Annotated in this window: 100 protein-coding genes and 1 riboswitch (1 of these 101 cut by a window edge); of the genes, 21 read left to right on the forward strand and 79 right to left on the reverse strand. The window is 60.2% G+C overall.

The window, feature by feature from the left end:
- Together ACLBWT_RS16140 and ACLBWT_RS16145 are read right to left on the reverse strand one after the other, a co-directional pair.
- Positions 1-2169, reverse strand: partial view of a 3-hydroxyacyl-CoA dehydrogenase NAD-binding domain-containing protein gene (locus tag ACLBWT_RS16140; RefSeq protein WP_447664150.1) — the 5' portion only. The gene continues 231 nt to the left of window position 1, outside the view; only the first 2169 of its 2400 coding nucleotides appear in the window; its start codon is at positions 2167-2169; its stop codon lies off the left edge, out of view.
- Between the two features lie 157 nt (positions 2170-2326).
- Positions 2327-4594, reverse strand: a complete 2268-nt coding sequence (locus ACLBWT_RS16145; RefSeq protein ID WP_447664151.1) for a heterodisulfide reductase-related iron-sulfur binding cluster — start codon at positions 4592-4594, stop codon at positions 2327-2329.
- A gap of 359 nt (positions 4595-4953) precedes the next feature.
- Here ACLBWT_RS16145 and ACLBWT_RS16150 point away from each other — a divergent pair, with 359 nt between their 5' ends.
- From ACLBWT_RS16150 to ACLBWT_RS16165, 4 genes are all read left to right on the forward strand, one after another.
- The gene (locus ACLBWT_RS16150; protein WP_447664152.1) at positions 4954-5538 is read left to right on the forward strand and encodes a TetR/AcrR family transcriptional regulator; all 585 of its coding nucleotides are present in this window, start codon (positions 4954-4956) and stop codon (positions 5536-5538) included.
- Between the two features lie 33 nt (positions 5539-5571).
- The gene (locus tag ACLBWT_RS16155) at positions 5572-6339 is read left to right on the forward strand and encodes an electron transfer flavoprotein subunit beta/FixA family protein (protein WP_447664153.1); all 768 of its coding nucleotides are present in this window, start codon (positions 5572-5574) and stop codon (positions 6337-6339) included.
- A 36-nt stretch (positions 6340-6375) separates the two neighbouring features.
- Positions 6376-7347 carry an electron transfer flavoprotein subunit alpha/FixB family protein gene (locus tag ACLBWT_RS16160; protein WP_447664154.1) on the forward strand — a complete coding sequence of 324 codons (972 nt, stop codon included), beginning with the start codon at positions 6376-6378 and terminating at the stop codon, positions 7345-7347.
- Between the two features lie 81 nt (positions 7348-7428).
- Positions 7429-8292 carry an SDR family oxidoreductase gene (locus ACLBWT_RS16165; protein WP_447664155.1) on the forward strand — a complete coding sequence of 288 codons (864 nt, stop codon included), beginning with the start codon at positions 7429-7431 and terminating at the stop codon, positions 8290-8292.
- Between the two features lie 114 nt (positions 8293-8406).
- Here ACLBWT_RS16165 and mnmH read toward each other — a convergent pair whose 3' ends face one another.
- Together mnmH and selD are read right to left on the reverse strand one after the other, a co-directional pair.
- Complete coding sequence (mnmH, locus tag ACLBWT_RS16170) at positions 8407-9450, reverse strand: tRNA 2-selenouridine(34) synthase MnmH (protein ID WP_447664156.1); 1044 nt, start codon at positions 9448-9450, stop codon at positions 8407-8409.
- 11 nt (positions 9451-9461) lie between these two features.
- Positions 9462-10511, reverse strand: a complete 1050-nt coding sequence (gene selD / locus ACLBWT_RS16175) for a selenide, water dikinase SelD (RefSeq protein WP_447664157.1) — start codon at positions 10509-10511, stop codon at positions 9462-9464.
- A 181-nt stretch (positions 10512-10692) separates the two neighbouring features.
- Here selD and ACLBWT_RS16180 point away from each other — a divergent pair, with 181 nt between their 5' ends.
- The gene (locus ACLBWT_RS16180) at positions 10693-11763 is read left to right on the forward strand and encodes a permease (RefSeq protein WP_447664158.1); all 1071 of its coding nucleotides are present in this window, start codon (positions 10693-10695) and stop codon (positions 11761-11763) included.
- Positions 11764-11809: 46 nt separating this feature from the next.
- Here the strand turns inward: ACLBWT_RS16180 and ACLBWT_RS16185 are convergent, their stop codons facing one another.
- On the reverse strand, positions 11810-13159 hold the full coding sequence (locus tag ACLBWT_RS16185) for a PDZ domain-containing protein (protein ID WP_447664159.1): 1350 nt from the start codon (positions 13157-13159) through the stop codon (positions 11810-11812).
- A gap of 203 nt (positions 13160-13362) precedes the next feature.
- Here ACLBWT_RS16185 and glsA point away from each other — a divergent pair, with 203 nt between their 5' ends.
- Positions 13363-14304: a glutaminase A gene (glsA, locus tag ACLBWT_RS16190; protein WP_447664160.1), complete on the forward strand. Its 942-nt coding sequence runs from the start codon at positions 13363-13365 to the stop codon at positions 14302-14304.
- On the opposite strand, the gene ACLBWT_RS16195 is transcribed toward glsA, so the two are convergent.
- Both ACLBWT_RS16195 and ACLBWT_RS16200 read right to left on the reverse strand, forming a co-directional pair.
- Positions 14301-15398 carry a sensor histidine kinase gene (locus ACLBWT_RS16195; RefSeq protein WP_447664161.1) on the reverse strand — a complete coding sequence of 366 codons (1098 nt, stop codon included), beginning with the start codon at positions 15396-15398 and terminating at the stop codon, positions 14301-14303. The two genes, glsA and ACLBWT_RS16195, sit on opposite strands and share 4 nt — an antisense overlap.
- A gap of 108 nt (positions 15399-15506) precedes the next feature.
- Positions 15507-16193 carry a Na-translocating system protein MpsC family protein gene (locus ACLBWT_RS16200; protein ID WP_447664162.1) on the reverse strand — a complete coding sequence of 229 codons (687 nt, stop codon included), beginning with the start codon at positions 16191-16193 and terminating at the stop codon, positions 15507-15509.
- A gap of 290 nt (positions 16194-16483) precedes the next feature.
- Positions 16484-16583, forward strand: a riboswitch (purine riboswitch).
- Between the two features lie 48 nt (positions 16584-16631).
- Here ACLBWT_RS16200 and ACLBWT_RS16205 point away from each other — a divergent pair.
- Positions 16632-18095, forward strand: a complete 1464-nt coding sequence (locus ACLBWT_RS16205) for an NAD(P)/FAD-dependent oxidoreductase (protein ID WP_447664163.1) — start codon at positions 16632-16634, stop codon at positions 18093-18095.
- 72 nt (positions 18096-18167) lie between these two features.
- Here the strand turns inward: ACLBWT_RS16205 and ACLBWT_RS16210 are convergent, their stop codons facing one another.
- Complete coding sequence (locus ACLBWT_RS16210) at positions 18168-19211, reverse strand: protoglobin domain-containing protein (RefSeq protein WP_447664164.1); 1044 nt, start codon at positions 19209-19211, stop codon at positions 18168-18170.
- A gap of 168 nt (positions 19212-19379) precedes the next feature.
- Here ACLBWT_RS16210 and ACLBWT_RS16215 point away from each other — a divergent pair, with 168 nt between their 5' ends.
- On the forward strand, positions 19380-20081 hold the full coding sequence (locus ACLBWT_RS16215; protein ID WP_447664165.1) for an HAD family hydrolase: 702 nt from the start codon (positions 19380-19382) through the stop codon (positions 20079-20081).
- A gap of 85 nt (positions 20082-20166) precedes the next feature.
- On the opposite strand, the gene ACLBWT_RS16220 is transcribed toward ACLBWT_RS16215, so the two are convergent.
- Together ACLBWT_RS16220 and ACLBWT_RS16225 are read right to left on the reverse strand one after the other, a co-directional pair.
- On the reverse strand, positions 20167-20358 hold the full coding sequence (locus ACLBWT_RS16220; protein WP_447664166.1) for a hypothetical protein: 192 nt from the start codon (positions 20356-20358) through the stop codon (positions 20167-20169).
- A gap of 79 nt (positions 20359-20437) precedes the next feature.
- Positions 20438-20761, reverse strand: a complete 324-nt coding sequence (locus tag ACLBWT_RS16225; protein ID WP_076355609.1) for an antibiotic biosynthesis monooxygenase — start codon at positions 20759-20761, stop codon at positions 20438-20440.
- A gap of 172 nt (positions 20762-20933) precedes the next feature.
- On the opposite strand from ACLBWT_RS16225, the gene ACLBWT_RS16230 reads away from it, so the two are divergent.
- Positions 20934-21815, forward strand: coding sequence for a DMT family transporter (locus ACLBWT_RS16230; RefSeq protein ID WP_447664247.1), 882 nt, complete (start codon positions 20934-20936; stop codon positions 21813-21815).
- 261 nt (positions 21816-22076) lie between these two features.
- On the opposite strand, the gene ACLBWT_RS16235 is transcribed toward ACLBWT_RS16230, so the two are convergent.
- A complete protein-coding gene (locus ACLBWT_RS16235; RefSeq protein WP_447664167.1) occupies positions 22077-22337 on the reverse strand; it encodes an HPr family phosphocarrier protein in 261 nt (86 codons plus the stop codon).
- Between the two features lie 209 nt (positions 22338-22546).
- On the opposite strand from ACLBWT_RS16235, the gene ACLBWT_RS16240 reads away from it, so the two are divergent.
- Complete coding sequence (locus ACLBWT_RS16240) at positions 22547-22675, forward strand: hypothetical protein (RefSeq protein WP_021881879.1); 129 nt, start codon at positions 22547-22549, stop codon at positions 22673-22675.
- 87 nt (positions 22676-22762) lie between these two features.
- Here ACLBWT_RS16240 and ACLBWT_RS16245 read toward each other — a convergent pair whose 3' ends face one another.
- The 11 genes from ACLBWT_RS16245 to ACLBWT_RS16295 all read right to left on the reverse strand — a co-directional run bounded on the left by ACLBWT_RS16245 (position 22763) and on the right by ACLBWT_RS16295 (position 34949).
- Complete coding sequence (locus ACLBWT_RS16245; RefSeq protein ID WP_447664168.1) at positions 22763-23374, reverse strand: thymidine kinase; 612 nt, start codon at positions 23372-23374, stop codon at positions 22763-22765.
- A gap of 52 nt (positions 23375-23426) precedes the next feature.
- Positions 23427-24473, reverse strand: coding sequence for a M42 family metallopeptidase (locus ACLBWT_RS16250; protein WP_447664169.1), 1047 nt, complete (start codon positions 24471-24473; stop codon positions 23427-23429).
- A 206-nt stretch (positions 24474-24679) separates the two neighbouring features.
- Complete coding sequence (locus ACLBWT_RS16255; RefSeq protein WP_447664170.1) at positions 24680-25981, reverse strand: pyrimidine-nucleoside phosphorylase; 1302 nt, start codon at positions 25979-25981, stop codon at positions 24680-24682.
- 169 nt (positions 25982-26150) lie between these two features.
- Positions 26151-26867, reverse strand: coding sequence for a purine-nucleoside phosphorylase (gene deoD, locus ACLBWT_RS16260; RefSeq protein WP_447664171.1), 717 nt, complete (start codon positions 26865-26867; stop codon positions 26151-26153).
- A 48-nt stretch (positions 26868-26915) separates the two neighbouring features.
- Complete coding sequence (deoB, locus tag ACLBWT_RS16265; protein ID WP_447664172.1) at positions 26916-28097, reverse strand: phosphopentomutase; 1182 nt, start codon at positions 28095-28097, stop codon at positions 26916-26918.
- A gap of 237 nt (positions 28098-28334) precedes the next feature.
- The gene (gene deoC / locus ACLBWT_RS16270) at positions 28335-29009 is read right to left on the reverse strand and encodes a deoxyribose-phosphate aldolase (protein ID WP_447664173.1); all 675 of its coding nucleotides are present in this window, start codon (positions 29007-29009) and stop codon (positions 28335-28337) included.
- 244 nt (positions 29010-29253) lie between these two features.
- Entirely contained in the window at positions 29254-29502 is a 249-nt protein-coding gene (locus ACLBWT_RS16275; protein WP_447664174.1) for a hypothetical protein, read from the reverse strand.
- Positions 29499-30935: a dihydropyrimidinase gene (gene hydA / locus ACLBWT_RS16280; RefSeq protein WP_447664175.1), complete on the reverse strand. Its 1437-nt coding sequence runs from the start codon at positions 30933-30935 to the stop codon at positions 29499-29501. The genes ACLBWT_RS16275 and hydA overlap by 4 nt, the downstream gene beginning before the upstream one ends.
- A 2-nt stretch (positions 30936-30937) precedes the next feature.
- Positions 30938-32224: an NAD-dependent dihydropyrimidine dehydrogenase subunit PreA gene (gene preA, locus ACLBWT_RS16285; protein WP_447664176.1), complete on the reverse strand. Its 1287-nt coding sequence runs from the start codon at positions 32222-32224 to the stop codon at positions 30938-30940.
- 77 nt (positions 32225-32301) lie between these two features.
- Positions 32302-33675, reverse strand: a complete 1374-nt coding sequence (locus ACLBWT_RS16290) for an NAD(P)-dependent oxidoreductase (RefSeq protein ID WP_447664177.1) — start codon at positions 33673-33675, stop codon at positions 32302-32304.
- Positions 33657-34949, reverse strand: a complete 1293-nt coding sequence (locus tag ACLBWT_RS16295) for a hydantoinase/carbamoylase family amidase (RefSeq protein WP_447664178.1) — start codon at positions 34947-34949, stop codon at positions 33657-33659. Before ACLBWT_RS16295 ends, ACLBWT_RS16290 begins: the two co-directional genes overlap by 19 nt.
- A gap of 222 nt (positions 34950-35171) precedes the next feature.
- On the opposite strand from ACLBWT_RS16295, the gene ACLBWT_RS16300 reads away from it, so the two are divergent.
- Positions 35172-36560, forward strand: a complete 1389-nt coding sequence (locus ACLBWT_RS16300; RefSeq protein WP_447664179.1) for a PucR family transcriptional regulator — start codon at positions 35172-35174, stop codon at positions 36558-36560.
- Here ACLBWT_RS16300 and ACLBWT_RS16305 read toward each other — a convergent pair.
- Genes ACLBWT_RS16305 through ACLBWT_RS16335 form a run of 7 tightly spaced genes read right to left on the reverse strand, consistent with a single transcriptional unit; the run spans position 36452 to position 43869 of the window.
- Positions 36452-37816, reverse strand: a complete 1365-nt coding sequence (locus ACLBWT_RS16305; protein WP_447664248.1) for an aminotransferase — start codon at positions 37814-37816, stop codon at positions 36452-36454. The two genes, ACLBWT_RS16300 and ACLBWT_RS16305, sit on opposite strands and share 109 nt — an antisense overlap.
- A gap of 34 nt (positions 37817-37850) precedes the next feature.
- Positions 37851-39317: a CoA-acylating methylmalonate-semialdehyde dehydrogenase gene (gene mmsA / locus ACLBWT_RS16310; RefSeq protein WP_447664180.1), complete on the reverse strand. Its 1467-nt coding sequence runs from the start codon at positions 39315-39317 to the stop codon at positions 37851-37853.
- Positions 39318-39330: 13 nt separating this feature from the next.
- Positions 39331-40212 (reverse strand): nitrilase-related carbon-nitrogen hydrolase, encoded by an 882-nt coding sequence (locus ACLBWT_RS16315; protein ID WP_447664249.1) that lies wholly within the window; start codon positions 40210-40212, stop codon positions 39331-39333.
- A gap of 36 nt (positions 40213-40248) precedes the next feature.
- Positions 40249-41289 (reverse strand): ABC transporter substrate-binding protein, encoded by a 1041-nt coding sequence (locus ACLBWT_RS16320; protein ID WP_447664181.1) that lies wholly within the window; start codon positions 41287-41289, stop codon positions 40249-40251.
- Between the two features lie 50 nt (positions 41290-41339).
- Entirely contained in the window at positions 41340-42278 is a 939-nt protein-coding gene (locus ACLBWT_RS16325; protein WP_447664182.1) for an ABC transporter permease, read from the reverse strand.
- Entirely contained in the window at positions 42275-43087 is an 813-nt protein-coding gene (locus ACLBWT_RS16330; RefSeq protein WP_447664183.1) for an ABC transporter permease, read from the reverse strand. Before ACLBWT_RS16330 ends, ACLBWT_RS16325 begins: the two co-directional genes overlap by 4 nt.
- Positions 43084-43869, reverse strand: coding sequence for an ABC transporter ATP-binding protein (locus ACLBWT_RS16335; RefSeq protein WP_447664184.1), 786 nt, complete (start codon positions 43867-43869; stop codon positions 43084-43086). The genes ACLBWT_RS16330 and ACLBWT_RS16335 overlap by 4 nt, the downstream gene beginning before the upstream one ends.
- Positions 43870-44206: 337 nt before the next feature.
- Between ACLBWT_RS16335 and ACLBWT_RS16340 the strand changes: the two genes are divergently transcribed.
- On the forward strand, positions 44207-45457 hold the full coding sequence (locus ACLBWT_RS16340) for a DNA glycosylase AlkZ-like family protein (RefSeq protein ID WP_447664185.1): 1251 nt from the start codon (positions 44207-44209) through the stop codon (positions 45455-45457).
- 56 nt (positions 45458-45513) lie between these two features.
- Here ACLBWT_RS16340 and ACLBWT_RS16345 read toward each other — a convergent pair whose 3' ends face one another.
- Positions 45514-46020 carry a DinB family protein gene (locus ACLBWT_RS16345; protein WP_447664186.1) on the reverse strand — a complete coding sequence of 169 codons (507 nt, stop codon included), beginning with the start codon at positions 46018-46020 and terminating at the stop codon, positions 45514-45516.
- A gap of 158 nt (positions 46021-46178) precedes the next feature.
- Between ACLBWT_RS16345 and ACLBWT_RS16350 the strand changes: the two genes are divergently transcribed.
- Together ACLBWT_RS16350 and ACLBWT_RS16355 are read left to right on the forward strand one after the other, a co-directional pair.
- The gene (locus ACLBWT_RS16350) at positions 46179-46772 is read left to right on the forward strand and encodes a CGNR zinc finger domain-containing protein (RefSeq protein WP_447664187.1); all 594 of its coding nucleotides are present in this window, start codon (positions 46179-46181) and stop codon (positions 46770-46772) included.
- Complete coding sequence (locus ACLBWT_RS16355; protein WP_447664188.1) at positions 46769-47245, forward strand: GNAT family N-acetyltransferase; 477 nt, start codon at positions 46769-46771, stop codon at positions 47243-47245. Before ACLBWT_RS16350 ends, ACLBWT_RS16355 begins: the two co-directional genes overlap by 4 nt.
- A gap of 63 nt (positions 47246-47308) precedes the next feature.
- Here ACLBWT_RS16355 and ACLBWT_RS16360 read toward each other — a convergent pair whose 3' ends face one another.
- From ACLBWT_RS16360 to ACLBWT_RS16385, 6 genes are all read right to left on the reverse strand, one after another.
- Complete coding sequence (locus ACLBWT_RS16360; RefSeq protein ID WP_447664189.1) at positions 47309-48097, reverse strand: SDR family oxidoreductase; 789 nt, start codon at positions 48095-48097, stop codon at positions 47309-47311.
- 192 nt (positions 48098-48289) lie between these two features.
- Positions 48290-49354 carry a lactonase family protein gene (locus tag ACLBWT_RS16365; RefSeq protein ID WP_447664190.1) on the reverse strand — a complete coding sequence of 355 codons (1065 nt, stop codon included), beginning with the start codon at positions 49352-49354 and terminating at the stop codon, positions 48290-48292.
- Positions 49355-49438: 84 nt separating this feature from the next.
- Entirely contained in the window at positions 49439-51319 is a 1881-nt protein-coding gene (locus ACLBWT_RS16370; RefSeq protein ID WP_447664191.1) for an LTA synthase family protein, read from the reverse strand.
- A gap of 214 nt (positions 51320-51533) precedes the next feature.
- Positions 51534-51848: an HNH endonuclease gene (locus tag ACLBWT_RS16375; protein WP_447664192.1), complete on the reverse strand. Its 315-nt coding sequence runs from the start codon at positions 51846-51848 to the stop codon at positions 51534-51536.
- Positions 51849-51890: 42 nt separating this feature from the next.
- Entirely contained in the window at positions 51891-53930 is a 2040-nt protein-coding gene (locus ACLBWT_RS16380; RefSeq protein ID WP_447664193.1) for a peptidoglycan D,D-transpeptidase FtsI family protein, read from the reverse strand.
- Complete coding sequence (locus ACLBWT_RS16385) at positions 53927-54391, reverse strand: SACOL1771 family peroxiredoxin (protein ID WP_447664194.1); 465 nt, start codon at positions 54389-54391, stop codon at positions 53927-53929. The genes ACLBWT_RS16380 and ACLBWT_RS16385 overlap by 4 nt, the downstream gene beginning before the upstream one ends.
- 182 nt (positions 54392-54573) lie before the next feature.
- Between ACLBWT_RS16385 and ACLBWT_RS16390 the strand changes: the two genes are divergently transcribed.
- Positions 54574-55602: a HoxN/HupN/NixA family nickel/cobalt transporter gene (locus ACLBWT_RS16390; RefSeq protein WP_447664250.1), complete on the forward strand. Its 1029-nt coding sequence runs from the start codon at positions 54574-54576 to the stop codon at positions 55600-55602.
- 268 nt (positions 55603-55870) lie between these two features.
- Here the strand turns inward: ACLBWT_RS16390 and ACLBWT_RS16395 are convergent, their stop codons facing one another.
- The 12 genes from ACLBWT_RS16395 to ACLBWT_RS16450 form a co-directional block, all read right to left on the reverse strand.
- Positions 55871-56089 carry a cold-inducible protein YdjO-related protein gene (locus ACLBWT_RS16395; RefSeq protein WP_447664195.1) on the reverse strand — a complete coding sequence of 73 codons (219 nt, stop codon included), beginning with the start codon at positions 56087-56089 and terminating at the stop codon, positions 55871-55873.
- Between the two features lie 108 nt (positions 56090-56197).
- The gene (locus tag ACLBWT_RS16400; RefSeq protein WP_447664196.1) at positions 56198-56950 is read right to left on the reverse strand and encodes a GNAT family N-acetyltransferase; all 753 of its coding nucleotides are present in this window, start codon (positions 56948-56950) and stop codon (positions 56198-56200) included.
- Between the two features lie 178 nt (positions 56951-57128).
- A complete protein-coding gene (locus tag ACLBWT_RS16405; RefSeq protein WP_447664197.1) occupies positions 57129-57563 on the reverse strand; it encodes an organic hydroperoxide resistance protein in 435 nt (144 codons plus the stop codon).
- A 108-nt stretch (positions 57564-57671) separates the two neighbouring features.
- Entirely contained in the window at positions 57672-58061 is a 390-nt protein-coding gene (locus ACLBWT_RS16410; RefSeq protein ID WP_447664198.1) for a hypothetical protein, read from the reverse strand.
- A gap of 165 nt (positions 58062-58226) precedes the next feature.
- A complete protein-coding gene (locus tag ACLBWT_RS16415; protein WP_447664199.1) occupies positions 58227-58568 on the reverse strand; it encodes a hypothetical protein in 342 nt (113 codons plus the stop codon).
- Between the two features lie 55 nt (positions 58569-58623).
- Complete coding sequence (locus ACLBWT_RS16420) at positions 58624-59616, reverse strand: serine hydrolase domain-containing protein (RefSeq protein WP_447664200.1); 993 nt, start codon at positions 59614-59616, stop codon at positions 58624-58626.
- 284 nt (positions 59617-59900) lie between these two features.
- A complete protein-coding gene (locus ACLBWT_RS16425) occupies positions 59901-60812 on the reverse strand; it encodes a hypothetical protein (protein ID WP_447664201.1) in 912 nt (303 codons plus the stop codon).
- Between the two features lie 99 nt (positions 60813-60911).
- On the reverse strand, positions 60912-62789 hold the full coding sequence (locus ACLBWT_RS16430) for an ABC transporter ATP-binding protein (RefSeq protein WP_447664202.1): 1878 nt from the start codon (positions 62787-62789) through the stop codon (positions 60912-60914).
- Positions 62786-64537 carry an ABC transporter ATP-binding protein gene (locus ACLBWT_RS16435; RefSeq protein ID WP_447664203.1) on the reverse strand — a complete coding sequence of 584 codons (1752 nt, stop codon included), beginning with the start codon at positions 64535-64537 and terminating at the stop codon, positions 62786-62788. The genes ACLBWT_RS16430 and ACLBWT_RS16435 overlap by 4 nt, the downstream gene beginning before the upstream one ends.
- A 71-nt stretch (positions 64538-64608) precedes the next feature.
- Entirely contained in the window at positions 64609-65358 is a 750-nt protein-coding gene (locus tag ACLBWT_RS16440) for a DUF421 domain-containing protein (protein ID WP_447664204.1), read from the reverse strand.
- Positions 65359-65453: 95 nt separating this feature from the next.
- Positions 65454-66035, reverse strand: coding sequence for a TraR/DksA C4-type zinc finger protein (locus tag ACLBWT_RS16445; RefSeq protein ID WP_447664205.1), 582 nt, complete (start codon positions 66033-66035; stop codon positions 65454-65456).
- A gap of 94 nt (positions 66036-66129) precedes the next feature.
- Entirely contained in the window at positions 66130-66879 is a 750-nt protein-coding gene (locus tag ACLBWT_RS16450) for a metallophosphoesterase family protein (protein ID WP_447664206.1), read from the reverse strand.
- A 97-nt stretch (positions 66880-66976) separates the two neighbouring features.
- Here ACLBWT_RS16450 and ACLBWT_RS16455 point away from each other — a divergent pair, with 97 nt between their 5' ends.
- Positions 66977-67420, forward strand: coding sequence for a GNAT family N-acetyltransferase (locus ACLBWT_RS16455; protein ID WP_447664207.1), 444 nt, complete (start codon positions 66977-66979; stop codon positions 67418-67420).
- A gap of 212 nt (positions 67421-67632) precedes the next feature.
- Here the strand turns inward: ACLBWT_RS16455 and ACLBWT_RS16460 are convergent, their stop codons facing one another.
- The 9 genes from ACLBWT_RS16460 to ACLBWT_RS16500 form a co-directional block, all read right to left on the reverse strand.
- A complete protein-coding gene (locus ACLBWT_RS16460) occupies positions 67633-67905 on the reverse strand; it encodes a hypothetical protein (protein WP_447664208.1) in 273 nt (90 codons plus the stop codon).
- A gap of 306 nt (positions 67906-68211) precedes the next feature.
- Positions 68212-68502, reverse strand: a complete 291-nt coding sequence (locus tag ACLBWT_RS16465; protein WP_447664209.1) for a hypothetical protein — start codon at positions 68500-68502, stop codon at positions 68212-68214.
- Entirely contained in the window at positions 68499-69206 is a 708-nt protein-coding gene (locus ACLBWT_RS16470) for a DUF4166 domain-containing protein (RefSeq protein WP_447664210.1), read from the reverse strand. Before ACLBWT_RS16470 ends, ACLBWT_RS16465 begins: the two co-directional genes overlap by 4 nt.
- Positions 69207-69226: 20 nt before the next feature.
- Positions 69227-70192 carry a DoxX-like family protein gene (locus ACLBWT_RS16475; protein ID WP_447664211.1) on the reverse strand — a complete coding sequence of 322 codons (966 nt, stop codon included), beginning with the start codon at positions 70190-70192 and terminating at the stop codon, positions 69227-69229.
- On the reverse strand, positions 70189-70638 hold the full coding sequence (locus tag ACLBWT_RS16480; RefSeq protein WP_447664212.1) for a thiol-disulfide oxidoreductase DCC family protein: 450 nt from the start codon (positions 70636-70638) through the stop codon (positions 70189-70191). Before ACLBWT_RS16480 ends, ACLBWT_RS16475 begins: the two co-directional genes overlap by 4 nt.
- A gap of 154 nt (positions 70639-70792) precedes the next feature.
- Complete coding sequence (locus ACLBWT_RS16485; RefSeq protein WP_447664213.1) at positions 70793-71452, reverse strand: response regulator transcription factor; 660 nt, start codon at positions 71450-71452, stop codon at positions 70793-70795.
- Positions 71442-72827: a sensor histidine kinase gene (locus tag ACLBWT_RS16490; protein ID WP_447664214.1), complete on the reverse strand. Its 1386-nt coding sequence runs from the start codon at positions 72825-72827 to the stop codon at positions 71442-71444. Before ACLBWT_RS16490 ends, ACLBWT_RS16485 begins: the two co-directional genes overlap by 11 nt.
- 197 nt (positions 72828-73024) lie before the next feature.
- Positions 73025-73585, reverse strand: coding sequence for a macro domain-containing protein (locus tag ACLBWT_RS16495; protein WP_447664215.1), 561 nt, complete (start codon positions 73583-73585; stop codon positions 73025-73027).
- A gap of 68 nt (positions 73586-73653) precedes the next feature.
- Positions 73654-74094, reverse strand: a complete 441-nt coding sequence (locus tag ACLBWT_RS16500) for a hypothetical protein (protein WP_447664216.1) — start codon at positions 74092-74094, stop codon at positions 73654-73656.
- Between the two features lie 297 nt (positions 74095-74391).
- Here ACLBWT_RS16500 and helD point away from each other — a divergent pair, with 297 nt between their 5' ends.
- Complete coding sequence (helD, locus tag ACLBWT_RS16505) at positions 74392-76755, forward strand: RNA polymerase recycling motor HelD (RefSeq protein WP_447664217.1); 2364 nt, start codon at positions 74392-74394, stop codon at positions 76753-76755.
- 84 nt (positions 76756-76839) lie between these two features.
- Complete coding sequence (locus ACLBWT_RS16510; RefSeq protein WP_447664218.1) at positions 76840-78264, forward strand: hypothetical protein; 1425 nt, start codon at positions 76840-76842, stop codon at positions 78262-78264.
- Between the two features lie 165 nt (positions 78265-78429).
- On the opposite strand, the gene ACLBWT_RS16515 is transcribed toward ACLBWT_RS16510, so the two are convergent.
- Positions 78430-79602: a WD40/YVTN/BNR-like repeat-containing protein gene (locus ACLBWT_RS16515; RefSeq protein ID WP_447664219.1), complete on the reverse strand. Its 1173-nt coding sequence runs from the start codon at positions 79600-79602 to the stop codon at positions 78430-78432.
- 391 nt (positions 79603-79993) lie between these two features.
- Here ACLBWT_RS16515 and ACLBWT_RS16520 point away from each other — a divergent pair, with 391 nt between their 5' ends.
- Positions 79994-80167 carry a hypothetical protein gene (locus ACLBWT_RS16520; protein ID WP_447664220.1) on the forward strand — a complete coding sequence of 58 codons (174 nt, stop codon included), beginning with the start codon at positions 79994-79996 and terminating at the stop codon, positions 80165-80167.
- Positions 80168-80390: 223 nt separating this feature from the next.
- Here the strand turns inward: ACLBWT_RS16520 and ACLBWT_RS16525 are convergent, their stop codons facing one another.
- The 5 genes from ACLBWT_RS16525 to ACLBWT_RS16545 all read right to left on the reverse strand — a co-directional run bounded on the left by ACLBWT_RS16525 (position 80391) and on the right by ACLBWT_RS16545 (position 84593).
- Positions 80391-81188 (reverse strand): undecaprenyl-diphosphate phosphatase, encoded by a 798-nt coding sequence (locus tag ACLBWT_RS16525; RefSeq protein ID WP_447664251.1) that lies wholly within the window; start codon positions 81186-81188, stop codon positions 80391-80393.
- Between the two features lie 69 nt (positions 81189-81257).
- Positions 81258-81617 carry a Lin0512 family protein gene (locus tag ACLBWT_RS16530; protein ID WP_447664221.1) on the reverse strand — a complete coding sequence of 120 codons (360 nt, stop codon included), beginning with the start codon at positions 81615-81617 and terminating at the stop codon, positions 81258-81260.
- Positions 81618-81777: 160 nt separating this feature from the next.
- Positions 81778-82926, reverse strand: coding sequence for a DUF3900 domain-containing protein (locus ACLBWT_RS16535; RefSeq protein ID WP_447664222.1), 1149 nt, complete (start codon positions 82924-82926; stop codon positions 81778-81780).
- The gene (locus ACLBWT_RS16540) at positions 82916-83461 is read right to left on the reverse strand and encodes a glycosyl-4,4'-diaponeurosporenoate acyltransferase CrtO family protein (RefSeq protein WP_447664223.1); all 546 of its coding nucleotides are present in this window, start codon (positions 83459-83461) and stop codon (positions 82916-82918) included. The genes ACLBWT_RS16535 and ACLBWT_RS16540 overlap by 11 nt, the downstream gene beginning before the upstream one ends.
- Entirely contained in the window at positions 83451-84593 is a 1143-nt protein-coding gene (locus ACLBWT_RS16545) for a glycosyltransferase (RefSeq protein ID WP_447664224.1), read from the reverse strand. Before ACLBWT_RS16545 ends, ACLBWT_RS16540 begins: the two co-directional genes overlap by 11 nt.
- Before the next feature lie 161 nt (positions 84594-84754).
- On the opposite strand from ACLBWT_RS16545, the gene ACLBWT_RS16550 reads away from it, so the two are divergent.
- Positions 84755-86254 (forward strand): phytoene desaturase family protein, encoded by a 1500-nt coding sequence (locus tag ACLBWT_RS16550; RefSeq protein WP_447664225.1) that lies wholly within the window; start codon positions 84755-84757, stop codon positions 86252-86254.
- A 188-nt stretch (positions 86255-86442) separates the two neighbouring features.
- Here ACLBWT_RS16550 and ACLBWT_RS16555 read toward each other — a convergent pair whose 3' ends face one another.
- From ACLBWT_RS16555 to ACLBWT_RS16605, 11 genes are all read right to left on the reverse strand, one after another.
- Positions 86443-86628: a hypothetical protein gene (locus ACLBWT_RS16555; RefSeq protein WP_447664226.1), complete on the reverse strand. Its 186-nt coding sequence runs from the start codon at positions 86626-86628 to the stop codon at positions 86443-86445.
- An 89-nt stretch (positions 86629-86717) separates the two neighbouring features.
- A complete protein-coding gene (locus ACLBWT_RS16560; RefSeq protein ID WP_447664227.1) occupies positions 86718-87248 on the reverse strand; it encodes an N-acetyltransferase family protein in 531 nt (176 codons plus the stop codon).
- Positions 87249-87476: 228 nt separating this feature from the next.
- Positions 87477-87878 (reverse strand): monovalent cation/H(+) antiporter subunit G, encoded by a 402-nt coding sequence (gene mnhG / locus ACLBWT_RS16565; protein ID WP_447664228.1) that lies wholly within the window; start codon positions 87876-87878, stop codon positions 87477-87479.
- Positions 87871-88146: a Na(+)/H(+) antiporter subunit F1 gene (locus ACLBWT_RS16570; protein WP_021880176.1), complete on the reverse strand. Its 276-nt coding sequence runs from the start codon at positions 88144-88146 to the stop codon at positions 87871-87873. The genes mnhG and ACLBWT_RS16570 overlap by 8 nt, the downstream gene beginning before the upstream one ends.
- A complete protein-coding gene (locus ACLBWT_RS16575) occupies positions 88143-88622 on the reverse strand; it encodes a Na+/H+ antiporter subunit E (RefSeq protein WP_447664229.1) in 480 nt (159 codons plus the stop codon). Before ACLBWT_RS16575 ends, ACLBWT_RS16570 begins: the two co-directional genes overlap by 4 nt.
- Entirely contained in the window at positions 88622-90109 is a 1488-nt protein-coding gene (locus ACLBWT_RS16580; RefSeq protein WP_447664230.1) for a Na+/H+ antiporter subunit D, read from the reverse strand. Before ACLBWT_RS16580 ends, ACLBWT_RS16575 begins: the two co-directional genes overlap by 1 nt.
- Positions 90102-90440 carry a Na(+)/H(+) antiporter subunit C gene (locus ACLBWT_RS16585; protein ID WP_447664231.1) on the reverse strand — a complete coding sequence of 113 codons (339 nt, stop codon included), beginning with the start codon at positions 90438-90440 and terminating at the stop codon, positions 90102-90104. The genes ACLBWT_RS16580 and ACLBWT_RS16585 overlap by 8 nt, the downstream gene beginning before the upstream one ends.
- Positions 90441-93293, reverse strand: a complete 2853-nt coding sequence (locus ACLBWT_RS16590) for a Na+/H+ antiporter subunit A (protein ID WP_447664232.1) — start codon at positions 93291-93293, stop codon at positions 90441-90443.
- A 472-nt stretch (positions 93294-93765) separates the two neighbouring features.
- On the reverse strand, positions 93766-95061 hold the full coding sequence (locus ACLBWT_RS16595; RefSeq protein ID WP_447664233.1) for a Ger(x)C family spore germination protein: 1296 nt from the start codon (positions 95059-95061) through the stop codon (positions 93766-93768).
- On the reverse strand, positions 95058-96158 hold the full coding sequence (locus ACLBWT_RS16600) for a GerAB/ArcD/ProY family transporter (protein WP_447664234.1): 1101 nt from the start codon (positions 96156-96158) through the stop codon (positions 95058-95060). The genes ACLBWT_RS16595 and ACLBWT_RS16600 overlap by 4 nt, the downstream gene beginning before the upstream one ends.
- The gene (locus tag ACLBWT_RS16605) at positions 96155-97843 is read right to left on the reverse strand and encodes a spore germination protein (RefSeq protein WP_447664235.1); all 1689 of its coding nucleotides are present in this window, start codon (positions 97841-97843) and stop codon (positions 96155-96157) included. The genes ACLBWT_RS16600 and ACLBWT_RS16605 overlap by 4 nt, the downstream gene beginning before the upstream one ends.
- 154 nt (positions 97844-97997) lie before the next feature.
- Here ACLBWT_RS16605 and ACLBWT_RS16610 point away from each other — a divergent pair, with 154 nt between their 5' ends.
- Positions 97998-98267, forward strand: a complete 270-nt coding sequence (locus tag ACLBWT_RS16610; protein WP_447664236.1) for a hypothetical protein — start codon at positions 97998-98000, stop codon at positions 98265-98267.
- On the opposite strand, the gene ACLBWT_RS16615 is transcribed toward ACLBWT_RS16610, so the two are convergent.
- The 5 genes from ACLBWT_RS16615 to ACLBWT_RS16635 all read right to left on the reverse strand — a co-directional run.
- Entirely contained in the window at positions 98264-99490 is a 1227-nt protein-coding gene (locus ACLBWT_RS16615; protein ID WP_447664252.1) for a nitric oxide synthase oxygenase, read from the reverse strand. The two genes, ACLBWT_RS16610 and ACLBWT_RS16615, sit on opposite strands and share 4 nt — an antisense overlap.
- A gap of 14 nt (positions 99491-99504) precedes the next feature.
- Positions 99505-100329 carry an EcsC family protein gene (locus ACLBWT_RS16620; protein WP_447664237.1) on the reverse strand — a complete coding sequence of 275 codons (825 nt, stop codon included), beginning with the start codon at positions 100327-100329 and terminating at the stop codon, positions 99505-99507.
- Positions 100330-100640: 311 nt separating this feature from the next.
- Positions 100641-102713 (reverse strand): HelD family protein, encoded by a 2073-nt coding sequence (locus ACLBWT_RS16625; protein ID WP_447664238.1) that lies wholly within the window; start codon positions 102711-102713, stop codon positions 100641-100643.
- Between the two features lie 152 nt (positions 102714-102865).
- Positions 102866-103138, reverse strand: a complete 273-nt coding sequence (locus tag ACLBWT_RS16630) for a DUF1294 domain-containing protein (RefSeq protein WP_447664239.1) — start codon at positions 103136-103138, stop codon at positions 102866-102868.
- A gap of 158 nt (positions 103139-103296) precedes the next feature.
- A partial coding sequence (locus ACLBWT_RS16635; RefSeq protein ID WP_447664240.1) for an ATP-dependent helicase C-terminal domain-containing protein occupies positions 103297-104336 on the reverse strand: 1040 nt, incomplete at its 5' end.

Genomic DNA, 104336 nt, shown 5'->3' on the forward strand with positions numbered 1-104336 from the left:
CTGCAGAGCGGCCTTGCCTTCGGCGCCGGCAATGCGGATCTTCTCTTCCGGAGGCAGCGTGTAGCCGTCCGCAGCCATTTGCAGGACAGCCTGCTTCGCCTCGTAGATCAGATGGTCGGCGTTCGGCACGATGCGGTCGTTCGTGCGGAGGTAGCCGAGCCGCTTGGCATCATGGCCGCTAGAGGATACCTTCGCCGATCCGACCGTCTCGAACACATGGCCGAGCATAGGCAGCAGATCCGCTTCCGGATGCCCGGCCTGCTTGCTGACGCGCAAGGCGAATTCCTTGCAGCCGCCGCCGGCGGGGATGAGGCCGACGCCGACTTCGACGAGGCCGTAATAAGTCTCAGCCGCGGCGATGACTTGGTCCGCCGGCATGCAGGCTTCGACGCCGCCGCCGAGCGTCATCCGGTGGGGAGCCGCGACGACCGGCTTCTCCAGCCGCTTCAGCTTATACATGCTCTGCTGGAACAGGTTGATGATCTCGTCGACTTCATCCCATTCCTCGTCCTGCGCTTCCATGAGCAGCAGCATCAGATTCGCGCCGACGCAGAAGTTGCGGCCCTGGTTCGCCAGGACGAGACCGTTCCAGTTGCGCCGGACTTCCTCCGCGCTCTGCTGGATCATCGTCAGGATATCGTCGCCGATGGCGTTGTTCGGGGAATGGAATTCCAGGCAGACGACGCCGTCGCCGATATCGATCAGGCTGGCGCCTGTATTGGATTTGACGACCTTGTTCTGCTCCTTGAGCGAGCGCAGATCGATCTCTTGAACAGGGGCTTCCACTTCCTTATACTGGCTGCCGCTCACATAGAAGCGCTTGCCGTTGTCTTTCTTGTAGAAGCTCGCATGGCCGGCTTCGATCCATTCCTTGACCCATGCCGGAACGGCGAGGCCTTCCTTCTCCATCCGCTGCACCGATTTCGCCAGCCCGATGGCATCCCATGTCTCGAACGGACCCAGCTCCCAGTTGAAGCCCCATTTCATCGCTTCGTCGATCTCCTGGATGGAGTCGGCGATCTCCCCGACCTTGTCGGCGGAATAGACCAGAACCTGCTTCAAAATATTCCAGGCCAGCTCTGAATACTTGTCTCCGGCGCCGATGAGAGCCTTCGTCTTTTCACGGGCGCCTTTGACGCTCTTCGCCGCTTCCAGGGAGCCGGAAGCCGCTTTTTTCTGCGGCGTATACTCCAGCGTGCCGAGATCGATCGACAGGATCTCGCTCTTGCCGCCTTCTCCTTTGCGCTTCAAATAAAAGCCCTGGCCGGATTTCTCGCCCAGCCAGCTACGCTCGACGAGCTGCGTCAGAGCGGCGGGAGGCGTAAACGCCTTGCGCTCGGCCTCGTTGTCCACGTTCAGGCGGACGTTGTCTGCGACATGGATGAACGTATCGAGGCCGACGAGATCAAGCGTGCGGAATGTGGCGCTCTTTGGACGTCCCATAGCCGGCCCGGTGATCGCATCCACTTCCTCGACGGTAAAGCCGCCCTTCTCCATTTCCTGCAGCGACACGAGCAGTCCGTACGTCCCGATCCGGTTGGCGATGAAGTTCGGGGTGTCCTTGGCGATGACAACGCCTTTGCCGAGGACGGTTTCTCCGAATGCTTTCATATCTTGCACAAGCCCCGCATCCGTTCCGTCCGCCGGAATGATCTCCAGCAGCTTCATGTAACGGGGCGGATTGAAGAAATGAGTGCCCATGAACGACTTGCGGAACGGCTCGCTGCGTCCTTCCGCCATCGCGTTGATGGAGATGCCGGAAGTGTTGGAGCTTACGACCGTTCCCGGCTTCCAGTGCTGCTCGATGCGGTCCAGCAGGCTGCGCTTCGCGTCCAGGTTCTCGACGATGACCTCGATGATCCAGTCGACATCCGCGATCTTGTGGAGATCGTCCTCCAGGTTGCCCGGCGTGATGCGGCCCGCGAAGGCCGGATCGTAGAGAGGCGCCGGATTCGTCTTCTTCAGCTTGGCGATGGCGCTTGTCGCCAGCCTGCTGCGGACGGCCGGATGCTGTGCGGTCAGGCCTTTCTTCTCTTCCTCGGGGGTGAGCTGCTTGGGCACGATGTCCAGGAGCAGCGTCGGAATGCCTGCGTTGGCCAGATGGGCGGCAATGCCGGAACCCATAATGCCGGAGCCGATGACGGCGGCCTTGCGGATCGAAATGCTCATCGTTGCTTGCCTCCTTGAATAAAGGTTTGTGCGGCTTTCAAGAACGGTTCTTTTCCCAGGTCGGATGCTTCTCTTCCTCTTCATGGCCGATCATAAAAAGGACGGTCCGCTAAGGTGCGCGTACCCTTATGCTGCCGGCTCTGGCTGCCTCCATGCGTTATACGGCCATCCCTTCGCTGCCGGCCGGAGCGCTTCCGCGTCCGAATACGGCTTCCTCGAGAATCTCGGCGATGTCCCGCGCCTTCACCTTGTCATCGACTTCCTTCAGCTTCGTGCCGTCCTCAAGCATCGTCAGGCAGTACGGGCACGCGCTGCTGATCAGCGTCGGATTCACTTCCAGCGCCTGCTCGGTGCGCGCCAGGTTGACGCGCTTGCCGGCCGTCTCCTCCATCCACATCATGCCGCCGCCCGCTCCGCAGCACATGCCGTTCTCGCGGCTGCGCGCCATCTCCACCAGCTCGACTCCGGGAATGGCCCTCAGCACATCGCGCGGCTCGTCATACACGTTGTTGTAGCGGCCCAGATAGCAGGAATCATGGTAGGTGATCCGCTCATTGACCTCATGCTTCGGCTGCAGCTTGCCTTCCTTCAGCAGCAGGTCGAACAGCTGCGTATGATGGAGCACCTCCACGCCTTCGAGACCGAAGTCCGGATACTCGTTCTTCAACGTGTTGAAAGTATGCGGGCATGCCGTCACGATCTTCGTCACTCCGTACTTCCGGAACGTCTCGATATTCTCCATGCACAGCTGCTGGAACAGCATCTCGTTGCCCATGCGCCGCGGCGTGTCGCCGGAGTTTTTCTCCTCGTTGCCGAGAATCGCGAAGCGGATGCCGGATTCGTTCAGCAGGCGGGCGACCGCCCTTGAGATCTTGCGGCTGCGGAGATCATAGGAGCCCATGGAGCCGACGAAGAACAGATAGTCGAACTCCGGATTTTCCTTGACGAGCGGAACGCTGATCCCTTCCACGTCTCCGGTCCATTTCACGCGGTCGTTGCGGTTGATTCCCCACGGGTTGCCTTGGCGCTCGATGTTCTGCATCGCGCGCTGGCCTTCATGCGGCACGCTGCCCTGCATCAGGACGAGATGGCGGCGCAGATCGATGATCTTGTCGACATGCTCGTTGCCGACCGGACATTGGTCCTCGCAGTTGCGGCAGGTCGTGCACGCCCAAATCTCGTCTTCCGTCATGACTTCGCCGATGAGCTCGACTTCCTGCGGGCTGCGCTCCTCTTGATGCCAGGAAGCCTTCTGCCAGCCGATCGTCGGCCGGATGTCCGTGATGGCGCCGCCGGGATCCTGCCATGCGACGGAGTCCGATGCTTCCGCGCCGGCCGCCACCTCCTCCGCGCTTCCTCCGGCCATCTCCAGCAGCGAGCCGGGCATTTCCGCGGAACGAGGGACAAAGGCATGCGCCTTGCCTCCTCCGGCGCTTCCTGTTCCGAAGGCGAATTCGGGAACCCAAGGGGATTTGCCGGTGACGGCCGCTCCCTTGTCGATCAAGTGGTCGCGAAGCTTCACGATCATGTGCATCGGAGAGAGCGCCTTGCCGGTATTGGATGCGGGGCACACATTCGTGCAGCGGCCGCATTCCACGCAGGCATAGAAGTCGAGCATCTGCTTCTGATTGAACTCCTCGATCTTGCCGACGCCGAACGATTCCGCTTCCTCGTCCTCCAGATCGATCTTGCTCAGCCTTCCGGCCGGCTCCTGCTTGCGCAGATAGATGTTGACCGGAGCGGTGAGGATATGGAAATGCTTCGATTGGGGCACGTACACGAGAAACGCGAGCAGGATGGCCAGATGCGCCCACCAGGAAACCATGAACAGCACATGCGCGGCTCCGGCTCCGATTCCTTGCATGCCTTCGGCCATCAGCGAGGTGATCGGCGCGTAGCCGGAAAATGCCATGCCGAGCCAGATCCGCTCGAAAGCAAGGGAGAACAGGACGGATGCCATCAGTCCGAAGATGAAGAAGACGACGATGCTCGGCTTCCACCCTCTCTTCAGACGGGCGAGCTTCTCGCCGTAGCGGCGGTAGGCCGCATAACCCATTGCCGCCAGAATGGCGAATACGGTCGCTTCCTGCATGAGGCTGAACCAGTCGTAGCCGGGAACCGGCAGATGGTGCTTGCCTGCCGTAAGGCCTTTGATGATCAGGTCGAGCGCTCCGAATTGCAGAATGACGAATCCATAGAAGATGACGACATGCATGATGCCGCTGCGCGGATCCTTGAGCAGCTTCGTCTGGCCGAATACTTGAGCGAGGAACTCGCCCCATCTGCCCTCTCCCTTGAGAGGGACGGCTGTCTTTTTCCCCAGCTTCATATAGAGCCAGCGGTGGTAGACCGCCCTGTAGAACAGATAGACTCCGCAGCCCGTCAGAGCCAAAAACAAGATGAGATTGATCAGCTGTCCTGCCATTGCGACTCACCCTTTCTGCAAATTCCTTTCGCCGGCCGTTCGCCAGGCATTTTAGATGAAGCGCTTACATTGTCGGTTCAAAAAAATCTTAGTGGTATCCCGCCTGATCATGCTGTCCCGGCGCGGCTGCATACGTCTCCAAATCCTCCGCTCCAGTACTAGGAATAAGAAGGAACATATCCTGCCTCTTCTTCTCTTATCCTAAGCATTGTCCGCCTTCTGAAAGGCGGCGTGGCCGATGCGGCCCAAGCGTCTAAATTCCGGATAAATCGTTGACAATCCGTGTGATATCCCCTAAGATGAAGAAAATGAATGAGCATTCATTCACCATACGTAAATACTACCACCGAGGTGCCATCATGACAAGTAGGAAGCCGGAAAAATATTATCAGATCCTGGAAGCCGCCCAAAAAGTCATTGCCGAAAACGGGTTCCACGGCTCGCAGGTGTCGAAAATCGCCAAGGAGGCTGGAGTCGCCGACGGCACGATCTATTTATATTTCAAGAAGAAGGAAGATATCCTGATCTCCTTGTTCGAGGAAAGGCTCGGGGATCTGGTCGGACGGTTCGAAGCCCGGCTGGAGGATACGGCGACTGCCGACGAAGCTCTGCGCGCCATATGCGAGATCCACTACTCCGTCCTGGAGCAGAACATCAATCTCGCGTACGTGACCCAGATCGAGCTGAGGCAGAGCTCGCTGGAGCTGCGCAAGGCGATCGGCCTGGCCGTACGGCCTTACATCCAGCTCATTGAGCAGATTCTGGAAAAAGGGGTGAGAGAAGGAGCGTTCCGGGACAATCTCGACATCAAGCTGACCCGGCATCTTATATTCGGAGCGATGGATGAGGCGGTATCTTCTTGGCTCATATCCGGGCAGAAGTTCTCCCTGACCGCCCAAGTCGACAAAACCGTCGAATTTTTCCTGCATGGCCTCAAAAAATAAAACCTATTCAACCATTCGAGGAGGAAAATCGAGATGAACATTTTCTGCCTGCTGAAGCAAACCTTTGATACGGAAGAACGGATCGTGATCCAGGACGGCCAGGTTTCGGACGACGGCGTCAAATATGTCATCAACCCTTACGATGAATATGCGGTCGAGGAAGCGCTTCAGCTCCGGGAAAAGCACGGCGGATCGGTAACCGTCGTCTCCGTCGGGCCGGCCCGCGCAGCCGAAGCGCTCCGCTCGGCGCTGGCGATGGGAGCCGACGAAGCGGTGCTCATCTCCGACGAGCGCATCGAATCCGACGAAGCCGGCATTTCCTTCCTGCTCCAGGCCTATCTGTCGAAGCAAGCCTACGACGTCATCCTCGGAGGCAACTTCTCCGTCGATACCGGCGGAGGCCAAGTCGCGGTCCGGCTTGCGGCGGGTCTCGGCATTCCCCACGCCGCTTCCATCACGAGCCTTGACATCGACGGTACGGCCGCCAGCGTCAAGCGGGATGCCGAAGGCGACACGGAATCCCTCGAGCTGTCGCTTCCGGCGCTGTTCACTGCCCAGCAAGGCTTGAACGAGCCGCGCTACCCGTCGTTGCCGAATATCATGAAGGCGAAGAAAAAGCCGTTCCAGACGTTGACTTTGGACGATCTCGGCGTCGACGCCGCCGCCATCGCTCCGCTGACCAAACGGCTGAGTCTCTCCCTGCCGCCTGAGCGCGGAGCCGGCCAGCTGATCAAGGGAACGCCGGCCGAGCAGGCCGCGCGCCTCGTGGAGCTGCTGCGCACGGAAGCCAAAGCGATCTGATCCCATCCTTTTTTTCCTATCCAAGGAGGTTAAACCATGAGCCAATCCGTTCTTGTCATCGCCGAAATCCGCGCAGGAAAATTGCGCCAGGTATCGCTTGAAGCCGTCCATGCCGCCAACCAGTCCGCTGGCGGCGCTCCTGTCGACGCCGTCATCATCGGCAGCGGCATCATTCCGGTCGCCTCCGAGCTGGCCGCTTACGTGTCGGGCAAAGTCTACGCCGTCGATCATCCGGATCTCGCCTCTTACAACGCTCCGGCTTATCTGGCAGCCGTCCAAGGCCTTCTCGACGAGCTGAAGCCCGGCCGCGTCTTCCTCGGCCATACCGCGGAAGGCAAGGATTTGGCGCCGCTTGTAGCCGCCCATCTCGGAGCCGGCCAAATTTCCGACGTCATTGCTGTAAGCGATTCCGCGGACGGATCTCTCTATACCCGTCCGCTCTACGCGGGCAAAGCCTTCGAGGAAAAAGCCTTCATCGGCGCCGCCGGCGTCGTCACCGTCCGGCCGAACAACCTTCCGCCTGCCGACCAGGCCGCAACGCCGGCCGAAGTGGTCGACCGCGACTACGCTCCAGCCACCGATCTCCGCTCGATCGTCAAGGACGTCGTGCGCAAAGCCGGCGGCAAGGTCGATCTGTCCGAGGCGAAGATCGTCATCTCGGGCGGACGCGGCGTGAAGAGCTCCGACGGCTTCAAGCCTCTCGAAGAGCTGGCCGATGTGCTCGGAGCCGCCGTCGGCGCTTCCCGCGGAGCCTGCGACGCCGGCTACTGCGACTATGCGCTGCAGATCGGCCAGACCGGCAAGGTCGTCACGCCGGAGGTGTACATCGCCTGCGGCATCAGCGGAGCCATCCAGCATCTGGCCGGCATGAGCCAGTCGCGCGTCATCATCGCGATCAACAAGGATCCGGAAGCCCCGATCTTCAAAGTCGCCGACTACGGCATCGTCGGCGACCTGTTCGAAGTCGTGCCGCTGCTGACGGAAGAGTTCCGCAAAGTGCTCGCGTAAACGCAAGTGAACCCGCCCGGATGATGACAGAACGGGCGGGTTTTTCGATGGATACGGATCATTCCTAAGGAGGAGCTTGTTATGGGACCTTTTCGACCCGATCTGCTCAAAGGCAAAACCGTGCTCGTGACGGGCGGCGCGACCGGACTTGGACGCGCGATGGCGGAAGGCTTCGCGATGCATGGAGCTTCCATCGCGCTCGCGGGACGCCGCGAGGAGAAGCTGCAGGAAGCGGCCGAGGCGTTCCGCGAGGCCGGCCATGACGTGTTCGTCCAAAGCTGCGACGTCCGGGAACCCGCTTCCATATCCGCATTGGCGGATGCCTTGGACGAGCGCTTCGGAGGCGTCGATGTGCTCGTCAACAATGCCGCCGGCAACTTCATCAGTCCGACCGAGCGGCTCTCGCCCCGCGCCGTCGACGCCGTGCTGAACATCGTGCTGCACGGAACCTTCTATGCGACGCTTGAGTTCGGCAAGCGCTGGATCGCAGCCGGAAGGGGCGGAACGATGCTGAACATCGTCACGACCTATGCCGAGACCGGCTCCGGGTTCGTGGCGCCGTCGGCTGCCGCCAAAGCCGGGGTGCTTGCGCTCACCCGCTCGCTGGCGGTGGAATGGGCGCGCTACGGCATCCGCCAGGTCGCCATCGCGCCAGGTCCGTTTCCGACGGAGGGCGCATGGGCTAGGCTGGCTCCGACGCCGGAGCTGGCCGAGCGAATGGCGGACCGCATTCCGCTCAAGCGTGTGGGCGACAAGCAAGAGCTTGCCGATCTGGCAGCATTTCTCGTCTCCGACTACGCCTCTTATCTCAACGGCGAGGTCGTCACGATCGACGGCGGCGAATGGCTCCAGGGAGCCGGACAGTTCAACAGCCTGCTTGAGGTGACGGCGGACCAGTGGGACCGGCTTGCCGAGCTTACCCGCAAAGGCGGCAAAGATCATTAAATGCAATCCCCGCCTACAGCTCGGAGCTTACGGCCATTGCGGGAACAGCTGCATGCGCAAAAAAGCCCTCGCCGTGATCCAGCTTTTGCCCGGCGAGGGCTTTTTCCTGCGCAACTAGACCGGAACTTCGCTTCCCGGGAGCGCCGCGATGATCGGCTCCAGGGCGGCGGCAGCCGAATCGGCCTGCACGAACCGTTCATTTTCGCTGTCATACCGGTCGGAGCCGTGCTCGTAGCGCGGATCGTAATAGGCGCGCAGCAGCAGCTCCGCGGCGCGGCCGAAGTCATCGTTCAGGATGCTCTGCTCGATTTCCGCCGCGATAGGGGTATGAATTCTTGACTTGATGACGCGGAAGGCGGCCATGCATTGCTGCTTGTGCTCCTCCGGACGGTAATCCTCCAGAATATGCCGGATCCGCTCCTCGATCGGCAGCTCGACCCGGATCGGAATTCCCGCTTCCTTGGCTTCCATGAGGAATTCGGGAAGCACGCATTTGCCGATACGGCGGCTTTCCGCCTCCATAATGACGTAGGGCGAATGCTGCAGGGCGATCAGCCGCTCAAGCAGCAGCGACTCGAACGTCTTCTGGTTGTGGGCGCGCATCCCGATCTGGCCGAAGATGGAGCCGCGATGCCCCGCCATCCCTTCCAGATCCAGCACCGGAAATCCGCGGCGTTCAAGCTCGGACAGAATCGCCGTCTTGCCCGTCCCCGTATTGCCGTGAATGACATAGGCGCGCTGATCGAAGGAGAATTCCGCCAGCGTCTCGACGACCCAGCGCCGGTATTCGCGGAATCCGCCCGACAGCCGGTAAGCGTGGATGTCCATCAAGGAAAGCAAGGTCGCCGTCGTCCGGCTCCGCATGCCCCCTCTCCAGCAGAACAAGGCTTTCTTCTGGGGAATGGCCGCGAACTGCGCAATGAATGCCGGCAGCTTGGCCGAAATGATCTCCAGCCCCCGCTTCTTTGCTTCCTGGACGCTCGCCTGCTTGTACAGCGTGCCGATCTCCGCCCGTTCGCGGTCGTCGAAGAAGGGAATGTTGATGCTTCCGGGAATCGTGGACTCCTCGTATTCGGACGGGGAGCGGACGTCGATGATGACGAGCTCTCCCGAGTCCCTCTTCGCTCTCAGCTCTTGCACGGTCAAATCCTGAAACATGGAATCTCTCCTTACGATACTTCGATGATGCCGTGATGGTCGTCGACCGCTTCTCCGATGACAGCCGCCTCAAGGCCTGCGGCAAGCAGCTCGCCGAGCAGAGAATCCGCTTTTTCCCCGGCAACGGAAATGAGGAGTCCTCCCGAAGTCACCGCGTCGCACAGGATGAGGCGGTCGAGCTCGTCGAGCTCCGGGCCGAACGTGACAGCCGGCTGGACATGCGCATAGTTGTTCCTCGTTCCGCCCGGCACGAAGCCTTCTTCGGCGAGCTCGCGGGTGCGCGGCAGAACCGGAACGTCGCTGCGTCGGATGTTCAGGCCGACCCGGCTCCCTTTGGCCATCTCCGAAGCATGGCCGAGCAGGCCGAAGCCGGTCACATCGGTGCAGGCATGGACGTCGTAGCCGTCCATGATCTCAGCCGCCTTGCGGTTGAGCGCCGCCATGACGGAAGTCACCTTGGCGACATCTTTTTCCGTCAACCGGTCTTTCTTGATCGAAGTCGTATAGATGCCTACCCCGATCGGCTTCGTCAGGATGAGCTTGTCGCCCGGACGGGAGCCGGCATTCGTGCGGATGCGGCCAGGATGGACGAGACCGGTGACGGCCATGCCGAACTTGGGCTCCTTGTCGTCGATGGAATGGCCCCCGACGAGCGTCGCGCCTGCTTCCGCAAGCTTGTCGGCAGCTCCGCGGAGAATATCGGCGAGGATGCTTTTGTCGAGCGTCGCGATCGGAAATGCGACGATATTGAGTGCCGTCAACGGCTTCCCGCCCATCGCGTAGATGTCGCTGATGGCGTTGGCAGCCGCGATCTGGCCGAAGGAATACGGATCGTCGACGATCGGAGTAAAGAAATCGACCGTCTGCACGAGCGCAAGCTCGTCGCTCAGCCGGTAGACCCCCGCGTCGTCGCTCGTATCCAGGCCGACGAGAAGATCGGCGTTGGGCAGCGCCGGAGGCAGCTGCCTCAGCACTTCCGACAAGTCGGACGGTCCGATTTTGCAGCCGCAGCCGCCTTTGGTGGAGAGCGAGGTCAATTTGATCATATTGGATTCCGGCATGGTTCATCCTCCCAGATGGCTAGTACTTTACTCCCTTAAGTATACGCCAAGGCCGCGCAAAAACCAAAATGGCGCGCCTCGCTCCGCTTCCCTGGCCATACCGCCTCAAAAAAAAGGAGGAACGGATAGCGGGATATGCTATAATAATCAAGTTTTCTATTTCATCATAGGAGGTTGTATCATGAGTCCTTCCCAAGGAACTCTTCCGCGTCCGGCGATGAACGGCAAAAAAGCCGTCTGGCTTGCTGTCGTATTCATCCTGATAGCCGTCGCCGGTCTGACATATGTAAAATGGTGGCCTTATTACGGAAAAGCGTTGAAAGCCATCACGGAGCATACGATCGGCAGCTCGATCCTGACCGGCGGCTCGGAAAGCATTCCGTCTCCGTCCTGGCAGTCCGCATGGGACTATGCCCAAGCTTATTATAAAGCCGTCTGGAAAGCAGCCGTGCTCGGCATTCTGCTCGGTTCCCTCGTCCAGGTGCTGATTCCGTCAGGCTGGCTGCTCCGCGTTCTCGGCGGGCGCAGCTTCAAGAGCACCGCCATCGGCGGCCTGGCCTCGCTGCCCGGCATGATGTGCTCCTGCTGCGCCGCTCCGATCGCTGTCGGCCTGCGCAAGAAAAACGTCTCCGCCGGCGCCGCCCTCGCCTTCTGGCTCGGCAATCCGCTGCTGAATCCGGCGACGCTCATCTTCATGACGTTCGTGCTCACGTGGAAGTTCACGCTGCTGCGCCTGTTGTTCGGCATCGCCATCACCTTCGGCGTGAGCTACTTCGCGAACCGCTTCGTCAAGGACGCCGCCATCCCGGAGGATCAGGTCCTCTCCGCCGTGCCGGCTGACGACGACCGTCCGTTCTGGCTGCGCTGGCTGCGAAGCCTCGGCCAAATGCTGCTGAACGTCGTTCCGGCATACATCATCGCCGTTCTGCTGCTCGGCGCCGCCCGCGCCTGGCTGTTCCCGAGCCTCGGCGAAGGGACAAGCATGACGATCCTGACGCTGCTTCTGTTCGCTGTCGCAGGCACGCTGTTCGTCATTCCGACTGCAGCCGAGATTCCGATCGTGCAGGCTTTCACCTCGCTCGGCTTCGGCGCCAGCGCAGCCGGCGCACTGCTCATCACGCTGCCTGCCGTCAGCCTGCCGTCGCTCCTGATGATCCGCCGTGCATTCCCGGCCAAAGTATTATGGCTTGTCTTCGGGTCGGTCGTCGCCGCCGGCGTGCTGAGCGGCATCATCGGCTCCTTCTTCCTATAGCCGAATCATGCCAAAAGGCCGTCTCCCGGAGACGGCCTTTTTCGGTTTATTTCCTCGGATGAGCTTTGAGCCAAGACAGCATGTCGTCGAGAGTGCGGACGGGAACGATCTCCAGCGTTGCGCTGCCTTTGCGGGCATCCTGCTCCTGGCCTTGCGGGACGAAGAACACATCCGCGCCTGCTCGGGCAACCGTATATGCCTTCTGCTCGATGCCGCCGATTTCCCCTACGTTCCCTTCCCCGTCCAGCGTGCCGGTGCCGGCCACCCGGTTGCCGTACGTAATGCCTCCCGGAGTCAGCTGATCGATGACCGTCAAAGCCAGCATGGCCCCATGCGACGGACCCCCCTGGTACACGAGATAGGAGCGATAGTCGGCCGCTCTCGTCAAATCCGCCCGCGTCCGGTCCTGCACCTGGATGCCGAATGCCGCGCGTCCCGGCTGCTCGGGATTCGCCTTCGTCTCGATATCCGCCCACACCTCCTCATTGCCCCGTTTCAGCCCCACCCGGACCGTATCGCCCGGCTTCACGGAGCCCATGACCTTCGCCAGCATGGCCGTCGTGCCGACCTCCTTGCCGTTCAGGCTGGTCAGCACATCGCCGGGCTCAAGCCGCCCTTGCGCCGGACTTTCCTTGAGCAAGGCGAGCACCTGGACCCCGGTCGGAACCACTCCTTGGCCGAGTCCAAGCTTCTTGAGCGCGACAGCGGTTCCAACGTCGTTGGCGCCTGCCCGCTGGATGAACACCTGCCTTTGGATCTCTCCCAGCGAAATGCTCGTATCCCTCTTTTCAATATGCAGATGGGGGAAGATCCTGGCGTAGATCCAGTCCACCGGAAAAGCCGGACGCTCGATGACGAGCACCCCTTCCAGGCTCCCTTTGTCCGTTCCGCCTTGGATATGGGCATACCGGTTCATGTTCATCGTGAATCCCGGAGTGGTGACGCCATATGAGGTCGGGTAAAAAAGAAACGCTCCGATCGCCGCCGCTGCCAAAGCGGTCGTCAACGATCTCCATGGGAAGCCTCCCCGTCTTGCGCGCTCGCTCACAAGAGCGTCGATGAGGATGAGAGCGCCGGTAGCCGCCGCAGCGGCAGCGGCAGCCGCGAAGCGATCCGGCCGCGTAAGAATAAGCAGCCCTGTCAGGATGCCTCCGGCAACGGCGAGGAGATTAATGACGCCAAGCCAGCTCCTTCCCCTCTGAAGCCAGGAGGAATAAGCGCCGGCTGCCCACATCAGAGGGATGACCGCAGCGATGCGGGACAGGATCTGGATCAGATCCATCCAATAATAGCTGCCCAGCCGCAATGGATCCCCGAGCCAGATCAGTTCTCCAGAAACTGAAACAACCGCGGCGGCGATCAGGGATGCCACGTACCAGCGGGAGCTTTTCCCCATTTCCTCGTCCTCCCCAAATGACTGCGTGTGACTTTCCATTGTCTTCCTTCTCTAATAGGATACACAAGAGGGAGCCATACATTCAATGCGGGCATCCGATCCGTCGTTTTACAGACCCGGCGAATGCCGATACAATGAAGGAGTTCGCTACCATACATGCCGACCCGACCGGTGCCGGCTCACCAAGGAGATCGATTCAGCCTATGGATATCGCAACCTGGAACGCCCTGCAGGCCGGCCTGCCGCAATGGCTGGAAAATAGCCGCACCCGCACGGCAGACGGCAAGACCGCATCCTATATTCCCGAGCTCAGCAAGGCGGATCCGGACACTCTCGGCATCCATATCGCCGACATGAACGGCGGATCCGTCTCGGCAGGCGATTGCGGGACCAGATTCACCATGCAAAGCATATCCAAGGTATTCACGCTTATACTCGCTCTCATGGACAACGGCGAGGAAGCTGTATTCAGCAAAGTCGGCATGGAGCCGACCGGCGACAATTTCAATTCAATGCTCAAGCTGGAGCTCGTGCAGCCTGGAATTCCCTTCAATCCGCTTATCAACGCCGGGGCCATCGTCATCTCTTCCTTGATCAACGGAAACAGCCCCGCCGAGAAGGCGGGGCGCATCCTGGATTTCATCTCCGGACTTGCAGGCAATACGGATCTGTCGGTAGACGATGCCACCTATTATTCCGAATCCGCAACCGGCAACTTGAACCGGTCCATGGCGTATTTCCTGACCGATAACGGTGTCCTCCGAGGCGGAGTCGAGGAAGTTCTGGAAGTCTATTTCCGGCATTGCTCCATCTCGGTGACATGCAGCGATCTCGCGAGGATGGCCGTCATTCTGGCGAACGACGGCATCGATCCCGTTACGGGACAAGCCTTGATTCCAAGACGCTACGTGCAGATCGCCAAAACGTTCATGGTCACCTGCGGCATGTACAACGGCTCCGGACAATTCGCCATCGATGTCGGCTTGCCCGCCAAGTCCGGCGTATCGGGCGGCATTCTGGCGCTCGTGCCGGGCGTGGCCGGAATCGGAGTCATCGGTCCCGCGCTCAACCCGCATGGCAACAGTCTGGCCGGGGTTCATCTGCTTCGTTCCCTGTCCAGGGAATTCGACTGGAGCATGTTCTAGACGATTTCCTCGCCTTCTGCCAAGCCTTCCCTTACCTGGATGGTGAAGCGGATGCGGCAGCCTCCGCCGTCATGCTCGAACCACAGCTCGCCGCCCATCGCCTCGATCCGGTCCCTGACGCCGGATATAGGCTGAATGCGGCTCTCGACTTCATGGGGATGCCAGATCGTGAAGAGCAGATCAAGCATATCGTTGCCGATGCTTCGGGAATTCACATGAACACGGGCGCCGACCGTCCCCGGCTCTGCGTTGAAGGCGGCTGCCGAGAGAAGGATGATCAGCGTCTCGCGAAGCAGCTCCTCGTCCCCGACCACCCGGACCGGAAGCTCGGGATCCAGCCAGCAGCTCAGCTGCAGCTGCTGGCTGAGCCCGTCATGAAGTCCAGCGGCAAGCTCTGCCAGCAGAACATGAAGCGAGAACGGCGTTATCCGGCGATCGACGGAACCGGCGGCCATGCGCGAGTTGGCCATCATATGCTGGATCAGCTGAATGAGATAGCCGCTGCTTCCAATAATCGTATCGACGTAGCTTCTCTGCTCGTCGGTCAATTCCGTTTCCGCCAGAAGCTCCGCCATGCCGGAAATGCCGGTCATAGGAGTGATCATCTCAAGTCCAAGTTCGTAGAGCTGATCCTTATCCTTTTCCAGCCCGGCGTTGGCGGAACTCATCGCTTCAAGGCGGCGCTTGTCTTCCTGGCTCTCCTCCGCGAGTCCGGATTCCTTGTGAAGGATCCATCTGGCCGCCGCCATCTGCAGGACGGCCTTCTCCATCTCGGTGAACGCCGCTTCTCTCCGCAGCAGTCCCAGCGTCCCCGTCGATGCCTTGCCGCCGGGGCTCACCTGCAGCCCGCAGTAATGAAACCCGAGCCAGGTATCCCCTTCGGCTCCCGCTTCCGGTTCATCGACCTTCAGACCGCAGTGCAGGATCGGCTCCCCCTTATGATGCAAGTGCGCGACATGCTCCTCGTTCCCTTGACGTTCGGAAACGAAGTAGGCGTCGGCATCGATCAGCTTCGAGATTCCCGTCAACAGCGCGTCCATCGGCAAGCGGACATTTTCTTCTTCCGCCGAATGATCATGTGTTAATTCCTTCATCGCATCCACGCCCACCCCGAAAAAAAATAAAAGCCAAGAATAGGCGCCTTCCTGGCGCCGGTTCTTGGCTCATGAACAGCGTATCGTAATATCTGGTCATAAAGTCCGTTATTCGTTTGGAAACGTATAGACGATAATGCTTTGATCCTTGTCGAACTTCCAGTCGAGGTACAGACCGTCGGGGGTGCGGCCCACCGCGCGGTTCAAGTCGACTTCCGTGAGCAGCATGGATTTTTCCAGCGAGCGCTTCGCTACGCGAAGCGCCGGCTCGTAGCCGGCCCGGAGCAATTCCTTCTCCAGCTTGATCAGAATGCCGGACCGGAACACGATCAACGTCCGGGGATTCGTCCAGAACGAGTAAAGCTTGTCAGGAAGCTTCTCTGCTTCTTCCGATATCCTTCTCACCGATTCGTGTATGTACGGCTTGCCTCTGTACTTCTCCTGATGCGCTTCGAATTTGGAGCTGTCGACCAAACCGACCATGATTCCGGAGTGGTTGTCCAGGTTCCAGTCGTAATACACATCCGTAATCTCCAGTGCCAGCGACTCCTGAACGAGAGCCTTGAAATCCGGCAGGAGGAGATCCATTACGAGCTGGCGCATTTCCCTGACAGCCTCGTCCTTGTTCTGCTGCAGCATGATCTTCTCGACCACGCTGACGAACTGGCGGAAATGCATGGTCACGCAAACTTCATTGCTTGAAACGAAAATCGATTCCGGACCTTTGCCGAAGCGGTCTCGGAGCAATTTGCCCATTTGGCTGGTCAATTGGGACAGAGCGGCACGGTTCTCCAACCTATAGTCATCCTTTTAGCTAGTATCAGAAACGATTTGAACTTGGACGTCGCCATTATAGCATATAATGCCATCGATTGATAGAGATGCTTATCGACAGAATGACCGCTCGGTTCCTGTCCTTGCTTATTTTGCAATAGGCGTGAATACCCCTCGTCGTTTCAGGAACGTTCGTGTTTTGATCATATAATTTCACAAAATACACTACTGTGGGTAACATTACGACTCATTCGCGAATAATTTTATACGGAAACGTTGACACATACGTTCTTCTCGGTTACCATTTCATTTGTCGCCTTACCCGGCGCGTTCGTATATCCCCGATAATAAGGTTCGGGGGTCTCTACAAGGAACCTCAAATTCCTGGCTACGAACGGGATGCTTTCGCATACCCGTTTGCAGCCGGGATTTTTTGATGAAGCCGGGAGGATGATTAGGATGGGAAAATATGACGTGATTGTCGTTGGCGCCGGACCCGCCGGCATTTTTGCCAGCTATGAGCTGACGCTGCAGCATCCGGGACTGAAAGTTCTGATTGTGGACAAAGGCCATGATATTTATCGCCGCAGCTGTCCCATACTGGAAGAAAAGATCCAGCTTTGCCCGCCAGCGGCAGGCAAAAAAGACTTCGCCGGTTGTCTGCCGGCTTGCTCCATAACCGCCGGCTTCGGCGGCGCAGGCGCTTACAGCGACGGCAAATTCAACATTACGACCGAATTCGGAGGCTGGCTGACAGATTACCTCGCCCCCTCCAAAGTTCTGGAGCTGATCCGCTATGTGGACCGCATCAACCTGCAGCACGGAGCGACAACCGCCATCACCGATCCTACGACGGATACGATCCGAAGCATCGAGCAGCGCGGCTATGCCGCCGGACTCAAGCTGCTGCGTGCAGAAGTCCGGCATCTGGGCACCGAGCAGAACCTGGACATCCTCAAGTCCATTTATGAATATTTGAAAACGCGCATCGAGATGTCGTTCAAGACCGAAGTCGAGGACATCGTGACCGAGAAGCAGGACGGATTGCATCGCGTCACGGGGATCTCGCTCAAAAACGGGGTCACGCACGAAGCGGAGCTTGTCATGATCGCTCCTGGCCGCGACGGATCGTCCTGGCTGACGTCGGTGCTCAAGCGCCGCAGGCTCAAAATGTACAACAACCAGGTCGATGTCGGGGTCAGGGTGGAAACCTCCGATGTCGTCATGCGGGAAATCAACGAGCATCTGTATGAAGGCAAATTCGTCTTCAACACATCGGTCGGCACCCGGGTGCGCACGTTCTGCAGCAACCCTTCCGGACATGTCGTCGTCGAGAACCACAGCGGCGTCATGGCCGCCAACGGCCATTCCTACAAGGACCCGAGCCTCGGATCCCCGAATACCAACTTCGCGCTGCTCGTCTCCCATACGTTCACGGAGCCGTTCGACAAGCCGAATGAATATGCGCGGGAAATATGCAAGCGTGCGAACGATCTCTCAAGCGGCGGCGTCATCGTCCAGAAATACGGAGATATCATCCGCGGCCGCCGCTCGACGCCAAGCCGCATCGCCGAAGGGTTTCTGGAGCCGACCTTGAAGGAAGCCGTTCCCGGCGATCTCGGACTCGTGCTGCCTTACAACACGATGCGCAGCCTGATCGAGATGGTCGAAGCGCTCGAGAAAGTAACACCCGGCATTGCTTCGGAGCACACGCTGTTCTACGGTGTCGAAGCCAAGTTCTACTCCGCCCGGCCGAAGCTCGATACGAGGCTTGAGACGGAAATCCGCGGCTTGTACTGCGGTGGCGACGGAGCCGGCATTACGCGCGGACTGGCTCAGGCTGGCGCCGCAGGCGTCTGGATCGCCCGCTCCATGCTGGAGCGGATCGGTACGGCCTCCGCTCCGGCAGCTGCGCTGTCCTGAGAACCAGATCAAAAAAGGCAGACCGGAAATCCGGTCTGCCTTCCTTTTTGCCTATCCATATTGCTGTCGTCTTTAACCGTCCGTCCCGACTCCATCAGCGGCGGATTGTTCCACCTGGCTTTTCAATTGCTCCAGCTCCACCGACACTTTCTCGATGATCCGGATGAACAGAGCGAGCTCCTCCGAGCTTGCGGCTTGTTCTCCGGCTGCTTGAGCCGTGTCCCTCGACATCGCCTGCACTTTGTGAAGCACCTCGCCGATCGATTCAACCTTCTCCTGAATCAGCTCAAGCGATTCCTTGGAATGTCGGGCAAGCTTGCGCACTTCCCCCGCGACGACCTCGAATCCTCTTCCCTGCTCGCCGGCCCGCGCCGCCTCGATAGCGGCGTTGAGGCCGAGGAGATGCGTCCGGTCGGAAATGTCACCCATGAGCGCGCCCATGGATTCGATGGAGCCGATCTGCTCGCCGAGCAAGCCGAGCTCGGCGTCGGTCTGCTCCTGCGACAGCACCGTCGCGCGGGCCAGCCTGTTGACGGCCGCCGTGCTGCGGCTTACCTGCTCCATTCCCGCTGCCAGCTGGCGGATCGCTTCACTGACGCCCGTCAGAATATGGGACTGGCTGTCCAGCACTCTCTCCAGCTTGGCCTTCTCGTCCTTCTCATAGGCTTCGAGCACGAGCTGCGAATCGAGGTTGAACATCTTCGTCAAGGAATGCAGCACCGGCGTCCACTGTCCCGGAAGCTCGGCTGCCAGATGGGCAGCGGCGAGATCCAGATAAATCATATAAGCTCCCAGATACCACTGGGTCGTCAGCCCGATTCTGGAGTGGATCTTGCCTACCAGGAGGCGGTTGTTGAAATAGGCTTCGTCGATCGTTCCATCCGTCATCGAAAGGAAGTATGTCTTCTGCGTCGCTTTCAGCCTCTCAAGCGTACTGTGGGCTTCAATGATCGTCTTCAGCTCGGGCTTCGCCGCGATCTGCCCGTACAGCGAGTCCACGAGCCTGTCCACGATTTTCTCGAATACGGCCCTGCTGCCCTGAAGCAGGTTCAGGTCCTCTTGCTTCAACCCGATGAATTGTAGCTGGGCTTCTCTATCTGCCGTAACGGCAATCATGTCCCCATCTCCTTGCCATTGTTAACCTAATCTTGTCTTTATCGGAAGATGCGTTGATATAGTTTAGTGCCGGAGCAAATTGAAACCGCTGCCTCCGTTCTTGAGGCCCGCTTTCCGTCATGGTACGATATAGAAATCGACTGCAAGCAACGGGAAGGAAGAAAACAAGTGAAGAGCAATCCGGTGGAATGGATCTTTTTCGACGTCGGCGAGACACTCGTGGATGAATCCGCGCCGATCGCCGACATTATCTCGCAGCTCATCCGCGCTGCCGGGCGCCGGTGCATCGCGGTATGCGAGCGGGACATCCGGGAAGCCTGGGTCCAAGCCCATGAACGGTTCTCTCCGTTTCCGATGGCCGACATCCTGCTGCTGCTGTTCCCCGATGACGCGCTTCGCCAAGCGATCTGGATGGAAATGAAATACCGCAAGGAGCTTGACAAGCCGTTCCCGGATGCCAAGAACCTCCTGCAGACGCTCAGCGCCAGCTACCGGATCGGAGTCATCGCGAATCAGAGCGCAGGAACCGTCCATCGGCTGGAGTCTTACGGGCTCATGGAGCATATTGAAGCCGTATTCTCCTCCGCGGAGACCGGCCTGGTGAAGCCGGATCTACGCCTGTATGAGCATGCGCTCGAAACGACGGGCTGTTCTCCCTGCAAAGCTTTAATGGTAGGAGACCGCATCGACAACGACATCATTCCCGCGCGCCAGGTCGGCATGCATGCCCTATGGGTCCGCCAAGGCTTGGCTCTGCGCCAATCCTCCCCTTCTCCATCTCTCCAGCCAAGCGGTACGATACAGTCCATCGGCGAAATGGCAGGCTGGCTCGAGCTATGGCAGCCTTGTGATCCGAGCCGCGCCTCCTGAAGCGGCATGGAGCGCATAAAAAAAACCGCCTCCCGGCGGTTTTTTCGGCATTTCATTATGGTCTATGGATGTTGCGGATGCCAGCCTAATCCTGGGTCTGGCTGTCCTGGGGACGCTGAGGCGGCGCAGAGACAGGCGTTGCCTCTTCCTCGTCATCGCCGGAATCGTCCATCTTTTTGAAGCCGTACACGAACAAAATAATCGTCCCGATCATGAGAAGTCCAAAGAAGATCAAGTAAAGCGAGTCCGTCAAGGATGTATCCTCGCCGACATGCATGGGCAGCAGCTCCTTCCACCTTTAGCTTAGCTTGGAGCCGGAGCATGCGTATGACTCTTTCGGGCTATAAATGTGACAATCAGCGGGCAATAGGGCCCTTCACCGCCGCAACCTCATATCGGGAAACTTCCGTTTCCAGCACATAATCCGGAGGCGTCTTGCCGCGGCTCTCGCGGTGGCCTTGGATATGGACATCGCTTTTCTCCCAGCCCTTCCAGGCCTCTTCAGACTCCCAGCGGATCTGGACGATGACCTCCTCCTCGCCCCGGCGCACAGCCTTCACAAGGACGCTCATATCGACGAATCCGTCCATTTCCTGTACCGGTCCCGGCTTGCTGAACCGCTCCACGACTTGTCCGGAGAAACCTTCCTTGACTTTGATTCGGCGTTGAATGACGAGCATGCGGCTTGTCTCCTTTCAATCGTACAGTTCCTGTAATCCATCATAATTGATAATAATTCTCATTGTCAATAAAAAAGGAATTGCAGCAAAGCCTCGGAACGATTAAAATATTCGGATGAATACTTTGCAGCGGAAATCAACTTTGTCGATCCTATTGCCTCTTGCCGTCGGTATGGCCGCCATTTCCTGCGCCCCCATACTTGTCCGTTATTCCGGTGCGCCCGTATCCGTCCAAGGGTTTTACCGGATGCTCTTCACGTTTCTGATGATGCTTCCCTTCGGCTGGAAATACCGCCATGCCTTCCGCACGATCAGCATGCGGGACTGGGTCAAGCTGACCGTCGCCGGCTTTTTCCTGGCGCTGCACTTCCTGCTCTGGATGGCTTCCTTATCCTATACGTCGATCGCCAGCTCCACGATTCTGCTCACCCTGGAGCCGGTCTTTGTAGCGATAGGCGCTTACCTCGTCTTCAAGGAAAGGCTGCGCCGCTCCGCCGTCATCGGCATGTCGGTCTCGATTGCCGGAGCCATTCTCGTCAGCTCGGGCGACTTCGGCTTGTCGCGAAGCGCTTTTTACGGAGATACGCTGTCCCTTCTCGGGACGGTTGCCGTTGCCGTGAACATGATTCTGGCCAAACAGCTCATGGAGCGGATTCCGTCCTATGTCTACAGCTTGATCGTATTCGGCATCACCGCGCTCTGCTTCGCCGTCTACAACGTCGCGGGCGGCATACCGATGAGCGGTTACGAGCCGAAGGAATGGGGCCTGTTCCTGCTGCTCGCCATCATCCCGACCGTCTTCGGCCATATGATCTTCAACTGGCTGCTGCAATCGGTCAAGGCGACGACGATCTCCATGGCCGTGCTGGCGGAGCCGATCGGCGCGAGCCTGCTCGGTCTCCTGCTGTTCGGCGAGCTGATCACAGGCTTCCAGCTGATCGGCGGCGTCTTCATGATCGCCGGCTTCATCCTTTACCTCAAGTCGGAGGAACGCCCTTCGGCCGCCAAGCAAGGAGATCCTGCTCTCGACGCGCCGAGCGGCGCCGTTTCCTGAGGTTGATTTCCTTCCATGCCGAACAGCCCGATCTCGGGCGAGGCCACTGAAATGGTGTCGCTGCAGACGGAAATCATTCTTCCGATCGCTGTTGTCCCCAGATTTCTCTGATTTCGGCCGCTTTTAGCGGTTGGAATCCGGGGACAAAGGCGACCACATCCGTTTCTCTAGAACGATTTCGCGCCTTACGCTACTTTTTCAGTGGCCCGATCTCGGGCTGGCCTGTCTTTTATCCGACTGCGCTTCCGCCCGTCCTCATGCTCATTCCTTCTCCAGCAGCTCCAGCATATGGAGGAAAGCCTCCTCCTCATCCTTCCCTTTGACGCGCAGCAAGACGCGCGTGCCGGAACGGATCGGCAGCAGAAGCATGCCGAGCAGGCTTTTAACGTCCACGATATTGATGCCGTCTCCGTGAGCGAACTCAAGCTTGATGTCCGAGCGGAAGCGGGCGGATTCCGAGGACAGCCGGGCAAGATCCTCGCGGGTAAAATAGGCAGCAATCACAAATTCATGAACTCGCATCCATTGACCTTCTTTTCCTCGGGATAAGATCGAATCACCGCATGTGTACGTTATATTCGAAATTTTCAGCCGGGTTCCTGCTTGAAGCGCATTCATCAAAAAATGAAATGCCTTCCGAGTCAAAGGCTGCATTCGTCCCTAATTGCTTCGGCATGTCTTAAATCCCCCGCGGATGGGTAAAGAATAACAACATACGGGAGGCGATTGTGATGATGATGTCCCCATTCGAGGACAGGATGTATGCCGTGTTGTTCTACATCCTCGCCGCTGCCGTCGTAATCGGCGTCGGCGGGTGGATATACTGGCTGAGCAGAAAAGCGAAAAGGAAAAGCCGCTGACAAGACAAGCGGCAGCTCAAACGCGGATCCGAAACGAAAGCCGGCCCCTTCAACGCCTGGAAATGGCGTTGAAGAGGCCGGCTTCACTCATTTATCGGGTTGTATTTCCAACTTTGCCGAGAAAGCCGCGTTGTAGCATTTGCGGCAGACGGGCTTGTAGTCGTCGTTGCCTCCGATTTGAATCTGATTCCCTTCATTCACGGGAACTCCGTCCATGAAGCGGATCACCATCGTCGCCTTGCGGTCGCAATACCAGCAGATCGTCTTGATCTCCTCGATCTTGTCCGCCTGCGCAAGGAGATAGTAGCTGCCCTCGAACAGCTGGTTGCGAAAATCGTTTTTGAGCCCGAATGCCATCACCGGCACGTTCAGCTCGTCCACGACCCGAGTCAGCTGCAGGATATGCTCCTTCTTCAGGAACTGCGCCTCGTCGATGAGCACGCAGTAGATCGCCTTCGGCGCGCCCGCGGGCTGATGCCGCAGCACCTCCTCGTAGAGATCGGTTTCTTCGCGGACCGGGAGCGCCTTGCGCGTGAAGCCGACGCGGGACCCGACCTGCTCTTCTCCGCTGCGCGTATCCATGGCCGGAGAGAAGATCAGGACGGCTTTTCCCTGCTCCTCGTAATTATGGGCAACCTTGATGATCTCGAAGGACTTGCCGCTGTTCATCGTCCCGTATTTGTAGTACAGCTGGGCCAAAACGGCTTCCCCCTCTTCAATCGATCCTTCCGCGCTGCCGGGCGGCAGCTTTCTATTCCATCATATAAGCGAGCAGCAGCGCGCCTGTATGGAGTATCGCATCCGCATGCGTGCGCTCCATCCCGTGGGAGGCATGGACGCCGGGACCGATCAGCGCCGCCCTGATGTTCGCTCCGCCGCGCAGAGCGGCCGAGGCATCGGAGCCGTAAAACGGATAAATGTCCACCGCATGCGGAAGCTCCTCGCGCTGGGCGAGCTCGATCAGCTTGGAAGTCATGCCGTAATCGTAAGGTCCGGAGGAATCCTTGGCGCAAATGGATACATCGAGCTCCGTTGCGGACAGATCGTCGCCGAGCGCGCCCATGTCGACCGCAATCATCTCGACGATGTCGGCCGGGATATGGGCGCTTCCGTGACCGACCTCCTCGTAGGTCGAGATGAGGAAGGTAACGCTGCCTGACGGCTGGAGCCCTTCCCGCTTCAACGCTTCGAGAATGCCGAACAGCGCTGCGACGCTGGCCTTGTCGTCCAGATGACGGGACTTGACCCAGCCGTTGTCGAAGATGCGCACTCGCGGGTCCCACGATATGAAGTCGCCTGGCGCGATTCCGAGCGCAAGCGTGTCCTCCTTGCTGAATACCGACTCGTCGAGCCTGACTTCCATCGTCGCCTCTTCGCGCTTCTGGCTGCGGGCATCCGGATACACATGCACGGAAGTCGCCGTCGACAGCACGGTACCTTCGTAAACCCGGCCGCTGCGGGTATGCACCTGGCAATACTCCCCTTCGACCGTATGCATATCATAACCGCCGATCGGCGTCATGCGGAGCATGCCGTTGCCCTTGACGGAGCGGACCATCGCGCCAAGCGTATCGACATGCGCGGACAGCAGCAGCGGGGCCTTGCTGCCCGTCCCCTGAACGGTCAAGATGCCGTTCCCTTTAGGCGTCAATTCCATCTTGTAGCCGAGACGCTCCGCCTCCCGCTGGACCAGCGACATAATATTCATGCAGAAGCCGCTCGGGCTGGGCGTCTCCAGAAGCTTCTGCAAAAAATCAAGAATGTACGCTCGATCAAGCTTCTCCTTCAGAACAGCCATTCCGACATTCCCCTCTCCAAATAAGCTTCGTCATCCTGATTTCCTTCGACATTGTACCATACTTTGCTCGGCCGGACCGCCGTCCGAGGCGGCTGCGGGCGAGCACGGAAAAAGCCCCTTCCGGCCAGCCGTCCAAGCAGGCTGACAGAAAGGGACATGACGGCCGCGGCTTGTCGGCGCAGCCTGCGTCTTGACTCCGGAATCGCTTATTCGGTTACGATTCCCCTGACCAGCACAGGCGCCTCGGCGCTGCCCGCAACGCGGATCGCTTTGTACAACCGCTCCTTGACCTCTGCGACGTCCTCGCTGGAAGCATGGATCGTGACGAGGGAATCGCCCGCTTTGACGGCGTCGCCGACTTTTTTGTTCAGGACGAGGCCAACCGACAGATCGATCTCGGATTCCTTCGTCGCGCGGCCGGCTCCAAGAATCATCGCGGCCGTGCCGACGGCGTCAGCCGTAATCTCGGCGACGAATCCATCTTCCTTGGACGGCAGCTCGATGCGGTACGGCGCCTGCGGCAGAAGCTCCGGATTGTCGGCGACGGCAGGATTTCCGCCTTGGTTGGCGATGAACTCCTTGAACTTGTCCAGCGCCGCGCCGCTCGCGATAAGGCCGCGCAGCTTGTCCTCCGCTTCCTGCAGCGATGCCGCCTTGCCGCCGAGATAGACCATCTGGCGGCCGAGCGCGAGGCACAGGTCGAGCAGATCGGCCGGCCCTTCCCCGCGCAGCGTATCGATCGCTTCCTTCACTTCAAGCGCGTTGCCGATCGCAAGGCCGAGCGGCTGGCTCATGTCGGAGATGACAGCCATCGTCTTGCGGCCGACTTCGTTGCCGATGGCGACCATCGCTTCCGCCAGCTCCCTGGCATCCTTCTCATCCTTCATGAACGCGCCCGCGCCGGTCTTCACGTCGAGCACGATCGCATCGGCTCCGGCCGCGATCTTCTTGCTCATGATGGAGCTCGCGATCAGCGGAATGGAATCGACCGTAGCCGTGACGTCCCTGAGAGCGTACAGCTTCTTGTCGGCCGGCGTCAGATTGCCGCTCTGGCCGATGATGGCGATGCCATGCTCGTTGACGAGACGGGTGAAGTCTTCCTTGGTCAGCTCCACATGGAAGCCTTCCACCGCCTCCAGCTTGTCGATCGTGCCGCCCGTATGGCCGAGACCGCGCCCCGACATCTTGGCCACCGGGACTCCTGCCGCGGCGACCAGCGGAGCGAGCACCAAGGTCGTCGTATCGCCGACTCCGCCGGTCGAATGCTTGTCCACCTTGATGCCCTCGATGTCGGACAGGTCGATGGAATCTCCGGAACGGACCATCGCCATCGTCAGATCCGCCCTCTCGCGTCTGGACATGTCGCGGAAGAAGATCGCCATCGCCCAGGCGCTGATCTGATAATCGGGAATATCTCCGTTCGTATAGCCTTGGATGATGAAGGCGATTTCCTCTTCGCTCAATTCATGCCCGTCGCGCTTTTTCTCGATCAAGTCCACCATTCTCATGAACGAAGACCATCCCTTCATTAATTAATGTCATAAATAATAAACCGAATTAACCCTAATCCCATGTCCGTGCAGAGGCTTCTCGCCCGATATTTATGACGTTAATTGATTCCTTCGCAATCCGGAGAATCCTGTCGAAAATTAACGGCATCAATCATGCGGCCGACAGCTACTTCGGATCGATCGACACGGCGGTATCGAGAGCGGCCGCCATCATGTCGTTGAAAGTCGATTGGCGCTCTTCTGCCGTCGTTTCCTCTCCGGTAAGCAGATGGTCGCTGACCGTAAGCACGGTGAGCGCCTTGACGCCATGGCGGGCCGCGATCGTGTACAGCGCCGTCGTCTCCATCTCCACTCCGAGCACGCCATGATCCATCAGGCGCTGGACCGCGGCGGTGTCTTCCTTGTAGAAGACATCGGTGCTGAAGATGTTGCCGACATGGACATTCATGCCGGCTGCCGATGCCAGCTCGTACGCTTTTCTGAGCAGCTGGAAGTCCGCGATCGGGGCATAGTCGTAGCCGAGGAACTGATTGCGGTTCATGCTGGAGTCGGTGCATGATGCCTGAGCGAGAATGACGTCCCTCACCCGGACATGCTGCTGCATCGCTCCGCAGGTGCCGACGCGGATCAGGTTTTTGACGCCGTAGCTGCGGATCAGCTCCTGGGCGTAGATGCTTATGGACGGCAGCCCCATGCCCGAACCCTGCACGGAGACGCGCTGTCCTTTGTACATGCCCGTATAGCCCAGCATCCCGCGAACTTCATTGTACAGCTCCACTTCGGACAAGTATGTTTCAGCGATGTATTTGGCTCTCAGCGGGTCTCCGGGCAGAAGCACCGTCTCCGCGATCTGGCCTTCCTTGGCTCCGATATGTACGCTCATGCTCATTTCTCCTTTGCAATGTCGGTCTTAGGAACGGAAGCGGGAGAGCTACTGCAGCTCCCCCAGAAAGCTTCGGCCGTGCTCGGGAGCTTTCACCTTGAAGTTGTCGGCGATCGTAGCCCCTACGTCCGCAAATGTCGTCCTGAGCGGCAGAGCGCCGGCGCGCCCTTGGAAACGCGGAGAATAGACAAGCAGCGGCACGTATTCGCGGGTATGGTCGGTGCCGGCATACGTCGGATCATTCCCGTGATCCGCCGTAATGACGAGCAGATCGTCCTCGCCGAGCTTCCCGATCACTTCAGGCAGGCGCGCATCGTACTCCTGCAGCGCCTCTCCATACCCCTGCGGGTCGCGCCTGTGCCCGTACAGGGCATCGAAATCGACGAGGTTGAGGAAGCTCATGCCGGTGAAATCCTCGCCGCATACTTCGGCCAGCCTGTCCATGCCTTCCATATTGCTCGCCGTGCGGATAGAGCGGGTTACGCCTTCGCCGTCGAAAATATCGGAGATCTTGCCGATTGCGACGACTTCAAGCTCCGCCTCCTTGAGCGAGTTCATCACTGTCGGCTGGAAAGGCTTAAGCGCATAGTCATGCCGTCCGGCCGTTCTCTTGAACGTCCCCGGCTGGCCGATGAACGGGCGGGCGATGATCCGTCCGAGCATATAAGGATCCTCGAGCGTGATTTCACGGCAGAATTCGCAGATGTCGTACAGCTCCTTCAGCGGCACGATCTCCTCGTGCGCCGCGATCTGCAGCACCGAGTCCGCCGATGTATATACGATCAACGCTCCGGTGCGCATATGCTCCTCGCCCAGCTCGTCGATGATTTCCGTTCCGCTGGCCGGCTTGTTGCCGATGACCTTGCGGCCGGTATGCTCCTCGATCCGTTGGATCAGCTCCTGCGGGAATCCATGCTCGAATACGCGGAAAGGCGTATCGATGCGCAGCCCCATCATCTCCCAGTGGCCCGTCATCGTATCCTTGCCGCTGGAGGCTTCCTGCATGAGGCCGTAATACGCCTGCGGCGCCGGCGACGGCTCGATTCCGAGAATAGGAGCGATGTTGGACAACCCCAGCTTCTCCATGTTGGGCATCGAAAGCCCGCCCATATGATTCGCTATATGTCCCAAAGTGTTGACGCCATGATCTCCGAAATCGGCTGAATCCGGAGCTTCTCCGATGCCGACGGAGTCCATGACGACGACATGTATGCGTTTGAATGGCTGCATCTTGGCCCTTCCTTTCTTAGTTCCATAAGTAAGCGGACGATTGAACCGGATCCTGCAGGAGCGGCCGGCAGGAATGGCCGGCAGGCGCCGCGTCCCGGCGGCCGCTTCTTCCATCATAGCCCGAGGCAGGCTTCGCGGCAAATGCCGCCGCGAAGCCGCTCCGCGCGCAAAATCAAAAGCCGGAAAAACCTTCCGGTTCTTCCGGCTTCATGGAAGCCTTGCGTCAAATCAAGCTCCTCAGTAAGCAGCGGTGGATTGGCCGCCCTGCATGATCTTGACGCCGGAGCTTGCTCCGATGCGGGTCGCGCCTGCGGATACCATCCGCTGCATATCCTCGAGGCTGCGGACGCCGCCCGATGCCTTGACGCCCAGGTCCGGCCCGACCGTGCGGCGCATCAACGCCACGTCCTCCGGAGTGGCGCCGCCCGTGGAGAAGCCCGTTGAGGTCTTCACGAAACCGGCTCCGGCGCGCACGGCAGCCTCGCAGGCGCGGACCTTCTCCTCGTCCGTCAGCAGGCAAGTCTCGATGATGACCTTGACGACAGCTTTGCCTGAAGCCGCCTCGACGACAGCGCGGATATCGGCCTCTACAAGCGCGTCCTCTCCGCCTTTGAGAGCGCCGATATTGATGACCATGTCGATTTCGCCGGCGCCTTTGGCGATCGCATCCGACGTTTCAAAAGCCTTCGTCTCCTTCGTCGACGCCCCGAGCGGGAAGCCGATCACCGTGCATACCTTCACGTCCGTTCCGCCAAGCTGCGCCGCCGCAAGCTCTACCCATGCCGGGTTCACGCAGACCGAAGCGAAGCCGTATTGCTTCGCCTCCTCCGTCAGCTTGACGATCTCTTCCTTGACCGCGTCCGCGCGAAGCAGCGTGTGGTCGATCATGCCTGCCAATTGCTTATGCTCCATGTGCTCATCATCCCCTAATTATGCATGCTGCCTTCATCATATCACCGCTTTGAACAATTGTAAAACGATAGATAAGCATTTGTTCAACCGGTTTCCTATTCCTAGAATGCCATAAAAAGCCTGCCGATTATTCGGCAGGCTTCTCCACTGCTTCCAGCTTCTCTCCATGCGGATTCCGATTGCCCGGTAGGCCGCCGCAGCTTGCAAGCCGACGCGGCCGCCCCATTTCCCTAATCGACTGCCCCTAGCCGCTTGATGCCTCGGCATCATGAATCTGGAGGATGACCAGATTGGCGACGTATTTGCGGGCATCGGCCGACTCTAGCCGGATGAGGCAAGGGACTGGAGCGTGCCTGCCGGATCGGACGCCGGGAGCGGAGAAGCGGACGAGAGTCCCGTCCAGATCCTCGCGGACGTCCAGAATGCTCCGGCCTTCCTCCAGCAGCCGGTCCAGCAGCGACTTCTCTTCCCATGCGGATTCGCAGGCGGTCATCCACCCCTCCCCCCCGCAGAAGCTTGCGGAACGGATACTGGCGTCCTTGCGCCGAATCTGGCTCTCGGCACGTACCGTCCGCAGCCGGCTTGACCGACAAACTCGCCGTCGCGGACGACGAACTGTCCGCGCAGAAGTACCGACACCGGCTCGCCAGTCGCCTCCATCCCTTCAAAAGCGCTGTAATCGACTTTAAGATGATGGGAATCCGCCGATAGAATCCGCTTGGCCGACGGGTCGAACAGGACGAGATCGGCATCGCTCCCTACAGCTATCGTGCCTTTGCGCGGAAACAGTCCGAACAGCTTGGCGCTTGCCGTCGACACCAGGTCGACGAACTGATGGATCGTAATTCTCCCCTTCGCCACGCCTTCGGAATAGAGAAGAGTGAACCGGTCCTCGATCGTAGGGCCGCCGTTCGGTATTTTGGAGAAATCGCCGCGTCCCAGCTCCTTCTGCCCCTTGAAATGAAAGGAGCATTGATCCGACCCGATCGTCTGCAGCGTCCCGCTGGACAAGGCGTCCCACAAAACCTGCTGATGCTCCCGTTCCCGCAGCGGCGGAGACCAGACGTATTTGGCCCCTTCGAAATCCGGCTTTTCCAAGCTGGTGATGTCCAGAGTCAAATACTGGGGACAGGTCTCCCCATATACCGCCATCCCCCTCGCCCTTGCCTCCCTGATGCGCTCGACCGCCTGCGCGCAGGTGACATGGACGACATAGAGGGGAGCTCCCGCCAGTCCGGCCAGCTCCGCGGCCCGCCCGGTCGCCTCTCCTTCCAGCTCGGGAGGACGGGTAAGGGCATGATGGATCGGATCCGTGTCGCCCCGTGCCAGCGCCTCTTCGACGAGAAAGTCGATGACGTCTCCGTTCTCGGCATGGACCATGACGAGCGCCCCTTCCTCCCTGGCAAGCTGCAAAGTTCGGAACATCGTTCCGTCATCCACCTGAAAGACGTCCTTGTAGGCCATGAACACCTTGAGAGAGGTAATGCCTTCCCTCTCTATAATCTCGGGCAGTTCCCTGAGCGTTTGCTCCCCGGCATCCGCCACCATGAGATGGAAGCCGTAATCGACGGCCGCTTTGCCGGCTGCTTTGGCATGCCAGGTCCGCACCGCATCGGACAGCGGTTCGCCCCGTCTGGTCAGGCAAAAATCGAGCACCGTCGTCGTGCCTCCGAATGCGGCCGCAACCGTGCCGCTCTCGAAGTCGTCCGCGGTCACGGTGCCGCCGAACGGCATGTCCAGATGGGTGTGAGGATCTATGCCTCCCGGAAATACATACAAGCCTGCCGCATCGATGATTTCGGCTCCGGAAGCATCGAGGCGGCTGCCGATGGCGGCCACAATTCCATCTTCAATCCGAATATCGGCCTGATACATATCGCTTGCGGTCACAATCGTCCCGCCGACAATCACTTTCGATGAGCTCATCCTCATACCGCCTCCATCTCGGCCGAATCCGCATTCAGCTTCTCAAGCGCCCGCTGGCGCTCATTCCAGGTAAGGGGCGCGGCTCCCGGCAGCTCGACCATGTCGATCGCGCCGTCGACGGGGCAGACGATCGAGCAGAGGTTGCAGCCGACGCAATCCTCCTCCCTCACCTGCAGGATCGGCTTGCCGCCGCTTCCTGTCAGCATGTCGATGCATTGATGCGAAGTGTCCTCGCAGGCGATATGGCATTTGTTGCAGTTGATGCAGGTCGCCGTATTGATCCGCGCGACGACTCTGTAGTTGAGATCCAAATCGCCCCAGTCTCCGTAGCGGCCGACGCTGCGGCCGGTCAGCTCGCTCGCCGTCGCCAGTCCTTTGTCGTCCAGATACCGGTTCAGGCCGTCGATCATATCCCCGACGATCCGGAAGCCGTGATGCATCGCCGCCGTGCATACCTGCACGCCTGAAGCTCCCATCAGCATGAACTCGGCCGCATCCTGCCAGGAGGAAATCCCGCCGATGCCGGAGATCGGCACGCCTATCGCGGCATCCCGGGCGCATTCCGCCACCATGTTCAAGGCGATCGGCTTGACGGCGGGACCGCAGTAGCCTCCATGCGCTCCCAGGCCGCCGACATGGGGAACGGTGTTCCACGTATCGAGGTCGACTCCGGCCAAGCTGTTGATCGTATTGATCAGGCTGATCGCATCCGCGCCGCCCAGCACCGCATGGCGGGCCGTTATCCTGACGTCCGTAATGTTCGGAGTCAGCTTCACGATGACAGGCGTCGAGGCGGCTTCCTTGGCCCACAGCGTCTGCATCTCGACGAGATCGGGCTGCTGCCCCGACGCCGCGCCCATGCCGCGCTCCGCCATTCCGTGCGGACAGCCGAAGTTGAGCTCCAGTCCGTCGACTCCCGCATCCTCGACACGCTTCACGATCTCATGCCATTTCTCCCGCTTCGGCTCGACCATCAGCGAGGCGACCAGAGCGTGCTTCGGATAAAGCCTTTTCGTTTCCCTGATTTCCCGTAGATTCACTTCCAGCGGCCTGTCGGAGATCAGCTCGATATTGTTGAAGCCGGCCACGCGGCGCCCGCCGTAGTGGACGGCCCCGAAGCGGGAGGAAGTATTGATGATCGGCTCGCCGAGCGTTTTCCAGACCGCACCTCCCCAGCCGGCCTCGAACGCTCTCTGCACCTGGTATCCTGTGTTGGTAGGCGGCGCGGACGCCAGCCAGAACGGGTTCGGCGATGTGATTCCCGCCATGGAAATCGATAAATCGGCCATGCCTTCGCCTCCTGTCGGTGGACCTGGGACGGTCCCTAGTCATCTGCCGGCCTTGCTGTCCTTTGCCGGCCTTGCTGTCATCCGGCCGCAGCTTCCGTCCCGCTCGCCAGAGCGGAGGAAATCGCGGCCGCGGCCCGTTTGCCCTGCTCCGCCGCCGAGACGACGGTCGCTTCTCCGGCTCCGGAGCCGTGGATCATATCCCCCGCCGCATAGACCCGCGGATGTGAAGTCCTCATGGTGAGGAGGTCGACCTCCGGAATCCCGCGTTCATGGCGAAGGCCGAACTGCTCCGATAAAGAGATCAGCCTTTGCTGTCCCGTAGCCAAAATGACGGCATCCGCTGCCATCCGGAACTCCGAGGAAGGAAGCCGAACCGGAATTTTCCGGCCGTCCCTTCCCCGCTCCCCGGTCAGCTCCAGCCGCACGCAATCCAGTCCGGCGACTCCTCCCGCACCGTCGCCGGCAATGCCGACCGGGAGGGTGAGCCAGCGGAATTCGACTCCCTCCCGCTTGGCGAACTCATATTCGAACGGATAAGCCGTCATCTCCGCTTCGGTCCGCCGATAGACGATGCGGACGGAAGCCGCGCCGAGCCTCAGCGCGCTCGTCGCCGCATCGACGGCCGTATTGCCGGCTCCGATGACGGCTACCCGCGCTCCTTCCAGCCTCGAGGGGATGCGGCCCGATTTCGTCGTCTCGATGAGGCGGATCGCGTCGTAGACGCCATCCAGCTCCTCTCCCGGCAGTCCGAGCGGCGGCACATTTCCCATGCCTGCGGCGAGCAGAACCGCGTCGTACCCGCCCAGCAGCTCTTGCGCGCTCACCGAGCTGCCGATGCGGACACCGGTGCGGATCTCGACGCCAAGCCCCTCGATCTGGGAAATTTCCCAGCGAGGCACATGAGGCGGGAGGCGGAAGGAGACGATTCCGGAATGCCCGAGCCCTCCCGGCTCGGACTTGGCTTCATAGACGACAACCTTGAAGCCTCCTCTCGCGAGCTCGCGGGCAGCCGACAGACCCGCCGGGCCGCTGCCGACGACAGCGACGCTGCGTCCATTCGGCTTGCCGGCCTGGAACAGCTGGCGTCCGCTCGCAGCGGCATCATCCGTGGCGTAGCGCTGCAGCCTGCCGATCATGATCGGCGTGGACGGGCCGCCAAGGACGCAGGCCCCTTCGCAGAGCAGCTCCGTCGGACAGACGCGCGCACAGCTCGCTCCCAACGGATTGGCGTCCAAGATCGCGTAGGCGGCGCCAGCCGTATTGCCCGTGGCGATGCGCTTGATGAAGGCTGGAACGTCGATGCCGGTCGGACAGGCGCGGATGCAGGGCGCATCATAGCAGTACAGGCAGCGGTTGGATTCCTCCATAGCGGCGGCGCGGCTCAGCGGCGGCATCAGCTCCGCAAAAGGGCTGCCCGCCTCCTCGAAGCTTCTCAGCTTTTCGATTCCCATTGCTCCGTCCTCCTTTCCCGTTGCGGCGGCCGAGCCGCCAGACGCATGAGCGTCCGGGCCAGCAGCTCCGTGCCTGCCGCGATATCCTCCGGGCTCGAATATTCAAGCGGATTATGGCTGATTCCATCGCGCGAGCGGATAAAGATCATGGCGTACGGGCATACATGAGACATCGCAAGCGCGTCGTGGAACGGACCGCTCATCAGCTCCGGCAGCGCCAAGCCCGCTTCCGCCGCCGCTTCCCTGACGGCAGCCATCAAGTCCGGATCGCAGTAGCGGGGTTCGCTGTCCGTATCGACGACAATGTCCCATTCCAAGCCGTTGTCGGCCGCCTTCTCCGCGATGAGAAGGCGGAGCAGACGCTCCAGCCTGCCGCGCCTCGACATGTCCATATCCCTCAGGTCGACTGTGAACCGAACCCTCTCCGGAATGACGTTGCGCGAATTCGGATAGACATGGAGCGAGCCGACCGTGCCGACTGCCGGAGAGCCCTCCTCGCCGCGTACGAGCTCCTGCAGCCCGGCAATGACCGCCGCCGCTCCCGCCAGCGCGTCCCGGCGCATCGCCATCGGCACAGAGCCCGCGTGGCCGGCGAATCCCCGCAACTCGACGGTCCACCAGAGCGGGCCCGAGATGCCGGTGACGAGCCCGCAGGATGCGTTCAGCGACTCCAGCAGAGGTCCCTGCTCGATATGCAGCTCCAGATAGGCCTTGACGGCGCCCGGAGAGCAGGCATCTTCCGCGAAGCGGCCGGGGTCCCCGCCAAAACTCAGCAGCGCCTCGCTCCTCGTGACACCCTGAGCGTCCGTACGTTCAAGCTCCCCCTCCTCCAGCCTGCCGGCCAGTCCTCGCGATCCGAACAAGCCCTTGCCGAACCTGCATCCTTCCTCGTCGGAAAAGACGGCCACCTCGACGGGACCTTGAGGTAGCTCTCCCGAATCGCGCAGGAGCCGCACCGCTTCGATCGCGCCGACCACCCCTGCGACGCCGTCATAAAGCCCCGCATTCGGCTGCGTATCGATATGCGATCCCAGCATGAGGACAGGGCCGTCCTCCTTGCCCTCCATCCTCCCGATCAAGTTCCCGAAGGCGTCGAGCCGTGCTTTCATCCCCGCCTCCTCCATCCAGCTCCGCACGGTTTCCCGCGCCTCCGCATCAAGAGCGCTCATCGCCGGCCGGCTGGCCGAGGTGTCGCCGATCCGTCCGATCTGTCCCAGCCTGGCAATTCTCGAACGGAGGCGTTCGATCGATACGGCTGCTCCGGCTTCCTTCATTGGGCTTCCTCCCTCGAAGCGTAATGTAAGGTTACATAACGTATCTTATTCAATTTTCTGAATTTTTTGAACTTTTATTTTCCATTTTTATCTTTTGATGTAAAATAAGCTTACTTGAACCCTTTCCTCTCCCCATCATCCATGCCGACATGCGAGTTTCCCAGATCAGAGACAGCCACAGATCGGAAGCTTATATTCCCATAAGGAATAAGGAGGATGCTCATGCCGGTCCAACGCCCTCTTACCGTCCGCGACACGCTAGACAACCCCCACTTTGCCCAAGCCTCGGTGGCAGCCGGCTCCAGCGGCCTGGATCGCGAGATTCGCTGGGTCCACATTCTGGAAACAACCGAAGCCGATGAGCTTCTGCACGGCGGAGAGATGATTCTGACGACCGGCGTCGGCTTTCGCGGCGAGGCGGCCGAACGCCGCCGCTTCCTGACTGCGCTGATCCGCCGCGGAGCCGCCTGCCTGTGCATCGAGCTGGGCGCTTATATGGCATGCCTTCCCGAGGAATGGATCTTCCAAGCCGAAGAAGCCGGCTTCCCGCTCATCGTCTTTTCCGGCAAGGTGCGCTACGTCGATATCACTCATGATCTTCATCGCCTCATCCTCGGGCATCAGAGCGGCAGCCGCAGGCAGCCGCCGCAAGCCCGCGAGCGTCCGGACAAAGAGAGGATCGGCTGGCTGCTGGAAGCCAAAGAGTACGATCTAGGTTCCGAGGCGTGGCGCCGCGATCCGCTGCTGCAGCCTTTCGAGCGGCTGCCATGCCGCACGGTGCTGCTGCAGCTCGGAGCGGGCTCCGGCCGCCGGCTAGATACGGCCGCTCTGCTCTCCGGAGCTTCTGCACGCATCACCGAGGCTGCCTACATGCTGAAGCTCGAGCTGGAACGGAGCGGCTCGCATTGTCTTGCAGACGGCGACGGCGCGATCATCACTCTCGTCATCGCCGATGCCTCGCCTGCCGAGACTTGCCGCCCCATTCTCGAAAACGCGCTGCTGCGGCTGGCCGAATGGCAGCCGCAGGCTGCTGGCGCAGGCGAAGCGCTGTCCGGACGCCAAGGAGCGGCCGAGAGCCGCCGGCAGGCGCAGCTCGCTCTCGATCTCGCCGGCGCAGCCAGCCGCGGCAAGTCTCCTTGCCTGTTCTACGAGGAGCTCGGAGTGCTGCAGCTGCTGCCCGCCCTCAACGACGGGAACAGGCTGGAAGCGTTTGTCGACAGGCATCTGGGGCCGCTGCTTCTGGCCGATCGCCTCAAAGGCAGCGAGCTGCTGCTGACGCTGAAGGTGTATCTCGACGCGGAGGGAAACAAGCAGGAGGCTGCCCGCAGGCTGTACATCGTGCGCCAGTCGCTCTATTACCGGCTGGAGCGCATCGGCGAGCTGCTTGGAGCTCTATGGCTCATGCCGGAAAGGAGACTGGCCGTGCAAGTCGCGCTGCGCGCCTACATGCTGCTGAACCCGGGCTCGCTGCGGGAGCCTGAGCTGCAAGCGCCGGACGCCCGTCACCCCGGAGACGCTTCCTCCAACGCTTCAAGAAGCGCCGCCAGCAGGAAATCCAAGTCCTCGTCCGTGCTCGACAGCGGCGGCGCCAGCGTAAGCACGTTGTTGTAGCCGGCGACGGTATCTCCGTTCTTCCCGATGATGAGCCCCCGGCGCCGGCAGCCGTCTATGATCCCTTGCACGACGTTGGGAGCGGCAGGCTTGCGGCTCTGCCTGTCTTCCACCAGCTCGATTCCCGCCATGAACCCGAAGCCGCGGACATCGCCCGCCAGAGGATGTCCGGCCAGCGCCGCTCCGAGCTCCTCGAGGAGCCTTGCGCCCAGCAGGGAAGAGCGTTCCCTGAGCTTCTCCCTTTCCATCAGCTCCAGATTGGCAAGCGCGACCGCGCAGGAGGCCGGATGGCCTCCGAATGTGTTGACATGGCGCAGATGATCGTAATCCCCTTTTTGGCAGAAGGCCTGATAGATTTCACGCTTGACGGCGGTCGCCGCCAGCGGCAGATAACCGCTCGTAATCCCTTTGGCCATCGTGACGATGTCCGGGGAGACGCCGAAGTTGTGGTGGCCGAAGCTGCGGCCCGAACGGCCGAAGCCGCAGATGACCTCGTCGACGATCATCAGCACTCCGTGCTGCGTGCAGATCCGCCTGACCTCTTCCATGTACGCCTTGTCGGGCACGATGATGCCGCCTCCGGTGATGGCCGGCTCCAGGATGACGCCGGCTACCGTATCCGCGCCCTCCCATACGATCGTCTCTTCGATTTCCCTCGCGCATTGGAGCTGATGGGCTTCCCGGCTCATGCCCTCCGGTCTCCGGTAGCTGTCCGGCGGGCGGACATGCAGGAATCCCGGCGCAAGCGGCTCGTACTTGAGCTTGCGGACGGCCTGCCCTGTCGCGGAGAGAGCTCCCATCGAGCTGCCGTGATAGCCGCGGTAGCGCGCAATGAACTTGTGCCGGTACGGCTGCCCGGTCTGCTGCTGATATTGCCGCGCCATCTTGAACGCCGCTTCGTTCGCCTCCGAGCCGCTGTTGGAAAAGAACACGACGTAATCGCCTTCAAGCCATTCGCCAAGCTTCTCCGCAAGCCGGATCGCCGGCAGATGACTTTGGGTGAGCGGGTAATAAGGCATGGAGGACAGCTGCCGGTATGCCGCATCGGCCAGCTCCTGCCGTCCATAGCCCGCATTGACGCACCAGAGGCCGGACATGCCGTCCAGATACCGGTTGCCTTCGTAATCGGTAATCCAAGACCCGTGCGCTTCCGTAATCAGCAGCGGCACATCGTTTTCCTTGAAAGGACGCATGCTGTGCCAGACGATGCGGCGGTCTGCCGCAATCGGATCCGCAGCTGTACGGCCGGCTTCAATCATATGACTCGCTCCTTTTGAGCGCCGGCGCCGGTCAATACCGCGCCGTCACCATTTTTTTGCGGGTGTAGAACTCGACTCCGTCCCGACCGTTCGCATGAAGATCGCCGTAGAAGGAGCTTTTCGCGCCGGAAAAAGGAAAGAAAGCCATCGGAGCCGGTACGCCGAGGTTCACGCCCAGCATGCCGGCGTCCATTTCCTCGCGGAATTCCCGTACAGCAGCCGCGCTGTCGGTGAACAGGCAAGCGCCGTTCGCGAACCTCGACCGGTTCGCGAGCGCGATTCCAGCCTCAAGGTCCGGCACGGTCAGCACGCATAGGATCGGCGCGAACAGCTCCTCCTGCCAAATCGCCATATCCGGCATGACCTCTACTGCGATCGTCGGCCCGAGATAAGCAGCCCCATCACAGTCCCATCCTTCCCTCCGGCCGTCCATGAGCAGCTTCGCGCCGTCCCGGATCCCGAGCTCCAGCAGCTCCAGCGCCCGGTCGCGGCTGCTGCAGGCGATGAGGGGACCGATATCGGTTCCCGGTTCGGCTCCGTCCCCGACGATCAAAGCTTCTGCGGCGTCTTGGAGCAGCGGCATGAACGCCTCTGCGGCCGACTCCTGCACGGCGACGACGGAGCAGGCCATGCAGCGCTGGCCGGCGGAGCCGAATGCAGCCGCGGCGATCTGGCTCGCGGCGGCCTTGAGATCGGCATCCGCGAGTACGATGGAGTGGTTTTTCGCTCCGGCCAGCGCCTGGACGCGCTTGCCCGCCGCTGCCGCGCGGGCATGGACGGCCGCAGCCGCAGGCTGCGAGCCGACGAAGCTGACCGCGGCGATATCGTGATGCTCCAAGAGCGCGTCGACCGCCTCCTTCGAGCCGTTCACGACATTGAGCACGCCGGGAGGAAAGCCCGCTTCCGCGAACAGCTCGGCAAGCCGGCAGCTGAGCAGAGGCGTTTTCTCCGACGGCTTCAATAGAAACGTATTGCCGCAGGCGACAGCCAGCGGAAACATCCAGCAAGGCACCATCATCGGAAAATTGAACGGGGTTATGCCCGCGACGACGCCGAGCGGATAGCGGTACATGCCGGATTCGATGCCGGCCGCGATATCAGGCAGCTGGCTGCCCATCATCAGCGTCGGCGCCCCGGCTGCGAATTCCACGCATTCGATTCCCCGCTGCACTTCGCCCAGAGCCTCCTGCAGGCATTTGCCGTTCTCGGCTGTAATGATCGCCGCAAGCTCCGCCCGGTACTCATGAAGCAGCTCCCGATAGCGGAACAACAGCCTTGCCCTGACCGGGACCGGCACCTTGCGCCAATCCCGGAACGCCAGCAGCGCGGCGGCGGCGGCCTCCTCCACCTCGGCGACGCCGGACATCGGCACGACGGCCAGCACCTCTCCCGTTGCCGGATTTCTCACTTCCGCCTGCCCGGTCCCGGCCGCGGCCTCCTTCCACGAGCCTCCGATCCAGTTGCCCAGCTTGCGCGGCCCCGCTGCCGTCTCCGTCATCTCCGCTTCCTCCTCACAGATGCGCCAGCTCGCCGTATGTCTCCGGCCGCCGGTCGCGATAGAACTGCCACGCCTCCCGAGCCTCGCGGATGACCGCACGGTCCATCTCCCCGATGACGACCTCGTCCCGGTCCCTGCAACCTTCCGCCACAATCCTGCCGCGGGGATCGACCAGATAGGACTGGCCGTAGAACTCCCCCATGTTCCAGGGAGCTTCCGTCCCTACCCGATTGATCGCGGCCACGTAGTACCCGTTGGCGACCGCGTGGGCCGGCTGCTCCAGCTTCCACAAATACTCCGACGTGCCGGCCACCGTCGCCGACGGATTGAAGACGATCTCCGCCCCGCCAAGGCCGAGCATCCTCGCTCCCTCCGGAAAGTGCCGGTCGTAGCAAATATAGACGCCTACTTTGCCATAGGCCGTGTCGAAGACGGGATAGCCAAGATTTCCGGGCTTGAAATAATACTTCTCCCAGAAGCCGCAGCTCCCCCCGCCCGCTCCGACCTGGGGAATATGATGCTTGCGGTATTTGCCCAGCACCGTTCCGTCGGCATCGATGACCGCGGCCGTATTGTAATAGCTGGCGATCCCTTCCCGCTCATAGACAGGAAGGACAAGCACGATGCCGAGTTCCCGCGCCAGCTCCGCGAACAATCGCACGGTCGGCCCGGCAGGCACCTCCTCAGCCGCCCCGTACCATTTGGGAATCTGCTCCGCGCAGAAATACGGACCGAAGAAAATTTCCTGCAGCCCGACGATCCGGGCTCCGCGCCCGGCCGCTTCACGGATGAGCCGGATATGCTTCTCGATCGCGGCGCGCTTGTGGACCGCGACGTCCTCATCGCCGTCCACCTCATGGCTTGCCTGGATCAAGCCGATTTTGACCGTATCCATGCTCGCGCCATCCATCCCCATGCCTCAGCCTCCCGTCTATTTGGCCGCCATGCCGTAGATTTCCGTCGTATAGGCGGTTCCCGCATCCGCCGCCTTCTTGATGACGCCGAACTTCAACGCGATTTCGGCGGTCTGCCGGAAAGCCTCCTCGTCGATCATGCCGAGCTTGCCGATATCGAAGCCGTCCGGAGCAACCAGCTTGGCGACCTCCTTCATCATCTTCAGCTGATGGTCGCGCGAGGTGCTCGCCGCATCCGCGGATTTCATCACGATATCGACCGCAGCCTCTTGATCTTCGACGGCGTCCTTCCAGCCCTTGAGCGACGCCCGCAGGAATTTGGCGGCCGTCTCCTTGTTGTTCGCCAGCCAGTCCTTGTTGGCGAACAGATTGTCCTCCAGCATCGCGACGCCTTCCTTGTTCATGTCGATGACCGACAGCTCCGCCTCGGGAATGCCCTGCTCCAGCGCGACCTGGTACTCGTTGTACGTCATGGCCGAAGCCGCGTCGAGCTCGCCGCTCAGGAACTGGTCCATCGTGAAGCCTTGCTTGGCGAACTGCAGATCCTTGGAAGGGTCCAGCTTGTATTTGTCGAACAGCGCCAGCAGCTCGAATTCGTTGCCGCCCATCCAGTTGCCGACTTTTTTGCCCTTCAGGTCGGACGGTCCGGCGATGCCCGCCGATTTCTTGGATACAAGCACGAGTCCGCTCTTCTGGTACACCTGCGCGATCTCGACGAGCGGAAGTCCCTGCTCCTGATGCGCCAGCAGGCTCGCGACCCAATCCACGCCGATATCGGCCGAGCCGTTGGCGACCTGCTGCTCCGGAACGATGTCCGGTCCGCCCGGTACGATCGTCACACTGAGTCCTTCGTCTTTGTAGTAGCCTTTTTCCAGCGCTACGTAGTAACCGGCGAACTGGGCTTGGGGCACCCATTTCAACTGCAGCTTGATCGCAGCTGCGCCGGCGTCGGAAGCTTTCTCGCCGCTGCCCGAGCTGCAGGCAGTCAGCACTCCGGCCATCAGCACGGCGAGTCCGGCCGCCGCCAGCCGGCAGTTCCAGCTTGTTGGCCTCTTCATCCGCATCCTCCTCTTCATTCCCGTCCGCATGATGCGTACATGATTTTCCGTCAGGCTTTCCAGCTCCGGCGCCTCCTAAATTCCGGGTGCCAGCGCAGCAAACGTTTTTCGGCCGCTTGCAGAAGCATATACATGCCGATCCCCGCGGCTGCCGCCGTTCCGATGCATGCCCATCCAAGAGGCATGCGGGCGATCTTCACCGAATTGGACAGCAGATAGCCAAGACCGCGCGAGGAGTAGAAAAATTCGCTCACCATCGCCGCGATCAGGCCGCCGGCCGTGCTGATCTTGAACGCTGTCAGCATTGCCGGCAGCGAAGACGGCAGCCTGAGCTTGAGAAAAGTCGGCAAAGCCCCCGCCCCGAGAACGATCATCAGATCCAGCGAGGCGGAATCGGGCGATGTCAGGCCGCGGTAGCTGCCGATCGCCATCGCCGCCAGCGTCGCTGCGGCGACGACGGCGGCTCTGGAGGCGAGGCCGTCGCCGAGCCACAGGTTCATGATCGGGGCGAGCGCTACGATCGGAACCGCGCCCAGCGAAGCGGCCAGCAGCAGCGCGCCGCCCCCCCATCTCGGCATGGCGGCGGCCATTGCCGCCGCCAGCCAGCCGAGCAGCGTTCCGGCGGCGATGCCCGCCGCCGCCTCAAGCAGCGTGTAGCCGGCGGAGCGGAGCAGCAGGCCGGCGTTGTCAGCTGCCGCCCGGAATATCGCCGAGGGCAGCGGCAGCTGATAAGCCGCCAGGCCGAGAACGGCATGGATCAGCCCGGCCTGCCATATCGCAGCGAGGGCAAGGCCCGCGCCAAGCGGCAGAGCCCATGCGGCCGTTCCCGATTGCAGGAATCGTCCCTTTTTCGCTGGAGCTGCAGCAGTCTCCTCTCCCGTGGCGACGTCAGCAAGCTCCTCCGAAACGCCGGCGTCCCGCTCGGCTTCGACATTCTTGGATGCTTCATTCTTGCTCCTTGCGCTCGCCGTCGAGGAGGGCATGTTCATCGAGGCCCCCTCCCTTGCACCGGACGGCTTCCCGACGTTCGGCTCCATGGCAGCAGCATGTTCTCGAGCGCCTCCGTGAATCCGTATGCCGCGATGCCAAGAGCTGCCGCCAGCAGCACGGTGCACCAGAACAGAGCCGCATGGGACGGACCGTAGTAAAGATGACGCAGCATGAGCACCCCGATGCCGTGCTGAGCGCCCATCAGCTCCACGAGTATCGCACCGGTCACAGCGAGCGGGGCAGCCGCCTTCAGGCCCGTGAACAATCCCGGCAGAGCCGCAGGCAGCCGCAGCACCCGGTATGAGGCCGCTCGTCCGCATGCAAGGACATGAAGCAGATCCCGATCTTCTTGACGGGCCGACTGCAGCCCGCGAAGCGTGTGGAGCGCGACCGGGAAAAAGGAGATATAGCCGGCAATGAGCACTCTCGCCGTATTCTCGTCCCGGAAAATGGCGTATACAATCGGCGCCAGCCCCAGTATCGGCACCATCTGGGAGGCGACCGCATACGGAGCGGCGATCCTTTCCATCGTCGCCGACAGGCTCATGAGCAGCGCCAGCGCCACTCCCGCAGCCGCCCCCAGCAGAAAGCCCTCGCATGCGTTGAGCATCGTCACAGCCGACTCCGCAAGCAAGCTCCCGGCGTTGCGGAACAGCGCTTCGGCGACAAGATGCGGATAAGGAAGCTTGGACGAAGCCAGCGTCACTCCCCTATGCTGCAGCAGCCAAGCGCCGGATTGCCACAGAGCCAGCGCTGCGGCGGCCCAGGCAAGAGCCGGCATCATCCTGACTGCGGCCGCCGCCTTCACGCCGACGCCTCGCGGAACCGTCCCCTGATGCCGTCCACGAGCTTGTGAAAGCTCTGGAGCGCCCTCGTCGACGCATCCCTGGGCCTCGGCAGCGGAATCTCCACAGCTGCCGCCAATCTGCCGGGTCGAGGGGAAAGGACGAACACCCGATCCGACAGGAAGACGGCCTCGGCGATGCTGTGCGTGACGAAGACAACGGTGCATCCTGTATGGCCCCACAGAGATAAGAGCTCCTCGTTCAGCTTCTCTCTCGTGAATTCGTCGAGTGCCGAGAAAGGCTCATCCATGAGCAGGATATCCGGCTTCATCGCCAAAGCTCGGGCAATTGAAGCGCGCTGCTGCATTCCGCCGCTGAGCTGCCAAGGGTAGCGGAGGCCGAAGCCTTCCAGACCGACGAGCTTCAGCAGCGACTCGGACCGTTCCCTGCGGTCTGTCCGAGGAACGCCCGCCAGCTCAAGCGGCAGTTCTACGTTCGCCCGCACGCTCCTCCATTCGAACAAAGCCGGCGTCTGGAACACCATCCCGAGCTTGCCGGCCAGCCTGGCTTCGCGCGGATCCGACCCGGCGATTCTCACCTCTCCCGACGAAGGCTCCAGCAGATCCGCGATCATCCGCAGCAGAGTCGTCTTGCCGCAGCCTGACGGTCCGAGCAGCGTGACGAATTCTCCCTTGCGAATGGTCATGCTTACGTCCCGTACGGCCGGAGACTGCCCTCCTCCGCCGTAGTCCATTCCGATCCCCTTCATTTCGATCTCCGCTGCAACCGCCGAACCCGCTTCCATCCCGATCCCAGCCCCCTCGTGGACGTTATTCTTCTGCGTCAGCTTCATGTTCCGATTGCTGCCATCCACCTAATCGTACTTCGGCGCTCTCCCAAAAGCATTAGACAGATCGGTCAATCCCGATAGGTCATCCTGTCAAAAGAAACGGCTCAGCAGGTGCCGCGATGTGCTTGAAGCGGACATGAAGCTGACGCAGAAAAGCTGGAAAAATAATGCTGGAATGGCCTTTCGGTATCGAAGACATTCCGGTATAATCCAAATCAGGAACATCCGTTCCCCGTTTCCGAGCGATAGGAAGCCCGGCCGCGAACGGATACAGGAAAGCGAGGCTTGAACCATGGGAACAAATATCGTTCAACTATCCTCAACCGAAGCGCGCCGCTTCATGCTGGACCATCAAGGCCTGGGACCGGCGCCGGAATTCGGGGGCAAGGAAGGCATTCTCTCGTTCATCTCGCGCGTCGGCTGCATCCAGTTCGATCCCCTGGACCAAGCCGGACGCAATGCCGAGCTTGTCCTGCAGTCGAGGATTCCAGGCTTCAGCCCCGCGATGCTGGAGGAGCTTCTATATGACGACAGGCTGCTGCTGGATGGCTGGGACAAGGTCATGAGCATCTACAGCAGCGGCGATTGGCCCTATTTCTCCCGGGGGCGCCGGCAGGCGCATGACCGTTACGCCGATATCAAGGAGATCCGTGAGCTGCTTCCTTCCATCCGCCAAGCCTTCCGGGATCGGGGGCCGCTGTTGTCCCGGGATTTGGAGCACAAGGAGAAGATGGACTGGGCCTGGGCTCCGGCAAGGGTATCGAGAGCCGTTATGGAAAGCATGAATCTATGGGGAGAGCTGATCGTCCATCACAAGCAGCGCAACCAGAAAGTCTATGACTTGGCCGAAAAGCATTTTCCGGAAGCGCTCCTGCAAGCGCCCGATCCGAATCCTTCCGAGCAGGACTACCGAAAATGGAGGCTGATGCGCCGGATCGGAGGCGTCGGACTGCTGCCTTACCGCGCCTCCGATGCATGGGTCGGCACGCTCTTCATGAACACGGCCGACCGTAAGCGGGGATTCCTGGAGCTGCTGGAAGACGGACTGCTCGTGCAGATCGAAGCCGAAGGACTGACCGCCCCTCATTATGTCCGCACCGAGGACTGGGAGCGCTGGAGCTCTTCTTCGCCGGCATCGCGCTGGTCCAGCCACCCGCCGCGGACAAGCGTGCTGGCCCCGCTCGACAATCTGCTCTGGGACCGCAGGTTGGTCAAGGAGCTGTTCGGCTTCCATTATGTATGGGAAGTGTACAAGCCTGCCGCGTCGAGGCTGTATGGCTACTATGTGCTGCCTGTCCTGTGCGGGGACCGCATGGTCGCCCGTTTCGAGCCCAGCCGGATCAAGGGAAGCAAGGATCGCCGGATCATTCTCGGCTGGTGGCCGGAGCCGGGCGTCGAGTGGAACGAAGAAATCCGCGACAGCGTAAGGCAAGGCTTCGCCTCCTTCCGCCGTTATCTGGGCTGCGAGTCGTTCGAGCTGTCGCCAGCCGCGCTGGCTGCCGACCCCGAGCTCGATGCGCTCGTGAACGCTCCTTTCCGATGACAAAAAGCCGCCGGCTGCGTCTTTTTCGCAGCCGGCGGCTTTTTCAAGGCATGCATTTAGTCGAACGACCGGGTAGGAGACCAGGAGCCCTGAAGCTTGCGGATGAGGATGATCTGGCCGCAGTGATATGCGTCATGCACGTACAGGCTTGTAAGCCAAGGTCCAGCCGGACTATCCTTGTCGACTTCCTTGTCGTAAACGGCATCATCCATCGCTTCAATGATGGATCCGATTTTCGCATGGACGTCGGCCAGACGTTTCTTCGTCGCCTCCCATGCTTCGCCTTCCGCTCCGTTCGCAGCCGGCTGGAACGTATCGGTGTTGCTGATCCGCGGCTGAGCCGAAGCTTCGACACCGTTCCACTTGTTCAGAAAACGCTCTTTGTAGAAGATCAGATGGTGCACGTTCTCGCGAATCGTGTTCCCTGCCTCGCCTTGCGGACGCCAGTCGGCCTGCTCCTCCGTTACGCCGTCCAGCGCCATGCCGAGCGGCGGCTGCCAATCCTCCTTGTCGTAAGCATGCTCCCAGCCTGTCTGCAGCAACTCCGTTTTGATTCGGGCCATTGGGTGTCGTCCTCCTTGTAGAGAATGGGATGTAACGATATAATATCGTATAGCCGGTTACGTGGTGCTGACGATAGTATACCCGAAACCGCTCTCGATGTAACAATCTATTTTTATTTAGAACGTTACATACTGAAAGGGCATGGAGGACGGGCATCATGATCTGGGAAGATTACTTGAACAGCCAGTGGTACGACTGGAGAGGAAGCGGCGCGAGCGAGGACCGGCTCGACCTCCCCGGCTGGAGATCTCAATTTTTGTCCGAGCATGGTCTCGACGATCCCGGTCCGCCGACGCCCGAGGAGCTTCAAGCGATGCGGACGCTCCGCGGCAGCCTCAGGGAGCTGACTTCCCGAATCAGCGACTCTGTCCGGGTCGAGGATGCTCCTCCTTTATCCGATACCGATTTTGCCTGGCTCAACTCCGCACTTGTCTCCAGTCCCTATACCAAAAAGCTGCGAGTTGGAAATGGAGCTCTCTCTCTCAGCGAGATTCCCTCGGAATCAGGCTGGCAAGGCATCATGGCGAAAATAGCCGCTTCTTACGCGGACTCCCTTGCCCATGGCGAGCCGGAACGGTTCCGAATATGCGACAATCCCGACTGCCGCTGGATTTATTACGATACGACGCGCAATCGCTCGAAGCGCTACTGCGACGATAAATGCTGCGGCAATCTGATGAAGGTCCGGCGCTTCCGCGAACGGGCCAAAACCGCCTCAACAACGAGCAGACGAAAGAAGGATGAAAAATGAACGCATTCAAATTTCATGCTGAACGTCTTGATGTAACCGATGCAGCCGTATCGGAACAACTGCGCGCCTTGCAGACGGACGCCTATCGGGAAGAGGCCCGCCTGATCGGCTTCGACGGCATTCCTCAGATCGGAGAAACCCATGAAGCTCTGCTGACTTCCCCTGCCGTCTTCTACGGCTGCCGTCTCGACGGCAGGCTGGCCGGCGCCGTCGCGGTCGAGCGCGAGCCTTCGGGCATCGTCACGATCGCCCGCCTCGTCGTCCATCCCGATTTTTTCAGGCGTGGAATAGGGCGCTCCCTGGTCCTCTTTGCGCTCGGCCTGTACCCGGAATCCGAATACCGGGTGTCGACAGGCACGGCCAACGATCCCGCTGTGCAGCTCTATCTCCGCATCGGCTTCGAGGAGAGCGGCCGGCTCGAGATCGTTCCCGGAGTTTGGCTGACCACTCTCCGCAGGAGCCCTCGTCCGTAATCTTATTCAAAAAGTCGTGCCATAAAAAACGCATGGCGCTCAAGGCGCCATGCGTTTTTTGGCTTACAGCAGCGACTCCGCTCCATCCACGTAAATATCGGTGCCGGTTACGTGGGAGGACAGATCGGATGCCAGATAGGTGACGAGATCCGCGACCTGGGCAGCCTTTCCTGGCTTGCCGGCGAGAGGATGGGAGCCCTCGGGATATACAACCGGTATCGCGGCTTCCTCGGCTTCCTTGGTCTTGATCGTGCTGTCGTCGATATGGGTCTTGATCGCACCCGGACAGACGGCGTTCACCCTGATCTTGTGCGGGGCGAGCTCAAGCGCGGCCATCTTCATGAAGGCGACCTGCCCGGCTTTGGAGGAGCTGTATGCGCTCGCGCCCGTATTGTTGAAGATCCGGTTGCCGTTGATGGAGCTCGTAATGATGATGCTGCCGCCGTTTTTCTTGAGATGCGGGATGCTGTACTTCACCGTGAGGAATGTGCCTCGCAGATTGATGCCAAGCGTCTCGTCCCAATCGTCCACATCCAGATCCTCGATCGTCGTCCACACCCCGTTGATGCCGGCGTTCGCGAACACGACGTCGATCCGCCCGAAACGCTCGTAAACGGAAGAGATTCCGGCCTCGACCGCAGCGGCGTCGCTGACGTCGGTCGCCGTCACGATGGCCTCTCCGCCTTCGCTTTCGATCTCATCTCTGACTTTCTCGGCATCGTCTGGAGTGCGGTCCAGGAAACCGACTTTCGCTCCATGCCGGGCAAAATCAAGCGCGGCGGCTCTCCCGATGCCGGAGCCTCCTCCTGTAACAATCGCCACTTTCCCTTCCAGCAGCCGGCTGACGGTCATTCTTCATCATCCTTTCGATTTATGTATCCTCTTTTTAGAATGGCTTCCATTCATCTATAGGATACTTAATCATCCCGATAACGGATGAATCGCCCGATCAGCGGTAGACAGGATGGCTATGACATGTGCTTCCTTGCAGGACCGGCACTACCGTCGGCGTCGCAGGAGCTTCGGAAGTAATTTCACGAGGGCCTAAAGGCTGATAGGCATGACGCAGACCGGTTGCGAGACTTCAAAGCTCCGCTCTGTATACTGGAGCTTGCCGGACTGGCGGTCGACACGGAAGAGAGCAATGTTGTTCGTATCTTTATTCGCAGCGAACAGCCAGTTCCCGTCCGGCGTCAGGGCGAAATGCCTTGGATGCTCTCCCTCGGTATGAATATGCTGAATCGGCTCCAGCCATCGGCCCCCATCCGATCCCTCATAGACGACGATGCTGTCATGCCCCCGGTTCGAGCCATAGACGAAGCGCCCATCCTTGGAGACGGCAATCTCGGCGCATGTGTTCTCCCCTTCATAACCCTCCGGCAGCGTCGGAATATAATGGAGCTCCGTCAAGCCGCCTGTCTCAGCATCATACTCCAGCACGCTGACCGTTGAGTCCACTTCGTTGATGACATAAGCGATATTGCCGTCCGGATGGAACGCCAAATGGCGAGGTCCGGCTCCTGCATGGATGTCATTGTCCCGCACGGGCTTCAAAACGCCTTCTTCAATGGCATAGGTACGGATCAGATCAAGTCCAAGATCCTGGACGAACACATACCGGCCATCCGGGCTGAACTGCGAGGAATGCGGATGCGGGCGGTCCTGCCGTTCTTCGTTCACGCTATGGCCCGCATGCTGCTGCTGGTCGAGCCTCGGACCGATCTTCCCGTCCGCGTCCAGCTCCATCAATCCCACCATGCCGCCATGATAACTGACGACGACGAGATGGCGGTTGTCCGGATCTCTCTGAATATGGCAAGTCGGTCCATCCGTGGTAGCGGCTTCGCTCAGCCTTTCCAGCGATTTCTCCAGCGGATCGAAACGGAACGAGACGGCGGTGCCTGTTTTGCCCCCTTCCGGCGACTTTCCCTCGGAAATGGCGTACACAAAACGGCCGGCTGGATCAACGTTCAGGAAGGTCGGATTTTTGAGCCCGTCCGCCTCCGCCAGCAGATCCAGGCTGAGCTCTTCTTCATTCCAGCGGTAGGCGTACAAGCCGCTTCCATCCGGTTCCGCATAGGAGCCGACGAATACATACAATGGGTCCATGATTCAACCATCCTTCCTGTCCTTCATGTCTATTTGCGCTTCATGTCCTTCAAGTCATTATGTGCTTCCCCATGCCGGCAGCAGCTACCGCTTGGGCAAAAGCTTCACATACGTATCCGACAGCCCGAGCAGCTTGATCGCGTAATCATAATCGCTTCGATACTTGGAGAAGTCGGCGACCGGCTGCAGCGTCTTCAAGGAGACCGCTTTCCCGTCCTCGAAGCCTTTGCCCGGCACGAACAGAATCTCTTCGTTGATGAACGAGCCCGATGGCAAGTAATAACGTTCTCCAAGAACATTGCGGTCGGTATTCAGCAAGTCCCGTCCGAATGCAGTGAAGCCTTCTTTTTCAAGCGAGATTCCCATCAGGTTGGCGACGGTCGGAAGAATGTCGAGCTGCCCTCCGATTCCTTCGACCACCTTGCCCTGCTGTCCCGGAACTCGGATGATGAGCGGAATGTTGAACCGGGAAATCTGATTGTGATAAGGAATTCCGAGCTCCTGCTGGATGAAGGCCGGATCGTTGCTCTGAGGCTGCAGGCCGAAGTGGTCTCCGTAAATGACGAGAGTCGTTTTCTCCCATAATCCCTCGGCCTTCAGCCTGTCCACCAGCTTCCCAATGGCATCGTCCGTGTAATGGATCGCCTGCAGATAATCGCCGAGCTGCGAGCCGGACAGGGATTCATCTTCTTTCAGAGTCTGCTTGTCCTTCGGGATCTGGAACGGAAAATGGCTCGATGTCGTGATCAGATGGGCATAAAACGGCTTCCCTTTTTCGCTGAGCTCCGCCATTTTTTCTGCGGCGACCCGGTACAGCTCCTCATCCGATGCGCCGAAGCTGTTGAAATGGTCGTTGTTGTAGAACGGCTTGTCATAATACTTGTCGAAGTTGAGCGCCGGATACAGCTTGTTCCGATCCCAGAAGCCCACGTTGTTGATATGGAACGTATTCGCCTCGTACCCTTGGCCTTGAAGAAGGCGCGGCAGGCTCGGAAGCTTGCGGTTCCCGTAGCCGGTGGACATGGCGATCGTGCCCGTCGGGTAGATGGACGTATTCGTCATGAACTCCGCATCCGACGTGTTCCCCTGCCCGATCTGCTGGAAGAAGTGAGGGAAGTAATATCCCTCGTCCGCAAGCTTGTTCAGGTTCGGGGTCAATTCCTGGCCTTGCAGCTTCAGATGGATCGGGAAATTCTGGAACGCTTCCATCTGGATGATGACCAGATTCGTTCCCTTCGCTGCTCCGAACTGCTGAAGCGGCGCCGATTCGTCCTGGCGGTACGGATAAGAAGCCTGAAGCTCCCCGATCTCCTGGATCGTCTTGCCGATATCGCCGGACGCAATCTCCTTGTTCTCCTCGTGGATCTTGATCGCGCTGACGACCTGATAATTGAAGACGCCGACGCTCTCGGCCTGCGCCAGCTCGCTCTGGGTCGCCTCCGCATCGCGGATGAACCAGAAGCTGCCGGCGAGTCCGGCAATCGTCAGCAGGGCCGCCGCCGGCTTCCATATTCCTTTGCGTCCCTCGATTTTCCTTCCTCGCGTCCGTCGCAGCATCCATATCACGGCAATCAGGATGACGTCTGCAAAGTAGATGTAGTCCATCGGCTGGATGGTCGCATCCACGCTCTCGCGGATCCCATACACCTGGTTGAGGTTTCCGAGCGCGGTATAGGTGGCCACGGAGCCGAAATGGCTGAAATACAACGTGATCGCAAACAAGACGAGAGAATAAACCAGATTGAATCCCCAGTAGGCGGGACCTTTGCCGCGGCGCGGGGTAAGCAGCTCCAGCAGCCCCGCCAGCACGAGCAGGGACGTAAAGTCGGCGACGACGGCAAGCGGCTCCAATCCGCCGAACAGGTTGAACCGCATCCACTCCAGCTTGGCCAGCATCAGAACGAACAAATAATAGAATAGATTGCGGCCTTGCGAGCGGGAGCCGGCTCCAACAGATTTCATCATATATCGAATCCTTCTTCCTGGTTGAGGCGTACAGCCTTTTTTCACCGTATCAGTATATCATAACGCAGGAATGCTTCGCATGAACGGGCGCCAAGCTCTGTATCGATGCCGCTTCCCTTCATTCATGAATTTCCTCTGTAATTTCTTCCGTCTAGAACAAAAAACAAAAACCGCCCAAATGGCGGTTTTTGTTCCTGAGCGGAATATCCTGGTCTCAATGCTTACTGCGGACGCGCGCTGATTTGCGGAGCTTGGGCATGGAGGATGGAGGCTGCTTGCGGATGTAACGGATAAAAGTGGCGATCGCTTCGTCCGCCCGCAGAGCCTCGATTGTCGTCAGCTCCCGCTGCACGAGGTCTGCATTGGTGTAAAGCGCGTGAATCTGGCGATGGCAGGGAGGGCAGAGAAGAACTGTGCCTTTAAAAGTCCCTCCCTGCTCCCGCGGCGTCAGATGATGCTCGGTCAAGCCGACTCCGGATCTCCCGCACAGCTCGCAGCGGCCCTGCGCCGTTCCGGTCTCCATTGACATGGCGTCAAGCTCCTTCATGGACATTTCCATCAGCTTGCCCGATCAAGGATTGGTTGATGCTTCCTTTTTTTTCGGTACGCCGCTCAGCCCGACCGCCTCGTCGTAGGCGTCGAAGATTTGACGGGCGACCGGCGCGGCTCCCCAGCCGCCGTATCCGCCCTCGGGAATGACGATCGCGACGGCCAGCTTGGGCTTATCGGCCGGAGCGAAGGCGATGAACACGGAATTTTCCACCTTCACGCCGCCGGCAACGGTCTGCTGCGACGTTCCCGTCTTGCGGAGGAACGAATAGCTGACTCCCTCGAAGCCTTGCACGCTTACTTTAGCCATCCCTTTGTAGATCGTATTCCAATAGGAATCCGGGAAGCTCACCTGGTTGAGCACCTCGGGCTTATACGATTGGACGACGTTGCCCGATGGATCGAGAATCTCGTTCACGAATTGCGGCTTCATGCGCTTGCCTTTGTTGGCGAGCATGGAAGCGTACTGAGCCAGCTGCAGCGTCGTATATTTGCCGAGCTGCCCGAAGGAGGATCCCACCAGCGCCGAAATATTGCTGGACTCCTTCGCGTCATGCGTATAGTCCTCTACGCCCTTCTGCTCGCCGAGCAGACCGCTTTCCGTCGAAACGCCGAGGCCGAATTCCTTCATGTATTTATCCCATACGCCGACAGCATCCTTGCCGTATTTTTTCAGCAGCCGTTCGCCGACCATGGCGGACATGAACGCATTGGAGGAATGGGCGATCGCTTCGGAAGCGTTGATGTATCCGTTCGCTTTGTTGCTCGCATTCCGGATCGTCCTCTCGGACCCTGTGGAACCGAATTTGTAGTAGCCGATATCATGGTACTCTTCCGTGGCCGAGAACAAGCCCTCATTCAATCCGATCAGGATGGAGAGCGGCTTCTGCGTCGATCCCAGGTAGACGAGAGAAGGCGTATGCTTCGTCTGCTCCTTGTCCGTATCATACGGAGGAGACACAGAGCGGATCGTGCCGTTCCTCGTAAAATAGAACAGCTCTTCCTTGGAAGGCGTTCCGTCCTTCCACTGGTTCGGATCGTAGTCCGGCATGCTGGCCATGGCGACAACCTTGCCGGTATCGACCTCCATCGCCACGGCAAAGCCGATCTTCGCCTTGTTGCCGGCGTTTTCCGGCTTCGTCGTCGAATGGCGCAGCTTGTCGATCTGCTGTGTCATCGCCTTCTGCGCCGTCAGCTGCACGGAGCGGTTGATCGTGAGGACGAGGTCGTTGCCGCGGGTAGGCGCCTCGACCTCAGGCGGGCCGATGATCCGCTGCAGGCGGTCGACCGGGAACGTCTTGATGCCGTTCTTGCCGCGCAGCTGCTCCTGGTACAAGTACTCGAGCCCGTCATAACCGACCGTTTCCTCCGGCGAGTATTTTTCCGTCGGGTCGGTTATCTCCTTGATCGCGTTGTACTTGGTCAGCGTCTCGGGGGCGGTGCGGTAGCTGCGCAAATAACCGACGAGCTGCACCGCGACATTGTCGGTGTCGTAGTTGCGCACATTTTCCTCGACGATGTCGACGCCCTTGAACTGCTCCTTGTTCTCCAGGAAATAAGCGATTTCCTTATTGTTGAGATCCGACTTGATCTTCCGCGGAACGGAGATCGTATTCGTCCGGAAATTAAGATCCATCTTCTTCTGGATCTCCTCGGCTGTGAGCTTGCCTTCCGGATCATCCTTGTCCGTCAGCCTCGCGAACACCTCGGCCAGCCTTTTGCTCATCTCGATGGCGATCTCCGGCTTGCGCTCGTCCTCGATGGTATACGTAAGCGTCTGGGTCGACGTCGAGAAGGCGATCGGCTTCTTGTCGGAGTCGAGGATGTCCCCCCGGAACGGAGGAATGGCGACCTTGCTTGTGCCCTGCCATTCCCGCTGCGCCTTCAAGGTCGGTCCTTCCACGAACTGCAGCACTGCCAGGCGGACGATCAGAATGCCGAAAAGGACGAACGCGGCAAAAAAGAACGCATTGAGCCGAAACATGAACTGCCTGCGGATGACATAATCCTTCTCTTCATCCCTGCCGACGATCTGCGGAGGCTTGCCGTTGCTCCCCTTCATGCATGGCCTCCTTTCTCTTGCCCGATCATGATTTCAGGAACGGCCGATACGGCGACATTTCCCCGCAAGGCTTTGGATATCATGCAGGTCTGCTCGGCCTTCTCCGCCAGCTTCCTCGCCGTATCACCTTGGCGGGCAGAAGCTGAAGCATGCAGCAGGATGAAAGGCTTGTGCGTGATCGACACGTACGTATACACGCCGCTAGTCGTATCGACGACGGCTTCGGACCGCAGGGACAGCCTCTCCGGCTCGATGCCGGAACGCTCCAGCATGGCGGCGAGCGTGATCAGATAACAGGTCGATGCCGCTCCGAGCAGCATCTCGTCCGGATTCGTTCCGATGCCCGGACCGTCCATGACGGCGGGAATGGAGATAGCCGCATTCAGCCCGCCGGCTGCAATCGCGCCCTCTCCCCCTCTTCCCCCCTGCCATTGGGCTTGAAGTGTAAAAAGATGTTCCATCTCGCGCTCCTTCTATGACCAAGCATGAAAATAATTGAATGACTGCATCTATCCATGAAATAAAAGCTGACATCATCATTGACCGCATCAAAATGGGATGGTACATTTTCTAAAACTTTTAGCGATACGCAGCGATCATACGCGGTGAAAGCCGCCTCGAAGGGATGAAACCTAACATGTCCATGCCTTTATCCTCATCTGCGCCGACATCCATCCGCAAAGACCGTTCGTGGGCCGCATACGCGGCTGTCGTCCTGCTTCTCCATGCAGCCGGGCTAGTCGGCCTGTTCATGGCTGCGAGCCATCATCCCGCCTTCTGGGGACTCGGAATTCTGGCGTATACGCTCGGACTCCGGCATGCCTTCGATGCGGACCATATCGCCGCGATCGACAATACGGTGCGCAAGCTCGTCGAGCTCCGGCGCAGTCCTCTGGGGGTAGGCTTCTATTTCTCCCTCGGCCATTCCAGCGTCGTATTCCTCATGGTGCTCGCCGTCGCCCTGTCCTTGCAATGGGCCCAGGAGCGCCTGCCGGCCATGCAGGAAATCGGAGGCCGGATCGGCATCGCCGTCTCCGGCACTTTCCTGCTCCTCATCGGCCTGGCCAATCTGGCCGTCCTCATCCAGCTCATCAAGCTGAGCCGAATATATCGGGAAGCCGAGCATCGGGAAGAGCTTGCCCGGCTGCTGGAGTCGCGCGGCTGGATCGCCAGGCTCGTCAAGCCGCTGACAGCCTTCGTCAGCAAAAGCTGGCATGTCTATCCGCTCGGAATCCTGTTCGGACTCGGCTTCGACACGGCGACCGAAATCGGGCTTCTCGCCATATCGGCTACAGCGGCTGCGAGCGAGCTGCCGGTCTTCGGCATCCTGTCGCTCCCGATCCTGTTCGCCGCGGGCATGAGCATGCTCGATACAGCGGACGGAATCTTCATGACGCGAGCCTATAAATGGGCTGTGCAGTCTCCAGTGCGGCATCTTCGCTACAACTTGACCGTGACTTTCCTCTCCGTGGCGAGCGCCCTGTTCATCGGAGGCGTCGAAATTCTTCAGATGCTGGACGGCTACTTGCACTGGCAGTCCCCGTTCATGAGGGCAGTCGCCGGACTGGAATTTTCCGAGCTCGGTTATATGCTTGCAGCCTTGTTCGCCCTATCCTGGGGAATATCCTGGCTGTCATGGAGAATAGCCGACGCGAAGGCCAGGGCGTCCTGAATTGGAGACGAACATGAGCAGCGAAAAGTTTCTATCGTTCATCGCTTGACCGCGTCTTCGAACACCTGCCGGCCGGGCGGCCCGATCAAGCGCAGAGAGACGTCATGGCGCTGAAACATAGGCGCAGCCGCTGCCCGTCTCCAGCTGTTTTGCTCGTCTTATTGTACCATACCGCACCGTACGGAACATGTCTGTCCGGCCGGCTCCCAAACAAAAATTCGCCCCCGGCATGCCATCGGCCGGGGGCGAAATCATGTATGCTGCCGGATTACAAGCCGTACTCGTCCTTCGGCTTCGGCTTGCGCTTGATTTTATTCTGTACGGCAGGCAGATGCCTCATGCTGCGCAGCATCGGGCCTTTGCAGATCGGGCACAACTGCGACTCGGCCGCGAATTCGTCGCGGACCCATGCCTTGCAGTCGGCGTTGCGGCATTTCCATATTTTCGTCGGGATCAGTTCGGGTTTCGTATCTTCGGAAGTCGTCAAGAGGGTGCATTCCTTTCTTATGTCGGGTCAGTCTGTTGACGCCGTCCCGTCGCAGAGACAGCCTGACTACTATACACCTCTGTCCCTCGCAAAGTAAAGACTTGACAGCTATTCCGGCTGCACCCGGTACCAATACGGATAAGCCTCGCGGTATCCAAGCTTGGCGTACAATGCTTCTGCCGGCTTGTTGCCGGTTACGACCTGAAGATAGCTCTGCCGCACTCCGCGCTGCGCCGCCCAGCGGTACAAGCCGCGGATCAGCTCCGCCGCATGGCCGCGTCCCCTGCAGTCAGGTGCCGTCACGATGTCATAGAGCCCCAGGTAATCCCCGTCAAGCACTCCGACTCCGAGCGCGACCGGACGGCCTTGCGCATACAAGACAGCGAAGACGCGAGGCAGCGGCGAGGAATCGAACATGGAGACGAAGGTTTTCCCATCGTTCGCCTTGAGTCCGTTCCACTCGACAAGCAGGGACAGCCAATAGGATCTCGGCTGCTCCTCCAGCACAAGCTCGCCCGACCCTGCCGGCACGGCGGCCGGAATCGGCGTCACCATCACCGTCGATGGATCCGCGATCCGGTACCCGCGGCGCGCAAGCACGGAATCGAGATGATCCGGCTCCGTGAACGGCGTGATCTTGAAGATGGCAGGCTGGCCGCTCTCCCGGTAAAACTGCTCGCAGCGGCTGATTTTATGTTCCAGGTCCTGTTCCATGGGACCGAAATGATGCAGCGGTTGAACCGAATTGGATCTCTTCGTATAGCCTTGATTGGCTTTGACGAGCCATCCGCCCAGGCTTCTTGTCTGCAGAGCCGGCCAGCTGTTGAGCGCCGCCTCTTCAACTTCATAGTATGCTTTCAATGGAGTCCCTCCGAATCTGACTGAATCTCATAAGTATAAATATACTTTATTATTTATTTTTATTCAATTTTCTTTTTCCTATGACTGCGGTCTTGGGTTACGACAAAAAAAATCCTTCCCCGGAGGGAAGGATGCCTATGACCGATGTCTCTTCATGCCTGCGCGGGATATGAACTCTTCAGGCCTGCGCGGATTGACTCTTCAGCACATTGAGCTCTACTTCGATGTTGCCTCTGGTCGCCTTGGAATAGGGGCATAGCTCATGGGCTTTTTCAGCCAGCTTGCGGGTCTGCTCCAGCTCCGCTCCCGGAATGGAGATATCCAGCCTTACCGCCAGAGCGAAGCTTTCCCCTTCCTTGAAGATCGATACATGTCCGGTCACCTCGGCTCCGCCGGCTTCGATCCCTTGCTTGCGGGCAGCGAGCTGAAGAGCGCTTTCGAAGCAAGCCGCGTAGCCGGCCGCGAACAGCTGCTCCGGATTGGTCGCTTCGGCGCCGCTGCCGCCCAGCCCCTTGGGCATCGCCAGCGGCAAATCCAGAACGCCATCCGATGATCTGACGCTGCCCTGACGGCCCCCGCGGGCCGTCACCTCTGCTGTATAGAGTGCATCCATGTTGCATCTCCTCGCTTTCGGTTCATTTGTACATGCTTGAATATAACCATCCGGACCCGATTTTAATCGTAAAAAAATCCTCCGGGAGACATCCCCGGAGGATAGCGTTCAGATCAGCTTCATGCCGCTGTAGGTTCCGATCAGCTGCAGCATGCGGTGCGGGAGCGGCAGCACGAACTGCATCGCGCCCAGCGGAAAGCGTCCGCTCCGGTTGTGCATGGCCGCCGAGGCGACTTGGATGCGGTAAGAAGGCCCCTCCGTAAAGCTGACCGCATATTCGGCCGTCTGATCCTGATAGGCGCGCAATGGAGCCGCAGGCTTCTTGGGATTGGCGAACGGCACGATGCTCACCATGTCCTCCAGCTTCAGATGATAGTTGGCATGAGGCTTATGATAGATAAGTTCGGAAGTGGTAATAGTCATGCCGAAATCCGGCTTTTTGATCGATAAGAGCAGAGTTCCCTCCAGCTCGCGAACGGGAATGAAATCGGAATTCAAGGGCGCTGCCTCCTTTCGGTTAAATACCAGCATATCATAAACCGGCGCCATCGGCCAAAGTCCGGCTCCATGCCAAACAGCGCCTGCGAGGGACCGGCAGAGGCCGGATGCCAGCTGGCGCTGCGGTTCCGAATGAAAGGCGGTTCCGTTGCCTTATGGTGACGTCTAATGCGTTTGCTGTCCGCCGGAAATGCTGCTCCGGACTTCCTGCTCCGCCGCGCTCACCCGTTCCTTCAGCTTGCGGATCTGCCTCAGCTGCGCATCTGCCTGCACCTGGATCTGATTTTCCATCATGCTCAGCTCGTGGACGAGCTCCTGCATCGTGTTCACCAGTCCGCGGATTTTCTCTCCGCTGCTGTCCGCTCCCGCACGGTGCAGGGCAGCCTTTCCGGCCTCCTGATCCTGGATGCGCTTCATGCGCACCTGCTCCTGGAATTGCTCATAGCTCATCGTCAGGCTGTTGATCTCCTCCGAGCCGGAAGCTCCCTGCTGTCCATTCATGTTCATCTCTGATTCCTCCTAATGGGGCTGCTGCCTGGATATCCTTAGGATGCCCGCTTTCTCACCAAGTATGTCCAGTGACGGCCGGGATGACCAGTTCCGTCAGAACTCGGCGGGAATAGATCGACTTGCTCCGTCCGTCCAGGCTTTTGCGGACAACGACCGTCATGTCCAGCGACGGAATGACGAACAGGTATTGCCCCCCGTAGCCTAAGGCGAAAAAGTAATCGGGGCCGTCCTGCTTGCCCTCGGGCGACACCCACCAGTGGTATCCGTAGCTGCCGTATATCGACGGCTCGTAGTGAAGGAGTCCTTTATGATGAGGCATCTGCGAGTCCACAATCCATTTTTGAGGAATGATCTGCTCGCCGTTCCACATTCCTTGCTGAAGATAAAGTCTTCCGAACCGGGACAGATCCTTCATTCCCATCGACAGTCCCGCGCCCGCCTCATGCCCTTCTCCCAGCCGGTTCCATCTGGCGCTGCCGATGCCGGCCGGACGGAACAGATAGTTGCGGGCGAACGAGGGCAAGCTTTCCTGCGCGGTTCGGGTCAGAATGATGGAGAGCAGCTGGGAGCCTCCCGTATTATACGTAAACGTCGTTCCCGGCTCATGCGCGAGCTCTCTCCCCATGACGAACGCGGCCGGTGAAGCGGCCTTCTTCATCTCCCAATACGGCTTGTCGAAATCCGGCCAATCGAGGCCGCTCGTCATCGTGAGGAGATGCTCGATCGTAATGTCCCGCTTGCGGGGATCGTCTTTGATCGCCTTGGCGGTCCCTTCCTCTTCCATGTCCAAATAAGAGAAGACCGGGTCTGCGACGCTGCCTATCAGTCCCTGTCCGACCGCGATTCCGATCAAGGCCGACAGCACGCTCTTCGTGCAGGAATAGATGGAAGCCGGACGATCCGGTCCTCCGGCCGTCCACTCCAGCAGTCCCTTGCCGCCTTGCTCCGCATAAATGCCTTTGATTTTCCAGCTGTCCAATTGCATGGCCTGCTTGTCCGTCAGCATGATGGCCGAACCGCATCGGGACGATGCTGTTGTCGTCACGATGGACACCCCCTTATCGATCCCTGCTAGTAGAATGATGCCGGATGCTCCGGCTTATTCGAATGGATTCCAATACACGTCTTCTCCTTCATTGAATCAGTCAGGCCGATCCAAGTCAAAAAGATGGACGGGATGTCAGGATATGCATCCAGCCGCGCAAGCCATCCATCAACGGCTCACGGCTCTTCCCGGCGGAAAAACAAAAAAAGGCTTCACGCCTCGATATCGAAGCGCGAAGCCTTTCGTCGTTCCCTCGGCTCCATCAGCCGATGCTCGTCAGCCGATCAGCCCGTCTGCCGCAGCTGGATGCCGCTGCCCAGACGCTGCAGCAGAATAGCCGACAGCTCCTCCGGCCGGCTCCAGACGATCGGAGTCAGCCCTTCCAGAAGAGGCTGTCTCTCCGTGCTGCCGTCCTGCACCGTCCAGATGACGGGCACGCCCGAAGCCGCGGCGCTGCCTGTCGCCAGATAGGCTTCCGGCGGATTGCCGGTCAAGTCGGCCAGCAGCAGGTCGGAATCCGCAGCCTGCTGCAGCAAGCTGCGCCCGTCTCCTTCATCCCGGGTCAGGATGCGCGGGATATAGCCGCACTGCTGCAGCAGCGGCAGCACATGGCCCGCCCACTCCGGCAGCTCTCCGCCCCTGTCGGCGAATACCAGCGCGCAGGTTTTCGCCGTCCGTCCGGATACGGCCAGTTCCGCGCGGCTCCATCCGCCTTCCGTCAAGCTGAACGTCGATCCCGTCCGTTCGATGAGCTCCTGCTCGCGCAGCATCTCGATGACGTAGACCATCTCCTGCAGGTTCTGGGAATAGGTCAGGTTATAGCTGCGCGACAAGCGGTGGATGACGACAGGGTCTCCTGGCGACTCGCTGTTCCTGTGCAAGAAGGCCAGCAGCCTGTCGGCTTTCGCTTCGACCGTCGCGGGCACCTGCGGAGATGCCGGCAGCGTCTCGACCTCCTCGCGGCCAAGCCGGACCTCCTTGCCGCAGTCCGCCATTTCCCGTATATATGCCGACGCCAGCGGGAACAGCTCGCGCTGCCGCGGATAAGGAAGCATGCCCAGCTGGTCGTACGTTCCTGCGGCCAGCGCATATTCCGCCCCCGGCGCGCAGTCGCAGCCGATAAAGCGCTCTTCCTGCTCCGGACCGGCCTTCACCGGCACGATCGCATCGCAAAACAAACATCTCTTTGTATACATGATGATTCCCTCCAATACCAAACCCTTCGTCCCAGTGTACAGGACTTCAGGGGGCATAGGAGGTTAAGGTTCTCTCATGAACCTCTAACGATTCTCATATTAAGAGGCTTCATTTCCAGAAAATTGGCTCCGATATAGCTCCGCATAGATGCCTCCCCGGGCGATAAGCTCCTCATGCGTTCCCTGCTCCGCAACGGAGCCTTTGTCCATGACGAGAATGACATCCGCGTCCCGGATCGTTGAGAGCCTGTGGGCAATGACGAAACTCGTCCGGCCCCTCATGAGCTCCTTCATCGCATGCCGGATCTGCACTTCCGTGCGCGTATCCACGCTGCTCGTCGCCTCGTCGAGAATCAGAATAGCCGGGTCGGCGAGCAGCGCCCTCGCGATCGTGATCAGCTGCCTTTGGCCTTGGGACAAGTTGCTGGCGTCCTCGTTGAGTACGGTCTCATACCCTTCCGGAAGCGTGCGGATGAAGAAATCCGCATGCGCCGAACGGGCTGCATCCTCGATATCGGCGTCGGTCGCCTCTCTGCGGCCGTAGGCGATATTGTCCCGGATCGTTCCTTTGTACAGCCACGTATCCTGCAGCACCATGCCGAACAGGCTGCGCAGGCTCCCTCTGGCGAGCTGGCGGATATCCCGGCCGTCAATCGTGATCCTGCCGCCGTCCAGCTCGTAGAAACGGAGGAGCAGGTTCACGAGAGTCGTCTTGCCCGCTCCCGTCGGACCAACGATCGCCGCCGTCTGCCCGCTCTTCACTTCGATCGACAGCCCCTTCATCAAAGGAACGTCCGGCTTGTAGCCGAAATCTACGGATTCGAAGGCGACATCTCCCCGGATGCCGCGTCCGGCTTCCATCGTGCCGTCCGGCTCTTCTTCCTTTTCGTCCAGCAGCTCGAACACCCTCTCCGCCGAAGCCGCAGTCGATTGGATGATGTTGGCGATGTTCGCCAGCTGCGTGATCGGCATCGTGAACTGCCTCGCATATTGGATGAACGCCTGGATATCCCCGATCGAGACGCCGCCCCGGGTCACCATCAGTCCGCCGACGACGCTGATCAGCACGTAGCCCAGATTGCCGACGAAGGACATGAGCGGCATCAGCGTGCCGCTGATGAACTGGGCGCGCCAGGCGGATTGGTACAGCTTGCCGTTGATGGCCTCGAAGCGCTCCAGCGATTCCTTCTCCCGGCCGAAGGCTTTGACGATCCGGTGTCCGGTGAACATTTCCTCGACATGGCCGTTCAGCTCGCCGATCGACCGCTGCTGGCCGGCAAAATGCTTTTGCGACCGCTTGGCAACCGCCTTGGTGACCAGGAAGCTGAGCGGCAGCGTGACAAAGACGATCAGCGTCAGCAAGGGGCTGATCGTCAGCATCATGACGATGACGCCGACCAGCGTGACGGCCGAGGTGATGAGCTGAGTCAAGCTTTGCTGCAGCGTGCCGCTGATGTTGTCCACATCGTTGACGACCCGGCTCAATATATCGCCGTGCGACTTGGCGTCGTAGAATTGCAGAGGGAGCCTTTGCAGCTTATCGTCCACTTCCTTCCTCAGCTGGTATACCGCTCCTTGGGTAACGCCGGCCATCAGATATTGCTGGATGTACCCGAACAGGAAGCTGAGGGCATACAAGCCTGCCAGCCATCCCAGCACATGCAGCAAGCCGGCATAATCGAACGCGGCGCCGGCAGCTCCATTCATCCTCGCCACGACGCCTTTCACAATGATGTCGGTCCCGTGCCCGAGCAGCTTGGGACCGACGATGGAGAACACCGAAGCGGCGATCGCGCTTGCCAGCACAAGCAGCAGCCGCAGCCGGTACAGCTTCAGGAAGCGGAGCAGGCGCAGCATCGTTTTCTTGAATTCCTTGGGTTTCTCCCCGGGCATCATCGCTCCGGGACCCGGCCCTCCGCCCATCCGCGGCATGGCGCCGGGATGGCGTCCCGGCGGCATCCGCCGTTCCTGACTCATGCCGATTCCTCCTCTGTCCGGAGCTGGGATTCCACGATCTCGCGGTATACGCCGCAAGACTCCAGCAGCTCCGCATGGGTTCCGTCGCCGGCCAGCCGCCCTTCTTCAAGCACCAGGATGCGGTCCGCAGCCATGACCGAGCTCACCCGCTGGGCGACCACCAGCACGGCGGCCCCTCCCGTCTCTTCCGCCAGAGCAGCGCGAAGCCTGGCTTCCGTCGACGCGTCGAGAGCCGAGAAGCTGTCGTCGAACAGATACAGCGCGGGACGGCGCACAAGCGCCCTCGCGATCGACAGCCGCTGCTTCTGCCCTCCCGACAGGTTGGCTCCGCCTTGGGCGATGGCCGTCGAGAAGCCTTCCGGCATCGCTTCGACGAAGCCGGCTGCCTGCGCGACCTCGGCGGCATGGCGCACTTCGGCATCCGTCGCATCCTCCTTGCCGTAGCGGATGTTGTCGCTGACCGAGCCGGAGAACAGCAGCGCCTTTTGCGGCACGAGGCCGATTGCTGCGCGAAGCTCCCCCTGGGACAAGCTTCTGACATCTCTGCCCCCGACCAGCACCTCGCCTTCTCCCGCATCGTAAAACCGCATGATCAGGTTCAGCAAGGTCGTCTTGCCGGAGCCGGTGCCGCCGATGACTGCGGTCGTCTCTCCCGCCTTGGCCATGAAGCTGACCCGGTCCAGCGCCGGCCTCTCGGCCCCGGGATAATGGAAGCTCACTTCGCGGAATTCAACCTCCCCGCGAGCTGCTCCTGCGCTCGGCGAAGCTGCGGACGACGGCTTCGCGGCTTGCCCGTCGGTAATCGTCGGAGCGATGTCCAGCATCTCGTTGATCCGGGCTGCCGAAGTCGTTGCGCGCGGCACCATGGCGAACATCATGGACATCATGACGAGCGAGAACATGATCTGGCTGGCATACTGGATGAACGCGATCAGGCTGCCGATATTCATGTCTCCCGCATCGATCCGCTTGGCTCCGAACCAGACGATGAGCACGGTCGTCAGGTTCATGATCAGCATCATCGTCGGCATCAGGATCGCCATCATCCGGTTGACGCGCAGCGCCGTATCGGCCAGATCGCGGCTGGCCGTGTCGAATCTTCCCTGCTCGTAATCCTCGCGATTGAAGGAGCGGATGACCCGGATGCCGGTCAAGCCTTCGCGCAGGACGAGGTTCAGCTTGTCGAGCTTGACCTGCATCGCCCTGAATAGCGGAATCGCCTTGCGCATGACGGCGAATATCGTAAGGCCGATGACCGGAATGACCGCAACAAGGAGCAGGGAAAGCTTCGCATCCTTGGAGAAGGCCATGATCAGCCCGCCGATGCACATCATCGGCGCGCTGACCATCATCCTCATCATCATGATCAGAACCTGCTGCACCTGATTGACATCGTTCGTCGTCCTGTTGATCATCGAAGCCGTCCCGATCCGGTCGAACTCGGGCAGCGAGAACTTCTCCGCATGTCCGAACAGCTTCGAGCGGGCGCTGCGGCCGAAGCCGGAGGCGACACGGGACGACATGTAGCTGGAAGCGATGATGCAGGCCGCTCCTGCTGCGGACACGAGCAGCATGAAGCCGCCGATCCTCCAGATATAAGGCACGTCGCCCTTCAAAATGCCCTTGTCCACGATGTCCGACAGCAGCGTCGGAAGATACAGGTCGGACAACGATTGGCAAAAGACGAGCGCCAATACGGCCGCAATCTGGAGCCGGAATGGCTTCAGCAGCCGAAACAGCTTGAACAAGGCTTCCCCTCCTTATTTTACTTCTAAACCAATTCATTCCTACTCATCTTAATCTTCGCTGAAATCTCCTGTCAAACACGGTCTCCTCCAGCTTTTTCAGCCGTCCATTCCATGTTCCGAAGCTTCTCGGCTGCAGGCTCGGGAGGCCGCTGCGAACGAAGCTGATAGAACAAGCCGCTGGCGTCAGACCATTCCGCATAGAGGATCTGTCTTTCTTCCTGTATGCCGATATGCGCGAGCAATCCGAGCAGCCACTGGCGGTCCCTGCCGAGCCGGTCCAGCGCCCTGTCGACGATGTCTCCGTCCTCGATTACGCTCTCCGGCAAGGAAGGGCTGTCCGGCTCCTCCTTTTGATTGCCGCCTGCGGCCGGCTTGCTCAGGACGCTGATGCTGCCGTTGGTCTCGAACAGCGCATAAGCGACATCGCGCACGGAGAAGACGCCGTTCTCGCGCAGCAGCATGCTCAATTGGCCGAAGTCCAGATTGTTCCTCTTCATCGCATCGCGGTCGATGATTCCTTCCCGGATGACCAGATCCGGCGAACCCGTCACCCGCCTGGCCAGCCAGGGAATCCGATTCAGCAGCTTCTCCGTGCCGTAGGACAGCAGCGTCCAGACAGCCAAGGCGAACACGAGATGGCCGTATCCGACCTCCCTGTCGTAGATCGTATTGCCGACCAGCTCGCTGAGCATGAGCGAAGAAACGAAGTCGAATGCGGTCAGTTGCGAGATCTCCTTTTTGCCCAGCACTTTGGTCATGATCATGAGGCTGACAAGGGCGATCAGCAGCTTGAGCGCAATTTGCCCGAATAATGGATCCATTCCGTCTCCCCCTCCCGGTGTCAATCCGAAAAAAAACCGGACCGCGGAACGGTCCGATTTCAGGTTTGGCTATGGCAGCGACAGGAATGCTTCGCCTAGCGAAGCTTCTCCATTTCATTCGCGGCCTCGGCGCCTTCCGGCTGGGCGGCGACCGTGTCGGAGGCGTTGCCGTATTCCTCCAGCGTCTTCCATGCATCCGCGTCGTCGAAGCGGCCGGCATGGGCTTGCCTGCTCTCGCCGGCTCCTGTCGGCGGCAGCGTCATGACCTCTTCTTCGACGGGACGGTAGTCCCCAACCTCCTGATCGGGCACGTTGTCGACCGTATGCTGGGTCGAGGGAATCGCTTCGAGCCGCTCGTAAGGAATCGGCTCTCCGGTGGAAGCGTCCAGGCCGTATTTGCCTTCCTCCATCAAGCTCAGCGCGCGGTTCACCTGAGCGAGCTTCTTGCCGAGCTTTTCGTCGAGCGCCATGTCGCGCTCTTTCTCGAACGTGACGGTCCCGGAATCGGCCGGATGATTGTCGTAGCTGGACAGCTCCCCGTCGGAGTCCGTCGCCGTCAGAGGCGCGCCTTCCAGATCGGTTTCCCGATTGAGGTCGAAGTGGGCCTCCAGCTCCTTCTTCTCCTGCAGCAGGCTGTTCTTCAGAAAGTCCAGCTGGGATGGCTTGAGATGTTTCATGATGTCTCCTCCTAAGCAATTCGTTCTATAGCTACCTATACCCTTAGGATGCGACAAATGAAGCAAGCGTCTCCAGCGGAACGGCCCGAATGCCTCAGCAGCCTGCCGGGGATTCTCCAGCGATGACGGCGTCCTCGCTTACGCCGCCGGCGGCGTCGATCAGGAGGGCGTTGAGACGGCCTCCCGCCGAGCAGCCGCCGTCGATTCCGATCTTGTCTCCCCCGAACCAGACCGACGGCCCCTTCTGGAATTTGATCGTCCGCGTATGGCCGAACACGACGGTTTTGCCCGCCGTCACCGGAGCGTGGTGGAACGGCTCCCTTATCCACATGAACAGCTCTCTGGGCTGGTCCTTCCAGCTCGCCCCGGCAGCCGGATCGATCCCCGCATGGACATAAATGAAGGCCTCATCCTCCGCATACAGATCGAGGCTGTCCAGCAGCTCGACATGCTCTTCGAAATCGCTGCGGATCAGCCGGAGCACGGCGGAGGCGTCTGCCGCCCCGCGGTATTCCGTTCCGGCGGCGCGAGCGTAGCTCCGCAGCGTTTCATGCCCCCCTTGCCCGAGAAACTTGTCAAGCAGCTCAGGCTCAGGATGGCGCAGACATTGCAGGAAGCGCTGGTCATGATTGCCTCTCAGAGCGGTCGCCCGGCCCCCGCCTTCCCGCAGCAGAGCCATGACGGCGTTGATGACGCCGCAGCTGTTCGGTCCTCGGTCCACGTAATCGCCGAGCAGGATCAGTCTGTCCTCGCCGGGGCGATAGCCTACTTTCTGCAGAAGCTCTCCAAGCTCCCGGCTGCAGCCGTGAATGTCGCTGATGGCGATCGTTCGAATCCTATCCATTGTAGGAGCCCTCCTTGTTGTCGCCCTCTTGATTGCGGTTGCCGGCGCCGGTTTGCTACAATACACCGGAAGCAATCAGCGGAAGGGATGATGACAAATGTTGTCTGCAACCATAGTCCAAACGAAAGAACAGCTGGAGCAATGCCTCCATATCCGCAGGGAAGTGTTCGTCCGGGAGCAGGGAGTTTCCATCGAAGAGGAGCTCGACCATTACGACGAGTCTCCGGAGTCGTGCATCCACGTTCTCCTGAGCGAAGACGCCGCTCCTGTCGGAACCGGCCGGGTCAAGGCATTCGAAGGAAACAGCGCCAAGCTGCAGCGGATCGCTGTCCTGGCCTCCATGCGCGGCCGCGGCGCCGGCTCCGCCATCGTGCAGGCGATGGAGCAAGCCGCTCGGGAAGCAGGGTACGGCCGCGCCGTGCTTGACGCCCAATGCCAGGCGGAGCCGTTCTACGCCAAGCTCGGGTACAAGCCTGTGTCGCCCGACATTTTCCTCGATGCAGGAATTCCGCATGTCAGGATGAGCAAGGAGCTGAGCTAGATTCCTGGCGGAGGGACGAATTGACTTCAGGAATTCGCCGTTCACTGATTCTCGCATAATTTTCCATTTCGGAACAGCGCCATTCTATCTTTTCATTGACTCCCCTGCCGCCCTCCTTCCCCGCAATGCAAAAAATGGGATCGATCAGGCAGAGAACGCCAAAAACCCGCATGCAGAGTCGCCCTCGCATGCGGGTTTTCAGTCAGGGCAAGTCAGTCTTGCTTGAGCGCGTCCTTGGCGGCTGCGATCAAGGCGTCGTAGAACTCGTCGTTGTCCTCGAGCTCCTCCTCCACCGCTTCGATCTCCGTTTCCGGCCCTGCCTCGTCCTTGAAGAACAAGCCGTATGCCCAGTCCTTGCCTCTCTTGTTGCTCTGCAGCGCGATTTCATATGCCTGCTTATGTCCTTCGACCTTGAATTGAACTTGTCCGACATAACCGCCGTCTTCGGCGACCGTCATCTCGGCATGGATGATTTCCCACTTCACCTGCTGCTTCCCCCTCGTCGTTCATGACCTTATCATACTTAACCTCGCCCCGGATTTCCAGCGGCATTGCGCCAGCCTCGGCGACGGGACGGAAGCCGACGATTCCGTGATGGAGGTCCAGGCGCATACCGACGCGCTGCATGTCAAAATCGACCGCCGCCATGACTTGCTCACAGGCTGCCTTCTCCGTGCCGGCATGCTCGAAAGCGATGCCGATTACCGGGCCAGAATAACAGCCGACACGATCAAATGCCTGTCCGCCTTGCGGCCGCTCAACTCCCATCCGGTTGATTCGTTCGCTTCCCCCTACGGCCTGTATACGCCGGAGGCGGTTTCCCTGCTGCGCGAGCAAGGAATCAAATACGCCTTCACGACCGCTCCCGGGCTCGCAAGCCGCACCTCCGACGCGATGCTTCTGCCTCGGGTCATTGCCGGATCGCCGGCGATCTCGAGCGCGGCGATCGCGGCCGAGCTGAACCGGCTTGCAGCCGCCATGCCGCCGCTGCTCCGGGGGGCGCCTGCAAAGGCTCCAGCAGCTCCGGCGCCTCCCGCAGTTTCGGGAAGGCAGTCTCTTCCCGCATCCAGGGGCTGTTTCACTCCCGGCGCTCCGTGCGGATCGGAAGCGCATGCCGAGGCACGGCGGCTGCGGCCCGTTCCATCCTGTTCTCGAAACGGCCCTCGTAGCGGAATACATCGCCTAGAAGCGGGCTTTTCACCCCGACACGGATCCGGAACAGACCCGCCTCGTCGTCGAACCATTCCTCTACGTCCGCTTGGCCGGTGAAAGCATCCGGAAAGCGGAATCCCGCCCAGCCCTCGTAGAACCGCTGCGCTCCCGAGCGCAGCCGGATGCCGCCCGCCGCTGTCGGCTCGATATCCAGATCGACCGCCAAATGCTGCTTATTCCCAAGATAATCGACGATGCAGCCGCGGCTGCGGCTGAAAACCATCGTCGCGTCGAAGCGGCGGATCCGCTTCGGGAAGCGGAAAGTGCGGATCCAGGTGACGGTCTCCCTCCCGAACCGGTCCTTGTAGCTGTAATTCTCCACCGTGAACGGAACGGCCGCGCCGCTCTCCGGAAACAGGATATGGCGCCGGGTGCCGATATGGAGCGGAAGCTTGGCCAGACGGTTGTGCCAGACGACATCCATGCAGCCGCTGCCGACTGCCGCGGCTGCGGAGCCGCTATGCAAGGAAAATCGCTCCTGGATTCGGGGATGCAGCTTGCTGAACTCACTTCCGAGCGCAAGCTGGTAGATCGACTTGCCGGCGTTCCTGCTTGTTCCTTGGCTCCTGTTCATAACGTCGGTCTCCTTCCTATTCATAGACGCCGCTTCCCTTCTGCCCTCGGCTGCTTGCGCAGGCATCTTGAAGCCCGGGGGCAATAAGGGACCGCAATCGCCGCCGTCGCCGACAGCGCGAGCAGCGGAATCGTTGTCGTCAGCGGATTGAACGGCTCGGACAGCAGCTCCGGACGGAGCGAGGCTCCGCATGCGGACAGCAGCAGCAGGCAGGCGGCCTGGATGGCAATGACCGCTCGGGAATGCCTGCAGGCCACTAGAAGGACGGCCGCGGCAGCTTCCGCCCCGCCGAGCAGATGAAGGGCGAATGATTGCGCTGGGGATGCCAGGCCAAGCCCCGCCAGCATGCCGAGCTCCGTGCCGGAGTCGTGGAGCAGCTTCGGCACGACACCTTCGTAGAGCCACATGCCCGCAAGAGCGGTTATAGACAACAGATGGATGGCCGCCATGGCGATGACCAGCTCCGGCTGCCACCCCTTCTCGGCCCACATCCGGAGGCGATCGAAGCTCCACGCTGTCGCCCAACCCATGAGTGGCCGGAACAAATATCGGTCCGCCAGCTTCCCGGCGATTCCAAACCGGGTCGAGTACGTGTAGCGGGTCATGAACCGCAGCCCTTCCTCCGTCTGCTCATACTGCCAGTAACCCGCTCCAGACCGGAGCAAGGACCATTTTTGGGAGGAGGAGAACCGTAAAGTCGACATCCTCCGGCCGGCAGCGGTGTCCGGCCGCGTCTTCGTTTCACCGAAGCCTTCGACAGCCGCTCCGAAGCCGATCCGCGTCCGGTAGCTGAACAGCCTTCCTTCCCGTCCCTCCGCTTGCGGCAGAAAATCGATGGACGTAAACCGAAGATCCCAGCGTTCATGCAGCTTGGGCTGCTGAGTCAGCCGCCAAAGCTCCTCAATGCCGCAGCGCATTCTCATTTCGACGTAGATCGGGGGGAGAGACGCTTTTCCCTGAACATGGTCGCTCCTGGACCGGCTCATATCCCCGCCTCCTCCGGCTCATCCAGCAGCCGGAGAGCCTCTTCGGCGCTTTCCACCTGCTTGCCGCGGATTCGTTCCGCATCCAGCAGGCTGCAGCTTCCTTGCGGCGCCAACCGGTGCCGGAGCTTGGCCAGTGCTTCATAGCCGGCATCCCGGATGCCGGAAGGCAGCGCCTGCAGCAGAGCGGCGGGCACCCGGCCGCCTCGGAGCATGGACAGCAGGAGCATGGCAGCCGTTCCTTTCGTGTACACTTTCTCTTCCGTCACCAGGACGAAACTGTTCCGTGCCGACGCCTGCAGCCCGTGCCGCTCCAGAATGACGCGAGCCGCCTCGGATTGCAGCGCCGCGAAGCGCAGCCTGTCCTCCGGATCGCGATTGGCGGCGAATCGCGTCAACGCTCCGCAGAGCGCGCAGTTCCCGTCAACGAGTGCGACAGATCGTTTCATTGTACAGCCCTCCCTTTCAATCGCCTTATCCTGATGCTTCTATCGTACCGCGGCTGCGCGGACAGCATCAGGCCTCAAAAGGAGAGGAGGGAACAGCAAAGAGGGCCTACGGTTCGTAGGCCCTCTTTGCCATGCATATGCCGCCGCGCTCGGCTCAATCCCGCTCTATTCCGGCGCCGTCTCCGTCGCCTCTCTTGATTTTCCGCACCGCTTCGCGGCTGCTGCGCGCGCCGAGCTTCTTGAGGATCCGGTTCACCTGGTTTTTCAGCGTGCTCTCGCTCTTGTAGAGCCTTCTGCCGATCTCGGCCTGGGTGTTGCCTCGCTCGATCAGCTCATACACCTCCCGCTCGGATGGAGTTAGCGGCTGAAGCTGCTCCTCCCGCTTGAGCCTGCGGAACTCCTTCAGCAGCGCCTGCATGGGCGCCGGCTGATGGACGGCCTTGCGGATCGCAGCCGGCAGCTCCCGGTAGTCCGTCTTCTCGATGTACTGCACTGCACCGGAACCGAATGCCCGGGTCATCGCCCGCTCCTCGCCCACGGAGGTCAGCATGATGACCGGCGAATTCCTCAGCTCCAGCAAGTCGGCGGCTGCGCTTATTCCGTCCCGGACACCTTCGCCGAGCTGGATGTCCATCAGGACGACATCATATTCCAATGCGGCGGCCACCTTAAGGGCCTCTTCCGGCCCACGCGCGGAAGCTGCCAGGAGCATATCAGGCTCGGAGCTCAGAAAGCGGCTCATCGCGCGGATCCAGTCCGGGTCGTCTTCCACCATCAGGATCCGGATCAGCCGATCGTCATGCTCATTTCCCATTCCTTGGTCCAGCCTCCCTTTTTCCATCAGGTAAACGGCTTGGCGCCATCGTCAGCTCCAGCGTCGTGCCGGCTCCTTCAACGGTCTTGACGTCGACCCGGCCTCCGGCTCGCTTCATGACCTGGTACACATACGACAGGCCGATTCCATAATTGCTCCGCCCCTGCTTCGTGCTGTAGAAGGGCAGGAACAGATAAGGCAGATGGACCGCGGCAATGCCGGGCCCGTCGTCGGCGATCCGAACGACAAGCTTTCTCCGCTCCCGGAGCAGGCTTGCGGAGACGGTCCCTCCCGGAGCAGCCGCTTCGACTCCGTTGGAGATGACGTTCACGAGCGCTTCCTCGAGATGGAACGGATCGCATCTCACTTCCGCAGGGACCTGGACATTGCCTGCAGCTAGAGAGACGCCACGGAGAGCGGCGGCGGCGCTGCATCGGGCAACGGATCGCAGCAGCAGCTCGTCCAGTCGGCAATGCTGCTCCCGCCAATCCATCTCCCTCGTCTGGCCGTGTATCCTCGTCACCGTATCCAGCATGCGGTCTGCGGATTCCCGGATCAGCTCCAGCTGTTCGCCCAGGCTTTCCGCCGCGCCACCTTCTGCCGCCCGCTGAGGCCTGGCCGTTTTCAGCTCCCGATCCAGCAGATCGGCTCCGATCTTGATTTTGCCGATTTCGTTTTTCAAGGAATGGCTCAGCATCGAAGCGCCCATGCCTGCCGTCCGCATCGCGCTCTCGACGGGATCACGCTCCACACGGAGCCTGATGCCGAGAACGCCGTAAAGAAAGATGGCGACCAAGGCGGCTCCCATCGAATAGGCGATGAACATGGCCACATAGGGAAAGAAATCATACTGAGGCCGCAGCGCGCGCCCGACGTTGATAAAGCCCAGGACGCCGAGAAGCGTCGGCACCATCACGGCCGTCAAGGCCAGCCTGCTCCTGCGGCTGGCGGCATGCCGCTCCCTGTGCAGCGACACCAGGAGGCATGCGCAGGCAGCGGCGTAATAGGGTCCCGCCCATAACAGCAGCATGCCGTAGTTCGGGGCATGTGCGGGCGACAGCAGCCAAGCGTCTGCGGCGGATGCAGCCGGGGCCAGCAGCAGCAGGAGCTTGGCGGCCCGCCGCTGCCTGCTTGACGGCAGGAAGCCGCCATAAATCAGGCAGAAAATCAGGACCGCATAAGGAGTCAGGCATGCATTGAACAATCCGGCTGCCTCCGCGAAGCCTGAAAGCCCCCGCTGCCGGAGCTGCTCCGTCAATCCTCCCGAAGCCGCCGTCAGCAAAAAGATGGCGGCCCAGCGGTTGACCGCTTCTCGCGGCCGGGCCAGCCAAGCCGCCGCCCCCGCTGATGTCAGCGCCGCGAAATAATAAAGCACGGATCCACCCCTTTGTCAGCTCATACTGCCATTATATCGGATAAATTGCTGGAAAAGCATAGCGGATCCTCCTGTACAACGGACTCAAAAGCCACTAATCGATGAAAGAGCAGCCAGACGATTCCCAGGCGAGCAAACGGAAAAAAGGGGCAGCCCCAAAAGCCAAAGGCTTTTGGGGCTGCCCCTTCAGTCCATCGCTAGCCGGAGCTGAGATAGGCTTGCTTCATCTGCATGCCGTAATAGCGGCAATTTTCCTCGTCCTTGCAGACGAAAGTGACTCTTTTGATGGAAGTGTCCTCGCGACTTTTGATATACGCCTTCACCTCGGCAAAAGCGATCGCAGCCGCTTCTTCCTTGGGGTACCCGTATATGCCGGTGCTGATTGCCGGAAAAGCGATGCTCGAAGCCTTGCTGGCGTCGGCGATCTCCAGCGCTCTGCGATAGCAGCTGGCGAGCAGCCGCTTCTCTCCGTGGCCTCCGCCTTGCCAGACCGGCCCGACCGCATGGATGACATAGGCGGCCGGAAGCTTGCCCGCCGTCGTAATGACCGCGTCTCCGGTAGAACAGCCTCCCTTGTCATTGCGGATCAGCATCAGCTCGTCATGTATGGCGATGCCGCCAGCCTGCATGATCGCCCCGTCTACGCCCGCGCCCCCGGAAAGGCTTGCATTGGCGGCATTGACAATGATATCGGCTTCTATGCGGGCAATATCCCCCTGGACCGTCTCGAGCAGCGTGGAATTGATCTGGATCGTCATCGTCTTCGCCTTCCTCCCGCGTACATTCTACCCAGTACTTACTCCAGGAGGACGCCGTTGAATCGGACTTACCGTTTTTTTCCGCTCTTGACCAGCCAAGGATACAGCTGAGCGCCGGGACTGGAAGATGCCAGCCAGTATTCCACGCTGTTGGACCGGCTGGCGATCGACACCCAATCTCCATAGACGGGAAGCGGATTCGGCACCGGCTGCGGAAATTTCCCCACGATCAAGTCCCCGTATTCGTAGCTGAAAGCAAGACGCCTGTTCAGGTTGTAGAACTGATACACAGCCACGGAGGAGAAGGTCGGATTGAGCGGCTCGAAGACTGCTTCCTTGTCTCCAAGCGTGAGCTGCCCGTAGGCGAAAAAAGGAATGAGCTTGCGGGAGAGCAGCAGACGCATCCGCGGGAAGTCTTCATCCTGCCTGCCTGCCGGAAGAGCCAGCTGCCGGCTGTAGCGCTCAGCCTGAGCGGGAGTCGTTATCCAGACCGAATTGAACCGGATCACCGGTCATCCCCCCTCCATTCTTGCTCATACATATCCGAGTGGAGGCCGTTATATTCCCGAGCATGACGGAGGATAATCGAAATCAAGGGCGAACATAAATAAAGGCCGGATCAAAGGATCCGACCTGTCGATATTGAAATAGAAACCAATAAATGATATGATCCATTAGATGGTTAAATGAAATGAGTTAAATCACATTTATCTCAATCATATTATACGCCCATTATCCTCTGCCGTCAATCTTTTTTTCGGCAGGCTGATGACCGGGCAATACGAACCAAGGAAAGGAAGTGCCCCATGGCAAACCGCGAGTTATGGAAGCAGGAGCAGGACCGCGTCGATGCCGTGCGCGGGGAGCTGCAAACGAGGATCGCTCGCGACGAGCCGCTCGTATCGGATCTCAAAACGCAGGTCGTTGATATCCGCACCGACTTCTGGGATGACGTGACCGTCAACCTGACGGCTGGCGACGATCGGCTGGAGACGGCGATAAGCATGAAACAGCAGGCGGAAATCCTTTCCGAGCGCGAGCGCAGCCACCGCCTTCTGCGGGAAGGATTGACGAAAATGCGCCGCCTGCTGCCGTCTCCCTACTTCGGCCGCATCGATTTTCAAGAAAATGAAGGCGCCGGCAGCATCGATCCGGTCTATATCGGCACCGCCTCCTTCCTCACTGAAGACGGAGAGAGCTTCCTCGTCTACGACTGGAGGACGCCTGTCGCCAGCCTTTATTACGATTACGGTCCCGGCCCCGCTTCCTATGACACACCGGGGGGCCTCATCGAAGGCGAAATGACGCTGAAGCGGCAGTTCACCATTCGCGATGGCGTCATCAAGGCCATGTTCGACACAGGGATGACAATCGGCGACGAGCTGCTGCAGGAAGCTCTCAGCCGCAGCTCGACCTCCCAGATGCAATCCATCGTCGGGACCATCCAGCGGGAGCAGAACGCCATCATCCGCAACGACCTCTCCAGGCTGCTGATCGTCCAGGGCGCTGCCGGCAGCGGCAAGACATCCGCCGCTCTGCAGAGGGTAGCCTACCTGCTGTATAAGCACCGTACGCGGATAGGCGCGGACCAGATGGTGCTGTTCTCCCCCAATCCGATGTTCAACAGCTATATTTCCTCGGTGCTGCCTGAGCTTGGCGAGGAGAATATCCGGCAAACGACATTCCAGCAGTACGTGGAGTCGCGTCTGGGCCGCCGGTACGACATCGAGGACATCAATGACCAGCTCGAAGCGATATTGGACGAATCCGGCGACGCCGCCCGGCGCAGCCTCCGCCTCGACGCCATCCGCTACAAAAACTCAGCGGACTTTCTGGAGCGGATCCAATCGTTCGCGGACAGCCTGCTTCAGTCCGGCATGAAATTCCGCGGCTTCAAGTTCAGAGGCAAGCTGCTCATCAGCCGCGAAGACATCAGCGCCCGCTTCTACGGCTGCGAAGCCCATATCCGGCTGCCGAACCGCATCGAGCTGCTGCGCGACTGGCTCCTGGAGGAGCTGGCGAGGCTGGAGCAAGAGGAATGCGCCGAGGAATGGGTGCGCAACGAAATCGAATATCTCGATAATGACCGTTACCAGAGCATCTACAAACAAATGCGCAAGCAGCGGGGCAAGAGCGGCGAGGAGCTTGACGAGAGCGCGCTGGAGGAAAGGCTGCTGCGGGAGCAGCTCGTTCGCGAGGCTTACAAGCCGCTGCGCCGGATGGCCGCAAGGCTGGCGTGGATCGACATGCACAACCTTTATCTGCAGCTGTTCCGGGAAGATGCAGCCGGCTCCGGCCTCCCGACGTCATGGGCGGATATTTGCCGCTTCACTCGCGAACGGCTTGCCGAACGCTGTCTTCCCTACGAGGACGCCTCGCCCATGCTGTATTTGACGGAGCTGGTCCAGGGCTTCCGCACCAATACCGGCATCCGGTACGTGCTCGTCGACGAAGCCCAGGACTATTCCCCGTTCCAGTTCCAGTTCCTCAAAAGGCTGTTTCCATTCGCCAAGATGACGGCGCTCGGCGACTTCAACCAAGCCATCTTCGCCCACTCCACGGAACTCGAAGGAAATGCCCTGCTGGCCGGTCTGTACGGAGCCGAGGAAACGGAAACGATCGTGCTCAGCCGCAGCTACCGCTCCACCCGCCCGATCGTCGAATTCACCCGCTCGATGCTTCCGGGAGGCGATGCCATCATTCCGTTCGACCGTCCCGGGGAACTTCCCGAGGTGATCGCCTCCGCCGGCACGGCGGATCGGGACCGCCTTCTTGCCGCCAGCCTGCTGGAGCTGCGGCAAGCCGGCTCCGGCTCCGCAGCGGTCATCTGCAAAACGGCGGCCGAAAGCAAGGCGGCATGGGAAGCGCTGCGCTCCTATCCGGGTTTGGAGGACCTTCGCCTCGTCACGAAGGATACCGCCACATTCCAGAGCGGCCTTATGGTCATTCCCGCTTACCTGGCCAAGGGCGTCGAATTCGACTCCGTTCTCATCCATGACGCTTCGGCCGAAGCCTACGGCGAAGAACGGCTGCGCAAGCTGTTCTACACGGCTTGCACGAGAGCAATGCACCGCCTGCTCCTGTTCAGCCCAGGCGAGCCAAGCCGCTTCATCCTCGAGGCGGCGGAAGGAACCTATAGGCTTGAGCCTTCCCTGACTTCGAAAAAGTGAACGCGCGGCCCGGATGAACGCCTAGTTCCGCTTCCGCATAGGATGTCATAGACAGATATCCTGTCAGGAGAGGAAGATGGATTCATGGAGCTCACGCTCACAGCCATCCATTGGGTTTACCTGCTGCTGATCGGCGTCATCGTCGCCTTCATGGCCATGCGCCGAGATACGACAGTCGTCTGCGTGCTCGGCACCGGCATCATCGGCTTGCTGGCGAGCGGCACGCTGAGCGGCGCGGTCAGCGGAACGTTCAACAGCCTTATCTATGCGATCAAGGAATTGTCCGGAACCATCCTCATCATTTCCATTATCGTCGCCATGAGCCGGCTGCTCATGGAAACCGGCGTGAACGAGGTGATGATCCGGCCGTTCACGGGATTGATCCGCTCTCAAGGGATGGCCTTCTGGGGAATCGGCCTCATCATGATGGTCGTATCGTTCTTCTTCTGGCCTTCTCCAGCCGTCGCGCTGATCGGAGCCGTTCTGCTGCCGGTCGCCCTGCGGGTCGGACTTCCGGCTCTCGGGGCGGCCATGGCGATGAACCTGTTCGGCCACGGCATCGCGCTGTCGGGAGATTATATCATCCAGGGCGCCCCCAAGCTGACGGCCGACGCGGCCGGCCTGCCGGTCTCCCAGGTGATGGAAGCCAGCGTGCCGCTCGTCATCGTCATGGGAGTCGTCACGACTCTAACGGCCTACTGGTTCATGAGACGCGATCAGAAGTCCGGCGCTTGGCGCGACGGTCTCGTCGGCTCCGGCTCCGCAGATTCGATTTTCGGAGGGGTTCCGCATGCCCGGCCGTCCGCACAGTCCGCCGGCCTTGGCATCGGCACCAAGAGAGCGCTCGCCATCCTGATCCCGCTCCTGTTCGCCGCCGACGTCGCGGTCATGTTCGCCCTCAAGCTCCAGGGAGGGGACGCGACCGCTCTCATCGGAGGCACCGCCGCGTTGATCACGGTCGTTCTGTCCATGCTTGCCCACCGCGGCACAGGACTGGAGAAATCGACCTCCTACCTCGTGGACGGCTTTCTGTTCGGCTTCAAAGTGTTCGGTCCGGTCATCCCGATCGCGGCATTCTTCTACCTCGGCGACTCCGCCTTGCCGTCCTTGTTCGGCGAAGCCGCCCTCCCCGCCGGATCCCACGGCATCGTCAACGATCTGGGCGTCGCGCTGGCCCACGCGGTACCGGTCAACGGAGCCGTCGCAGCCGCAACGCTGACGGCGGCCGGAGCCATAACCGGCCTCGACGGCTCAGGGTTCTCCGGCATCTCGCTGGCCGGCTCGATCGCCCATCTGTTCGGCACGGCGATCGGTTCGGGAACCGGCACGCTGACCGCGCTGGGGCAGATCGCGGCCATCTGGGTCGGCGGCGGCACGCTCGTGCCGTGGGCGCTCATTCCGGCGGCGGCGATTTGCGGCGTCAGCCCGTTCGAGCTCGCCCGCCGCAATCTGAAGCCGGTGCTGATCGGACTCGCCGTGACGACGGTCGTAGCGATCTTCCTGCTCTAAGGCCTTTCTTGAAGCCCGTTGAATGACAAAAGCCTGAAGCCCTCTGGAAAGGGGCTTCAGGCTTTTCGTCCTTTAGTGCTTCGAGCTGCCTGGCATTCAGGACAATATGTTCTCTATCGCGAATGCTTCAGGCTATGACATTACTCCAGGCTTCCGGCCCTTTTCCTACGAGGAAGGCTTTGCCGCCACTCCAATCGTTTTGGTCCAGCTTTTGCCGCTGTCCTTGGTGGAATAGACTGCCGTCTCGCTGCTGCCGCCGACGGTGATCCAGCCGATGGAGGGGCTTGCGAAGCTGATCGCCGCGCCCCCGAATCCCGGCAGCATGCCGCCGCTGCTCCATGTCCTGCCTCCATCCGAGGAGCTGCCGATGGCGACCTTGCCGGCCGCAGGCGAGTAGCCGGACAGAATGGCCGTGCTGCCGATCAGCTCCAGCTCGCCGGGATGCCCTCCCGGAGAAGCCGGCCCCATGCCGGTGACAGCTTCTCCTTCGCCGGGGGCGTGTCCGCCTCCGGCCGTATTTTGCCCGATCGTCCGGATCCATGTCGATCCCGAATCCGAGGAAGCGTACAGCGAGTACGATTGCTGCGACATGCCCGCTCCTCCCATGAGCATCGCCCACACGGCTTGCCCGGATACGCGCACGACGCCTCCGCTGGCCTCGTCCGACGGGACCGACAGCTTCGCGGTCCAGCTCTTGCCCCCGTCCAGCGTCTGCTGCAGCCGGTATCCCTTGGATGGATCGACGACGATCGCCCAGCCGGTGTTGCGGCTGGAGAACTCGGCTCCACGCGTGTTCGGAGGCGTCGGAATCCTGCTCCAGCTGGCCCCTCCGTCCGACGTATAGTAGGAAAAGGCGCGGCTGTACCCGAATCCGCGCGAAGCGTCCAGGAACCGTATCCGCTCCAGATCAGCCGTTCCCGGCTTGAGCTTCTCCCATGTGGATCCGCCGTCGGCCGTCTTGATCAGCGCGTTCGGTCCGGACGCCGCGGATCGGGCCAGCCCCCATCCGGTCGTATTGGATACGAAATCCATCTGCGAGAACTGCCAGGTCCCTTGATAGATCGACTGCCAGTTGCATCCGCCGTCGGAGGTGCCGATCAGAAAGCCGTTGCCGGCAGCCCTTCCGGTCGACGGATTCAGGAAGTCGAGAGTCGAGAAGCGGAAGCTCCCGCCTCCTGCAGGCTCGCCGGCGAAAATGCCATGGTCTCCGTCCGTGCAGCCCGGAGCCGCCGCTTCGGCCAAGCCGGGCTTGCTCAAGCTGCCGATAGGACCGGCCGAAGCCAGAAGAACGCCGAGAAGGACTGCTGAAACAATGAAAGAGCGTTGAATTGATTTCATGACTGAGTGACCTCTCCTTGTGGCAACCCTGTCCTCAGGGTGTGGTTGATGAGCTATGATTTCCAGGCTTGCGCAGATTCCGGCGGGCATTTCCATCCCGAACAGGCTGCGCCTGACATCGTTGATAACGTGCTTCAAGGCCGACAAGTTGCATCTCCTACCGGACACTCTCTGCTTTTTTTCACGCAAGACGCGGCCTATGGACGGGTGCCTATTGTTCTTTTTACCCCATGGAGCCCTATGAATAACGTCCGTCTTGCCCCGATTCATGCCGGGCATCCCCTGGCGTAGCGGTGATCGTTCAGCTGCAAGAGGTTCAGTTCTTTCGTTTCCCGCCTTGCAAGATGGGTTAATGGAGCACATGTCCAACCGAGATCAAGGAGGAATAACGATGAATAAAAAACTGCTTGCTACAGCCGTCGGCGCCGGAGTCACGTACTTGATGCGCAACAAGCCGGCCCGAGACAAATTGTTCCGCACCGTCAAATCATTGGCTTCCGGAGGTGCGGGCAGCCGTCCTGCAGCAACGGGAACGGCCAAGCCTCTAAACGAAACGACCAAATGATTCCAGCGCACAGGCAGCCGGCTCATCCATTGCGATGGCCGGCTGTTTTTCCGTGTGGGTCCGAGCTTGGACAACAGTCCGTTCTCCTTATCGCTTGAGCTCCGATCGGCTCTAGTCACCCTTCCTCGTTTCCATTTATTCCACGACAAAAAGACCGGTCCCGAAGAGGAACCGGCCGAGCAGATAGATGCGGCCCGGTGATGCTGTCCAGTCCCGCGAAGTCTTACAGGACGACGAACAGGAAGAAGACCGCTGCAAGAGCAAAGCGATAATAAGCGAACCAGCTGAGCTTGAGCTTCTTGATCAGGTTGATGAACGTGGTCACCGCGATGAGGCCGACAATGAAAGAGACGACCAGGCCGACTGCGAACAGGCCGTAATCCTCCGGCACGAGCAGGTCGCGGCTCTTGATGAGGTCGACGCCGGTAGCGCCGATCATCATCGGAACAGACAGGATGAAGGTGAAGTCGGCTGCCGCCTTTTGGCTCGTGCCCATGAAGATGCCGCCGGAAATCGTGGATCCGGACCTGGAGAAGCCGGACCACAGAGCGAGAATTTGGAAGATGCCGATTCCGAACGCCTGCTTGTACGTGATGTCATCCACCGTCTCGGCGGATGGCAAGCGGCCCTTCTGATACTGCTCGGCGAAAATCATGAGAATGCCTCCCACGATCAAGGCGACCAGAACCGATTTGAAGTTGAACAGGTAATCCTTGATGAAGCCGTGCAGCAGGACGCCAAGTATGCCTGCCGGAATCATGCCCAGAATGATGTGGATCAGATTAAGGCCGGAATTTTTGGAGAAATCGAATTTGAGAAACCCGACGAAACGCTTGAAATAAAGAACGAAAACGGCTAAAACGGCTCCAAGCTGGACGACGACCTCGAACACCGTGGCCCGGTCGCCGACGAAATCGAGCAGCTTGGCGGCCAGAATCATGTGGCCGGTCGACGATACGGGAATAAATTCCGTCAAGCCTTCGATAATGCCCAATATGATTGCTTTGATATAATCCAAAATATCCGCTCCCCTAACTTCCTATGGTTGGGCTCGGCAGGCAGCGCCAGGCTCGGGCTGCCGCCGCTGCCTTCAGTATCCGGCCTCTACGGACGCAAGCACGACATAGATCAAATCGCTCACGTCCTGCTTGTCTTCCAGCACGATGCCGCTCGACGTGAGCATGCCTCCGGCCACGACCTCGATGGAAACCTCCCCGTAGGGAAGCTCCGCGCGGACGGCTTCCAGATCCAGGTTCTCTTCGTCGCAAGGCACGGCCAGCCGCACCCTCACCTTCATATTCTCCAGCTTGCCGTCCGGCAGCACGGTGCGGATGCCGGGCATGGAATTGCGGTGGATCGCATCCTGCACAGCCCTTACCGCAGCCTTGGTCACGTTCTGTCCATGCAGATCCGTCCCCATGCCGAGCTCGATGAACATTACTTGCCGCATGAATTCACTCCTCCCAATGTGGTTCCGAATCGCTGCCCGATATGCTCACACCCCTGCTTGCCTGAAGCTTACGGAGGTTCCTGTAGCTTGAGGCTTACGAAGCTTACGGAGCTTCCTGAAGCTTATGGAGCTTCCTGAAGCTAATGGAGCTGGCCGAAGCTTACCAGGGGACGTCGTCGTCCTCCGCCGAGGCGGCGGCCTCAGCCTGTCCGGCCGCGCCATCGCCTTGAGGAACGGCAGTCCCGCTCTCCTCCGTGCCGATCACTTTCATCACTTCCTCAAGCTCCGGCGGATGGATGAGCTCGACGGGCGAAATGCCGCGCTCGAACTGGAAGAAGTCTCCTTCCAGGACGGCCACGTAACGGCCGTTGTGTCGGGCGAAATGCAGCGATTTGCCGAAATCGGACAGCAGTCCCTTGACCTGGACTCCGCCAAGCTTGAAGCTGAGCGCCAGATCCTCCTTCTGCTCCACGAGAACGGCCGAAGCGGCGAATACCTGCTCCGGCGTCCATCTCTCCAGCAGCTCGCGCTTGTCCGACGCGGCCCAGATCTCGACGGCCTCTTCCTCTTCCTTGCGCAGATGGCCCTGATCGTCCTGCCACTTGTCCTCCATGTATTGCTGCACCATTTCGAGCACCTGCTCGCCCATCACCTCGGGAAGCGGACGCTCATAGCTGACGAACTTCAGGAAATCCTCGAAGTATCTCGCATGCGAGGCCTGGTGAAGCTTGACCTCCCAGGAATCCATCATTCCCTCCTCCGGCATATGCGGATAGAGGATCGATTTCATGCTGCGCGCGCTGATGGCCATCTCCACGGTGGAGATCAGGCTTCTCTCGTCCGCGATGCGGGCTATTTTCGGTTCGAAATCGCATTTCAGGATGAACAGGAACGGCTGGTCGAACAGCTTGGACAGCGTCGCCTGCACCGCGATGAGCGCGCCGCCCCGGACTGCCGACGTATCCATATATATGCGGACGAGCTCGTCGGCTATGCTGTGGAACCGCTCGGCATCCTCGGCGCTGCGCAGCCGCTGCAGCAGATTGTAGTCGGGATTGCTGTCCAGCTCATACCCCGGCTCGACGCGGAAGCGGCCGATCTTGGTCGGCACCGATTCCGAAGCGGGGTTGCGCTCCGCCTTGCGCTTGACGATCCTGGCGAATTCGCCGCTGAGGAAATCCTTGAGCGGACTGTCCTCGTAATCTTCTCCGTCCATCGTCTGGAAATGCTTGAACCGCTTGCCGCTGTCCGTGCTCTCCCCATCAGTCTGAATGACGAAGAAGCTCAAAAACTGCACATCAAATTCCATGGTCTCCGGGCAGCTCCTTCGCGCTGTATTGGTCTGTCCTATTAGGATAGCACAACCTTTCCCGGCGCGACATGACTTTCAGCAGCCTGGCCCGGTTGTAGCGCTGCACGAGAATGCAAGGGAGATTGGCCGCGAGCGCATAGGCCGCCATGATCGCCATGCCGAGTCCATTGTTCCAGACGGCGAACAGAGGAAGCGGCAGGATCATCAGCCAATGCGTGAGCTCTCCGCGCCGCGTCTCGGCAGCGAAGCGCCGGAGATAGTCCGGATCGGCGGACAGCAGCCGCTTCTTGGCGAAGCCGCTCCGGATCCAGCCTCCTCCGTCCGGAAGCCTGTCCTTCCATTTGTGGATGCCGAGCTTCCTCTCATACCAGCGTCCATCCTTCTCGAACGGCAGCAGCCGCGTCACGCCGGCATCCTTGTCGTATCGCTGCCAGGGACGCCTCAGCGCGGAAGCCACGGAGAAGGCATGCAGCAGCACCAGGACGCCTGCGTCCAGCATGATCGTAGCCGTCGTTCCGGGTTCAAGCCACATCGATATCCCTGCCTTTCCACGATACGCGCCGCCTAATGCAGGAACGATAGAGTCCGTACGCGAATACGCCGCAGAAGTAGGCCAAGCCGAGCGGATAGAGCGCATACGTCCAGGCGCCGAACGATCCCGACAGCCGGAACGCCCTGCGGCAAGTCCATGCGGCAAAGGCGTAAAGCACGAGAAAGACCGCCAGCTCAGCGGCTTGCGGCTGTCCGGAGACAGCCTTCGCAGCGGCCGACAAGGCTCCGATCGCGGCGCCTGACAACCCGGATATCCATAGGATCGTCAGCGCCAGCATGCGCAGCTGCGCGGACGCCGCGCCAAGCGCGATGCTCTTGGCCCAGCCCGCCGCAATCGCCTTCATGCCGCCGTCATACATGCGGAAAGACAGCCTGCTCCCGCCCGCATAGGCCCGGCAAGCCATTCCTGCCGACCGGAAACGCGCCGCAAGGCGGTCATTTTCCAGCACCTCGCCGCGAATGGCCGCGTGGCCTCCGGCCATCCGGTAATCTTCCCGGCTGCAGAACAGGCAAGGCCCGAACGAGCCTTCCCGGCCACGCCTCGCGATCGGCGAGAATCGTCCGGAGCCGGCCAGCACGGCCGCATTGAAAAAGGCGGACAGCTGCTCTGCAGGACTCCCGATCCGGTGGTACGGCTGCACGGTTGCGCAGCCGCCTTCACCTGCGGCTTCCGTCAACAACCGCAGCAGATCGGGCGCAGGGCGGACATCCGCATCCAGGAACAGCAGGAAGCTTCCCGTGGCCGCGTCCGCTCCCTGAGCGCATGCCCAGGCTTTGCCCTGCCAGCCGGCCGGCAGACGGCCGGCTTCGATCAAAGTGACGCCGCGTGAGACGGCGCTCTGCCGTGTCCCATCGGATGATCCGTCATCGACCACGATGATTTCCTTTGGAGCCGGTACCATCGACTGCAGCAGCGGAAGCAGCTCTTTCAGGTTGGCTTCCTCATCACGAGCAGGCACGATGACGCTGATCTCCATTCCGGTTGACGAGCCAGCGCCTGCAAAGGTTTTTCTCCCGAAATGGTCCAAGCTGTTCCTGCCTCCCCTTCCCCAGCCGAAAAGCAGCAGGCCGCATCCGATGAGCAGCCCCTGCCAGATCCATTCCATCCACATGAAGATCTCCTCCTTGTCCTTGCCGGCATTCTCGAAATCTTTGAAAGCTCCCCCGTATCGAGAGAGAGAATACGGTCCACAATGGTTAAAAATGGAATAACCGCAGGATGTTAACCAGTATCGACGGTTTCGGCATCCCTAATCCAAGGAGGAAAGAACAAATGAGCAAAGACATCATCGTCGTCGGAGGCGGCCTCGCCGGACTGTCGGCAGCGATCCGGCTGAGCGCTGACGGCCATAAGGTTACGGTGCTGGAGAAGAACGAGCGCGCGGGCGGCAAGCTGAATGTCCGTTCCGGACAAGGGTATTCCTTCGATACCGGACCATCCATCCTGACGATGCCCTGGACGCTTGAGAAGCTGTTCGCTTCTGCCGGGCGCAAGCTTCATGATTATATCGACATCCAGCGAATCGAGCCCCAGTGGCGCGGAATATACGAGGACGGCAAGGTGCTGGATCTCGTCGGCGATCTGCCTTCGCTGATGGACGGCATCGCGGAGCTGTCCCCGCAGGACCGTGAAAGCTTCCTTTCGTTCCTCGATTACTCGAGAAAGCAGTACGATCTCAGCATGAAAAGCTTCTACAGCCGCTCCCTGAGCGGTCTGTCCGATCTCAGGCAGCAGCATTCCCTCAAGGAGCTGCTGGCGATGGATCCGATGAAATCGATGGCGCAGGTCACGGAGAGTTACTTGAAGCATCCGCATCTGCGGCAAATCTTCCAATTCTTCGCGATGTACGTCGGCTCTTCCCCTTATGCGGCGCCTGCCGTCCTTTCGCAGCTCGTCTACGTGCAGATGGGCCTCGGCATCTACTTCGTCACAGGCGGCATGTACGGAATCGCGCAGGCCGAGCTCAAGCTGCTCAGCGAGCTTGGAGCCGAAGTGCGCACCGGAGCGGAAGTCGTCCGCATCCTCGATTCCAACGGACGGGCGGCCGGAGTGGAGCTGGCCGGCGGAGAAACGCTCGAGGCCGATCTCGTCGTCTGCAATCTGGAAGTCATCCCGGCGCACAGCTCCCTGCTGGCGCAAGCTCCCGGCAGCCGGCGCGCCGCCGAGAAGCTCGTCAAATACGAGCCGTCCGTATCCGGCCATGTGCTGCTGCTCGGCGTGGACCGCAGCTACGAGGCGTTCAAGCATCACAACTTCTTCTTCTCCCGCGATCCCGAGCGGGAATTCCGCGACATGTTCGTCGACAGGATGCCGACGGACGATCCGACCGTCTACGTCGGAATATCCTCCAAGTCGGATTCCAGCCAGGCTCCGGAAGGCTGCGAGAACTGGTTCGTGCTGACGCATGTGCCGCCCATTGCCGAAGGAGAGAGCTGGGAGCAGCATCGCGAGCGCTATCGCAGCCTCGTGCTCGACAAGCTGGAGCGGATGGGCGCCGAAGGCCTGCGCGGGCATATCGTCTACGAAGAGCAGTTCATCCCCGATGACCTGCGCAGCCTGTACGGAGCGAACGGCGGCTCCATCTACGGCACGGTGACCGACCGCAAGCTGAACGGAGGATTCAAGATTCCGAGCCGCAGCTCGGTGCTCGAGGGCCTGTATTTCGTCGGCGGCTCGACCCATCCGGGCGGCGGCGTGCCGATGGTCACGCTGAGCGGACAGCTGACGGCCGATCTCATCCGCGAGGATCTCGCCCGCTATCAGGCGATGTAAGATCGTTCAGGTCTCGATTCGGAAGGGATAGGGGTTTCTTTCGAATGACAGCGAGGCCTTGAGATTCATATAAGCAGCAGGCATGAATCCTCACGCAAAAAGCCCGCTTGTCGGACCATCCGGTCCGCAAGCGGGCTTCTTGCGCGGGAGAGCCGCATTCCGGCTCCGGCCGGAGAGGCTCCGGCCGTTCAAAGCTTCCATTTGCGGCCGTATTTGATATGGGGCCGGTTATCGATTTCATCGATATACATCCAGCCGAGGTGGATGCCCAGCAGCAGCAGGAACAGGCCTCCCAAATAAAAGCCGAACGGGCCAAGCAAAATCAGAACATATGTGCATAGCAATACCGCTACACGCCCGAAGAGCGCTATCATCCATTCAACTCTCCCATCACTACAACAGGCAGCAATGAGGTATATTTTACCATACCTGCTATTGTTTCTCTATGCATGCTTCTTTTTAATCAGAAAATGGTCTTCCATTCCATGGAGCGCTCGATATGCGTCCTCGATCCGATCTCGACCGTTTCCTGCATGCCGTAATCCCTCGCACCCATCTTTTCATAAAAGAAACGCGCCGGGTTTCCTTCCAAAACCCATGCATGCAGAGTGAGATAGCCCAGATCCTGCAGCCTTCCCCGCATCGTGCGGAACAGCTCCGTTCCCCATCCCGCTCCCTGGTACGCCTCCAGCAAATAGAGCACGTACAGCTCCGCGCTGCCTTCCTCCGCCACGTCCCGGCTCCTGCCGGCTTTGAGGAATCCGACGATCCTTCCTTCGCTGTTCTCCAGCACGAGCGTGCAGGAGCCTGAATCCGGAGCGGCCAGAGCCCTTTCCCACATCGCTTGTCTCGGCCCGGTCTCCATCGCCTGCAAATAGGCCGGATCGACGATGTTCTTATACGTCGTCTGCCAGCTGCCGACCTGAACGGCGGCTATTCCAGCCCCATCGCCCGGCTTCGCGTCGCGGATGCTAATCAGCGCTTCGGATTCCATTCCCCGAATCCCCCTCAAGTTTTTTCCCACTCTACCATAACTGGACCAGGAGGGAAAGTCTTCCATCCCCGACGCGGGAGAGGATTGATTTCTTCCTTGAACGTCAGAATGAAAAGAGCCGAACCTCCTGGTCTTACCCCTATCAAGCAGACAAATGAAAAAAGCCGACTGCGGCAGTCGGCTTCGGTTGACAGGCAGCTTCCGCTGCTGATGTGGCAAGGAAATCCTTCAGTCCGCCTCCGAGCGGCGGATGAGATCCGACCTCTTCGATTCGGCTTCCTTGCGCTCCTTTTTCAAGGCGGCCTTGAGATCGTCGCGCACGCTCCTGTCCCACATGCCCACACCCGTCCGGTATGCGGCGCGGGCATTCAAATGGCCCGCCACCGGTCCGGTGAGGAAGACAAACACGATGCCGAGCAGCAGCTTGACGCTGAACTGCCCTTGCACGGCGGCGAAATACAGGAAAGCGCCGGTCAGAATGAACAGGACGCCGAGCGTGGCGCTTTTGGTAGCCGCATGCGATCGGAGGTATACATCCGGCAGGCGGATGAGGCCGAAGGCGCTGAACAGGCTGATGATGGAACCGAACAGCACCATCAGGCCCGATGCTGCGGACCAGAAGTCATTCATCCTCCATCACCGCCCCTCTCTCGATGTATCTCGCAAAAGCCGTCGTGCCGATGAAGGTGACGATTCCGATGACCAGAATGATGTCGAAGTAGGCCGACGTTCCCTCCAGCATCCCGAGCACGGCGATCATCGACAGCAGCAGGATGCCGATCGTATCCAGCGCGGCGATCCGGTCCGATATCGACGGTCCCTTGAGCAGCCGGTACATGCAGCCGGCCGCGGCCAGGGACAGCAGCGCCAGCGATATCTCAAGCATAGGGTTCATCATGTTCTCGTCACCTCCATGATCGCTTTCTCAAAGGTGCTGCGGATCTGCTCCTTCAGCTGCTCGGCATCGCCGATGTCGATGGCGTGGATATACAGCACCCGGTTGTCATCCGATACGTCCAGCGTCAGCGTGCCCGGCGTCAGGCAGATGAGGCAGGCGAGCAGAGTCAGCTCCCAGCTCGACCTCAGCTCCGTATCGATGGCGACGATGCCCGGACGCATGTCCAGACGCGGCTTCACGATCTGGTAGAGCACCTTGAAGCTGGAGGAGAACAGCTCGCGGATGAAGATGCCGAGCAGCCTGATGACGGCCAGCACCTTGCGCAGATAGAATTCCTTCTTGAGGAAACGGTTCAGGACGGCGATGAACAGCAGGCCGAGGCCGTAACCCGCCAGAAACCTCGGAAAGGTCAAGTCGTTGTACAGAAACATCCAGAGGAATGCAATGATGAGGTTGATCAGGAATTGGGATGCCATCAGACCGGCTCCTTCAATACGGCTTCAATATATTTCGATGGATCGGACAGCGTGCCGGCGGCGGCGCTGGCGGCTTGATAGATCCACTCCGCCCCCAACCCCATCAGCACGACGATTGCGCAGAGCGCTCCTGCCAGGACGACATGGCCGCGCATCGGGGCGGATGCCCCGGCAGCCGTTTCTTCCTTGGCTTCTCCGAAAAACACATCCATGAACAAGCGGATCAGCGTGTACAGGACGATCAGGCTTGAGGCCAGCGAGATGGCTGTCAGCACGAAGCTTTCCCCCTGCAGCCCGCCTTTGACAAGCAGCAGCTTGCCTCCGAAGCCGCTGAGCGGCGGTATCCCGGCAATCGCGAGCGCGGCCGTGAAGAACATCCAGCCGATCCAGGGCTGGCTGCGGATGAACCCTCCCAGCCTTGCCGCCTGGTCGGTTCCCCGCGCCTGGAGGATGAGGCCGGCCAGCAGGAAGAGCAGCGCTTTGGCAGCCATGTCATGAAGCGTGTAGAATACGACGCCCTCGAGAGAAGACCGGTTCGACACCGCTAGCCCGAAGGCGATGAAGCCGATGCTGATGACGATGTTGTAGTTGAGCACCGACAGCACCCTCCGGTAGGCCAGGGCGCCGGCGGCGCCGAGCACCATCGTCGCTCCTGCCATCCAGCCGATCCAGGCATGGGTAATGGCCGGATCGTTCGGGAATATAAGCGTGAACGTGCGCACGAGCGCGTACAGCCCGACCTTGGTGAGCAGGGCGCCGAACAGCGCCGCGACGGCCATCGGCGGCGCGCTGTAGGAGCCGGGCAGCCAGAAGAACAGGAACAGGCCCGCCTTCAGCGAGAAGACGACGAGGAAAAAGACGGCGATGACATTCAGAATCCCGCCCTGTCCGGCAGCCGCGACCTTCACCGACAGATCCGCCATGTTGAGCGTTCCCGCCACTCCGTACAGATAAGCGACCGCCGCCACGAACAGCGTCGAGGAGATGATGTTGACGAGAACGTATTTGATCGTCTCCCGAAGCTGGAGCTTCGTTCCGCCGAGCACGATGAGCGCATAGGAGGAGATGAGCATCACCTCGAAGCAGACGAACAGATTGAACAGATCCCCGGTCAGGAACGAGCCGTTGACTCCGGCAAGAAGCAGATGGAAGAACGGATAGAAGTAAAATCTCTCCCGCTCCTTCCCTACCGTGCCGAAGGCGTACAGCAGGCAGAACGAGGACACCAGCGTCGCCGCTGCCGCAAGCAGCGCGGCGAAGGGATCGGCGACGAAGACGATGCCGTAGGGCGGCATCCAGCCTCCCATGTTCAGCGTCTGCGTGCCGCTGCGCAGCACCTCGGTCAGGAGCAGGCCGCAAGCAAGCAGCGTCGCTCCCATGCCGGCTGCGGCGGCGGCCCGCTGGAGTCTGACCTTCTCCTTGAAGAAGAAGAGAATGATGGCCGTGCATAAAGGGAACAGCAGCGGCAGGACGACGAGGTTATTCATGCTCCTGCCCCCTCAGCTGTTCCATATCGTCGGTCCCGAGCTTCTTGTAGGCCTGATAGGCAAGGACAAAAAACAAGGATGTCACCCCGAAGCTGATGACGATCGAGGTCAGGATGAGCGCCTGCGGCAGCGGATCGGTATACCGCTCCGCTCCTTCCCCCAGCAGAGGGGCTGAGCCCGTCTTGAGCCGGGACATCGTCAGCAGCAGCAGATGCACTCCGTGCGTAAGCAGCGAGGTTCCGAGCACGATGCGCAGCAGGCTTTTGGACAAGATGAGATAGACGCCTACGGCGAACAGGATACCGACGGCTAGAGACATGAACAGTTCCATTTACTTGTCCCTCCCGATGGCTAGGATGATGGTCATGGTGATGCCGACGACGGTCATGTAGACGCCAAGATCGAAGATTACAGCCGTTGCCAGCTCGTTTTTGCCGAAGACGGGCAGGTCTACATAGCCGAATGCATGGCTCAGGAACGGAACGCCGAGCACGATCGAGCCGACGCCGGTGAGGACGGCCACTCCGATGCCGGCCGCCGCCAGCAGGCGGAAGTCGACCGGCATCGCATCGCGGACCGTCTTGATTCCGAACGCCATGGACAGCAGCACAAGCGCGGACGACGTCATCAGCGCTCCGATGAAGCCCCCTCCAGGCTCATGATGGCCTGCGAACAGCAGATAGAGCGAGAAGGTCAGGATGATGAAGATGATGACCTTGGCCAGCGTGCGCAGGATGACGTCATTGCTGCGCGCGTCCTCGTAGACGAGGCGGAATTCCTTCTCCCTGACGCCCGCTCCCTCCTGCTGCTCTTCCTGGGGCAGGCGCAGGCGGATCAAGGCGTAGATCGCGAAAGCGGCCACGCCGAGCACGACGATCTCCAGCATCGTATCGAAGCCCCGGAAGTCGACCAGGATGACGTTGACGACGTTTTTGCCCCCGGCCAGCCGGTAGCTTTCCTTGAGGTAATAGTCCGAGATCGAGTCGAAGGAGCGCCCGCTGAACGCCGCGAGGGCGATCAGCGTCATGACGGCCCCGACTCCAAGCGCGATGATGAAGTTGGGCAGCCGGAACCGCAGCGACTCCCGGTCCCTCTTCAAGGCCGGAAGATGATAGAAGCAGAGCAGGAACAGCGTGACCGATACCGTCTCGACGATGATCTGAGTGAGGGCGAGATCCGGAGCGCGGAAGACGACAAAGAACAGGACGACCATATAGCCGACCGCGCCGGTCAGGATGATCGCCATCAGCCTCGATCTGGCGAACGGCACGGCAGCGGCGGCGGCGATGAGAGCAGTCAGGGTGACGGCTTCATAGACCGTTACCGGCGCCAGCCCCTGCAAGGAAATCGCGATTCCTCCCGTCGCGACGGCTGTGGCGGCCAGAGCCAGGATGAGGAACCCGAACAAGTACATCGTGTAATGGCGGAGCGAGCCGGTCATATAGAGCGATGTCAGTCGGCGCCCTGCCCGGTCCATTCCTCCGAGAACTCCCCCATACAATCCGTTCAGGGTGACAGGCGCCGGCAGCGGCTCGCGGAGCAGCGCCGCTTTGCGCTGCAGGAAGAAGATTCCCGTGCCAAGCGCGAAGACGCCGGCGGTCATCCATACTTCTGTCGTAAGGCCATGCCAGAGCGTGAAATGCATTTCCGCTTCCGCACCCGCGGGATGGATCGACGCGAGAGCCGGAGCGACGAGAGGCGACGCCGTCAAGCCTGGGGCCAGGCCCAGCAGCAAGGCTGCCGCCCCCAGTACGGCAGGTGGCAGCAGCAAGCCGGCAGGAGCTTCATGGGGCCGCCGGTCAAGGCCGCCGCTCTCCCGTCCGCCGAAGGTGCCGAGAATGAACCGCAGGCTGTAGGCGAACGTGAACACGCTGCCGAGCCAGGCGACGAGCGGCACGAGAACGACCGGAGACCGCAGCGGCAGGCCATGCCTCCAGGCGTCCAGCACGGAGGCGAAAAACAGCTCCTTGCTGATATAACCGCCGAATGGCGGCACGCCAGCCATGGACAGCGCCCCCAGCAGCGATATCGTGAAGGTGACCGGCATCAGAGCCATCAGTCCCCCCAGCTTGCGGATATCCCTCGTTCCCGTCTCGTGGTCGACGATGCCGACAGCCATGAACAGCGTTCCCTTGAAGGCGGCATGGTTGACCAGATGCAGGATAGCGGCGGCAAGAGCCGCTGCGGAGAGCATGGATTCCAGCCCTCCTTCCGATCCGGAATGGACGGAGCCAAGCCCGAGCAAGGCCATGATGAGGCCGAGCTGGCTGATCGTCGAGTAGGCGAGCAATGCCTTGAGATCGGTCTGCTTGAACGCGCGGAACGAGCCGTAAAAGAGCGTGATCAGGCCGGCGCCGATCAGCATGGAATACCAGAGCGCCTGCCCGGCGAAAATCGGCGTCATGCGGGCAGCGAGATACAAGCCCGCCTTGACCATCGTCGCGGAGTGCAGATAGGCGCTTACCGGAGTCGGAGCTTCCATGGCATCCGGCAGCCAGATATGGAAGGGGAACTGGGCCGATTTGGTGAACGCGCCGAGCAGGATGAGCAGCATGGCCGGGACGAACAGGGAATGTCCCGGAAGCTCTGGAGCGAGAGCGGCGATTTCCCGGATGCTGAACGTGCCCGTCTGCAGGTACAGCAGCAGGAAGCCGGCCAGCATGGACAATCCGCCCAGCACGGTGATCAGCATGGATTTCATCGCCCCGTCGCGGGACTGCGGCCGATGATGCCAGAAGGCGATGAGCAGGAACGACGATACGCTGGTCAATTCCCAGAACGCATACAGCGCGATGAGATGATCGGACAGCACGACGCCGAGCATGGCCCCCATGAACAGCAGCAGGCAGACATAGAAGCGGGTTACCGCCTCCTTGTTCCTGTCGAGATAAAACACCGAATACAAAGTGACGAGCACTCCGATGCCCCCGATGAGAAGCGCGAACAGCATCCCGAGGCCGTCGACCGCCAGATCGAAGCGGATATCCAGCGAAGGAATCCATGGCATGGATGCCTCGACGGCTGTCCCACCGCTCACTTCAGGGAGCAGCGAAGCAAAATAGATCAGCAGCAGCGCTGGCGCAGGCAGCGCAAGCCAGCCGGCATGGACGCGTCCGAACAGGCGGGACAGCAGCGGAAGCAAGGCGGCCAGCAGGAAAGGGAAAAAGACGACGATAAAGATCAACTGCTTACCTCCTCTTGCGGACTTCGTTCTCTACCAATGGTTCCCAATCGCAGGCCAAACTAATTGCATTTCTTGTTACATACCCGAAAAAACGCAAAAAGAGCCCGCTGATGGCAGGCTCCTCCGAAAAAACACGTATGCGATTAGGTGAAAAGAGTAACAATTCTGTTTAGTTTACCGTCCGGGCAATCGATTTGTCAAGCGGGCTTATTCCTATCCACAGAGGAGCAGCGGGGCGCGTAGCCGGCAGTGTCATGAGCGGGCTTCTGCCAGCCCGCTATGAAACTGTCTCGTCAGCCTTCCTTGAACAACGTAATAGCCACCGGCAATATCAAAGCCGATGCGGCCAGAAGCGCGGTCATTACCGCTCCCCTGTAGTTTTTTTGCCTCCACAGCGATGGCATCAAGCTTCCGACAAATACACATGCCCATACCGACAACAGCACAATGAATGTGATCTTGATGTTCTGTGTCATTTCAAATTCAATTTGTCTCCTTCCACGGCAGGTCCGACCTGGTCTCCATGCCTGCGCATCTGAAACCGGATATCCAGCCGGTATTTGGCGTCCTTGATATGGTCCCTCCATTTATAGGCATACCATTCCTTCAGCGTGGGGAAGGTTGTACGGACGCGATTGCCGATATGGAAGCAATCCGTGCTCCATTGATGCAACGTCTTTTCCAGCATCTTGGACGCGCGCTCCTTCAGCTGCTCCTCCACGGAAGCTTCAAGCATCGCCTGATTATGCGGAAGCGTATAATCGAGCTTCGAGAACGAGCCGATCAAATCTCCCTCCATCCGCACCTTGAAGAACACCTGAACTTCATCGCCGTTCCTCTTGATGTCTATGTCGGGCCTTTTCTGCTCGTTTATAATGATGCTCATCGTAAGCTTCTCTTCGGACGGATCGCGGAATTCCAGCGTCGTCTTCTCGAACTCGCCGCGAAGCATGTTCATCATGATCGTTTCGTAGGCCGAAAGGAAACCAGCCATCTTCTCCCCTCGGTATACCGCGCTTCCGAAAAAGTCGATCGGCGTCTCACCCGACCTGTGAAGCGTCCCTGCATACTCGTCTTCCGAGATCGGCTGCGGAGACTCCCTGTCCGAGCTGCCATTCGGAATTCGGGCTGTCCCCTTCTCGATATCGGAACGCGCTGCCGATAAGATCGTCGTCGCGCCCGTACCAGGTTGCTCCATGTCGACGATGAAATCATGGAACCGGGAGTGTTTAGGAGTCACAGCCCCGATATTATGAGGATCCAACTCGAGCTCGAACCAGAGATTGATGTCTTTCTCCATCGTGGGCTTGATGGAATGAATGAACGTATCCGCTCTTCCTTTTGTCGTAATGACGTTGACGGTTCTCCTGAACTCATTGTTGCGAACGACCTCGCCCATGACCGGCATGATTCCTTTGCGGGCAAGGCTTTCTCCGAGAACGAACACTTTGGAATGGATCAGGGTCAGCCTGCGGGCGACATAGCTCTGGCTTGTCATGAGCGCCGCGGTAAGATTGGATGCTTCTTGCGAAAAGACGTCGACGATCTGCTCGCTGCCGCCGCCGCTTGTGTCTCCGCCTGCCGCGCCATTGCTCGACTTCGGCATGGCGACCGCAAACGTATAAATGAAATCGTTGCTCGGCCCCGGATCGACCCCGATAGCCATGATGAACGCCCTGTTCTCGGGATCAAGCCGATCCCAGCACCCGGACATCAGGGGCAGGCATACAATCGGCAGTCCCAGGAACGCCCGCAGGAAGCGCTTCATGCCTGCCTCCCCTTGAGCTTGCTTTTAACCATGCCGAGAAACCAAGTCAGCATCGGAATTCCGATCGAGACGAGCGAGCCGTACGTCCTCAGGAATTCCCCGTCCCATGCGACCGCCTCCATCTCGCTGCCGGGAATGATCGAGCAGGCATAGACGAGAAGCGCCAGCGGGAATATGACCGGCTGGATTTTGGGCAGCTTCATCACCTGGGATAGAGTTGCCGCCGAGCAGTACAACCCGATGGCCAGCTTCATGACGGCGCAGATCAGCCAAACGATGAGGAATACGCTTTCCAGCCTCTGGATCCATCTGCCGAAGATGACGAGCCGGCTGAGCTCGAACATCGGCACGTTCAGCCGAATGGCTGTCGGGTAAGGAAAGACGAACAAGTACACGATTGTGGTGATGAAGATCGTGAAAGCGGATACCCCCATGCACCACCAGGCCGCCTTTCCCCATTGCCTCGTCTTTCGCAGCCGCGGAAGGAGAAAGCCGAAAACGAGCATTTCCGAGAACAAGGAGCTCTTCACCAGTCCTTGGGACAGAACCCTCGTACGTCCCGTTCCCCAGAAAGGCTGCAAGGCGTTCGGTTCGAAATGGGTCATCAAGCCGCCGATGAGCACGAGGACGACGCTTGCGACGATCAAGCCTGCAACCGACCAGCAGAAACGGCCTATCCCTTCGAGCCCCGCGTAAGCAACGACAGCGATCGGAATCAGCATGGCGATCATGATGATGTTCATCGGCGTGCGCGGCAGGATATCCGAGGCCAGCAATTCCGAGAACTCTCGGAGCACGAGAAACGTAATGGCAAAGAAAAAGCTGAAATAGACGAGATTCCATACCGTCCCCAGCCACGGCCCCCATATCTCCTCCGTTGCCTCGATCAGCGTCGAGCCTCCCGAAGCATGGAGCAGGACGCCCCGGATCGCCCACCAGGTGAGTGGACAAAGCAAGGCTGCGACGAGCGCGATGATCCAGCCCGCCGTCCCGCCGGATTCCGCCAGCGATCTTTGAAACGGCAGGAAAATCTTGGCAATTACGAAGATAATCCCGATGGAGGCGGCTTCGCGCACGCCGATATGATGCGTATTCAAGCGGAATCCCCTCCTTTATCGGGAGCAGCTTCCTTGCTCCCGTCTCCGCTGCTTTCATCCGTGATTTTATTCATGTTTTGCGGATGAACCGAGATAGGCCGCTTCGCCTGCTGTTTCAAGGGAGCCCGGATCAACGTATCCTTGCTCGGGCGGCGGGGGGATAGAGGAGAAAGGCTCGGCACGCCGAACCGGTTGCCCGCCATCCAGTACGTCCATAACATGAGGGACAACAGGATGACGCCGATCAGGCCGAGGAACGAGGCGCAGGCCAAATAAACGAATCTCAGGATGCGCGTCGTGAACTGCATGTTGTAATTGGGAATCGTGTACGATGCGAGCGCCGTGGCCGAAGTGATGATGACCATGATCGGACTGACGATATTGGCTTGAACGGCCGCTTGGCCAAGGATCAGCGCTCCGACGATGCCGATGGTCGGACCGATGACGCTCGGGATGCGGACGCCTGCTTCCCTGATCAGCTCGAACATCGACTCCAGCAGGAAAGCTTCCGCCGACACGGGAAGCGGCACGGATTCGCGGGTGCCCGCAATGGCGAGCACGAGTGTCGTCGGAATCATTTCATGGTGATAATTGGCGATGGCCACATAGAGAGCCGGCAAGTAGAGGGACATGAAAAAGCCGACCGTCCGGATGATCCGCAGAAAGGTGCTGTAATGCCAGCGCAGATAGGCATCTTCGGCCGTCTGCAGAAACAACGGGAACTGGGCAGGAACGATCAGCGCGAACGGAGAATTGTCCACCAGGATGCCGACGAAGCCGTCGGCCAGCTGAGCCGCCGTCCGGTCGGGCCTCTCCGTGCTGAGAATGCCGGGATAAATGGAATTGGGATGGTCCTCGATCAATTGCTCCACCATGCCGCTGTCGCCGATGTAGTCCATGCGGATAGCGGCTATGCGCCGGCGAACCTCGCTTACGAGATCCTCGTTTGCGATCGATTTCAAGTAGACGAAGGAGATCCGCGTTCTAGAAAGGTTACCGACCACCCCGGACTCAACGATGAGGTCAGGCGTGCTCAGCCGGCGCCGGATCAAGGATATGTTCGTGCTGATATCCTCCGTGAAGCCCACATGGGAGCCAAGCACGACATTTTCGGTTTTAGGAGCCTCCAGCGCCCGCTTCTCCATGCCCTCGACATCCAGGATTCCCGCCGAGTCGACGCCGTCGATGAGCACGACCGCCGATCCGACGACGATGGCGTTCGCGATATCTCCCATTTGGCGGGAGGACTCCATTTCCCCGTTCGTAAAAACGGAAGCGGCCAGATCCGATATTTCCAGCTTGTCTTCCGGAAGATCGGCTTTCACCAGCGGCGATATGACCGTCCAGCTCAGATGCTGCCATTCAACCAGGCTGTCGAGGTAAACGACCATGCCCGGTCTTAACTGCTTGCCCAATGAAATCGAACGGAAGATGATTCCGCTGTTGAGCGGATAGGAAAAATGCCTCTTCAGCCACGCGATATTCTCCTCCAGCTTGTCATGAAGAAGCAGCGGATTTCCTTCCTTATCCAACAGCGGCGGGACATGGGGAAGCGGAGCTGCAGAAGGCGAAGGCTCTGCCTGCGAATCGCCGTCCGTCTCCCAGCTCCCTAGAGAGAAGGAGTTCGAAGACTCGTTCGACAGATCCGCGACGACATATTTTTTTAACTTGGCCCATCCTTTCACTTCGCTTCAACCCCTGGTTGGCAAGCCTTCTCGAACTTGCCTGCAAATTTTGGCCGACTGGATAAAGATAACATCTGCTTTGGATGTCCTTTTTATTCCCATCTTCCGGATACTGAGTCGGAGACAATGGCAAGACCTGAAGCGAAGCGCTCCTATGCGGATTAGAAAGCAACCTATCGAATTCCAGCCCATGGTAAAAAGAAGTGAGACAAAAACGAGGAGCCGCAAAAGAGAGGCGGAATTCGACATCCTCGTCAACAATGCCGGGATCGGCCAGAGCGTTGCGTTGGAAGAGATTACCAAAGAAAAGCCGCTGGGTTACCGGCAAGCAGTTCGACGCGAGCCGCGGCTTCCATATATAAAAGCACGGCAAAAAGCCGACCCGAATTTTGGGGTCGGCTTTTGCTTGCATGCCGGCGTCTAGCTGCCGCCGCTGACGTGAAAGGGACAGCCGCTCCTGCCTCCTGCCGCCTCGGCGTAGAGGGGCCGCTGCGCTCCTCCGGAAGATTCCGGTTGAGCCGGGCGGGCAGCCGCACAGCCTGCGCGTGCCCAGGCTGCAGGCTGATAGTTCAGGCTTGGGCTGAGATCGTATTCCTGCATGGCGCTGTCATGCCATACCGCAGTAGCCGCAGGCGATATCGGCGGGATGAGCCAGCTCCAGCGCGCGGACACGTCTCTGCCCTGCTCCCGTTCCTGCTGCTGGAAGCGCATGAATTGATCCGCCGCCGTATGATGGTCCACGATGCTGACGCCGTCCCGCTTGAAGGAATGGAGGACGGCCAGGTTCAGCTCCACCAGCGCCCGGTCCTTCCACAACGTCGTGTTGCTGCTGCGGTCGAGGCCGAGGGCGCCGGCAACGTCGGCAAGCCTGTCGTACCGGCCGGCGTCAGCGAAATTGCGGGCGCCGATCTCCGTCTCCATATACCAGCCGTTGAACGGAGCCGCGGGATAGTGGATGCCGCCGATCTCGAGGCTCATGTCGGATATGACCGGCACAGCATACCACCGAAGCCCCAGATGATCCAAAGCAGACGTCTCGGGGTGACGGATCTCGATTTCCTGAACCAGATGCGGCGGAATCTCATACAGCTTCGGCTCCCTGGCTCCGATGCCGATGACGAGCGGCAGCACGTCGTAGTCGCCTCCGCTTCCTTTCCATCCGAGCCGCTGGCATATGGACGTAAACTCATCGGATGCCGGATCGCCGCGGCGCGGCGAAGAGCCGTCCGGCGAAGGATAACCCGCATATCGGATGAGCTGGTGGTTCCAGATGGATATCTCTTCCGAGCCTTCCGAGCGGCTGCGGAACACCGTCATGAGCGGTCGGATCCTGCCTTCCGCCCCCGCCCTCTCCAGATGGCGGAACAGGCACTCGGCCACCTCATCCTCTGTGGATGCATGGCGGGCATCGATGACTTCAAGGGAATTCCAGAACAAGCGGCCGATGCAGCGGCTGTTGTTGCGCCAGGCCGTCTTGCCGCCATAGGCCAGCTCCTCCGCCGTATGGGCATAACTGCCTGTCCGGCGTATGGCGGAGAGGACCTCCCGGATCCGCTCCTCCGCCTCCGCAGGCGGCTTGTCCCTCTCCCCGAAATACCGGCGCAGAAATGATTCCGCCTGCCGGCATAACGTGTCCATGCCCTCCATGCTGCTCATGCTGTCTATTCCCCGCTTTCGGCCAGTCTGGCCAGAATTCTCCGCTTCCGGTACAGCATTTCCGCCGCTTCGGTCACGTCCTTCAGCATCCCCCGGTTCGTATAGGCTCCGAAAAAGATGCCCGCGACGGGAATCGCCTGAAGCAGCTTTTTCAAGCCCCAGTTGTCGCGGTACACGCTGATGACCTCCCTCCATCCTTGGATGCGGGAAATCGCGGCTTGGGCGGCTTCCTCCCCGGCCGATGCCTGTCGGCTGATCTCTTCCAGAATAGCACGTTTTCCGACAATATCCGAGGATGCGAATTGCATGACCTTGACCGTGAAGATCCGCTCTTCCTTGAGCGTCGGGTCAAAGCCGTACGACAGGCCTATTTCCTGGATCGCCTTGAGCGAAAGGCCGAGCACGGCCGGAATATCCACGGCAAGCGTGAAGATTCCTCCGATGCCGGTCGTCGCGCCCTGCGCCGTCGCGAACAGCGTCCGCTCGCCGGCAAGCTTCCGGGCAGTCTCGTCCATAACCGCCAGCGAATATGGGCCTGTCTCCGGGTCCCCGCGCTTCGCATTCGATGATGCCAGCAGCTGCCCGACCTTGCGGCCGGCGACCAGATACTTTCCGCCGTTCTGTATATATCCGCCGAGCTCGTCCAGCGCAACGCCCAGCTTCTCATGAATGATCCTGGGGGTGATCTTGTCGAGCATCTTGAACGGCAGCCGCGACAGCCGGTCCCAGATCATCAGATTTTTTTGGTCCTTTTCCCATTTCTCCACTTCAGCCAAGGCCGATTTCAATTGTGCAGCCGTCTCGAGGCCGCCTCCCGCATGAATGGACATCAGAGCCAATCCTCCTTATGTGCAACGCTTGCCTGCTGCGGACGGATCACCGGCGGACATGCCGGCGCGTCCCGCTCTCCCAACTACGGAGGAGCCGTCATCCAGGTTGCGGTTACGCTTTTTTTACCCGGAAACAAGCCTGGCAATCCATGCGGCAAGCTGCGGAAGCGAAAAAGCCATGCCTCAAGCCTGCGGATTCCCAGGCAAGAGACATAGCGTGTCGATGGCTGACGCTGAACGGATGCGCTCATCGCTCAAAGTGGAATCCTGTCGGCTCGAATGGCTCCCCCTAGCGGCTGAGGAGAGCGCCCTTAGGCCAGCAAGCCGGTCAGCCGGCCCTGATACAGAACCCGCAGACGGTGCAGAGCCCGCGTGCAGCCTACATACAGAAGCTTCGCGTCGGTCGGGCCGTAGGCCGCTTCGCCCGCATCGGCAATGAGCACGGCGTCGAACTCAAGGCCTTTGGACAAATAGACCGGCACGACCGTGAGGCCGCCGCCGTACGCCGGCTGGCGGGAATGGACGAGCGCCGCATCGAGGCCGGCTTCCGTGAGGATCCGGTGGATTTCGGCGCATTCGGCCTCTGTCCTCCCGATGACGGCGATCGTCTGGAACAATTTCTCTTCTTGCCACTCCCGCACCGTGTCCGCGAGCCGCATGGCCCAGTCTCCGCCGCCGCAGGCCACTTCCTCAACCGGATCGCCGCTGCGGAACACCGGGACGGCAGGCTTCACCTCGCCCGACATGCCGGCAAGCACGCGGTTGGCGAAATCGATGATTTCCATCGTGGAACGGTAGCTTCGGTCCAGCTCGTAATAACCGGTCTGCTCGGCCGCGAACAGCTCCCGATGCTGGCTCCAGCTGCCGATTCCCGCATAAGCGTGGATGCCCTGCTGCAGATCGCCGAGCACCGTCATCGACGGCTGGCGCTGGCACAGCTTGAGGGCTTCGATCTGGAACGGAGAGTAGTCCTGCGCCTCGTCGATGACGATGTGGTCATAATGCGGCAGGCCGAGTCCATGCAGGCGGATATGAAGATAGACGAGCGGAGCGAGATCCTCCTGCTCCGCTTCTCCGGCCTTGATCCGCTGCGCGGTCGCCTTGGCAAGCGCCTTGGGCAGCGCGCCGGCAGCCGTCTTGCCGTCCAGCAGAGCGCGGTATAGGGCAGGCGCGGAGTAGGACGGTATTTTCTTGGTGAAGGAAGCCAGTTTCGCGAGCGCTTTGGAGCGGATCTTTTTGTCCGTCACGCCGCGGCTTTTGAGCTCGCCTTCCAGCCAGCGGCTGATCCGGCTCGCGAGCCGGTCGCGCCGGCGCATGATGGATTCCTCGCCGTAATCGGTATGGAACCATTGACTCATCTGCTCGGGCATGAGGCGGAAGCCGGGCAGCGGCTCGAACGGCTCCGTCGGCACCATGCCGGCTTCGAGCTCCTCCAGCTTCGCCTCAAGCGCATCCTTGAAGGCAAGGCTTCCCTTCAGCAAGCCGGAAGCCTCCCGCCACTCCTCGGCCGTGTGGGGACGTTCGAACCAATATTCCATCGTATCCGCCGCAGAGCGCAGCGACACCTCGTTCTGCAGCAGCTCGACCGCCCATTCGGAGAACGTCGTCTGGACGATGTCGCCGACGCCGAGCTCCGGCAGCACGCCCGATATGTAATCGAGGAACATCCGGTTGGGAGCGAAGATGATCATCCGTTCCGAGCGGATGCGTCCGGCGTACTGATACAGCAGGAAGGCGAGGCGATGCAGCGCTACCGTCGTTTTTCCCGAACCGGCCACTCCCTGGATGAACAGGGCGAGATTTTTGTCCGCGCGGATGATCTTGTCCTGCTCCTGCTGGATCGTCGAGACGATGTCGCGAAGCTTGTTGTCCTTGCTCTCGCCGAGCCGGTAGAGCAGGAACTCGTCCGTCACGGCATCGTCCTCCTGGCCGCGCACGAAGCTGTCGACCAGCCGCAGCAGCTCTTCCCTGCGCACCATCAGGTTGCGCTTCAGATGGACCGTGCCTTCGATTTCCCCATCCGGCGATTGGTAGTTGACCGGGGCTTCCCCGCCGCTGAACGAATAGAACAGGCTCGCGACCGGAGCCCGCCAATCGATGACGAGCAGCTCATCCGATCCGGAACGGGCCACTCCGGCCTTGCCGATGTATAGAGAGTTGGGATCGGCCTTGCCTTCCTCCTGAAAGTCGATCCTGCCGAAGTAGGCTTCCTTGCGGGCCAGCTCCAGCTTTCTCTCCCGCTCCTCCCGCTGCAGATCGAGCATCTGCTCGGTGAAATCGTCGCCGGTATAGCGGGGGCCGATGCCCTTCAGCTGGACTTCGATGTCCTTCACGGCACTTTCGAGCCGCGTTTCTTCCTCTTGATAGGCACTTTGAGCATTCATGCCAGTTACCTCCTAAGGGTTGGTTTTTGGAAAAATCGAAAGGTAACTATAGCACAGAAGGCAATCTAGCAGCAATCGGAAAATATGCCTCCGCTTTCATTTTCTGCGAGGCGGAATGAAATAACCGGGCCATAGGCCCGGAATCAGTGCTGCTATAGCCATTTCAATAGGGCATACACCCAGATGGCGTCCACGACGATGAGCAAGGGAATGCCCAGCCGAAAGGAATTATGGAGCGTCTTATGCCTCCATGTCTTCATGCCCGCCCATGCGCCGGGAGCGCCGCCCAGCAGGCTGACGGCGAACAGCCTCTTCTCGGGGATGCGCCGCCTGCCCGCTCTCGCGGCTGACTTGTCGATGCCGAACATGGCGAAAGCCAGCAGGTTGGCCAGCAGCAGATAGATGGCCAGGAATGCATATGTCATAGGGGGTCCACTCCTTTCAGGAACTCATGAGAGATGCAAGCTCAGGCTGTGAAGCCAACCGCGCTTGTCGAATGGAAGGCATTGATCGCGTTGTTGGGAAGAGCGAAGATCCATCTTGCGAAAAGGACTGCATTCCGGGAAAGCGGAAGACGCTCCGATCAGGTGCCTCGAGGCTTGGCGCGGCTGGTCGCCTGCGCCTGCAGCGGGTCTTCGGGCCAGTAATGCTTCGGATACCGCACCTTGAGCTCCTTGCGCACCTCGAAATAAGCCGACGACCAGAAGCTCTCCAGATCGCGGGTGACCTGCACGGGACGCTGGGCCGGGGAGAGCAGATGGAGGACGACAGGAAGCCGTCCGCCGCCGACCTTCGGCGAATGCTTCATGCCGAACAGCTCCTGGAGCCGAACCGCCAGGAAAGGGGCCTCCGGATCGCTGTAATCGACCGGTATCCGGGAGCCGCTGGGCACAGAGAGATGAGTCGGGGCATAGTCGTCCAGCTGACGGCGCTTTTCCCAGCCGAGCAGCGCGTCCAGAGCGGCCGTCAGCTCCAGCTTCTGCAGGCCTGCGGCGCTGCGGATGCCGCCCGCATAGGGCGCGAGCCAGTGCTCCAGGCTCTCCAGCAGCGCCTCGTCGGAAGCGTCCGGCCAGTCCGGACGCATCGCATGCATCAGCCTCATGCGGGCTTGGAGCTGCCTCGACGCGCGGTTCCACGGAAGGATGCGCAGGCCAAGCTTGCGGATTCCGTCCATCAGCGCGGCTGATACCTTGACGGGATCCGGCTGCTGAAGCTGCGCCTCGCGGACCGTGATCGCGCCGAGCTTCAGCTTCTTGCGGCTGCGGACGGCTTGCGCTCCATCGTCCCAGAGGACCAGCTCCTCGGTTTCAAACAGCTCCGGCAAATGCGTCTCCAGCTCCTCGAGCTCGACGGATGCAGCAAGGTCGATCCGGCCTTCCGTGCCGGAATCATCCAGCTCGCAGACGACGAGATATTGGCATTGCGAGAGCGGCTGCGGATTCGGCAGCGCCGCCCCCCGGCCGCCGGACATCAGGAAGCGGCCGTCCGGCCTCCGCTGGGCGATGCGGTCGGGATACGCAAGCGCGAGCAGAAGGCCGCCCGGCGCTTCCGCCGCGGCGAAGCCCGGCTCGCCGCGGCGGGCGGCTTCGCCTGCCGCGCCTGTAGGCGCCCGGCGGCCGGCCG

The sequence above is a fragment of the Paenibacillus sp. D51F genome (genome assembly GCF_053345695.1).

Bases quoted from the DNA above. Each gene is read 5' to 3' on its own strand.
- ACLBWT_RS16275 (WP_447664174.1), bottom strand. From the start codon at position 29,502: ATGACCGCCTGCGAATCCGCATGGGAAGAGAAGTCGCTGCTGGACCGG.
- ACLBWT_RS16535 (WP_447664222.1), bottom strand. From the start codon at position 82,926: ATGGAATTTGATGTGCAGTTTTTGAGCTTCTTCGTCATTCAGACTGAT.
- ACLBWT_RS16390 (WP_447664250.1), top strand. From the start codon at position 54,574: ATGCCTTTATCCTCATCTGCGCCGACATCCATCCGCAAAGACCGTTCG.
- ACLBWT_RS16145 (WP_447664151.1), bottom strand. From the start codon at position 4,594: ATGGCAGGACAGCTGATCAATCTCATCTTGTTTTTGGCTCTGACGGGC.
- deoC (WP_447664173.1), bottom strand. From the start codon at position 29,009: ATGGAGCATAAGCAATTGGCAGGCATGATCGACCACACGCTGCTTCGC.
- ACLBWT_RS16315 (WP_447664249.1), bottom strand. From the start codon at position 40,212: ATGGATACGGTCAAAATCGGCTTGATCCAGGCAAGCCATGAGGTGGAC.
- mnhG (WP_447664228.1), bottom strand. From the start codon at position 87,878: ATGAATGACTTCTGGTCCGCAGCATCGGGCCTGATGGTGCTGTTCGGT.
- ACLBWT_RS16295 (WP_447664178.1), bottom strand. From the start codon at position 34,949: ATGAAGGAAGCCGGAGCAGCCGTATCGATCGAACGCCTCCGTTCGAGA.
- ACLBWT_RS16385 (WP_447664194.1), bottom strand. From the start codon at position 54,391: ATGGAACATCTTTTTACACTTCAAGCCCAATGGCAGGGGGGAAGAGGG.
- ACLBWT_RS16320 (WP_447664181.1), bottom strand. From the start codon at position 41,289: ATGAAGAGGCCAACAAGCTGGAACTGCCGGCTGGCGGCGGCCGGACTC.
- ACLBWT_RS16405 (WP_447664197.1), bottom strand. From the start codon at position 57,563: ATGGATGCACTCTATACAGCAGAGGTGACGGCCCGCGGGGGCCGTCAG.
- ACLBWT_RS16555 (WP_447664226.1), bottom strand. From the start codon at position 86,628: ATGATAGCGCTCTTCGGGCGTGTAGCGGTATTGCTATGCACATATGTT.
- ACLBWT_RS16345 (WP_447664186.1), bottom strand. From the start codon at position 46,020: ATGGCCCGAATCAAAACGGAGTTGCTGCAGACAGGCTGGGAGCATGCT.
- ACLBWT_RS16380 (WP_447664193.1), bottom strand. From the start codon at position 53,930: ATGAAGGGGAGCAACGGCAAGCCTCCGCAGATCGTCGGCAGGGATGAA.
- ACLBWT_RS16415 (WP_447664199.1), bottom strand. From the start codon at position 58,568: ATGAACATGAATGGACAGCAGGGAGCTTCCGGCTCGGAGGAGATCAAC.
- ACLBWT_RS16515 (WP_447664219.1), bottom strand. From the start codon at position 79,602: ATGAAATCAATTCAACGCTCTTTCATTGTTTCAGCAGTCCTTCTCGGC.
- ACLBWT_RS16355 (WP_447664188.1), top strand. From the start codon at position 46,769: ATGAACGCATTCAAATTTCATGCTGAACGTCTTGATGTAACCGATGCA.
- ACLBWT_RS16365 (WP_447664190.1), bottom strand. From the start codon at position 49,354: ATGGACCCATTGTATGTATTCGTCGGCTCCTATGCGGAACCGGATGGA.
- ACLBWT_RS16550 (WP_447664225.1), top strand. From the start codon at position 84,755: ATGAGCAAAGACATCATCGTCGTCGGAGGCGGCCTCGCCGGACTGTCG.
- deoD (WP_447664171.1), bottom strand. From the start codon at position 26,867: ATGAGCGTACATATCGGAGCCAAGGAAGGCCAGATCGCGGAGACGGTG.
- ACLBWT_RS16470 (WP_447664210.1), bottom strand. From the start codon at position 69,206: ATGAACAGGAGCCAAGGAACAAGCAGGAACGCCGGCAAGTCGATCTAC.
- ACLBWT_RS16370 (WP_447664191.1), bottom strand. From the start codon at position 51,319: ATGATGAAATCTGTTGGAGCCGGCTCCCGCTCGCAAGGCCGCAATCTA.
- ACLBWT_RS16425 (WP_447664201.1), bottom strand. From the start codon at position 60,812: ATGTATACAAAGAGATGTTTGTTTTGCGATGCGATCGTGCCGGTGAAG.
- ACLBWT_RS16615 (WP_447664252.1), bottom strand. From the start codon at position 99,490: ATGGAGGGCATGGACACGTTATGCCGGCAGGCGGAATCATTTCTGCGC.
- ACLBWT_RS16570 (WP_021880176.1), bottom strand. From the start codon at position 88,146: ATGATGAACCCTATGCTTGAGATATCGCTGGCGCTGCTGTCCCTGGCC.
- ACLBWT_RS16595 (WP_447664233.1), bottom strand. From the start codon at position 95,061: ATGAAGCGCTTCCTGCGGGCGTTCCTGGGACTGCCGATTGTATGCCTG.
- ACLBWT_RS16520 (WP_447664220.1), top strand. From the start codon at position 79,994: ATGAATAAAAAACTGCTTGCTACAGCCGTCGGCGCCGGAGTCACGTAC.
- ACLBWT_RS16475 (WP_447664211.1), bottom strand. From the start codon at position 70,192: ATGAGCCGGTCCAGGAGCGACCATGTTCAGGGAAAAGCGTCTCTCCCC.
- ACLBWT_RS16325 (WP_447664182.1), bottom strand. From the start codon at position 42,278: ATGAACATGCCCTCCTCGACGGCGAGCGCAAGGAGCAAGAATGAAGCA.
- ACLBWT_RS16225 (WP_076355609.1), bottom strand. From the start codon at position 20,761: ATGCTCGTCATTCAACGCCGAATCAAAGTCAAGGAAGGTTTCTCCGGA.
- ACLBWT_RS16620 (WP_447664237.1), bottom strand. From the start codon at position 100,329: ATGTCCATTCATGCGGGAGGCGGCCTCGAGACGGCTGCACAATTGAAA.
- ACLBWT_RS16540 (WP_447664223.1), bottom strand. From the start codon at position 83,461: ATGTGGCTTGAACCCGGAACGACGGCTACGATCATGCTGGACGCAGGC.
- ACLBWT_RS16290 (WP_447664177.1), bottom strand. From the start codon at position 33,675: ATGGGAATCGAAAAGCTGAGAAGCTTCGAGGAGGCGGGCAGCCCTTTT.
- ACLBWT_RS16350 (WP_447664187.1), top strand. From the start codon at position 46,179: ATGATCTGGGAAGATTACTTGAACAGCCAGTGGTACGACTGGAGAGGA.
- ACLBWT_RS16150 (WP_447664152.1), top strand. From the start codon at position 4,954: ATGACAAGTAGGAAGCCGGAAAAATATTATCAGATCCTGGAAGCCGCC.
- ACLBWT_RS16530 (WP_447664221.1), bottom strand. From the start codon at position 81,617: ATGCGGCAAGTAATGTTCATCGAGCTCGGCATGGGGACGGATCTGCAT.
- ACLBWT_RS16510 (WP_447664218.1), top strand. From the start codon at position 76,840: ATGGAGCTCACGCTCACAGCCATCCATTGGGTTTACCTGCTGCTGATC.
- ACLBWT_RS16165 (WP_447664155.1), top strand. From the start codon at position 7,429: ATGGGACCTTTTCGACCCGATCTGCTCAAAGGCAAAACCGTGCTCGTG.
- ACLBWT_RS16160 (WP_447664154.1), top strand. From the start codon at position 6,376: ATGAGCCAATCCGTTCTTGTCATCGCCGAAATCCGCGCAGGAAAATTG.
- ACLBWT_RS16205 (WP_447664163.1), top strand. From the start codon at position 16,632: ATGGGAAAATATGACGTGATTGTCGTTGGCGCCGGACCCGCCGGCATT.
- ACLBWT_RS16545 (WP_447664224.1), bottom strand. From the start codon at position 84,593: ATGTGGATGGAATGGATCTGGCAGGGGCTGCTCATCGGATGCGGCCTG.
- ACLBWT_RS16625 (WP_447664238.1), bottom strand. From the start codon at position 102,713: ATGAATGCTCAAAGTGCCTATCAAGAGGAAGAAACGCGGCTCGAAAGT.
- helD (WP_447664217.1), top strand. From the start codon at position 74,392: ATGGCAAACCGCGAGTTATGGAAGCAGGAGCAGGACCGCGTCGATGCC.
- ACLBWT_RS16360 (WP_447664189.1), bottom strand. From the start codon at position 48,097: ATGACCGTCAGCCGGCTGCTGGAAGGGAAAGTGGCGATTGTTACAGGA.
- ACLBWT_RS16575 (WP_447664229.1), bottom strand. From the start codon at position 88,622: ATGGCATCCCAATTCCTGATCAACCTCATCATTGCATTCCTCTGGATG.
- ACLBWT_RS16455 (WP_447664207.1), top strand. From the start codon at position 66,977: ATGTTGTCTGCAACCATAGTCCAAACGAAAGAACAGCTGGAGCAATGC.
- ACLBWT_RS16180 (WP_447664158.1), top strand. From the start codon at position 10,693: ATGAGTCCTTCCCAAGGAACTCTTCCGCGTCCGGCGATGAACGGCAAA.
- ACLBWT_RS16335 (WP_447664184.1), bottom strand. From the start codon at position 43,869: ATGGAAGCGGGTTCGGCGGTTGCAGCGGAGATCGAAATGAAGGGGATC.
- ACLBWT_RS16445 (WP_447664205.1), bottom strand. From the start codon at position 66,035: ATGAAACATCTCAAGCCATCCCAGCTGGACTTTCTGAAGAACAGCCTG.
- ACLBWT_RS16580 (WP_447664230.1), bottom strand. From the start codon at position 90,109: ATGAATAACCTCGTCGTCCTGCCGCTGCTGTTCCCTTTATGCACGGCC.
- ACLBWT_RS16250 (WP_447664169.1), bottom strand. From the start codon at position 24,473: ATGGCTGTTCTGAAGGAGAAGCTTGATCGAGCGTACATTCTTGATTTT.
- selD (WP_447664157.1), bottom strand. From the start codon at position 10,511: ATGCCGGAATCCAATATGATCAAATTGACCTCGCTCTCCACCAAAGGC.
- ACLBWT_RS16440 (WP_447664204.1), bottom strand. From the start codon at position 65,358: ATGGATCCATTATTCGGGCAAATTGCGCTCAAGCTGCTGATCGCCCTT.
- ACLBWT_RS16340 (WP_447664185.1), top strand. From the start codon at position 44,207: ATGGGAACAAATATCGTTCAACTATCCTCAACCGAAGCGCGCCGCTTC.
- ACLBWT_RS16610 (WP_447664236.1), top strand. From the start codon at position 97,998: ATGCGGATTAGAAAGCAACCTATCGAATTCCAGCCCATGGTAAAAAGA.
- ACLBWT_RS16480 (WP_447664212.1), bottom strand. From the start codon at position 70,638: ATGAAACGATCTGTCGCACTCGTTGACGGGAACTGCGCGCTCTGCGGA.
- ACLBWT_RS16235 (WP_447664167.1), bottom strand. From the start codon at position 22,337: ATGCGAGTTCATGAATTTGTGATTGCTGCCTATTTTACCCGCGAGGAT.
- deoB (WP_447664172.1), bottom strand. From the start codon at position 28,097: ATGCAGCCATTCAAACGCATACATGTCGTCGTCATGGACTCCGTCGGC.
- ACLBWT_RS16495 (WP_447664215.1), bottom strand. From the start codon at position 73,585: ATGACGATCCAGATCAATTCCACGCTGCTCGAGACGGTCCAGGGGGAT.
- ACLBWT_RS16195 (WP_447664161.1), bottom strand. From the start codon at position 15,398: ATGAAGGAATTAACACATGATCATTCGGCGGAAGAAGAAAATGTCCGC.
- mmsA (WP_447664180.1), bottom strand. From the start codon at position 39,317: ATGACGGAGACGGCAGCGGGGCCGCGCAAGCTGGGCAACTGGATCGGA.
- ACLBWT_RS16485 (WP_447664213.1), bottom strand. From the start codon at position 71,452: ATGGGAAATGAGCATGACGATCGGCTGATCCGGATCCTGATGGTGGAA.
- ACLBWT_RS16300 (WP_447664179.1), top strand. From the start codon at position 35,172: ATGCCGGTCCAACGCCCTCTTACCGTCCGCGACACGCTAGACAACCCC.
- ACLBWT_RS16430 (WP_447664202.1), bottom strand. From the start codon at position 62,789: ATGAGTCAGGAACGGCGGATGCCGCCGGGACGCCATCCCGGCGCCATG.
- ACLBWT_RS16240 (WP_021881879.1), top strand. From the start codon at position 22,547: ATGATGATGTCCCCATTCGAGGACAGGATGTATGCCGTGTTGTTCTAC.
- ACLBWT_RS16585 (WP_447664231.1), bottom strand. From the start codon at position 90,440: ATGGAACTGTTCATGTCTCTAGCCGTCGGTATCCTGTTCGCCGTAGGC.
- hydA (WP_447664175.1), bottom strand. From the start codon at position 30,935: ATGAGCTCATCGAAAGTGATTGTCGGCGGGACGATTGTGACCGCAAGC.
- ACLBWT_RS16155 (WP_447664153.1), top strand. From the start codon at position 5,572: ATGAACATTTTCTGCCTGCTGAAGCAAACCTTTGATACGGAAGAACGG.
- ACLBWT_RS16255 (WP_447664170.1), bottom strand. From the start codon at position 25,981: ATGAGAATGGTGGACTTGATCGAGAAAAAGCGCGACGGGCATGAATTG.
- ACLBWT_RS16230 (WP_447664247.1), top strand. From the start codon at position 20,934: ATGGCCGCCATTTCCTGCGCCCCCATACTTGTCCGTTATTCCGGTGCG.
- ACLBWT_RS16450 (WP_447664206.1), bottom strand. From the start codon at position 66,879: ATGGATAGGATTCGAACGATCGCCATCAGCGACATTCACGGCTGCAGC.
- ACLBWT_RS16210 (WP_447664164.1), bottom strand. From the start codon at position 19,211: ATGATTGCCGTTACGGCAGATAGAGAAGCCCAGCTACAATTCATCGGG.
- mnmH (WP_447664156.1), bottom strand. From the start codon at position 9,450: ATGTTTCAGGATTTGACCGTGCAAGAGCTGAGAGCGAAGAGGGACTCG.
- glsA (WP_447664160.1), top strand. From the start codon at position 13,363: ATGGATATCGCAACCTGGAACGCCCTGCAGGCCGGCCTGCCGCAATGG.
- preA (WP_447664176.1), bottom strand. From the start codon at position 32,224: ATGGCCGATTTATCGATTTCCATGGCGGGAATCACATCGCCGAACCCG.
- ACLBWT_RS16375 (WP_447664192.1), bottom strand. From the start codon at position 51,848: ATGTCAATGGAGACCGGAACGGCGCAGGGCCGCTGCGAGCTGTGCGGG.
- ACLBWT_RS16220 (WP_447664166.1), bottom strand. From the start codon at position 20,358: ATGCATGTCGGCGAGGATACATCCTTGACGGACTCGCTTTACTTGATC.
- ACLBWT_RS16560 (WP_447664227.1), bottom strand. From the start codon at position 87,248: ATGGAATCCGAAGCGCTGATTAGCATCCGCGACGCGAAGCCGGGCGAT.
- ACLBWT_RS16630 (WP_447664239.1), bottom strand. From the start codon at position 103,138: ATGACATATGCATTCCTGGCCATCTATCTGCTGCTGGCCAACCTGCTG.
- ACLBWT_RS16185 (WP_447664159.1), bottom strand. From the start codon at position 13,159: ATGGGGAAAAGCTCCCGCTGGTACGTGGCATCCCTGATCGCCGCCGCG.